Below are 115,343 nucleotides of genomic sequence, written 5' to 3'. Positions count from 1 at the left end.
ATTTCTTACTTCATATCCGCATTTTGGACAGGTGAAGATTACGTTCTGGTTGGACTGTGCCGTTAATACATGGTGGTCCAATTCCGTTTCATAATGGCATTTTGGGCAGATTACTGTTGGCAACATGCTTTTTGTCCCCTTCCTGAAAAATGTACATTCTTTAGTATGGGCAAAACAGCCCGTCTATAAAAACTAGCTTCAGGCAATACTGTTTTCAAAATCAAATTTTGTATGTTTTGCAAAAGAGGATCATTCATGTTAAAAGATGAAAAACTATCTGTCCGGCAATTTCGTTTACTCGTTATTTTATTTTCAATCGGCTCTTCCATATTAATTCTTCCTTCTGGTATGGCAGCAGGAGCCAAACAAGATGCATGGATTGCCCAGCTTCTCGTCATCGCTATCAGTTTACTTTTTATCTGGCTTTATAATGTAATCCATAAATGGTTTCCAAAAATGACGCTTGTCGCAAATCTGTCACGCATTGTTTGGCAAATGGATCGGGACGTTGCTTTCGCTCTTCTTTCTGTCGTTGCCATTTCTTTATGCAACGATTTTAATGCTTTACTCAGGGGCATTTCTGACAGCGCAAATTTTTTCGAACACCCCGATGGTTGCTATAAATGTTCTCATGTTATTGATTTTAGTCATGGGCACTCGTCTTGGAATTGAAACACTTGCTCGTTCTGCCGAAATTTTAATTATATTTTTTGTCTTCCTGTTAATTATTTTAATCGTTTTTACACTGCCCGAAATAAAGTTAGAAAATATCCAGCCTGTTTTTGAAGCGAAACCGAAAACGCTCCTTCGTACCGCCGTCTTTCCGGTCATTACTGCGGCTATTAATTCGGTTGTCTTTTTAATGATCCTTCCTCATGTGAACGATAGTAAAAAAGCCCGTCATTCATTTTTGATCGGGCATGTCATCGGAGGAGTTATTTTATTCATTATTACTGCTTTGTGCATTCTTGTCCTGGGGGCAGACCAAACGGCTCGAAAGATGTATCCGCCCTATACGTTAGCAAAACAAATCAATGTCGGGCAGGTAATTACACGAATTGAAGTGATCATCGCTGTTCTCTGGACGATTTCCATCTATTTTAAAATGGCAATTTATTTCTATGCCGCGCTTGTCGGGCTTGCCCAACTGCTTAATTTGCAAGATTACCGCCCACTCGTTTTGCCGTCTGGATTGATCGGTATCGTACTCGCACCCATCATTTTTACAAACATCGTTTGGCAAAATACGTGGGATACATCCAGTTCGATTGGCTATTCCATGCGGTTGGCGTATTCTTGCCAATTCTTGTCCTGTTGGCCGGAGCCATAAAAAAATGGAAACAAAAAAACCGTAAGCCGGGATAGTGTGAACTTATTTCCCGGCTTTCGGTTTGATGCGATTTACGCCAATACTTCTTTCATTTTGCCAATATGCTCTTTACTTCCGGTGACAATAAGCTTATCCCCGACGAGCATTTCCGTATCTCCATGTGGAATAATCGACTCATTCTCACGATAAATGCGGACGATGATCGCATCTCCGAGATAAGGAAAATTACGTAATGAAGTCTTGTCGTATTCAGCATTTTTCACTTTTACTTCATATAATGCATTTTCTTGCTCCGTTATTAAATTGGCAACAGACGGATTTGTAATTAATGATTTCAGCAATATTTGCCCGCTGAAATAACGGGAATAGACTTCAATGTTTTTTTCTTTTAACAGCTCTCGTTTTTCCATTGTTTCAATTCGGGCGATGACCCGCTCCACTCCGTGTTCTTTCGCCAGATGAGCGAGCCGTTCATTCACCTCATCATCTCCTGTTGCCGCCACGAAAATATCCGAGTCAAAAATATGGTGTTTCTCTAACGTTTCTTCTTCATAATCTTCCAGTTCTAAAATGTTGTAGGACTCAAGCTGTTTCGGATCTTTTTCTTCCTGCTTCGTATGATACAGTCTTTTTTCAAAGTTCCGTTCATCGAGCTCAAGTGAAATCGGAAGCGTAATTTGATTGGCTCCAATGATAACAAGCCTTTCCCTTCGTTGCTCGACGTTTTTTCGCGGCAACAATTTTTTGAAAAAAATAGGCGTTATAATGCAGCTGATCACCGCTGTCAGAATGAACGCCGATGCAAGTCGTGAATCGATGACATGGATGCGCTGGCCGATTTTCGCTGCGGCAATGACAAGCGACAATGTCGATGTCAGCAAAAAGCCTGAAGCAATGACCGTCTTCCAATCAAACCATTTTTTCAAAAGGAGGATCGGCCCGAACTTTGAAATTAAAAGTGCAATCAAAAGCAGCGGAATGAGCATCAATACTTTTGGATCTTTAAATATCGAAAGAAGGTCCAGATCGACACCGACCATAACGAAAAAGATCGGAATAAGAAAACCGTAACCGAATGAGTCAAGCTTATGCACCATATGAGCGTTCGGTGAAAGCAATGAAACGAGCACCCCGGCTAAAAATGCGCCGAGAATATTTTCAGCCCCTACTTTCTCTGATAAACCGACTAAGACGATGATGAGCGTAAACACAGCGCGTGTATCGATTTGAACCGTCCCTTTAGCCATTGTTTCAAGAAACGTTTGATGGCGCAAATACTTCCCGACAAAATATAAAACGATCCCGGCGCCAAACAATATGAGCAACAACCACATTTGGCCGCTGTTTCCTGACTGGGTAGAGACAAAGACCGTCAATAAAATCATCGTCACTAAATCAGCGATAACGGCAATTAATAAAATGATTTGCCCGATGCTCGTTTTTGAAAGGTTTTCTTCTTTAATTGTTGGAACGACGACGCCAAGAGAAATGGTCGAGATAATCAGCGTCATAAAAAAGGCATTTTTCGTAAAGCCCATCCAAACAAAAAGAAGCGCGAGCAATAAAGATAGAATAAATATAAGTCCGAAAATAACCGATGAAATGGCGATACGATTGGGCTCTTTCTTTCCGTTTGGCAGCAGCCGTTTATTCGAATTTCCCGCAAAAACGGTAAAATCAATCTCCACTCCGCTTAAAAACATTAAAAAGATAAACCCGAGTGATGATAAAATATTAAGCCATGTCCCTGCATGGACGATATCGAAGCCGCTTTTGCCTATGATGATGCCTGCGATAATCTCCGCAACGACAACAGGCAAAAATTTCAAGCCCAGCTTATTTAAGAGTATAGGAATGAAAAACGCGGTTAAAATGACGATGACCAGTGATGAAAATTGTGCGTGTCCACCCATATGAAAAATTCCTCCTTTTTCTAATTCTTCCCTTCTTTCCTTTATTATTATTTGTAGCTTCCAACCACTATACAAAAACAAAATAAGGCTGTCAAAATAAACCTTCCCTTATTTGTTTTCAAACAAAACAATTTCTTGTAAGATAGAACATGTTATATCCTTAAAATAGGGAGTTTGAAGTGTTAATGGATAATGAAAAAAAATTCTCACCGTGGCAGCAAATCGATTACAATTTAGTTTTTATTTTATTTTTAATGTTTTGCGTCAGCTGCATCGCCATTTATAGTGCGCAGCAGATGGCACAATATGACCAAAATTTCGTTGTAAAACAAATTATTTATTATGTTGTTGGAGGCATTGCCATTGTTGGGGTCATGTTTCTCGATTATGACCAATACCGAAGATTATCCTGGTATTTGTACGGACTGGGCATTATCCTGTTAATCGGCATTATTATTGCCCCCCTTTCGCTTGTTCCTGACATTAATGGGGCAAGAGCATGGTACCGGATTGGCGGTTTCGCGTTCCAGCCGTCGGAAGTGATGAAAGTGGCACTTATTATATCACTAAGCAATGTCATTGCCTCACATAACGAAAAATATATTATTCGCACGATCCGTGAAGATTTGATCCTTATTGGCAAGATCGCCCTTGTTACAGGCGTGCCGTTTTTGCTGATTATGATGCAGCCTGACCTTGGAACAGGGCTTGTATTTATTGCGATTGCAGGAAGTCTTATGCTCGTTTCAGGAGTTCGCTGGAGACTTATATTTATCATTACATTAATTGGCATTTTATTCATTGCGACTTTAGTCTGGATTTATTTCACCTTCCCGCAATTTTTCATTGACTATATACTCAGGGGGAAATTATATCAACTAGACCGGTTTTACGCCTGGCTCGATCCTGAGGCTCATCCTGATGCCGGCTACAATACGTTAAAAGCTGTTCTCGCCGTCGGTTCAGGTGAATTATTCGGGAAAGGATTTTTACATGGTTCCGTGTATATTCCTGAAGCGCAGACTGACTTTATATTCTCGATTATTGGTGAGGAGTGGGGATTCCTTGGCACAAGCATTGTCATCTCATTATTTTTCTTATTGATTTACCGTATGATCAATGTTGGGCTCGAAAGCAATGAGGCATTTGGAAGTTACCTCTGTGCTGGAGTTATTGGCTGGTTTACCTTTCAGGCATTTCAAAATATCGGGATGAACATTCAAGTCATGCCGATTACCGGGATTCCATTGCCGTTTATTAGTTATGGGGGAAGTGCAATTCTCGCCTGTATGATCGCGCTCGGCCTCGTTTTAAACGTTCGGTCGAGAACAAGAAAATATATGTTTGGAAGCAATCAATAAACACCCGCATTCGGCGGGTGTTTTTGTTGTATGTATCAATTGAAATTAATGTATCCTAAAGATATTGGAGAGTGATGGATATGAACTATGATATTATCGGGGATATTCATGGTTGTTTTGCAGAATTTAAAACGTTGACGGAGAAACTCGGGTACAAGTGGGATAACGGTTTGCCAATGCACCCTGAAAATCGGATCATCGTTTTTCTCGGTGATTTGACCGATCGCGGACCCGAGTCGATCCGAGTGGCAGAAACCGCATATGAACTCGTCAGAAAAAAGAAAGCCCTTTACTCCCCGGGCAACCATTGCAACAAATTGTACCGTTATTTCCTTGGCCGGAACGTTCAGGTGACTCATGGACTTGAAACGACTGTGGCCGAGTTTGAAAGTTTATCTGAAAAAGAGCGGATGAAAGTCCGATCTCATTTTTGTACATTATATGAGGAAGCTCCTTTATATCTCGTCCTCGATGAAGGCAAATTAATTACTGCCCATGCTGGCATTCCTGAACGCTATATCGGCCGCTATGATAAAAAAGTGAAAACATTCGTATTGTATGGTGATATTACCGGCGAAAGACATCCTGACGGGTCGCCCGTTCGCAGAGATTGGGCGAAAGAATATAAAGGTAATCGCCTGGTCGTCTACGGGCATACTCCTGTAAAAGAAGCGCGAAAAATAAATCAAACGTGGAATATAGATACGGGGTGTGTATTTGGCGGAAAGCTGACTGCCCTCCGTTATCCGGAAATGGCAATCGTCTCCGTCCCTTCCACAATGCCTTATGTGCCAGAGAAATTTCGTGATTTTGAAGAATGACGATTGACTTCAACTATTAGTGGCATAAAAAAGACGTAAGCGCCTTAAGGCGTTACGTCTTGCTTAAAACTATTTCCACTGTGAACGTTACATTTATATTGCAACATCGTCACTCATTAATTTCCTCATATCTGACGGGAGCGGGGCAGTAACTTCTATCTCTTTTTCAAGGAAAGGATGGAAGAAACTCGCTTGATAGCTGTGGAGGGCTTGCCTATCGATCTCTTCTTTCGTTCCACCATATAGATCGTCCCCTATTAGCGGGTGACCGATATAAGCCATATGTACTCTTATTTGATGCGTGCGGCCCGTTTCCATTTGAAGGGTGACTGTGCTTTTATCGTCTCTTTCATCAATCACCGAGTAATGGGTAATCGCTTCCTGACCGTCTTCACGAACCATTCGTTCCACGATGCTGTTTGGATTGCGCCCAATTTTCCCCGTAATAACCCCCGTTTTTTCAGTAATAAGTCCATGCACAACAGCAATGTAGGTTCGCTTCAATGTTTTATTTTTTTGTTGCTCGGACAATAGAGCATGCGCGAATCGGTGTTTCGCAATGATGACTATCCCGGATGTATCTCGATCCAGGCGATTGACGGCATGAAATGTGCTTTGAATCCCGTTTTTTTCATAATAAGAAAGAACGCCTTGCGCAAGTGAACCGAAGTTCTGGTAACGTGATGGGATGGTCGGAATACCTGGAGGTTTGTTAACAATTAAGAGATGGTCATCCTCATATAAAATATCAAGCGGCATTTCCTCGCTCTCCATGTGTTCGCTCACTTTTTCCGGCGGGAACATGACCTCGACGAAATCTCCGCAAGCCAGAACCTTGCGTACAGTTACATCCTCTCCATTCACTTGAAGCACTCCCCCAGAAAACTTTATATCCGTCAAGGCGCTCTTTGAAATTTTTTTATGGACTCGCAAAAACTCCCGCAACATCATCCCGGATTCCGCTTCAGTCACTTTCCAAGAAATCTTAAACGTCATGATTCCACCTCAAATTTTTGTATGTACGCAAAAGGCCAAGACGTTCGTCTTGACCTTAACCGCTTATTCTCTTCCGCTTCCGATAAAGGAGTCCTTTACACGTTTCCAAAAAGGGAAAGGACGAAATCTGGCAAACCGGATCGTTTCGTCGGCCACCCGGCATTGGATTGATTTAACCCTTTTTTGAAGCAATGATAAATGGTCAATCGTAATATGGAAGTCAACATCATTGACCGGTTTTAAAAGGCATGTATGATGCTGTGGGAGAACGAGCGGCGAACCAATCGTCCGATACACGCGGTTGTTGATCGATGCCATTTCAGCAAGCTGAATGGAAGCGAGTGACGGATGAATGATTGCTCCGCCGAGTGCTTTATTGTAGGCGGTGCTTCCCGATGGCGTTGAAATACATAGACCGTCTCCGCGAAACGTTTCGAATTTTTCCCCTTTAATATCGACGTCCATGACGAGGGATCCATAGACGCTTTTAACCGTACATTCATTTACCGCCAAATAACGCCGTTCATCCATGTCGTCAATGTAGCGGACAATGACTTCAAGGAGCGGATATTCTACAATTTGAAAAGGGGTTTTCGCAATGTGAATCACTAATTTCTCTACTTCATCCGGCACCCAATCTGCAAAAAAACCGAGATGCCCCGTATGTATCCCAACAAAAGCAGTTTGATCAACACGTGAGACATATTGATGAAAGGCATGCAAGAGTGTCCCGTCTCCGCCTACTGTAATGACAATATCCGGCTCTTTTTCATTGTATGTCAATTCAAATTCCTGCAAATATGTTTTAATTTTTTGTTGAAGTTTATTCGATTTTTGGTCCCCTTTTGAAATAATGGCAAAGTTCATATGCTCTACTTCCTACCTTTTCAAAATTGACGTTTCATTTGATCCGTTATTTCCTTTATCTGTTCTGTCTTGAAAAACGACGAGCGCTTCCTTTACTTCACCTTTAATTTGCGCCATCTCTTCATCAAGCCTGAATGCCGCTTCTGCCGCACGCTGCAGCCTTGATTGAATGTCCCCCGGAATTTTCCCCTGATATTTATAATTAAGAGAATGTTCGATGGTAGCCCAGAAGTTCATCGCTAATGTCCGGATTTGTACCTCGACTAAAATCGGCTTTTCTCCTTCTAACATTTGAACAGGATACTTGAGAACCAAATGATATGACCGATACCCGCTTGGCTTTTTGTTCGTAATGTAATCCCGTTCTTCCACAATCTCAAAATCTTTTCGATTACGGAGCAATTCAATGACCTTATTAATGTCATCCGTAAATTGGCACATTATGCGGAGGCCTGCGATATCTTGTATTTCTTCTTCGATTTTCTCAAGCGGAATATTTTTTTGCTTTGCTTTATTAAGGATCGATTTAATCGGTTTTACCCTTGCCGTAACAAATTCCACCGGAGAATGCCTTGACGATTTTTGATACTGTTCACGGATTCCTTTGAATTTAACTTTTAATTCGTCTACTGCTTGCTTATATGGGGCAAGAAGCGTTTCCCAATCTAACATATGCTTCATTCACCACCCTGGGTCATTTATCTATTCCTAAAAAACTTCCTCTACCGCTTCAACCATTTCTTTTCCGTAATTGGCATTCCCTTTAATATTTTCAATTAAATATGCCAGCTCCTCATGAATGGCTGAAAGCTCAAGTTCGCTTTCACCTGTTCGGAGAATGACGGAATTTCCTTTCTGTAGTGCCGATTTTAAATCGGCCCAGTATTCTTTTGGAATGCCGATATAAATGAGCTCATTTTCGGTTTCCATTATGTAAATGAACGACAACTGATCGGAGTCGACTAACATTCTTCCCCCGTCTTTCCAATTGGATGTATCCGTTTCGTCAATCAATAAATAAATGTGATCCGCAATTTGCGAGGATTTTATGTTGTATCTTTCAGCCATATTAACCTCCTGTATTTCCATACGGTCAGCTCTGTCCGTATTTTCCTTCCTGTTGAATTTCAAGCCATATTTCTTCCTTTATAGTTTACCATAAATCGGTACGTTTTTTGTGTATTGATTCCGGATATGCCATAATATAAGTCATGGGGGGACAAAAATGAAGCAAGAAATTGAAATTGAGTTTAAAAATTTATTAACAGCGGACGAATTTTTTAGGGTTTCAAACCACTTTTCACTTTCGTCTTCATCCTTTAAAAAACAAAGTAACCATTACTTTGACACTCCTTCATTTGATCTGAAAAGAAACCGGTGTGCTTTAAGAATTCGTGAAAAAGATCATACTTTCACTTTGACATTGAAGCAGCCTCATCCTGATGGCCTCTTAGAAACACATCAAATCGTCAGCGGAGATGAGCTGAAGAAAATGAAAGAATCAGGCGGAATGCTTGAAGGTGAAATTTCCGACATTCTTCAACACGAGTTTCAAATTCCGGTTTCAAACTTACGATATCTTGGCACATTATCAACCAATCGCGCCGAAATCGGGTACAGGGATGGCTTATTAGTACTGGATGAAAGCGAATATCTTGGAATTACCGATTATGAAGTAGAATACGAGGCAAAAGATCGGGAAACGGGACAAATTGTCTTTGAAAGCCTTCTTAAAGAACATAACATCCCACTTCGGCCAACTGATAATAAAATCCAACGCTTTTTCAAGTTAAAAGAAAACTTATAAAAGATTGTTGATTTCCCCAACATTTGCTATGATAAATCATAGCAAATGTTGAAATAGTTTGACTTGTTGTTTCAATGGGGGAAAATAATGGACATCAATTCATTAAGAACGTTAGTAGAAATGCAAGCCTTGCAGCAATTGAACCAGAATTCAACAACTTCAATGGTAAGTACGGGAACCTCCTTGTTTGCCCAGTTGCTTGAAGAGCAATTATTCCAATCATTTAATTTGTTGCAAGAAAATGATCAACCGGCAACCAGTACTTCCGCTTTTATGCCGATGCAGCAAATGCAGCCGATTCAACCGAAGGTAATCGTTCGGCCTCCTTCAGCTCAAAAGGAAGTAGGAAATATTGAAGAGCTCATTCAAACAATAGGGCAACGTTACGGAGTAAACCCTTCATTAATCCATTCTGTTATCGAGCATGAATCAGGATTCAACCCGTTGAGCAAAAGCGGCGCCGGTGCGATGGGCTTGATGCAGCTTATGCCTGAAACGGCTCGTTCATTAGGGGTTTCAAATCCGTTTGATCCCGCCCAAAATATTGAAGGCGGCGTCAAATATTTACGAAAATTGCTTGATCGCTATAACGGAAATGAACGATTGGCCTTAGCCGCTTATAACGCCGGACCAGGCAATGTCGACAAATACGGCGGCATACCACCTTTTCGTGAGACGCTAAACTACGTTTCAAAAGTGATGAGCACGTATAAAAATCAACAAGCATAACCCGTTTGCAGGCCTGGGTGGCCAAGAAAAGGATTTCTTGGCCACCTAGGCCTTTTTGCCTAAATTTGAATAGTTCTATTTGTTTGCTTATCTCTTACAAGACTTGTTAGAATGTAGTTACATGGAATTACGAAAAGGAGTTTTAATCATGAGCAATAAGGAATTTACCCCATTTGAAGCGCTAGGGGGAAGTCCTGTACTTGAAAAACTTGTCGATACGTTTTACGGTTTTGTTAAAGAGAATCCCGTTTTGGCTCCGTTGTTTTCTGAAGACTTTACAGAAATTGCAAGAAAACAAAAACAATTTTTAACACAGTTTTTAGGCGGACCTCACGTTTATACTATGGAGCACGGACATCCGATGCTCAGGGCAAGACACCTTCCTTTTCCAATTACAATTCGACATGCAAAAGAATGGCTCGGTTGCATGGAGAAAGCAATGGATACGCTTTCGTTGGACGGTGAGCTAAGGGAATATATAATGAATCGACTGACCATGACCGCTTATCATATGGTAAATACAGACGCACCCCATGGAAAGGAGAATGGATTTTGAGATCATTTGAAATCAACAATCCTTTTTCTGCTCATGATAAGGGTAAAGCGAGCCCTTTTCCAACATCATCTACCTGTCATAAGCCTGTAGAAATTTATTTTGTCATCGACCCTTTTTGTCCGGAATGTTGGGCCATGGAACCGATCATAAAAAAATTATGGATGGAATACGGTCGGTATTTTACATTCCGTTATATTATTGGCGGAAAATTGGACTCCTTAAATTCGATTAAACGTAAAAGGAACGATATTCGAACGGTTGAACAAATCGCGGAAGCCTGGAAAAAGACTGCTTTTCAAACAGGAATGTGTTGTGACGGCGATATTTGGTTGGAAGCCCCGATCTCTACTCCCTTTTTAGGGTTTATCGCGATAAAAGCAGCAGAACTGCAAGGAAAACAAGCGGGAATGCGTTTTTTGCGTAGGATGAGAGAGATGCTCTTTCTTCAAAAACAAAACATTTGCAAACGCGATGTACTAATCCAAATTGCGGAAAAAGCCGCTCTCGATGTGAATGAATTTATTGAAGACATTCATTCTGAAGCCGCCGTTAAAGCGCTTAAAAGCGATTTGAAGTTTTATAATGATATGGAAATCGATCATACGCCGACATTAGTCTTTTTTAACAATAAAGCGGATGAAGAAGGTATAAAAGTAACGGGATGCCAGTCATATAACGTCTATGTCGAGGTCATTTCTGAGCTGCTTGCCTTCACGCCAAAGCCCGCTCCCCTGCCTCCTGTTGAAGAATTTATGAAAAAGTATACGTTTGTTGGGACGAAAGAACTATCCTTTGTTTACGATACAACTTGTTCGGAAATGGAAAGACGAATGAAGAAATTGGTGCTTCAGCAAGTTGTGGAAAAAATCCCTGTAAAGCATGGCGCTTTCTGGAATTATACCGGTCAATGAAACGAATCAGAGCATGCCTGGTTCGTTTTTTTTTGGTATAAGCTCTACAATCATTGAATAAGTTTTTTTCGAGGAGGCTTAGCGCATGTACCTATTTTTATTTTTACTTTGCGTCATTTTTGTCATCGGCAGTTTTTACAATTTCCTTCTTTCCCTACTGGGGATTTCTTCAAAACTTTTCGCTGTCCCACTGCTCTTTTTTTCTGTACTGCTCTTGATGTTATGTTTTAATTATCGGTCTCGTTTCAGGAAAACAAAAGAATTGTAAAGCCCATGCTAAAATGGATTTAGCATGGGCTTCGTTTTTTATTTTTCAAACAATAAGCTTTCCATTTCATCTAAAATAGATTCAAATACTTTTAGCGCGTTTTCAATTGGTTCAGGTGTTGTCATATCAACTCCTGCTTTTTTCAACACTTCAATCGGATAGTCGGAGCTTCCCGCTTTTAAGAAGTCGACATATCGTTTTACCGCAGGTTCTCCTTCTTCTAAAATTTGCTGGGAAAGAGAAGCCGCTGCGCTAAATCCTGTCGCATATTGATAGACATAGAAGTTGTAATAGAAATGCGGGATTCGTGACCACTCTAATCCAATTTCCTTATCGATAACAAGGTCGTTTCCAAAATATTTTACATTTAAATCATAATACAGTTTCGTTAATAGTTCAGGAGTAAGCGGCTCTCCACCGGCTGCACGCACATGAATTTCTTGTTCAAATTCAGCGAACATCGTTTGCCGGAAAACCGTTCCTCTAAACCCTTCTAAATAATGGTTTAATAAATAGAGTTTTTCTTTCTTATCTTCCGTCTTTTGCAGCATGTAATGGTTCAAGAGCGCCTCATTACACGTTGAAGCAACTTCAGCAACGAAAATGGAATAGTCCGCATATGGATATGGCTGTGTTTTTCTCGTGTAGTAACTGTGAACCGAGTGGCCGAGCTCATGCGCCAATGTAAATAAATTGTTCACATTGTCCTGCCAGTTCATCAAAATATACGGCATTGTGCCATACGCTCCTGATGAATACGCCCCGCTTCGTTTTCCGGCGTTTTCATGTACGTCGATCCAACGCTTCTCATAGCCTTCTTTTAAAATGTTGACATATTCTTCGCCTAATGGCGCAAGTCCTTCTAGTATAAGTTTTTTCGCCTCTTCATACGTAACTTCCATTTTCACATCTTTGACGAGCGGGGTATATAAATCGTACATATGGAGCTCATCAAGCCCAAGCGCTTTTTTACGAATCGTCACATAGCGATGAAGCAAATGGAGATGATCGTTTACTGTTTTGACAAGATTGTCATAGACTTCTTCCGGTATATTGTTGTTGTTTAATGCTGCCTGGCGGGCGGAATCAAATTTTCGAACCCGGGCAAAGAAGTTATCGCGCTTCACCGTTCCGGCTAAAGTAGATGCGAACGTATTTTTAAATTTGTCATACGTCCCATATACCGCATGGAAAGCGTCCTTTCTCACCCTGCGGTCGCTGCTTTCCAAAAAGCGAATGTAACGGCCGTGGGTCACTTCAAGTTCATCCCCATTTTCATCTTTAATGGAAGGGAATTTCATGTCGGCATTGTTCAGCATGCCAAACGTTGTGCTCGCGTTGTTCGTTACTTCACGCACGTCAGCTAAAATCGCTTCCTCCTCTTTTGTTAAAACGTGCGGACGTTGCCTGTTAATTTCGTCTAAAGCATGCTTATAAAGCGATAACTTTTCAAACTCATTCACAAACGAATTCAGCTTTTCTTCCGGAATTGATAAAATTTCCGGCACTGCAAAGGAAATCGTGCTGCTCACTTGTGTCGCTAAGACAGATGCGCGATCATTTAATCCTTGATAGAAGGAATTGGTCGTATCCTGGTCATATCTCATATGCGCATATGTATAAAGCTTCCCGAGTTTTTTCGTTACTTCGTCTTCTTTTTGAAAAAAGTCATATAAGGTTTGCGCGGATTCTCCGAGCTTTCCTTGATATTCTTTTAAACCGGGAAGCAAGTTTTTGATTTCGTTAAACTCCTCTTCCCATTTCTCATCCGTTTCATAAATCGCTTCAAGATCCCACGTATCCTGGACAGGAATTTCTTCCCGTTTTGGCAATGCAGTTGATTTTGTTTGCGCCATCGTTTAAGCACCTCCGTAAGTTTCATCCTGAAAAATAATATCTTTTCGGAATATAGCTACATTTTACCAGAAACATGCTTGCTAGCGTCAATAAAAAGATTCGTAAATGTCATTCGATAATCGTTGCGGATCGCCTCTTCCATCGTATCTGGAAGCGTCACCTCTCTAGTTTTTACGAATTCTTTTGCCGCTACTCGTTTTAACACGCCTCTCGCACATAGGGCGTGCAAATAATTCATAATGGCGAACGAATAATGGCCATTTGTGATTAACGGAAACTCCCGCGGCTTAAAGACTTTGAGTTTCACGAGCTCTTTAAATTGCTTAAAAATAACGTCAAACGAAACGTTTTCACCTAATGGGGTATTCGATAAAAATTGAAGCAACATCCATGACTGCCAGAGAAAACATGGCGTTTCTATCATATGTGCATATTTTACAGGTATTCCTGCTTCACCGGGAAAAAATGAAATCGAAGAGCGATGCTGGAGAAACAAATGTTTTACATATCGATAGGGAAGTGTGTTTTGTTTAAAGCTTGAAAGGCGCCATCTCTTTTTCGCTTCCAGCCAGATTTGAATCGGGTATTTTGCCGGGGCTTCTTTAGCCGGATGGATGATTGAAGTAAAAGTACAAGTGGATAAAGGCATTTTTGCAAGCCTTGCAATGACTTTCGTAGAAGAAATTGGAACAATATAGGACAGTTTATAAAAAGCTTTATCTTGTGGGCAAAAATAAAGCATTTCAGGATAGCCGGTTTCCGTATAATAGCTTGTGGCACACAGCCAGTCAAACGATGAAATTTTATAAACATATGGAGAAAGTGGCTTCATGCGCTTCTTTCCTAATATCCAGATGGGAATCTTTTGCGAAGAAAAGTAGGCGGTCGTTCGTTGCTTAAAAAGAGATGAGTCAATCGTGGAGCACTGAAATTCAAGGGCAAAACGGTTTCGGATGAGAAGATCAGGACGTTTGGCGATGGATTCTATGTACGATTCAAGCCCAACATCAGTTTCATGTTGATTCAGCCATTCGTATAACAGTTTCTTTCCTTCTAAATGATAGGGGGATTCCTTTTCGCTATCCGCCTGGCAATCCGCATTCGTTCGATGGGCAAAGTGCCATGCCTTTTTATCTCCCATTTTCATCAATACCGATTCACGGCAGGACGGGCAATAAAAGCCGTACTTCTTACTCAATTGTTTTAACTGATCCTTTGTGTAATGATCCAGCAACGAAATCATTGTTCCATTAGATAGCTGCGCTAATAGCATAACATCACTCCTTTATTTATGATTAGGGGATGCTATAGTAACATCCCCATTATAAAAGTGGTGATAAAAGACGGGAAAGGGATTCAAGGACACGGTACTTCAGTTTCCGGTTATTAAAGTCGTCAAGCGTAAGCTCTTTGCTGTCCTCGATATCCTTTTTATAATCTTCAACAAGTTTCAACGTGCTTTTTGTACGGAATAAAAAAGCGTTGACTTCAAAATTCAAATGAAAGCTTCGCATATCCATATTGCACGTGCCAATTGAAGCCAGTTCATTATCTACAATAACGATTTTACTATGCATAAAGCCTTTCGTGTATTCGTACACCTTCACACCTGCTCTGAGCAAATCAGGGAAATACGATCGGGATGCAAAAAAGACCGTCCGTTTATCCGGTTTGTTCGGTACGAGGATTCTTACGTCAAGTCCGCTCAAAGCGGCAATTTTTAATGCAGTTGAAATTTCCGGATCAGGAATGAAGTAAGGCGAGGCAATCCAGATGGTTTTTTTAGCCGAAATAATCATCGAAAAGTATAAATTTTTTATGACTTCCCACTCCGAGTCTGGTCCTCCGGCGACCATTTGAACCCCACCGTGATTTTCATCGGTAGGTGTAGGAGAAAGATACTTTGGTGTCAGCAATGTTTCACCTGTCATATGATACCAGTCTCTGACGAAAATAAGCTGTAAGCTGCGAACGGCCTCTCCCTTTATAAATAAATGCGTATCGCGCCAATGGCCAAAAGATGGATTTTTGCCTAAGTATTCATCTCCAATATTCAACCCACCAACAAAACCAATGTCTCCATCAACAACAACAATTTTCCGGTGATTTCTAAAGTTGATTTTTTGATTAAAAAATGGAAGCCGGACCGGGAAAAACGGAACCATTTGAACACCTTCACGCCTTAATTCGGCAACATATTCCCGCGAAAGGCGAAGACTTCCGACCGCATCATACAAAAAGCGAACTTCTACTCCTTCTTTCACTTTTTGGATGAGAATATCTTTTATTTCTTTACCAATGCCGTCATCCCTGACGATGTAGTATTCCAAATGAATGTGTTCTTTTGCGTTTCTTAATGCCTTGAGAAGCAGAGAAAATTTTTCCTCTCCATTCGTTAATATTTTTGACTCTGTAGAAAAGGAAATGGGACTTTTTCCAAGCTTTTGCGCCAGTTTAAAAAAGAGATGTTGATGATCTCCCATTTCGCTCATTTTACTTAAAATCAATTCTTTATTTCCGACAATTCGTGTAAAGGCTTCTTCATCCGCAAGTGCTTTCCGATTAAATTTCCGCTTCTTCCGGTAGTTTTGCCCGATCAATAAATAAATGATAAATCCGACAAAAGGCAGGATGGCAAGCAAAATGAGCCATGCAATCGTGCTTGAAGGATGGCGGTTTTCAAAGAAAATGATGACCGCAACAAAAAGTGCAGATATGATGCTTAAAATGCTGAAAATCGGATTGTCATAAATTTCGTAATAAAGAAAGATTGATCCTATAAGTACTGAAATAATGATTAGTGTGAGAAAAATTCGTTTCAGTGTGACCATACTGTTTATTTCAAAAATCCTCCCGGGTTGTTATTTTAACCGTAAAAAGACCGATTTCAATCATGAAATCGGTATCTATCTAGATGAAAAATGAGTTGAGATTTCTTCCAGTGCATTCTCTTCAATGATGGCTTTACCATATTCTTGAATCCGGTAAATTGACAGTTCCGAATCCGTTCCGTATTCCAACAATTGAGACAGCAAATCATCTTGTTCGCGGTCGGTTGTCTCAGGATCGAAGGTGATATACAAAAAGTAACGGCCTTCAAAATAATAGAGCGAGCTTTCAAATAATGACCAGTCAACACCATGGCTAAGTGAGACAATGTCTTCAAAATCGGTAAAGGCGAATAAAAATGATAAGTAATCCTCGTCCGCTAGCTCCACATCATCGTCATCCTGCACTTCATCCGTTTGAAAATGTTGATCGAGCAGCTTTTCAATATTCTGGTCTACCGGTATATCAATTTTATCATCACCGATTGGAAGTTCAATTTTCGACCCATCTTTGGACATTTGAGCCCTTGTAACAATAATCTCCAGACCTTTATCAAGTGCTTGTACTTGTATCCAAAGAGGCCCTTCTAATGGAAATTGTTCTTGTTGATGGGCTTCATCCATCATCTCCCAGAACAATTCCTCACTTCTCTCACGATTGGACCATATTTCTTCACGGTCAAATCCGCGATCTTCTATATCACGATAAGTAATAAAAAATTTTATCGTAAACTCATTTACTCGTTCAATATCCATCAGTCATCTTTCCCTTCTTTCCTTAATGGGCTTAAACGAAGGGATAATCCCCTAACTTGTTTGATATAACTATTCCCTGGAAACGACTGTTTAAAAAGTAAAGTTTAAAAGATGCACTTTATTTCTTATTGTTTTCTGTAAGTATTAAACCGACTTTATAAACATGTTTCGAATGACTAGTTTTGTTCATTCTTGTACTTTTATTCTATGATAAAATGGCGAGGATGGAAATAAAAAAGGTGACCAATTTAAGCCCTTTTTCGTTTTTCAGATTTTACCCGGTTTCGTTAAAGGACCCTCGTTTTCGGATATGTAATTACATATTTTATCACACTTATGTCTCTTTTACACTAAAAATAGTTCTTTCTTCCCGGGTCGCAAATTCCTGGCGAATCATGGTTAATCATATTTCAAACCGGATCGTATTAGAACTGGAGAGATGTCAATCAAAAAAATAACCGAAGTGGAATTATGTTTCCACCCCGGCTTCGTTAATTTACTAAGCGTTGTGCTTCACGCAGCTGATACGTTCTTACTTTTCGCGGCAAGAATCGGCGAATTTCATCTTCGTTATAGCCGACTTGAAGACGCTTTTCATCCATAATAATCGGTCTACGCAAAAGTCCCGGATTCTCTGAAATTAGTTGGTATAGATCCTGCAGAGGCATTGATTCCACATTAAGATCTAATTCCTGGAACGTTTTAGAACGCGTTGAGATGATCTCATCTGTTCCATCCTCAGTCATACGAAGAATTTGTTTCACTTCTTCTATACTTAAAGGTTCTGAAAAAATATTTCTTTCTTGGTAGGGAATTTCATTTTCTTTCAACCATGCTTTTGCCTTACGACATGAAGTACAACTCGGCGAAGTAAATAAAGTAACCATATGTTTCTTCTCCTTCCCCTCTAACTGATTTAACTACTTTAAAAAAGTTATTAAATCATATTGTTTATTATACTGCATTTTTTTTTATTTAGATAGTGGTCTAAACCAACTATGAAAAAATATACATAATTTTTTACCCAGTCATTTGACTAACTTTGATTATGTACACCTATATAGACGTAAATACCCTTATTTAAGTTTCACTAAACGAAAAAAAATCGGATAAAAATTTTTTATCCGATTTCGTTGAAGCTATGCAATTGATTTTATTTGTGAGGCCGGGCCTTTTTTCGGTACAGGTGTTAAACTTTTTAAATTCTTTTTCAACATTTCTTTTAGCAATTCACGCTTTTTCTTTTGTTTCTTTGCTTTCCCTTTCATGTTGATAATCCCTCCTTCAATTTGGCTTTTGTGTCAAACGAAAAGCACAATTCTAAAGTAGCAAGTCGAATGGGCGCCTGCCGCAGCCCCTTTCTTGCCCATGGGTGGATTATGGTTGAGCGGACTCTTGATTGTCCTCAAAGGTCAAAACTTTATGAACAGGCTCGTATGTTTTTCCATACACTTCTTTATTTTTGTACCTGTGTATATCATTATACGTCTTTTTCATGTTTTCATAAATAGTTTCTTCATCTTCATTGCAAGGTGCCCAATAAAGAATTTCCATCTCGTTTACTTTATTTGTTGCAAGGGAACGTCTTCGATAGCCAATTTTCGAAGCATGCTTAAATCCTTCACGTTTATAAAACCGTTGGCGTTTCACTGTATCCGAATCTTCATAATCGACCGGTTCAACTTCAAGGATGATCGGTTTATTTTTCTCCTTTAATTTTTCGATGAGTTGGCGCCCCAACCCTTGTCCCCGTGCATTTTTTGAAACGAACAAATAATCGACAAAAACAAAATCATCGGTTTCCACGTACATAAGGACATGATTCGGACCTTCGTCTTTATGATAAATGTCGCTTTTTTCATCGAGCAAAAGTTCCATATGTTCTTTCGATTTCATTTCTTCAATTGGAAAATATTGATTCAATTTTTCATACCAGTTCATTTGTTTGCAAAACAGCTCCTTAGTTTTTTATTTACATCAAATGTATTTTCCCCTCTTTCCATTTGACTAAACATTTTATACAATAAGAATAAGAGAGACCAAGTCTTTGGAGGTGCTATGATGTTCTTGTACATAAGAGATTTTCTTTTGCTCGCCATCTTCATCATCGGTCTTACTGCTTTTATGGGAATCCTTACACACGGTTTATCCAGAAAGCTTTTCGGACGAAAATCCGGAGCGGTTTTTTCAGCACAATCCCACTCCATAAAGTCAAATTGGAAAGGGGTCAAAAGAAAAAATTTTTAAACTACAACCTTATGTAAGAAAAGGTTGTTTTTTTTTCGACCTATTTCTAAAAGTCATATATAATAGGAAGGGAATTTAATGACCTTGAGGTGTACAAATGCATACAAACTTGCGCAGCTTTATTGATCAGCTAAAAAAAGAAAAAGAAATCATTGAAATAAACGCGGAAGTCGATCCTTATTTGGAAATTCCTGAAATACATAGAAGGGTAATTGAGGCTCAAGGGCCAGCCCTTTTTTTTACAAATGTTAAAGGGAGCGATATTCCTGTCGTTACAAACCTTTTCGGTACGATCCGGCGAATGGACCTTGCATTTGGGCCAAAGCCTGAAGCGTTAGTAAAAGAACTGGTTGATTCAATGGAAGACCTGCTTCCACCGTCTCCTTCAAAGCTCTGGCATAAACGAGGCATGATTAAAGATGTATTGAAATTAGGAACAAAAACGGTTCCTCATTCTAAAGCCCCTGTTACAGAAACGTTTTCAACCGATGTAAATATGAAAAAACTTCCGGCCCTTACAGGATGGCATTTAGACAGTAACCCCTTTATTACATTGCCTTTAGTGTATACAGAACATCCCGAGCGGAATGAACATAATCTTGGAATGTACCGGATTGAAATTAAAGAAGAGAAGAAAACCGGAATCCACTGGCAAATTCATAAAGGCGGCGGATTTCATTACTATGAGGCGGAAAAACAGAATAAAGCACTTCCTGTTACATTGTTTCTCGGCGGTCCTCCCGCTTTAATTATTACGGCCATCGCCCCTTTGCCAGAAGCTGTGCCTGAATTGATGTTTTCCTCCCTGTTAATGGGTGAAAAATTAAAGGTCACACGTGTAAAAGACTACCCGCATCCGCTTATTGCTGAAGCAGAATTCGCATTTGGAGGAATCGTGCCTCCGCATATTCGCGAACCGGAAGGCCCTTTTGGTGATCATTATGGCTATTACTCGTGGGCTCACGATTTCCCCATCTTTCAGGTTCAAAAAATGTGGAGACGTAAAGACGCCATTTACCCGGCAACGGTTGTAGGCAAGCCGAGACAGGAAGATTACTTTATCGGAGATTATTTGCAACAATTAATGAGCCCACTTTTCCCTGTCGTCATGAATGGCGTGAAACAACTATGGACATATGCGGAAACCGGTTTTCACGCGCTTGCTGGAGCTGTTGTACGGGAATCCTATTATAAAGAGGGACTTGCACATGCCTTCCGGATTATGGGCGAGGGGCAGCTTACGCTAACTAAATTTTTGATGGTAACGAATAAAGATGTTGACCTTTCACGTTTTCATGAATTGCTTGAAGCCGTTCTAGAACGTTTTTTACCGGAGCGGGATTTATTAATTGTTCACGATACATCGATGGATACATTAGATTATACGGGACGTAAATTCAACACTGGAAGTAAAGCGATCATGACAGGGCTTGGCGAGCCGATTCGTGAACTGGAGCGGGAATATCGCGGAGGTTCGATACCCCGGATAACAAATATTCGCTCCTATTGCGGAGGATGTCTATGTGTATCCGGTCCATCGTTTGAAGCTGCTCCTGATTTTGGCCACGAGCTTGTTCAATATGGAGAGAATCAATTAAAAGATTGGCCGCTCGTTTTCCTTGTGGATGATGCGAATATCGCTGCCTCGCAAGCGCAATTTTTATGGACAACTTTTACCCGGTTTGATCCGGCTTACGACCTTTACGCGAAAAGTGAAATCGCCCGCAATAAAATTAAATTTTCCGGCCCGATTATCATCGATGCCCGCATGAAGCCGTTTTATCCGGATGTGGTAGAAGTAAGAGAAGATATTGCCGAAAAAGTGTCTGCCCGTTGGAAAGAATATTTTCATTGAGAGAGGATAAAAATCCTCTCTTTTATTATTGCATAGCGGACAAAATGGTGTTATAGTTTTAAACAATATACCTTTGTCAGAGAAAGGAGCATTGTTATGAGAAAGGTTCGTCTTACGGATATTTATTTGCATCCGATCGCTAAAAAATATATCAACCGTTCCGGGCTCGTTCATGCGATATCGACCGCCTATCATGCGTTTTCACTTGCGAAGCGATATGGTGTTTGTCCTGATCTTGCAACAAAAGCTGCCTTTTTACATGATATCGGTCATTACACCTGGTATACCGACGGAAAATGGGATTACTCGCTATATAAAGAAAATGACATTCACGCAATTAAAGGAGCAGATCGAGCTCACAAGTTATTAATCAGGCTCGGTGAGGATCCGAAAAAAGCGAAAGAAATCGCTCTTGCCATTTTGCTTCATACCGATTCGTATTTACCGAATGGACAATTAGAATTGCAACCTTTGCAAAAAGTCGTCGCGCTTGCTGATGAAAAAGACGAAGAACCAGGTGGCCTTCACCATTACAGAAAAATGGATGAAACCCGGGCGCTTGAACGGATAAAAGCATTGGACGAATTAGTGGATGCTTATTATGAAACTCCCGACTTAAAACACTCTGTTTAATGACAAACAGAAGTGTTTTTTTATATTAAACATTAACGAAATCTTAAAAATTGGCCCTTGTAGTTTTTTTCTGCAGTTCGATTTCTGGCAAAAAAAGAGCCCTTGCCTTTAAATGGCAAGAACTCTTTCTTATGCGTTTTATTTTTTCCCTTCAATGTAAGCCCACTTGTAAGAGTAGTCTCCACCCGTTGCATGTTTCACAATATCATGTACATACGGTTTTTGAAGGTATGCACTACCGTTTTGGAACATTGGTACAATCGCCTGGTCATCCATTAAGATTTTCTCTGCTTTTAACATCATTTCGTAACGTTTTTTAGGATCTGCTTCTTTCTTCGCGTCATTGACTAATTTATCGTATTCTTTGTTTGAATAGCCCATTTGGTTGTAAGAGCCGCCAGTAACAAACAAATCGATAAATGTCATTGGATCTTTATAGTCAGGACCCCAACCGGCGTAAGACATTTCATAATCCATTTTTGTTTCTAACGCAAGTTTTTGTTTAAATGGTTGTGCCTTAATTTTAATTTTTAAACCTGGTAGATTTTTCTCTAATTGGTTTTTGAGATATTCGCCAACCTTTTTAGAATTATCAGTGTCATAGTTCAATAATTCAATCTCAACATCTTTCTTGCCAACGGCTTTTAAGCCTTTTTCCCAGTGCTCTTTTGCTTTGTCCACATTGTATTCCCCTAGATCGCCGTTAATTTTCCGGAAATCTTCTCCATCCGGGCTTTGTGTAAAGTTCTTAGGCACTAAGTAATAAGCAGGTGAAGAACCGTCATTTAAAATAACATCGGTTAAGCCTTTTTTATCCCAAGCCATATCAATTGCTTTACGGATATTTTTATTCTTAAGTACCGGGTTTTTCTCATTTAGACGTAAGAAGTATACACTGTTTCCTTTAAGTGTATGGAAATCCTCTTTTCCTTTATATTGATCAACGAAATCAGCTGTAAGACCAGTTCGGTCAATTTGGCCAGTTTCATAAAGGTTTACAGCCGTCGCTACGTCTTTAACGACCTTCACATTGATTTCATCAAGCTTTACATTATCTTTATCCCAATAATTTGGGTTTTTCTTATATTGCCATCCTTCGTTATGCTTCCAGCTTGAAAGAACGAATGGACCGTTATAAACGAGCGAATCTGCTTCTAAAGCATATTTATCACCTTTAGACTTTACAAACTTCTCGTTTTGAGGTAAGTATGGCCCAAAGTTTGTTAAACCCAGGAAATACGGAGTTGGAGCTTCCAGCGTTACTTTCAGTGTATGTTCATCAATCGCTTCTACACCTAATTTGTCAACTTTTCCGTAAAGCGGATTACCTTTTGTCATAATCGCATTTGCATTTTTGACAGGTGCCATAATGTATGCATATTCGGCAGCCGTTTTCGGATCAACTACTTTTCTCCAGGCATAAACGAAATCATTGGCGGTAACAGGGTCACCGTTAGACCATTTTGCATTTTCATTTAAATGGAAAGTATATACTTTACCATCTTTGCTCATTTCATGAGACTTTGCTACACCAGGAACCGGGGTATCGTCTTTTCCAAATCGATAAAGCCCCTCAAATACGTTGTCAAAAACAATAAATGATACTTGGTCTGTAGCCTTTGTAGAATCCATAGACGGAATTTCTTGACTATCAACCAGGTTAAGTACTTGCGGCTCGTTTACTTTTTTGCTGCCGCCGTCTTTGTCCCCATTACTGCTTGCATTGTCTCCGCCGCCTTTAGAGCTACAGGCGGAAAGAAATACGCCCAGCACAAGAACGAGAGTCAAAAGTAGTGACCATTTTGACTTTTTCATGAATTGACCTCCCCTTTTTTTCTTTGTTCACAGTAGACTAAATCTAAAAAATTATCTGAAATTAAGTCTACATTTCTATTATACAAATATCCTACTAAATGTCCATCTAATTTTTAGAATTTTTGGTTTTTACACGATATTTTTTTAAAAATCATTACCTTTTATCTATTGATTTCGTTATTTTAGAAAACTCAAACTATAAGGAAGCTTTACGTATTATTACTTTTTTCACTTTATTAATATAGTAAATTTAGCACTTGTAGTTGATATGCAAAAAGTCCTATAAATGCAAAAACGATCTCCTCGTTTATCGGAGATCGTTTCGACAATTATTTGCCTTCTTTATTAAATTCCTGGTCGTAAAGATGGCAGGCTACCCAGTGCCCTTCTCGTGCTTCCTGCCATTTCGGATTAACTCTTGCACATACATCCATCGCATGCGGGCAACGTGTTCGGAAACGGCAGCCGCTCGGCGGATTGATCGGACTTGGCAAATCACCTTCAAGAATGATTCGTTCCCGGCTTCTTTCTACTTCCGGATCTGGAACCGGAATGGCCGATAATAGCGCCTGTGTGTACGGATGCAATGGCTCTTCATACAGCTCATCACTTCCGGCTAATTCCACAAGATTCCCTAGATACATTACCCCTACACGGTCAGAAATATGCTTGACCATCGATAGATCATGTGCGATAAACAAATACGTTAATCCGCGCTCTTTTTGCAGTTTCATTAATAGGTTAACAACCTGTGCCTGAATAGATACATCCAGCGCTGAAATCGGTTCATCCGCAATGATAAAATCCGGATCAACAGCGAGTGCACGGGCAATACCGATCCGTTGGCGCTGTCCGCCAGAAAATTCATGCGGATACCGATTCGCATGGTCTTTATTTAAGCCAACCGTTTCTAGCAATTCGTATACGCGCTCATTGCGTTCTTTTGAATTTTTAGCAAGACGGTGAATATCGATTCCCTCGGCAATAATATCTTTAACCGTCATGCGAGGATTTAATGAAGCGTAGGGATCCTGGAAGATCATTTGCATTTTACGGTTGAATTCTTTTAGCTCACGTGCCGATTTCTTCCCATGAACATTTTTTCCTTCATAAAGAACTTCTCCGTCTGTCGCTTCATAAAGACGAATAATCGTCCGCCCGGTCGTTGACTTTCCACATCCTGATTCTCCAACAAGTCCAAGCGTTTCACCTTTATAAATATCAAATGAAACATCATCAACCGCTTTTAAAACGGCTTTTCTATCGACTTTAAAATGTTTCTTTAAATTTTTCACTTCTAATAGTTTTTCTCTTTCCATTGTAGCCATTAACGCGCACCTCCTACTAGCGCTGCCTCCGGTGGTTCCACTTTAGGCGCACGCTCATCTAACAACCAGCAAGCTGCCTGATGAGTTGATGATACCTTTGTTGATTCCGGCATATGATTTAAGCAAACTTGCATCGCATGCGGGCATCTTGCCGCAAACGGACATCCTTTTGGCGGATTTAACAAATCTGGAGGTGTTCCCGGAATCGCCAATAATTCTTTTGATTCTGCATTCAATTTTGGCATGGAGGAAAGAAGTCCCCATGTATATGGATGTTTCGGATTATAGAAGATTTCATCGACTGTCCCTGTTTCGACGATTGTTCCACCGTACATCACGGCAACCCGCTGGGCAAGGTTCGCAACAACGCCTAAATCATGAGTAATTAAAATAATCGCCGTTCCCGTTTTCTTTTGCAAATCTCTCATTAAATCTAAAATTTGTGCTTGAATCGTCACGTCCAGAGCCGTTGTTGGTTCATCAGCAATTAATACTTTCGGATTGCATGCAAGCGCGATCGCGATGACAACACGCTGCCGCATACCGCCGGAAAATTGATGCGGATATTCTTTTATGCGAATTTCCGGATTCGGAATGCCAACAAGCTTTAATAGGTTAATTGCTCTTTCCTGCGCTTCGCTTTTGGACATGTTTTGGTGCTTGCGAAGCCCCTCCATAATTTGTTTGCCGATTGTCATCGTCGGATTTAAGGACGTCATCGGATCCTGGAAAATCATCGAGATTTCTTTCCCGCGGATTTTCTCCATCCCCTTTTCCGGCAATCTGGCAAGGTCTTTCCCTTCAAACAAAATTTGGCCTTCTTTTATTTCACTCGTTTTATTCGGCAATAATCGCATTACCGCTTTTGACGTAACAGATTTTCCGGAGCCTGATTCACCAACGATGGCGAGAGACTCCCCTTTTTCAAGGTGAAAGCTTACTCCGCGGACCGCTTTGACTTCCCCTCCATACGTATGAAAGGAGACGTGTACATTTTTTAATTCTAATAGCTTTTCCATCTAAACTCCCCCTATTTACGCATTTTTGGATCAAGCGCGTCACGCAGACCGTCACCAATCAAGTTAAAGCTAACCATTAAAATACACATAACAACAGACGGATATATCGCTAAATGAGGGTAAATTCTTAATTGTTTAAATCCATCACTGATCAATGCCCCGAGTGATGCTGTTGGCGGCTGAATCCCAAGCCCGATGAAGCTTAAAAACGCCTCAAAGAAAATTGCGCCGGGGATTGAAAACGTCATTGAAATAATAACAATACCAAGTGTATTCGGTACAAGATGTTTCATAATTAATCGGCCGTTTGACGCTCCAAGTGTACGCGATGCTAATATAAATTCCTGCCCTTTTAATTTTAGAATTTGTCCGCGAACAAGCCTCGACATCCCGATCCAACCTGTAATGACGATGGCCAGCGTTATCGAAAGTATTCCGGGTTCAAAAATTAAAATAAAGAGAATGATGATGACTAAGTTTGGAATGCCGTATAGTATCTCGACAAAACGCTGCATAATATTATCAACCTTGCCGCCGAAAAATCCTGATATGCCCCCATACGTCACACCGATGATTAAGTCACCTGCTGCGGCAAGAAAAGCGATTAAAAGTGAAATTTGTGTTCCCTTCCAAATTCGTGTCCATTGATCACGTCCGAGTGAGTCCGTGCCGAACCAATAATATTGGTCTTTCGGGATGTTTTTTAATTTATATTGATCATTTCCGCGAATATCAACGCCATCCATTCCTAAAAAGTGAACTTTTTCAAGCCCTGGAATTTTAGGAGGCAAGTTCGTTCTCCGAACGTCTTGCTGGTCAAATCCGTGAGAGCTGATTGCCGGACCGACAAATGCCATGATGACGATTAAAATAATCGCAATAAGACCTGTTATCGCGGCTTTATTTTTCTTCAACCGGCGCCAAACATCTTGCCAATACGTTAAGCTCGGTTTTGTAATTTCTTCATGTTTCCCGGGATCCATTGCCGCAGGCTGGAACATATCATCTGTTAACTTTTTTTCGGTCATGCTCATTTCGATTTCCCTCCTGCCACACGAATACGCGGATCAACAACTCCGTAAAGAATGTCTACAATCAACATCGAAAAAATAAGAAGCGCGCTATAAAACAATGTCGTTCCCATAATCATCGGATAGTCATTCACGTTAATTGATTTAACGAATTGTTCACCGATTCCAGGAATTGCGAAAATATTTTCAATAACGAGAGACCCGGTAATGACATTGACGACCATTGGTCCTAAAATTGTGATAATTGGAATTAATGAGTTTCGAATCGCATGGACAAAAATCGTTCTCCCTTTACTAATTCCTTTTGCTCTTGCCGTAATCATATAATCTTGTCCCAAAGTATCCAACATTTCATTTCGCATAAAGCGAGCAATTTGTGCAATAATGCCTACGGATAGCGCCAGTGCCGGCAATACATGGTATTTCGGTCCTTCCCAGAATGCTACAGGTAGCCACTCAAGCTTAACCCCTATATAATATTGAAGCAATCCGGCAAATACGAAACTTGGAATTGCGGCGCCGAAAACGGCAAATACCATTGCACCATAGTCAATGGCTGAATTATGTTTCAATGCGGCTGCAACTCCAAGAATTAAGCCTACTATAACTCCAAAAATAATAGCTTCGACCCCTAACGTTGCCGAAGGACCGATTCCATCTTTAATCATCGAAGTAACTGTACGGCCGTCAAACTGGAAAGTTAACCCTAAATCACCCTGAACTAGTTTCCCCATATAATGCACAAATTGAACTGGTACAGGGTCATTTAACCCGTATTTTTCATTTAATGCATGCACTTGCTGTGGAGTTAATTTGTCCTGGTTTCTAAATGGAGATCCAGGCAGCAGTTTCATTAAAAAAAACGTAAATGCGGCGATAATGAACAATGTAATTAACATATAAATAACTCGTTTCACTAAATATCGCGACATTACAAACACCTCCCCCAATTTATAAACTTTCTATAGTTTCAATTTTACGTGACTGAAATTTATATATCAATAGAAAATAATTGGTTTTCGGCATTTTCAGACAACTGATCCACGCCTGTCCCAATACTCGCATTTCCGCGTTTTGAAGGAGAGCACAGAAAACTACTTTCGCGCTCTCCTCATTTGATTGCTTTATTATTTTTTACCCTGGATATAAGCCCACTTGTAAGAGTAATCTCCACCTACAGCATGGTGGTAAATATCATGTACGTACGGCTTTTGGATATATGCGATGCCTTTTTGGTACATAGGAGAAATGGCCTGCTCTTCCATGAAAATTTTCTCCGCATCAAGAAGCATTTGATAACGTTTTTTCACATCCGCTTCTTTCAAGGCATCTTTGATCAGCTTGTCATATTTTTTATTTGAATAGTTCATTTCATTATGAGAGTTGCCAGTTGTGAACATGTCAAGGAAGGTCATTGGATCTTTATAGTCAGGTCCCCATCCTGCAAATGACATGTCATAGTCCATTTTTTGCTCTAATACAAGTTTTTGTTTAAATGGTTGTGCTTTAATTTTAATTTTCAAGCCTGGAAGGTTTTTCTCAAGCTGGTTCTTGAGGTACTCTCCGACTTTCTTGCTGTTGTCATTGTCATAGTTTAATAGCTCGATTTCTACATTTTTCTTTCCTGTCGCTTTTAAGCCTTTTTCCCAGAGCGCTTTAGCTTTTGCAGCGTCGAACTTGCCGAAATCGCCGTTAATCTTTCGGAAATCTTCTCCGTCAGGGTTCTTCGTGAAATCTTTAGGAACTAAATAATATGCTGGTGTAGATCCATCATTTAAAATGACGTCCGCCAGACCTTTTTTATCCCAGCCCATATCAATTGCCTTGCGGATATCGGCATTTTTTAATACAGGATTTTTTTCATTCAATCTTAAGAAAAAGACGCTCGGGTCAGCAATTTTATGGAAATCAGGATTGTCTTTATATTGATCGATAAAATCCGCTTGTAGCGCTGTGCGATCAATTTGATTTGTTTCATAAAGGTTCGTTGCAGTAGCCTGATCTTTAACGACCTTCACATTGATTTCTTGAAGTTTAACTGCATCTTTATCCCAATATTGATCATTTTTCTTATATTGCCATCCTTCGTTATGTTTCCAGCTGGAAAGAACGAATGGTCCGTTATAAATCATTTTGTCTGCTTCCAGGCCATATTTATCGCCCTGAGACTTCACATATTTTTCGTTTTGCGGCATGTATGTTCCAAAAGCGGTTAATCCTAAGAAATAAGGTGTTGGAGTTTCAAGCGTAACTTTCAACGTATGATCATCAACCGCTTCAACGCCAAGCTTGTCCACTTTTCCGTAAAGCGCGTCACCTTTTGTTTGAATGGCTGTCGCATTTTTTACAGGTGCCATAATGTACGCATATTCAGAAGCTGTCTTTGGATCTACTGCTTTACGCCATGCGTAAACGAAATCTTTTGCAGTAACCGGATCGCCGTTCGACCATTTTGCTTTTTCGTTCAAATGAAACGTGTAAACGATTCCATCTTTGCTTACTTCATGAGATTTCGCTACACCTGGTACCGGTTCGTCTTTCGGACCAAAACGATAAAGCCCTTCGAATACGTTGTTCATGACGCGGAATGAAACAGCGTCGGATGCCTTCGCTGAATCCATTACTGGAATTTCTTCCGTATCTACTAAATTTAAAACTTGTTTGTCATCTAGTTTACCTTTGTCTCCGCCTCCGCTAGATTGGCTCGAGCCAGAGTCCTTGCCGCCGCAAGCAGTAAGGAAAACGCTCAGTGCGAGAACGAGAGTCAAAAGCAGTGACCATTTTGACTTGCTCATGTTGTTACCTCCTGTCAACACAATGTTGTTTTTGTATCGGGCAAAGGGCCTAGTTGTCAGACATTTTACCCACATCAGTATTATACAAGTTTTCTCACTATTGTGCATTGATTTTTTTTATATAACATTACAAAACCTTGATATTTTTACGTTTATATAACTAAAAATAGTTCTTAAGTCCTATATAAATTGACGATCATTAGCGATTTACTCCATAAAAGCGGTAAATTAAGACTATAACTAGCAAAAATCTCACTGTCTCTGTTTTATAGGTCTTTCGGTATAATCAACTAAAGAAAATGAAAGAAAAAAACTATTCCATGATAAACTAATTATGATTAATTCCGTTGGAGGGCATTATGAAACGCTACCGAACTACCTTTTATTTAGTGATCATCACCATTCTTTTATCAGTTATATTTAATTTTATCTTTTTCCATTCTCTTTCTTTACTTGCACTCGTTAATACCCTCTTTTATTTATCGCTTGCTCTATTTCTGTTTGGTTTGTTGTTATACGTATTAAAAGGCGGATTTTTCGATGCGATTGTTTTAAGTTTCAGGCGATTTATTAAAAAATCGGGTAAAACTAGAATGGAGGATTTTGATGAGCACCATTCAGATTCAAATTTTCTTTTGTCTGAAAGAATATCCAATCGGTTGACCCGGCCGGTTTTGGGCGCAGGTTTCTTTTTGGTCTTTGTTACAACTGTTATTGCATTCTTGCTATAAATTTTGTATACTACAGTCAATAAAAAATATATTAATATGCGATGAAAAAGAAGAGTACATGTTTGTGAAGCTTTTATTAGCGGGTTTAGCTATTTCCCCGCTTTCAGAGAGCCTTAGGTCGGTGGAATAAGGTAGTGGATCAACATGGAATGGGCTTTGGAGCATCCAGACCGAAACCAATAAGTAATTGCATTGAAGAAATTCAAGTAGGCTCTGGCGTGTACTGTCCGCACGATAGAACGGACACCGTATAGGTTTATTTGTACGGATGAAAGAGATTCCATGATGGAATAATGAGGGTGGCACCACGGTCCATTCGTCCCTTTTGCGGGGGGGCGGGTGGGCCTTTTTGTATGCTTTGCATTATTAAAACAAAAGAAAAAAAGGAGTTTTGCATATGGCAACTATTTTTTCTGGCATTCAGCCAAGCGGAACAATTACATTAGGAAATTATTTAGGAGCGCTGCAACACTTTGTGGCGTATCAAGATGAGCACGATTGTTATTTTTGCGTAGTCAATCAACATGCGATCACGGTACCGCAAGATCCTGTTCAATTAAAAAAGAATACACGCAATCTTGCCGCTTTATACTTAGCAGTGGGAATCGATCCTGAAAAATCCACTTTATTTATTCAATCAGAAGTTCCTGCCCATACGAAAATGGGCTGGATTTTACAATGCCTGTCCTATATTGGCGAACTTGAGCGAATGACGCAATTTAAGGATAAATCGAAAGGAAAGGAAGCGGTCTCAGCCGGCTTATTAACCTACCCTCCTCTTATGGCGGCTGACATTTTATTGTACAATACCGATTTTGTGCCAGTCGGGGAAGATCAGAAACAGCATATTGAGTTAACGAGAGACATTGCCGAACGGTTTAATAAAAAATATCGTGAAATTTTTACGATTCCTGAGCCGCACATCCAAAAATTCGGCGCCCGGATCATGTCATTAGTCGACCCGACTAAAAAAATGAGCAAGTCCGATCCAAATGCAAATGCGTTTATTTCCATTCTTGATGATGAAGCGGCGATCATGAAAAAAATCAAACGCGCGACAACCGATTCCGATGGCATCGTGAAATATGATAAAGAAAATAAGCCCGGCATTTCTAACTTGCTGACCATTTATTCATTATGCGCTTCGGTTGACATCGAGACGCTGGAGAAAAAATATGAAGGAAAAGGCTATGGCGAGTTTAAAGAAGATGTGGCACATGCGATTATTGAACGGTTAAAACCGATCCAGGATCGCTACCATGCGTTCGTACAATCTGAAGAATTGGATGAAATACTTGACCAGGGGGCGGCAAAGGCAAATAAAGTAGCGAATAAAATGCTTAATAAAGTAGAGCGAGCGCTTGGATTGGCCAGAAAACGGATTTAACATGGAAAAGCAACGGCAGTTCATCACTTGCCGTTGCTTTTTCTAATTAACATGTGTTCCATTTTCAAGTTCCCATATTTTTTCAAAGTATGGCTGCCCTTTTATCAGCCTTTCACAGAGGGCGTAATGCCCATCGGACCAGCCGTTTTTTAATTCGTTATATAATGCCTGCCATGCTTCTTCAAAGTCCATCGTTTGAATCCGCATATACTCCTCCGGCATCCATTCGGTACACCAATAACGGACTTCTGCCACATTTTTCGTTGTATGGAGCTGGTCTAACACCATGAATAGCAGCTGTTTTAGCTGTCTTTCTTTCCTTGTCAAACCTCTCATTAGTTCTGCTTCTGGAGACAGAATATGATGTTCTTTCGTTTCTTCTTTTGGATAAAAAGGATATGATTTCATTTCGAGCTGCTCGGCCATTTCAAACACGAGCTGTTCTTGTCTTGGAATTAAACGGCTTTTGCGAATTGGAATACGATATCCCATCGTATCGACGACAAGCGATTTTTTTTCGTCTGTAATGATAAAACAATATTCTAGTTGAACTCGTTGATTGTTTTTTCTTACATACGCTTTTTGATAGACTTCTTCTAAAAGCGCATCGGGGAGATCACTTAAATCATTTTCAATGTAATGAAAAAGTGCAGAATCAATCTTCGTAATTGGAACCTGGTCGAGCAATTCGATAAAGTCGTCTTTTCTCCACTCATGGAACTCACAAACGTTATAGCCGTTTTCTTCTCCTTCAAACCAGTTCACCCAAACATCGCGTAAATACAACATTTGCAACCCCTCACTTAACCGTTTGTTTAAAAACAGTATGGTCAGAGGTCGTCCAATTTATTCTAATTGATGATGAATAATCCTATAGTTCCTTTTTCTCCATCTACTTGAAAAAGGGTGGAAATCGCTGTAAAACCCGATTTTCTAATGAAAATCGGGTTTTACATTTATTCTGTATATTTTTTAAAGACAAGTGAAGCGTTGTGCCCGCCAAAGCCTAATGAGTTGCTTAATACAGCGTTGACATTTGCTTTGCGCGCTTCATTTGGAACATAATCGAGATCGCATTCTGGATCCGGCGTTTCGTAATTTATCGTCGGTGGAAGAATGCCTTCTTTGATTGCTTTTACAGAGAAGATTGCTTCAATTCCACCGGCTGCCCCTAAAAGATGGCCGGTCATCGATTTTGTTGAGCTTACCGCTAGCTTATAGGCATGGTCGCCAAATACGGCTTTAATAGCTGCTGTTTCATATTTATCATTATAGTCTGTACTAGTGCCATGAGCATTAATATAGTCGATATCTTCAAACTTTAATCCGGCATCTAAAACCGCTTGTTTCATCGCCCGTGCGCCGCCCTCTCCTTCTGGAGCCGGCGCGGTAATGTGATACGCATCTCCTGTTGCCCCGTATCCAACGATTTCAGCATAAATTTTCGCACCGCGTTTTTTCGCAAATTCTAATTCTTCAAGAACAAGAATGCCTGCTCCTTCGCCAATGACAAATCCATCACGATTCGCATCAAAAGGGCGGCTTGCCGTTTGCGGATCCGGATTTAAAGAAAGGGCTGTTGCCTGGCAGAATCCGGCAAGCGCCATATCGGTAATCGGCGCTTCTGAACCGCCTGTAATCATGACATCCGCATCACCACGCTCGATCACTTTAAACGCATCGCCAATCGAGTTGGCCCCGGACGCACATGCTGTCACCGTACAAGAGTTGATCCCTTTGGCGCCTAACATAATCGATACTTGTCCGCTTGCCATGTCAGGAATCATCATCGGAACGAAAAACGGTGTCACCCGTCGGTATCCCTTTTCTTCAAAAATGCGGAATTGTTGCTCATATGTATCCATTCCGCCAATTCCTGAACCGATCCAAACTCCGACACGCGGTGCAATATCTTCTGTAATTTCAAGGTTTGCATCTTTTACAGCCATTTGCGTTGATGCTACTGCAAATTGAGTAAAGCGATCCATTTTTCGCGCTTCTTTTCGATCGATAAATTGATGCGGGTCAAACTCATTTGCTTCAGATGCTACTTTTACTGGAAACTTTGAAGCATCACGGCGTGTGAGTTCCCCAATACCAGATTGGCCGGCAATGATTCGTTTCCAAATTTCTTCAACGCTGTTTCCAAGTGAAGTAACAGCTCCCAATCCTGTGACAACTACACGTCTTTTCATAATAGAAACAACTCTCCTTTATCTTATACATTCCATCATTTATTTACCCCATTTAAGCAGGACGGCACCCCATGTTAATCCTCCGCCGAATCCAACGAGGACAACGACATCATCGTCTTTTATCTTACCATCTTTTAACGCATCTACCAAAGCCATTGGTATAGAAGCTGATGATGTATTTCCGTACTTATTAACGGTAACGGCCATTTTGTCTTCCGGTAATTCCAACCGTTGTCTTGATGCTTCCATAATTCGAATATTGGCTTGATGAGGAATAAGATAATCGACATCCTCTTTCGTCAAACCGGCTCTTTCCACTACTTTTAAGGAAGATTCCCCCATTTGACGGACTGCAAATTTGAACACTTCACGGCCGTTCATTTTAATGTATTTATCCTGGTAAAGGTGTTTTGCTCCTGAGCCGGCCGCACCGATATCAAAGGACAATATCCCTCTTCCTTCAGAAACGGTTGAAATGACTGCCGCTCCTGCACCATCACCGAACAGAACGGCGGTATTTCGGTCTTCCCAATCTGTTATTTTTGATAGTTTCTCTACACCGACGACAAGGACATTTTTGTATGTGCCCGATTCAATAAATTGTTTCGCCGTTACCATTCCATACATAAAGCCAGCACAGGCTGCACTGATGTCCATAGCGGCCGCGTTCATTGCACCGAGTCTGTCCTGGATCAGGCAGGCTACGGAAGGAAATGGATGATCCGGTGTTACTGTTGCAACAAGAATTAAATCGATATCTTTTGCTGTAAGGCCAGCATCTTCAATTGCCTCTTTTGCCGCATATTCGGCCATATGTGACGAATCGATTTCATCCGGTGCAATTCTTCGTTCTTCAATACCAGTACGTGTACGAATCCACTCATCACTCGTATCAACCATTTGTTCTAAATCAAAGTTTGTTAACACTTTTTCAGGGACATAACTGCCTAAGCCTATTATTCCTGCATTCATTTTAACTACCCCTTTTGTCAACTCTTTTTTTCAAGCGTATAGCACTTTAGTATCAAACTTTATGACCTGGTACTAATTTTATGTTAAAATTTTATTTTTGTAAAGAAACATGAGGAACGACACACGTTATAAATTGTCCGGCATATTGTATGGTGAGAGAACAATTTGTGCAGGAGTATAAACTTTCGCGGGAGTGAGATGTATGCACTTTGATCCAAACGGATATCACCATCCTCCACATATGCGCGGTGGACACCCTCCTGGAATGAGACAAGAAATGATGGCTCCTCCAGTACCACGGCCTATTCCGATGAGGTTTAGAGGAGAAGGGTTTAATCCTTACGTTCGGCAAAGCTTTCTTGATAACTTTCGAACAAGGGAGGGAACAATAGATTATAATAAAATGATCGCGGTCATTGATCAAACCATGAAGGTTGCCCAACGAGTTTCCCCACTATTATCTATTTTCAAGAAAAAAGAGTAGAGAGCCGCACCTTAAAGGTTGGCTCTCATTTAATTAGCGCGCATTTTTCTTTCCTAATTCATAAGCCTCATTCAATATTTTTACCGCAAGACCCATCATTGGTTGAATATCCGCCATCGTGACATTAACCCCTTTTTGTCTGAGCCATGATTTTCCTTCAGGCAAATATTTCATGACGATTTGCATAAGCCTTAAATTCACTTCTGGATTCATCTTTTTTACCTCCATATTGATTTCACCAATAATGTAATGCGCTTATAAGTCACTAAAATATATAATGCATACTTCCTCTTATTTGTGTGGACAAATCGGCAGCATTTTTTGACGAAGGTGCTAGCGTTTTTGTCTGTTAAATATTGTCCGTTCGCTATGACGCATTTGTTTTTTAATCCCCTCTTCTACCGTCGTTCTTGGTTGAAAGCCAAGATCGTTTTTTGCCAATTTCCCAGAAATCATCATGTTTCTTTTTTCTTTAGGCAAATGCTCTACTTTTACTGATAATGCTTCCAATCCTCTCTTCCACTCGTCTCGCTTCCCGCTCGAGATATTGTATATTGCATTTTCAACCGGCTGCTTGGCAGCTAAATAAATGGATTCAACCGCATCCTCAACATATAAAACGTCCTCGGTTACCGAATCTTTTTCAAATTTGCACGAGTCTCCTTTAATCCTTGAATTAATAATGTTTTGAAACGTCATATCTCCTGGCTGCCACGGTCCATATACGGTAGGCAAGCGAAGAATGACAAACGGTATATTTTTTTCAGCCGAACGAACATGAACGTAATTTTCTTCCGTTAACTTAATTAGTCCGTATAACGTTTCAGGATTAGTCGCTGAAGTTTCCGTCACTTCGCCATGACGTTTTCCATAAACTTCATAAGAGGATACAAAGATGAGTTTCGTTTTTTTCGATGGGATCGCGTCATAAATTCGCTTTAACCTCTCAATATGTTGTTTGACATAATGTTCAATGTTGTGCCATCTGCAGTTTGGACGAACGGTACAGGCTAAGTGAAATATAACGTCTACACCTTTTAAATGCTTTTTCATATTTGTTTTTTCAATAGGCTCATTAATAAACTCGAAACACGCATTTCTTCCAATATAATCTAACTTTTCGGTGTTTTCTGTCCCGTCAATGCCGATCACTTCGATTTCATCCTCTAGCAACCTTGCACATAAATGCGAGCCGATAAATCCGCCTGCACCTGTAACGATTACTTTTCTCATACGAAGCCCCCGTTTCTTTTCCTCTCTTTATATCGTATTGTTTAAATTTCGAAACTTAACTTGTCTTCTGAACAAAATTGCTTCGCAAGCAACTTTTGTTCAGGAGCGAGTGACTTGCAAATATTTTTTTCTCATCTTATGAAGCAAAAAATCCCTACGAATCGTCATAGGGGGTGTTTATACTTCCTTTTCATATAGTTTATAGAAGTCTGTTATGTTGCCAAGTGACAGCCTTTTTTCAGGTAAATGAATAGATAGTTCAATTGGAGCATGAAGATGGTAGCGGATTTCTTCATATTTGCGGCTATGCACTTTAAAAGGAAATTGTACGCCGCTCGCTGCATGCCATATTTTCACTGGAACAGCCGATTGGTATGCGGAAAGATCAGCAAGCGTTTCAACGAACGGTTCAACATTTTTATTAGCGATTCCATAGGCCGCACCAATCTCTTTGACCGTTTGTTTATAAAATAGCCGATTCAGTTTCATCTGGTAAAAATGTCCTTTTAAATCAAGACAAGGGTTGATCAATAGGCAAGAGCGAATATTCCCCTGCATCTCTTCCATTAATTTCAAGGCAACAAGGGCTCCCATCCCTTCAGCAAGCAAATGGATTTTTGGATTTAAAATTTCGGATTTAATACATGATGATACAGTCTTTTTGCCAGAGTTACAGCTTTCGGGCTGCCCCAGTTTCGCCCATATAAGTTTGAATAAAAACATGTATATCCTCTATTTCTTAAATGTTGGATCAACCATAATCGTTCGTTTTGTTTCCAAAGGCTTGTTTTTTCATCTACAAAATGGTTAAGGTCACCAAGGATCATCACGCCGAATCCGCTTGGCTTTTTTGGAAGATGGATGACGTTCCACTGGCCATCTACATTAAAAAATCGTTCTTCAATACTCACGTTTCTCCCCCATTTGGTCATTTTAAAGTGTCATAAAATACGTTTAAAACAACCTTTTTAAACTATTTCTTCTCTAATGTATGCAGGGGAGTATCATTCGACAAAGAAAAATGTCTAAATTGATTCATATAAATTTAACATTATTGTGAAATTCAGTTTTACATGATTTGCACCCTTTTCTAATGAAGCAAGTTTTGTTAAGATGAGAGTAGATCAATCCGTTTACATAAAGTTGAGGTGAAAGTTATGCGTTTTATTTGGACTTTAATATGGTCGTTTTTGTTAAGCAATATGGCTTTTTATGTGTTAGGTTCAATGCAAGGTGGTAAATTCGATTTTACAACGGCGTCCATTTTTGGAGTGGTTTTCGCGCTTTTTATAACGGTAGTTGGTGAAATGCTTCCAAAAGAAGTCGAAGAGCATTAAATAGCAGCCCTAAGCACCTGGTGTAGGGCTTTTTTTCATACTATTTTTTGGGGGGAGAAAAGCGATGAAAGAGAACATCATACAGTTTCTTGATGAACAAACACCTTATTTCCGCCAAATCGGTGAGTATATTTGGAATCATCCTGAACTCGGCTTTAGCGAATTTAAATCATCACAAAAATTAATCGATGCGTTAACCGAACACGGATTTTCGATTAAACAGCCGGTCGATGGGATGGAAACGGCCTTTATCGCGACTTTTGACAGCGGTCTTCCAGGCAGAACCGTAGCTTTTCTTGCCGAATATGACGCGCTTCCTGAGCTTAATCATGCTTGCGGGCATAATCTAATTGGCACGATGAGTGTAGCAGCCGCTATTAGTCTGAGTAAAGCAGTACATTCGACCGGTGGAAAAGTTATCGTTTTTGGAACACCAGCGGAAGAAACAGGCGGAGCAAAAGTACCTCTGTCGGAAAAAGGCTATTTCAATGACGTTGATGTCGCATTAATGGCCCATCCGTTTCATCGGTATGAAGAAAGTGGTTCGAGTTTGGCGATGGAAGCGCTGCAATTCGACTTTTTCGGGAAATCAGCCCATGCAGCCGCAAGCCCTTATGAAGGAATCAACGCGCTTGATGCTGTTATTGCTCTTTTCAATCATATTAGCGCGCTAAGACAGCAGCTTACTTCCGATGTTCGCATTCATGGCATTATCACTGAAGGCGGCTCTGCCCCCAATGTGATTCCGGACAAGACGCAGGCAAAGTTTTATGTACGGGCAAATACAGCCGAACAGCTTCCGGATTTAATTGATAAAGTGAAAAACTGTGCAAATGCAGCGGCACTGGCGACAGGCTGTACAGTCGAAATGTCTTATTATGAGCTCGGCTATGCTAATTTATCAACCAATGAGCCCCTTTCTCATGCGTTTATGAAAAATCTTGTTGCGCTTGGTGTCTCTGAACAAGAAATTCATGCAAAATCGGATCATGGTTCATCAGATATTGGAAACGTCAGCAACAAAGTTCCCGCCATCCACCCATACATTAAAATCACAGACGAAGCATTTAATCTTCATACACCGGAGTTTTGCGAAGCAGCCAATTCCGACCGTGGCTATGAAGGAATGATCATTGGCGCGAAAGCTCTTGCGCTTACAGGCTATGATGTGCTTACAGACGCTGAACTGCATCAGCAAATTAAAGATTTTTTCAATCGAAAGTAACCCCTATCCGGGGTTACTTTTTTACGGCTTCCTTTTATAGGTCCATACTCGGTCATGATTGGTCGTTTCCGGGAACAATTCCCCCGCTTTTAATTTAATTTGTCTCGGGTTGTTCACCATGCTTCCAGTTTCTCCGATTTCGACATAAATTCCATTATTCGGAGCTTTTTGTCCATGTGTAAATTGATGTCGTTGTCCCATTCTTCCACCCCTTTCATAATGTTACTATCTCCAAAAAAGAAGAAAAACCCGAGCGGAAATTTTTCCACTCGGGTTTCTCAATAATAAGGTACAGCGGATACTCCGCCTATTCCCGCAAGTGGCAAGATCACCCTTTGAATCGAATAGCTGCTGACGGGCGCGGAGTAACCATAATACGGATAAGTTCGTTCATTATTATTTCGATCCTCTGTTGTTTCTTCTTGATTCGCTTCGACATAGGGAATCGCTAAATAAACATTTTGTTGATCGACAAATTCGATAAATCCATCGTACGAGTTCCCATCCATCAAAAGAACATTCACATGATTTTGCAAAAACTTCCTGCATTGTCTTTGCATCTTTTTTAAATGGGAAGGATGAAAATTATATTGCTGCTGTTGCATTTGTTGTTGATAAGCTGAATAATAATGATTTGGATACAACGGGCGACACCTCCTTACCCTTCCATGTTATTCTCCCTGGCTCAATTTGGTTATTTGTCCAGATGGATTCGGAGGAAATCGCCATCACTTTTTTATAGAATAGAGGCAAGCAATGCTTTTTGCGCATGAAGACGGTTTTCGGCTTCGGCAAAAACAACCGAATGCTTGCCGTCAATAATCTCAGCTGTTACTTCTTCACCGCGATGGGCAGGCAGACAGTGCATGAAAATATAATCATCTTTCGCATGTTTCATTAACTCACTGTTCACTTGATACGATTTAAACCATTCTTTTCTTTTTTCCGCTTCATCTTCAAAGCCCATGCTCGCCCAAACATCTGTATAGACAATATCACAGTTTTCTACACCTTCAACCGGGTCATGAGTCGTTTGAATTTGTGCCCCTGAATCTTTGGCGATCGACTGGGCCAGCTTTACGATTTCTGGCTTTGGCTCAAAGCCAGGCGGTGTTATAATTGTACAATCCATGCCTACTTTTGCAGCGCCAATCATGAGCGAATGGGCCATGTTGTTTCCATCACCGATATATGCTAATTTTTTGTCATGAAGAGACCCTTTATGTTCAGAAATCGTTAATAAATCGGCAAGCACCTGACACGGATGGTAATCGTCTGTAAGCCCATTAATGACCGGGATATCCGCATGCTCCGCTAATTCTTCGGCAATCGTATGCTCAAATGTGCGAATCATAATGGCGTCTAAATAACCGGATAATACTTTAGCTGTATCGGCAATTGTTTCACCGCGCCCCATTTGAATGTCTTTTGAACTTAAGTAAATGGCGTGGCCGCCGAGTTGCAACATCCCGACTTCAAAAGAGACGCGTGTTCTTGTCGATGATTTTTCAAAAATCATTCCGAGTATTTTTCCAGATAAAAGATTGGATGATTTATTTTCTTTTTTCTTTAAAAGTTTCGCATAATCGATAATTCCGTTAATTTCATCAAGCGTCCAGTCAGCGAGTGTTAGTAAATCCTTTCCTTTTAATGAGGTGCTCCCAAATGCTTTTGCTATATTCATGATTTAAACACTTCCTTTTCGGTTAGTAATTGCTCCATATCACTGATCCCCGGTTTGCTGCCAGCTAGCTGCAGACTTTCTAAATACGCTTCACACGTTTGCCAATGGGTCCATACATGAAGCCGGTTTAACATTGCGGTTTGCAATTGATCGGCTTTCTTGTTTGTCGCCGGGCTGAAATAAATTTGTTTTTCTTCACATTTGATCCACTTTTCAAACGGGCATTCATCTGCAAAAATAACGTTAAATCCTGCCGACATCCATTTTTGCAATAGATGTTGCTTTTCTTTCTCCACTTGCTCCCGGTCAAGATCGACATAAAGGCTTCCTTTTATTTTCCAAAGATCAGGAAGACCGCCAGCTGCCCCTTTTAATGCCTTAAATAACGCTTCGTTCTTATTTGCGCTTATTCCGATCACTTCACCAGTTGATTTCATGATCGGGGATACGGTCGGATCTAATCCCGGAAGTTTAATGTTGGAAAATACCGGTGCTTTTACCGTGAAAAAATCATTATCGAAAAAGTCTTTCACGAAGCCCTGTTCAGCAAGTGTTCTACCTAAAAGTACGTTCGTTGCCACGCCAATTAAGTTTATTCCGGTGATCTTGCTAAAAATAGGAACCGTTCTTGACGCTCTCGGGTTAATTTCCAAAACATAAACGGTATCATCTTTAATGACAAACTGGATATTAAACATTCCTTTAAAGTTCATTGATTGCGCGATGCGTTTTGTAAACGATAGAATCGTTTCTTTATCTTTTTTCGTCAGACTTACAGGCGGCGTAATCGCGATACTGTCTCCGGAATGCACTCCCGCCGTTTCAATATGTTCAAATATGCCCGGGACAAAAATATTCCTTCCGTCTGTTACAACATCGACTTCAGCTTCTTTTCCGCATACGAACTGATCGACCAAAATTGGATAGAAGGCAGTTGCAGATTGGATGTACTGCTTCAATTCAAGCTCATTGTGCAAAATAACCATTCCGCTTCCGCCAATTACGTAAGAAGGGCGAAGCAATATCGGAAAGCCGAGGATGTTCGCAAAATGGATCAATTCCGTTTCGTTCTCCGCAGTTTCACCCGGAACGTGCGGAATTCCGAGTTGCTTTAGGAAGTCATAAAAACGTTCGCGATTTTCCAATTCATCAATTAAATCAGCATGTGAGCCAAGTATCGTGATTCCCGCATTTTCTAAACGTTGTGCCAGATTGATTGCCGTCTGCCCGCCAAACTGGAGGATCACCTGGTCTATTTGTTCAAATTCTAATACATTCATGACATCTTCAAATGTTAATGGTTCAAAATAAAGCGTATCCGCCACTTCAAAATCCGTGCTGACCGTTTCCGGATTATTATTAATTAAAATTGTCTCAATGCCGGCTATTTGTGCAGCGAGGCAAGAGTGGACTCCGCAATAATCAAATTCAATTCCTTGCCCGATTCGGATAGGACCAGAACCGATAATGGCGATTTTTCTACGGGTAGAAGCGACTCTGTCACTCGCTCCGTGCCAACTGGAATAGTAATACGCCGTTTGAGTTGTAAATTCTGCGCTACATGTGTCGACCATTTTATACGAAGGGACGATGCCCCATTCTTTTCGTTTCGCGCGAATATCATCTTCCGTTTTGTTCCAAACCGCAGCTAAAAGTTGATCTGAAAACCCTTTTTGCTTTACGAATTTCAAAAAAGATGGCGATACATCTTCAAAGCGATACGAAACAATTTGATTGTAACTATCAATTAATTGTTGGAAGTTTTCCAGAAAATAAAGTTGAATGCCTGTCGCTTTATGAACCGCCTCAACCGTCACTTTGCGTTTCAAAAGCTCCATGATCGCGAAAAAGCGTCGATCATCTGCAACGTTTACGATTTTCCAGAGAGCTTCATCGCTCCAGGCTTCCATTTCTTTGAGGCAAAACCCGCTCGTGTTCAATTCTAATGAGCGGACCGCCTTCTGAACTGCTTCTTGCAAATTCCTGCCTATGGCCATCACTTCTCCGGTTGCTTTCATTTGTGTACCGAGTGTTCGATTGGCAAGCGGAAATTTATCAAACGGCCATCTTGGCATTTTTACCGTGATATAATCAAGAGCCGGTTCAAAACTTGCATAGGTGTAGCCCGTAACGGGGTTTTTCAATTCATGCAAGTAATAGCCGATGCTTAATTTCGCTGCGATTTTTGCAATCGGATAACCCGTTGCTTTCGAAGCTAAAGCAGATGAGCGGCTAACCCGTGGATTTACTTCGATTAAGTAATAGTTCGAACTGTGCGGATCAAGGGCAAACTGAATGTTACATCCGCCGACAATCCCTAAAGCACGGATAATTTTTAGCGCTGATGATCGGAGCATATGGTATTCTTTATCCGTTATCGTCTGGCTTGGCGCGACAACGATTGAATCCCCGGTATGAACGCCGACCGGATCGATATTTTCCATGTTGCACACGGTAATGCATGTGTCATTCGCATCACGCATTACTTCATACTCGATTTCTTTATACCCGGCAATGCTCTTTTCAATTAAACATTGACCGATTGGACTTGAAGCAAGACCATTTGTCACGATTTCGACCAACGATTTTTGATCTTGTGCAATTCCTCCGCCAAAGCCTCCGAGCGTGTAAGCCGGGCGGATGATAATCGGGTAACCCGCTTCATTTGCAAACGCAACGGCTTCTTCCGTTGAATTGACAATTTCGCTTTTTGGAACAGGCTCTCCTAATTCGTACATCAATTGGCGGAAACATTCCCGGTCTTCCGCCTTGACAATTGATTCGATTTCCGTCCCGAGCAATTTCACGTGATGATCTTCAAGAACCCCTTTTTGATAAAGGTCGAGGGCAAGATTTAAGCCCGTTTGTCCGCCGACCGTTGCGAGCAAACCATCCGGCCGTTCTTTTTTTATAATTTCGGTTACCGTTTCAACCGTCAGCGGCTCAAAATAAACTTTATCGGCATATGTTTTATCCGTCATAATCGTTGCCGGATTGTTGTTGACAAGGATTACTTCAAGCCCTTCTTCTTTTAGAGCGCTACACGCCTGCGTCCCAGAATAATCGAACTCCGCCGCCTGCCCGATAACGATCGGCCCCGAACCGATGACTAGCACTTTTTGTATCGTTTGCAGTTTAGGCATATGATTTTGCCTCCTTTCGCTCTCCCATTCGCTCAATGAACTCGGTAAAAATAAATTCATAATCTCTTGGTCCCGGATGGGCTTCCGGGTGGAATTGTGTTGTAATGATGCTGTATTTTGTGTGAACCATGCCTTCTACCGTTGAATCGTTCACGTTTTTATATAAAACTTGAAAGCCAGTCCCCGCCAGGGTTTCTTCTTCTACAACATAGCCGTGATTTTGCGAAGACAGGCTGACTTTGTTTGTTTTCAAATTCATTACTGGATGATTGGCACCGCGATGCCCGAATTTCATTTTTCTCGTATTTCCGCCAAACGCTAACGCCATTAACTGATGACCAAGACAAATGCCCATCGTCGGGAAGTTTTCCGCTAATTTTTTATAAAGGGGCATATACGGCTTTAATTCTTTCGGATTTCCTGGTCCATTGGAAAAAAGAATACCGTCCGGTTTTAATCCGTAGATTACTTCTTCTTTTGCATCAAACGGAACGACCGTCACTCTGCAGCCTTTTTCTAGCAGCGCCTGTACTATCGATTTTTTATAGCCGAAATCCATTAAAACGACATGATGGTTGCCTTCGCCGTATGTTTGGATGTCTTTTGTCGCGACTTCTTTTACAAGCTTTGCTTGAATCCCGATGTCTTCTTGAAAATTCTTTAATGCTTCTAAATCGTTCGTTATCATCCCTTTCATATCACCCTCATCGCGGATCACTTTAATAAGAGTCCGTGTATCGACGTTCGACATAAATGGGATATGATGTTTTTTAAGTTTTTCAGCAAATGTCGTATTTGCCTGATAATGATGCCCTTTTTCATAAACTTCTCCGGTAATGACTCCGGAAACGGTAGGTGCGGACGATTCAAAATCATCCATATTCATTCCGTAATTTCCGATTAACGGATAGGCAAATACAACGATTTGCCCGTGGTACGATGGATCAGATATCACTTCTTGATAGCCCGTCATACCCGTATAAAAAACGACTTCTCCACTCACTGGATTGTCTCCATGCCACGTTCCTTCAAATGTCATTCCATTTGAGAGCACGATATAACCCTCCATGGTTTCTCGACTCCTTTTTCTGTATTTCTATTGATTAGTTTGTATTTTTATGCAATTAAATGTATAAAAAATGACTTTACACGTCTATTGCTAAAAGTTGATCTTTAAGTACTTTTTCGATTAACTTGACCGCCTGTCTGATTTCTTCCTGGCTTACAGTTAACGGCGGCAATAAGCGGATTACTTTTTCACCTGCAGGAACGACTATGAGTCCTTCCTTTCGAAGGGCTGTCACGATCTTTTCCGCATTATCCTTTAACTCAATACCGATCATCAAGCCTTTTCCTCGAATTTCTTCTACACTCTCTATCTCCTTTACTTTTTCATTTAATAATGAAAGAAGATAGTTTCCTTTTTCACTAACGTCTCTTAAAAAGTCGTCCTGGAAAATTTCCGTCAGGACGGCATCCGCTACGGCCATTGCGAGCGGGTTGCCGCCAAATGTCGTTCCGTGGCTTCCCGGTCCAAAGGCATCTTTCAAATACCCTTTCCCCATTAACGCACCAACTGGAAATCCATTCCCCAGCCCTTTGGCGAGCGTCACAATATCTGGTGATAGATGGTAATGTTCAAAAGCGAATCTCTTGCCAGTTCGCCCGATCCCGGTTTGCACTTCGTCAATCATGAATAAAATATGATTTTCGTTGCAGTATTGCTCGATTTGTCCAAGAAACTCATGATTGGCCGGGATGACGCCGCCTTCACCTTGAATCACTTCGATTAAGACTGCCGCCGTATTTTCATCTACTTCTTGTCTAAATGCGTTGAAATCATTAAACGGAACATGTACAAACGTCGGAAGCATTTCGCCAAAGCCGGCTTTTATTTTATCCTGGCCGGTTGCCGACATGCTGGCGAACGTTCTTCCGTGGAACGATTGCTTAAAGGTGATAATTTTCGTTTTTCCTGTATATTTCCGCGCCAATTTAATGGCCGCTTCGTTTGCTTCCGCCCCGCTGTTGCAAAAGAAGACGAGATCGCACGGTGAATGGCTGGTGAGTTTTTTTGCGACAACCTCCTGTTTTTCGATCGTAAAAAGGTTGCTAATGTGCCAGAGTGTTTCAGCCTGTTCCTTGAGCTTCTTTACGACTGCCGGATGACAATGCCCTAAATTGCAAACCGCAATTCCGCAAGCAAAATCAAGGTACTCGTTTCCTGCCTTATCATATAAAAACGTTCCGCTTCCACTCGTAATGTCAAGTTCCCATCTTTTATAGGTCGGGAACAATGTACTCATACTAATACCTCCTCATGGACGATTTTCGTTCCATCTAACTGTTTGCCGACAATCATCACTTCCCTGATTTTCGACTCCAAACATTTAAGAGCGGCCTCTACTTTCGGAATCATGCCGCCATAAATGATGCCTTGTTGAATGAGTTGCTGGATTTCCAGTGGTGTCGTCTCTTTTATCGTTTGGCCGTTATGTTTGATGCCATCGACATCCGTTACTAACATTAACGTTTCGGCGTGGATTTTTCTCGCGATTTCTGAGGCTACTGTATCGGCATTAATGTTTAGCACTTCTCCGCTTGCTGTTCGCCCGACCGATGCAACCACGGGAACGATCCCAAGGTCGAGTATCGAAAGAAGGAACCTGCTGTTCACATCTTCTATTTGCCCGACATAGCCAAGGCTCGCTTCATCTAAAAAGCTCGCTTCCAAGAGATGATCGTCACTTCCGTTCAATCCAACTGCCCGGATTCCTGCATCGTTCAGTAAACGGACAACAAAAGGATTCACTTTTCCTGTTAGGACCATTTCGACGATTTCGATCGCTTCCTTCGTCGTTTTCCTTAAGCCGTTATGAAACTCCGACTTGATGTTCAATTGATTTAAATAGCGGTTGATTTCTGGACCTCCGCCATGAACAATAACGAGTTTCTGTCCATTTTCTTGCATAGCCTTTAATTTTTCATAAAAATTAGCGGTTAAATCATAAAGCGAACTCCCCCCAAGCTTTACGACGATGATTTCTCCCATTCGGGGACCTCCTTTCCTCTCTTTTCTATACGGATAACTATTATGTTCGATAGCTGCCATTAATATGGACGTAATCGTATGTTAAGTCGCAGCCCCAGGCTTTTCCTTTTCCTGTTGAGAGATGAAGATCGACTTCTATTTTTATTTCATTTCCTTTCAAATACTGCGTAACCTCTTCTTCTGAATAAGCTTGAATCTCACTAGCAGCGAGTACTGGCGTTTTTCCAATCGAAATGTCAATCGTTTTCGGGTCAATTTGTGCTCCGCTGTAACCGATCGCGCAAATGATCCGCCCCCAGTTAGCATCACAGCCAAAAGCAGCTGTTTTTACTAACGGCGAGCCGACGATCGTTTTTGCAACCTTTCTCGCTTCCTCATCAGATCGTGCGCCCTTTACTTCCACTTCAATTAATTTCGTTGCTCCTTCTCCATCGCTTGCAATCGCCTTCGCCAGATCTGTCGACACCATTTTTAACGCTTCAATAAAAACAGGGAAGTCTGGATGCTCAGGTGTCAATTCCTTATGTTCCGCCATTCCGTTTGCCATTACGATAACCATGTCATTTGTGGACGTATCGCCATCGATCGTAATGCTATTAAACGTTTCATCCGTTATTTGCTTTAGCGCGGCCTGTAAATTTTCGTGCGAGATAACCGCATCCGTCGTAATAAAAGCAAGCATTGTCGCCATATTCGGGTGAACCATGCCAGATCCTTTCGCCGTTCCCGCAATCGTTACGTCTTTGCCGTCCACTTGAAACTGATAACATGTATTTTTCGATACGGTATCGGTCGTTAAAATCGCCTGGCTGAAATCGATCGAGCCTTGAAGCGTTGCTTCGGGCGCCAATTCTTCAATTCCTTTTAGAATATTTTCCATCGGCAAAAGCTCACCGATTACTCCTGTAGAAGCGACAGCGACAAGATGTTCATCGATTTGAAATCGTTCGCTGACCGCCTGTCTCATTTCATACGCATTTAAAAGCCCTATTTTGCCCGTGCACGCATTCGCATTGCCGGAGTTGACGAGAATGGCCTGCAGTTTGCCTTCTGTTTCAATGCTTTTTCTCGTCACTTCAAGCGGCGCTGCCTGAATTTTATTCGTTGTGTATACAGCTGCGGCCGCCGCGGGTTTTTCACTATAAATCAGGCTCAAGTCTTTCTTTTTATGTTTAATTCCGCAGTGGATGCCGCAGGCGCTGAACCCGATTGGTGATGCTATATTTTTATCCGTTACTTTTTTAATCGTTGTTACGGAATGATCAATCATCTTATTCTCCCCTTCTAGTTTCATGTATTATGGATAAATAGGGCTCCCCTCAAGCCCCGCTGTCTCTTCAAATCCAAAGAGCATGTTGAAGTTTTGTACGGCTTGCCCGGCCGCTCCTTTCATCAAATTGTCAATGCAGGAGACGATGGTGAGCCGATCTGTTCGCATATCTAAAGCGATTCCGATATCACAATGATTGCTTCCATACACTTGTTTCGTCATTGGAAAATGGCCTTCCCGCTCAATCCGGACAAAGGGAGAATCTTTATAATGACGATGGAAACTTTCATAAATTTGAGTTAGCGTCACACGTTCTTTCTTTTGCGCATAAATCGTGCTCATAATGCCACGTGTCATTGGAACGAGGTGGGTGCTGAATGTTACCGGTGAATTCTCGCCCATCCATGAAGCCATCATTTGTTCAATTTCCGGAATATGTTGATGTTGGTTCACTTTATAAATGCTGAAATTTTCATTGCACATCGCAAAATGGGTGGCAGCTGAAGGCGACTGCCCCGCCCCTGATACGCCAGACTTCGCATCGATGATGATGGTGCTTGCGTCTATTAATCTATCATTTAAAAGCGGCCCTAACGCAAGCAAGACAGACGTTGGATAACATCCCGGATTTGCAATTAATTGCGCATTTTTAATCGCTTCTTTATTCCATTCGCAAAGCCCGTAGACGGACTTTTCGAGCCATTTTAAAGGAGCAGGCTCCTTTTTGTACCACTTGTTATATACAGCACCGTCATTTAATCGGTAATCCCCAGCTAAGTCAATTACCTTAATGCCCTTCTCTAAAAGAGGTGGAAGCACTTTCGTCGATACACCAGAAGGCGCCGAAGAAAAAACGATGTCAAGGTTTTCCACCATTTCATCCACAATGATTGGTTTCATTGGATCATTTACATAATTTTGCAAATGAGGGTAAAGGTCGTCAATCATTTTTCCGTCATTGCTGGATGTATAAAGGCTCAATGATTCGATATAGGGATGCCGATGCAACAACCGGATTAATTCAACACCTCCATAACCTGATGCCCCTATAATTCCAACCTTCATTTAAGTCACCCCTCAACGTTAAATTATGTATTATTATAATATGTATAAAAATAAATTCAAGTGTATATTTATAAAACCTATTTTAAATTTTAATTTTTTCACAGGATTTTAATAATTTCAGACGAACTTGTAGAAAAACCGCTAAAGGCGTTTTTCTAAGAAGGTCAAAAATGAAAGGGGTTTCATTTTTAATGAAGGAATTAATCGGAAACTGTTCGCTTTGCGGGAAGGCAATTTATTGTCTAGATGGTTTTTTCAATGGCGTTTACCAGGAGGATGGGAAGATTGTCTGTTTTGATTGTTTTGAGGAGATTGAAGGTGGGCAAGTTACTGGAGAAAGCACATATAAAGAATAGCCAGGTAATGTTCCAGGAGGTACCGATTGTAATCGGCTATTCGACTAATGGGAGTATGCATTCGTCGAAGGAGAGAACTTATTCATTTAAAAATGAATTTTTCGTCTAATCAGGTAACTTTTTCGTCGTTTTTAGTAAAAACATCCCCCCGGATAACCGGGGATCATCCACCGCTTACCGGCGGGATAAAGGCAATGGTATCGCCACTTTCGGCAATATCATTATCGCCAGCGTATTCTTCATTGATGGCAACCAGGCAATTACTAAATTCTTGTACATCATATTCTTCGATCAATCGATTTTTAAGATCTGAAATTTTTATCGCGTTCTCTTCTAAAGAAAGTTCAGACGCTCCTACTTTTTCTTGCAGAGTTGCAAAAAGCAATACTTTAATCATTTTCGTCCTCCATTTTCGGTTTTCCATCCCTGTAGGAATGCTGTTCTAATTGATCGCCGATCCACATCTCTCCGTTTTCCCAATGTTCTTTTTTCCAGATCGGCACAATTTCCTTTATTCTCTCGATCGCATAACGGCTCGCTTCAAAGGCGGCAGCGCGGTGTGGGGTAGAAACAGCAATGACAACCGCCACATCGGTAATTTCAAGTCTTCCGATCCGGTGGGTAATTGCGACCTTACTATCCGGCCATTTTTCTTTAATCTCATCCCCAATCCGTTTCAGCTCTTTTTCAGCCATCGGCACATAGGCGCCATATTCCAAATACAGCGTCTTCTTCTCTTTCGTCATTTCCCTTACTGTACCGATAAATGTGCTAATCGCACCGCAATTGGGATCAACGACTTGATCAATCACATGCTGGATTTCGATCGGTTCTTTTACGATTTTAAACTCATTCATCTTTTCACCTTCAATAAAATGTCATTTACTAAGTAGGATATATAGCGCTCTTTTTCATCAATCGAAAATTGTGGTATATTCCGGTACTCCTTTTCAAGGGTAACATTTGGCCATTTGATCGCCGCGATTGGCAGTCTACTTGCATCAATGAGGGGGAAATCGTCGTCACTTTTTAATAAAATAACCCTTGGAAATTGATATTCTTTGAACCCTTCAATCAACAAAAAATCGAGACCAAGCGTTTCGTAGACATGGAGCATTTCGGTAATCGAGAGCGTTTTTGTAGAATTAAAAGAAAAGATTCCTCCACCTTCTACTCCTGTAACAACCGCTCCCGCCTCCCGATGCTTATATGTATCTGTACCTTCATCCCCGATTTTGACAGGGCCGGCATGCCCATGGTGCTTGAGAGTGCCCGCTTCATACCCTTTTTTCTGCAACACGGAAAGCAATCGGCTGACAAGCGTCGTTTTTCCGCTATTTTTATAACCGATTATCTGGATGGTACGCATTCGTCCCATGGCCATTCACTGCCTTCACCATTGAATAACAGAACCTTCACATTTGCTCCTTTAGACCACCCTCTCGTCCCGCCTGGAAGGACCATTAACGCATTCGCTTCTGCGATCGAAGTAACAGCGCCTGATGTATCAAGCCCGACAGGTCGAGTGGTCAGCGTCCCTTCTATCGATTCGGCCTGTGCCCGGACAAACCGGGTAAAAGGGTTTGGCTTTGGATAATCCACTTCTAAACAGGCTGTTCTAGCGGCAAGATGCTTCTTTTTTACTCCAAATGATCCAAGTAGATAGGGGCGAACAAATAATTCACAACCGACGAAACAGGCGGACGGATTTCCTGATAAGCCAAAAAGTAATTTAGTTTTATAACTCGCTACCGTCGTTACGCTTCCAGGACGCATCGCAATTTTATTAAATAAAACAGCCGCTCCTAATTTTTCATAAATTTGTGGTAAATAGTCAAAATCGCCGACAGATACACCGCCAGTCGTAATCAGAACATCGACTTCTTCAATAAGCCCCGAAACCGCTTCAAATGAAGCATCAAAATCATCGGGTACTTTTTTAAAAATATGCGGTTCGGCTCCCATTTTTTTTACCTGTGCAGCAATCATATAGGCATTGCTATTGCGAATTTTTCCCGGAACAAGCGCTTCATTTACATCCAACAATTCCGTTCCGGTCGCAAGAATACCGACAATCGGCTTTTTATACACTTTCACTTGTTCATAGCCAAAGGTAGCCAGGAGAGCGACGACTCCCGGTTCGATTTTTGTTCCTTTTTCAACCAGGACAGTGCCTTTTTTCGCATCTTCCCCCTGAAATGAAATATTTTCATCTGGCTTCACTTTTCGTTTGATCGTGATGAACGTTCGCTCCCCCTCTTTTTTCTCTTGGACGAGTTCAAGCATAATGACAGCATTCGCCCCCGCCGGGATTGGTGCCCCCGTCATAATCCGGATCGCCTGGCCGCTTTTAAGAGGTTGCGGGGAGACTTGTCCCGCTCCAATGGCGTCGATGACTTCAAGGGTGACCGGCCTTTCGGTAGAACCTTCAGATGTATCTTCAGCAATAATGGCGAAACCATCGTAAGGCGAACGGGAAAAAGGCGGAACATCATGAGTCGCGATGATATCTTCTGCTAAATAACGTTGATCACAATCTTGTAATAAAACCGTTTCAGTCGACATATTTATTTGATAGGCAACAATTTTTTCAACTGCCTCCGGTACCGGGATTGGAACTCTTTTCGATAAAACCATTTTGACCACCATGCTTCTTTTTTTGAATTATTTGAAATAATTGACTTTTCGAACGAATGGACGTATAGTAAAATTAAAATACTACGTGAAAGGATGTGTATTATTCTATGTCCCATTCATATGAATATTATCACAGAACCGGCACTAAAGTGACCATTACTGATATCCCTGACGAGTATAATGAAAAAGGAAGATTATCGTTTAAGATTATGCTTTTCTTGCAAAAACAAATTGATGAAATTGACGGTATGTATTCCCCGCTTCCAACTTACCGTTTTAAGGAAGATTAAAACCGCGCATTTTTTTGCACGGTTTTTTTATCATTTTCCCGGGCGATTCGTTATTATAGATGTTCTTTAAACCATGCCACTGTCTCTAAATAAGCATGACGTGATACTTTATGCCCGGAAGAATGATCCACTAAAAAACGAATGTGCCCTTCTTGTTCATAGTCATTCCTGACGCTTAAATAAAACTCTTCGTCATATTGAAAGGGAACGACACTGTCTATTTTGCTATGCCAGATCAATAACGGCCGTCTGTTTAATTTCTCAGGCTGTAATGTAATATCATAGGGCTTTAGATTATTTATTGCGCCAAGCAATTGGTCATCGGAAAAAGAAAATTCAACTCCCTGTTTCTTAAATTCATTAAATTGCCAATAGGCAAGGCGTTCATAGCTTGGTGAACCCATTAAAGAAACAGCGGCTTTGATGTTGTCGTTTTGCGTTAAGGTACCGTAAGTAATGATGCCGCCCATCGATGTACCGGAAAGGCCAATTCGTTCATTTTCAATCCATCCGCGGTTGTCTAATTCAGTTATGAGAGCATTTACATCATATATCCCTTGAACAACGATATCCCAAAAAGAGGAATACATTTGCTCCATCGATAAATTGCTACTTCGTTCTCCATGATAATTCATATCGGGTAAAATGACACGATAACCTGCCTCTGCCAAAGAATAGGCAAAATGCAAATTATGTTCTTTTGCACTTGTAAAACCGTGAATAAAAATCACGAGCGGCAAAGGCTGATTAACGTTACCGCTTTTTACAGCATGAAGTACCGGAATATCATGGATATTCTCATTTTCAATGATAACCATGAAATTTTCTCCTTCTATCTTTTTCATTAGTATATCACTTTCGAATAAAGATGCTAAAGCAACTTTATCTTAACATGAAAAAAGCCCGCTCTATGACGGGCTTTTTTCACTGTTATGATAATGGACCGGGTAAACGGAACCTTCCGATAACATTTTATTTTTTTCAATTTCTTCGCGATTCTCATCCTGTTCGGGAACATGCTTGTCTTGCGCTTTTTCTTTTTTGAAAGTAGCTGCCATTTGATTAAACATGCGCCGTAACTTTATTGTCGGGCTATTTTGCTTCGTTCTGTCTTTTAACAAAATGGCAGCTACTCCCGCTGTCGATAATGCAATACTTGAAAATACTACCGTTTTTCGATTCACTTTCATCAACCTCCTCTTATGAGAGTTATACTTTTTATTCCCTCTTTACAAAATGTAAAACATATTTTTATTAGACATCGATAAAACAGTCGATTACACTTAAAAAGAAAATGGAACAATGGGGTTATAAGATTTAGTACATACTATAGAGAAAGAAGGGTTTAACTTTGGAGGGACCATATTTAATTGCTGTCGATCTTGATGGGACATTGTTAACGGATAATAAAAACATTTCACCCCGGACGAAAAACGCCCTTCTAAATGCAATGGAAAAAGGCCATCATGTTTGCATTTCTACCGGACGTCCATGGCGTTCAAGCTACATGTATTATAATGAGCTTGGCTTAAATTCTCCCATCGTTAATTTTAACGGGGCCTATGTCCACCATCCACACAATAAAGACTTCGGGTATTATCATTCACCACTTGATTTAACAATTGCGAAAAACATTATAAAGACCTGTGAAGAACTTGTTGTAAAAAATATTATGGTTGAAGTTTTAGATCATGTTTATTTGCAAAAACCGGATGAAGTCATTACAAGTACATTCATAATGGGAGAAAACCCTGCTCGATCAGGGAATTTAATCAAATTATTAAAAGAGGATCCAACTTCTATCCTCATTCACCCAAAGGAAGGCCAGGTAGATGAATTGCGGAGGCATTTAGTGAAGGAGCATGCGGAAGTCATCGAACAACGCGTCTGGGGTGCTCCATGGGAGATTATAGAAATTGTTAGAGCGGGGATGAATAAAGCAGTCGGTCTCAGGCAAATCGCAAACTTTTTAAACATCCCGCAAGAGCGGATTATTGCGTTTGGTGATGAAGATAATGATTTTGAAATGATTGAATATGCCGGACATGGAGTTGCAATGGGAAATGCCATTGACGAGTTAAAGCAATTAGCCAACTTTGTAACGAAAACAAACGAAGAAGATGGGATTGCGTATTATTTAGAAGAAGTGCTTTCACTTTAAGCCAGAAGGGGCTCCCCTTTTGGCTTTTTTACATAATCACGAGTAGGCGGGAGAAACTATACATGCATGCCTTTAATAACTAAAGGAGGTTTGTGCAAATGAGTAAACATAGCCGATCAAAGCGTGCCATTAAGCAAGGTGCCGATATGGTTCAAAAAGATGATAAAGCAGGCCGTCTGCCAAAAGAACGAAAACGAAATGAACAAGAAAACTTATCACTCGGGGGTGATTAACGATGGCAAATAAACTTTTTCAACTCGCGAAAAATGCAGTGAATAATGTCATTGGCAAAATGCAAGGGGAAACGAACGGTCAGTCTAATGAAACCGTAACTTCCGTGCAAAACACTACCGTTACTGAAGAAGATAAGAGAATTGCACAAAATATGATTTCATCCGCAATGGCTAATTCGACTGAAGCGGAAAAAGAGCAGCTTGCTGAATTGCAGACGGAACTTGACCAATCGACAAAAATGGAATAACTTTCAAGACGGAGTTGGATTTTTCCTGCTCCGTTTTTTTATATTCCTGTCCCAAGTGACGCGTTTTATCTGGTATAATGGAAAAATCGAGAATCATCTTGGGGAGGAAAAAGATGAACATTTACAAAGTACAATCCGATGCATCCGATTCTTTAATTCAAAAAGTTGCTGATTTGTTGATGCATCAGCTTATTCGTTCGGAAACCGATGAAGACTACGAGAAAATTATTCGTGGCATCCGTCTTTCTATAAATGATCCAGATCATTCGGGAATCATCATCGCAGAAGAAAATGAAACTGTTCTCGGCATTGCTTTTTTTAACATTGGAATAAGCCTCGACCTCGGTGACCGTTACATTTGGCTCAATGAGCTTTTTGTCCATCCTGAACACCGGAATAAAGGGATTGCCCGGAAGTTGCTTTTATCCCTTATTTATTGGGCAGAACAAGAAGGCATTAAGTCAATTGAGCTTGAAACAGGGGTCAACAACTCGGTTACGAAACACCTTTATAATTCATTAGGTTTTCATAACATTATTTCCAACCGGTACGGATTTAGCTTTTAAAACTAACGGCGCTCACGAGAAGCGTGAGCGCCGTTGATCAATCATCATCCCGGAAAAAGCCAAATACACTCGTTGTCGTAACGACATTTGTGAAAGCTTTTGGATCAACTTTTTTAACGATTTGTTCTAAATCATATAATTCATAACGCGTAATAACCATCATTAACATTTCTTGATCTTCATTCGAAAATGCCCCTCGTGATGGGATAATCGTAATTCCCCTTACAAGCTTTGCATGGATGGCTTCTTTTAATTCCTTTCCTTTCTTCGTCACAATCATGGCCGTCAGCTTCACATGGCGCGTATGAATCGCATCAATGACCCTTGTAGAAACATAGAGAGCGACAAGTGTATAGAGCGCTTTTTCCCATCCAAATAAGAGGCCGGCTGCAATGATAATCGCCCCATTAAGCAGAAAAAAGAAAATGCCGATCGGCCGTTTGAAGATTTTTGCTAAAACAAGGGCAATAATATCCAATCCACCTGTAGACGCTCCGTATTTTAACGTAATTCCGACGCCCGCTGCCCCAATTACTCCGCCAAATACCGCATTTAATATGATGTCATGCGATATTTCTTTTACCGGGACAAAATGCAAAAACACGGATATCATAAAGACGCTAAAAAAGCTGTAAATCGTAAATAATTTTCCGACTTTAAACCATCCGAGGATAGCAACCGGAACATTTAATGCAAATAGAATCATTCCTGTAAATGATGTATTATGCAAGAGTGCTGCCGCAAGTTGGGAAACCCCTGTAAATCCTGAAGCATAAACATTTGCCGGTATTAAAAACAAATTTAAAGCAATGGCATTTAAAGCGGCCCCTATGATAATAACGACAATCTTTTTAATTTCGGTCATTCATTTTTTATTCCTTTCTTTTGTACTCAAGAACTTGTTTTATCACGGATCGTACCATCCCGTCAATAGAGCGAAAGTAGGATACCACCTTTATTTTTCCTGAAATAATAACGAATATTTACTGAAGGAATGTTTAATCTAAAATCAGGAGGGGGTAAAAATGGTGAAAAACACAAAAGATGATGATAAAAAAGCAGTCGACAAAAATGCCGCACGCTATTTTGAAAATATAACAAAAGAAGAAAACAGGCAAAAAGGGAAGCACGCTTATTCTAAAAAAACGGATCATCTGTAATGCTGACAAAAGGCTTTCGCGCGATTTGCGCGAAAGCCTTTAATTATGCTCGAACAGATTCTGATTGAGGAGCCGTAATGTCGCTTGCTGGGCCGAAAAATTCGAAATGGATCCGTTCTTCAGAGATCTTCAATTCTTTTAATGCACTATAAACAGCTTTCATAAAAGGCACTGGTCCGCAGAAATAATAGTCTGCTTCTTGTTTAGGCAATACAGATTCCAGCCATTCTTTATCAATGTAGCCTTGCTTATGGTAGCAGTTGTCGTCCTCTGTCGTCGGTTTTTCATAGACGATAAAGCTTTTCATTTGATCGTGTTCATTTGTTAAGTTGGCCACATGATCTTTTAGTGCATGAACCTTGCCGTTAATCGCCGCATGAATAAACGTCACTTCACGTTCCGGCTGCTTTTCGGCGAGTGTATTTAACATGCTGATCATTGGCGTTAAGCCAACTCCTCCGCTGATTAGGACAACCGGGATCGTTTTCGTCATGTCTAAAACGAAATCTCCTGCAGGCGCACTTACTTGAAGGACATCACCTTCATTTACATGATCATGCAAGTAAGAGGAAACAACGCCATCCGGATTGTCGCCACAGCCCGTTTCTTTTTTTACCGTTATACGGTAATACTCTTTCCCGGGCGCGTCCGATAGGCTGTAATGGCGTAGATGGGTATACTTGCTGCCTTCTGGCTGAACTTTAACCGTAATATATTGACCTGGTTCATATGAAGCGATCGCTTTTCCGTCCTCCGGTTTTAAATAAAAGGATGTAATGACATCACTTTCTTTCACCTTTTTCTCCACAATAAAGTTTCTAAAATCTTTCCAACCGCCTGGCTGGCTTTCCGCCGCTTCGTACATTTCTTTCTCGACTCCGATAAAGGCGCTCGCGATCACTCCATAGGCCTCTGCCCATGCTTCAATAATTTCATCTGTCGCAGCTTTGCCTAATACGTCTTTAATGGCCGCAAGCAGCGTTTCGCCAACGATCGGATAATGCTCCGGTTTAATTCCTAATGCCCGATGTTTTTGCCCGATTTGTTTAACGACAGGAATAATGGCTTCTAAGTTGTCAATATGAGCTGCCGCCGCATAGACGGCATTGGCTAATGCGGTTTGCTGGCGTCCCTGTCTCTGGTTCGCATGGTTAAATACATTAAGCAATTCAGGATGATTTTTAAAAAGAAGTTCATAAAAACGTGTCGTGATGGCTGTTCCATGTTGTTCCAAAACAGGAACCGTTGATTTTATAATTTCAATTGTTTTTTGGTTTAGCATGAAAAACACCCTTTCTGATCTACTTTATCGATCTACGCTTTTATTTTAAACAATGCTTTCTTTTTGAAATGTGATTGATATCACATTTCCTTTGACGCTTATGTGAATAAAAAAAAAACAGACTCCAGTCTGTTTTTAGCATGGTTCAAATAAAGGCAGGCAATTCAATTGTAAACGTTGTCCATTTTTCTTCTGTTTGCACATAAATCCGCCCATTATGCTTTTCAACAATTTGTTTGCAGACGGATAGCCCTAGCCCTGTTCCAAGTTCTTTTGTTGAAATAAACGGTTCAAAAATATTATCGATTAAATGGGATGGAATGGGATCGCCATTATTAGAAATATCGATTTTCAGCCATTTATTCTCTTCATATGCCCGGACTTTAATTTCACGCTCACCCGAATGTTTGCAAAGTTCATCAACTGCGTTATATAAAATGTTAAGCAACACTTGCTTGATTTGCGATTTTACCCCTTCAAACGGCAAATCATCTTCTAATTGTGTGTTGACCAATATGTTTGTTTCCAAAAAGCGGGGATATAAAAAGTCAATCATTTCTCGAATTAAAGAAGATAATGAAAACAATTCCATTTGATCTTCGAAGCCTTTCATTTTTGAAAGAAGAAGAAATTGGCTGATTTTTTCCTCCAGGCTTTCCATTTCATCATTAATAATCGAAAAATAATAATCCGTTTTATCCGTTTTCTCTTTTTCGGATTGCAATAAATAGATGAATCCTTTGATGGCGGTTAATGGATTGCGGAATTCATGGGCAAAACTTGAAGCAATCTGGCCGAGAATCGTTAACCGGTCTTGATGCATTTCTTGAATAAACATATTTTTCTTTTCAAGCATCATATCTTTCAAATGAGAATATTCCGTTATTGCTAAATAAAAAAGTTGATTAAAAAATTCGTTAGCTTCTAATACCATTTGCTTCTGGATACATGTGTGAAACGGCGATTCCATAAGATTTTCACTAACGACTCTTCTGCCAATATTGATATAACTGACAAAGGCCCCGATACTCGTATTTGCTTCAATACGTTCTCTGGCGATTTTTTGCGTCAAAGGCTTGATAGAATCGAGTTTTAACGTCATAAAATAATCCCTTAAAGCACCAAGCGTTATATTCATATTTACAATGATCTTTTCAATAAACGGTTCTTCATATGTATCCAGGATCATGCTCTTCCAGCTGTTTACGATGATTTCATGATGACTTTGCAAATATTGAACGACTTTATTCCTCGCCTCAAGCGTCATCTCATTAACATTTGATATCATGAAATCTTGTCCTTTCCTCATTGTTCTTCCTTTATTATGAAGGAATTTGCACTCTATCTCAACAGCAAGTTTACATATCTCTCTTATTTCTGTGGAACGTTAAACGTGATGAGTGACGAAAAGAGGAGCGAGTTTTTATGAATAATGAATATCCTATGGGCGCGGGACAACCTCCACAACATCAAAACCATCAACCTGGCTTTGAAAGTGAGATGATCCCAAAACCGGTCTCAGATGATCCGGGTTATAAAGCTAGCGGGAAGCTATTCAATAAAACGGCGATCATTACAGGTGGCGACAGTGGAATCGGGAAAGCCGTCGCGATCGCTTTTGCAAAAGAAGGCTGTGATGTGGCCATCGTCTATTTAAACGAACATCAAGATGCTGCTGAAACGAAGCAATTGGTCGAAAAAACCGGGCGCAAATGCCTTCTTATTACTGGCGATATTGGGGATGAAACGTTTTGCGGCCAGGTCATTCAGCAAACGATCAGCGAATTCGGCAAGCTTGATATTTTAGTCAACAATGCTGCTGAACAACATCCTCAGCCTGGAATTGAACATATTACATCGGCTCAACTTGAGAAGACGTTTAGAACCAATCTATTTTCAATGTTTTATTTAACAAAAGCGGCACTCCCCTATTTGAACCAGGGAAGTTCAATCATCAATACAGCATCAATAACCGCTTATAAAGGGCATAAAGAATTAATTGATTACTCGGCAACGAAAGGGGCGGTTGTGACATTCACCCGCTCTCTTTCAGAATCGTTGGTCGGCAAAGGAATCAGGGTCAACGGGGTCGCACCTGGCCCCATTTGGACACCTTTAATCCCGTCAACATTTACAGCAGATCAGGTCGCTCAGTTCGGCTTAAACACCCCGATGAAACGGGCCGGCCAACCAGAAGAGCTTGCGCCAAGCTATGTTTTTTTAGCAAGTGATGACGCTTCCTATATATCCGGCCAAATGATTCATGTGAATGGCGGAACAATCGTTAATGGTTAAGAAAGTGAAGTGATAACATGCATACAATGTGGAAAGGCTCGATTAGTTTCGGGCTTGTCAATATACCGATCAAACTGTATAGTGCAACCGAAGACAAAGATATTAAAATGCGCTATCTCCATTCCAAATGCAACAACCCGATCAAATATGAAAAAATATGCCCCGTATGTAATGAAAAGGTGGAGCAAGAGCAAATCGTAAAAGGCTATGAATATGAACCTGGAAAGTTTGTCGTCGTAGACAAAGAAGACTTCGAACAGCTTGCCGGAATGAAAAATAAAGCGATTGAAATTGTCGACTTTATTCAATTAGAAGAAATCGACCCATTGTATTACAACCGATCCTATTTTATTGGGCCCGGTGAAAACGGCGGGAAACCGTTCAAGCTATTGAAGCGGGCAATGGAGGAAACCGGGAAGATTGGCCTTGCGAAAATTACGATCCGTTCCAAAGAAAGCATGGCTGCCGTCCGCGTATATGATAAAGGGCTCGTGATGGAAACGATTTACTATCCGGATGAAGTCCGGAATATCGATCACGTTCCTGGAATCGACGAAGATTTTGCGATTAATGATAAGGAACTTGACATGGCAAAACAGTTGATTGAACAGCTAACAACGCCATTTGAACCGGAAAAATATAAAGATGAATATCGTGAAGCGCTTTTAGATCTTATTCATCATAAAATTTCTGGTGATGAAATTAAAGTTGCTGCCGAACGGCCAAAAACAAATGTCGTTGATTTGATGGAAGCGCTTCAGGCAAGCATTGATCAAACAAAAACAGCGTCAGAACCTGCGAAAACGACGACGAAAAAACGGAAAACGACAAAAAAGAAAGAAGCATAATAACGAAACTAAAGGTAAGTCTTGCCTTCCATTAATCATCATCTTCCCATAATTGTAATATGATAAAAGGATTACTATTGGAGGTGAAGAGAGTGGCAGTTGTTCAAGCGACGAAGGCGGACATCAATCTTTTAGCCAGGTTGCTCAGGGCAGAAGCGGAAGGTGAAGGAAAGCAAGGAATGCTTCTTGTCGGGAACGTTGGAATTAACCGGATCAGAGCAAACTGTTCCGACTTTAAAGGGCTTCGCACCATTCGTCAAATGGTTTTTCAACCCCATGCATTTGAGGCTGTGATCCACGGCTATTTTTATCAAGCGCCAAGAGAAAGTGAACGGCGCCTGGCACGTCGGGTAGTTAACGGGGAAAGATTCTGGCCTGCGAAATATAGTTTATGGTATTTCAAGCCGCCGGGAAATTGTCCTCCACAATGGTATAACCAGCCGTTTGTATCTCGATACAAAGGCCACTGTTTTTATCAGCCGACGCCAGAAACGTGCCAAAATATTTATAACACGTTTTAATTGGTATATGAAATCGAAGGAGCCGAGAATTCCAATGATGATGTCATTGGAATTCTCGGTTCGAGGAGGTATAGATGGAACTGAAGCCGATTATTCCATTCGAGCCAGTGAAAACCGACCAAATACCTGAAGGAAAACAATGGGTTTCGCAAGTGAAGTGGGACGGTGTACGAATCCTTACATACAATGATGGGAATAGGGTACGTTTGTTTAATCGGAAATTAAAGGAACGGACTTCACACTATCCGGAGCTGCTAAATATCCAATCCTATTGTCATGCGAAATCCGTCATTTTAGATGGAGAAGTCATTGCTCTTGGAGCCGATGGAAAACCTTCCTTTCATGAAGTGATGCGCCGAGATGGAATTCGCCGGATGGAAAGAGTCGGACAAGTTAGAAAACAAGTCTCCATTGTATATATGATTTTCGATGTTGTTTTTTGCGATGGACAGTGGATCAACGAATTCAAGTTAGCTGACCGAATCGAGATTCTTTCAGACATTATGATTCCGGGTGAAAATATCCAGTTGGTCCCTTCATTCAGTGACGGCAATACGTTATTTGAAGCTGTTAAAAAACAAGGATTAGAAGGAATTGTCCTTAAAGACCTCAATAGTAAATATGCAATCAACGGAAAAGACCACCGCTGGCAGAAGAAGAAAAATTATCGCGACTTGATTGCCGTAGTTGGCGGTGTCACACTACGCCAGGGGATTGTAAATAGCCTGTTACTTGGTTTGTATGATGATGAAGGACATTTTTGTTATATCGGACATGCAGGAACGGGAAAATTAACTGCGTCCGATTGGAGGGAACTAACAGAGAAAATCCAACCTTTAGTAGTGAGTGAGCGGCCATTTATAAATAAACCTCAAAGAATAAATGAGGCGATTTGGTTAAGACCCGTCATTACAATAAAAATTCAGTATATGGAATGGACGGAGGGAAGATCGATAAGGCAACCCAGCATACAGGCATTTGTCGATGTTTCTCCAGAGGAATGTATTTTTGAAACATTATGATGTCAGGAAAGAATTTGATCAATTTCCTTGGGAGGAATAGGTGTGGGAAAGGCTAAAGAGCATGCAGACATTATCGTGAATGGAAAAAGCGTTTCGATTACGAGTCCGGACAAACCGTTATGGCCGGAGAAAAATCTTCTTAAAATTCATTACTTAGAATATTTAACGCAAATCGCCCCGTTCATCCTTCCATTTTTAAAAGACAGGACTTTAACGGTCATCCGCTACCCACATGGGGTTCATTCGGAGCGCTTTTTCCAAAAAAACTGTCCGGATTATGCCCCTGACTTTGTCCAAACGTTTAAAGAAGATGATATTAATTATGTTGTTTGTTCAGACTTGCCGACATTATTATGGCTTGGCAACCAGCTTTCTTTTGAGCTGCATATCCCCTTTCGGACGATTCGTACGTTAAGACCTTCCGAAATCGTGATGGATCTTGATCCCCCATCGAGAGATGAATTTCACCTTTCCATCGAAGCAGCATTAATGATTAAAGAAATCAGCGATAAATTGAAACTGATATCCTTTGTGAAGACGAGCGGAAACAAAGGGATGCAAGTCTATTTCCCTTTGCCTGAACAAAAATATACGTTTGATGATACACGGAAATTCACAAAATTTATCGCGGACTATCTCGTTTCAAAAGAGCCTGGCTGGTTTACGACCGAGCGGCTGAAAAAAAACCGCGGAAAACGATGCTATATCGATTATGTCCAGCATGCGGAAGGAAAAACGATCATCGCTCCGTATTCCGTTCGCGGAAATGAGGAAGCGCTTGTCGCAACCCCGCTGTATTGGCATGAAGTGACCCGCAATTTGCGGCCGGAACACTTTCCGCTTGAGACAATTGTTGATCGGATAAAAAGAAACGGGGATCCCTTTGCCGATTTTTTTAAAACGAAAGCGGTTCAGCCGTTCACCCCGGTACTTAACTGGCTAAAAGGTCAAGGGGTGTAAAAACAGCATGCGCATTAATTTTGCATGCTGTTTTTTACCTTTTGGCATGATTGGCGAAAGACGAGACGGTACGGAATTGTGATTTTCTTCAGTGGCCTCTCCGGTTCTTGAATCATCTCCATCAGACTGTTTGCCGCCTCATATCCGAGATCGAATATATTTATATCGACAGAGGTTAACGGTGGCGTCGAAAATTCGGATAACATGAGATTATTAAAACTTCCGATCGAAATATCTTCAGGTACAGCGATCCCCATATCCGACAACGTGCTTAAAACACCAAAAGCCATTAAATCGTCCATTACAAGAAGCGCTGTCGGCGGGCAGGAAAGCCCCATCAATTCCCTGACCGCTTCTTGCCCGCCTTCTTTCAGAAATTCTTCATGGATAATGTACTGATCGTCATATGCAATTTCATGGCTCTTTAATGCTTTTTTGTACCCGAGCAATCGGTCAATCGTAACGACTAAATCCGGATTTCCTCCGACTAAGCCGATCCGCCGGTGTCCGAGCGAAATTAAATATTCGGTCATTTCCTTTGCCGCTTTGAAATTGTCATTATCGATAAATGAAATTTCCTGTTCATTTTTAAATGGTTTCCCAATGACCGTAAACGGAAAACGCTGCTCCAATAAATAGTCCATTATTTGATCATCGACTTTTGAATAAAGTAAGATGATTCCATCTACCCGTCTTCCCTGCACCATCCGGACGACTCCTTCGAAAATTTCTTCTTCCGTTGATCCTGTCGCCATATATAAGGCGTACTCATGCCGGTGGACATTCGTGCTTATTCCGCGGATCACTTCCGGAAAGAACGGATTTTGGAACGTTTTATCAGCGGCGCCCGGCATAACAAGCCCTATCGCCTGTGTGCTTTTGTTGGCAAGACTTCTTGCATTAAAATTCGGATGGTACCCTAATTGTTCCATCGCCTCTCTTACTTTCCGCTTTGTACGTTCCGATATGCGTGGATTGTTGGCTATTACCCGGGAAACGGTTGATGGTGCTACATTGGCAAACTTTGCGACATCTTTTATGGTGACGGTCATTTAATGTCCCTACTTTTTAGTCCAGCTTTACGGTAATTACAGGCAAACGAGCTTCTCCATTCAACTGAGGGAGCTTTCGATCTTCGTTTATAATAATTTCAACATCTTCCGATACATTATGAAAAACAAATTCATATTCCTTCCAGGTCGGTCTGAACCGGCCAGATGTATTTTCCATGTCTATTTTAATCAAATCTTTATTAAATGAACAACCTATTTTAAGCTCAAAGTACTCTCCTTTTTCGAAAGCGAACGTTTCCCCATCATCTTCATAAAGGCAATATTCGCTTTTTCCATCGGGCGTTCCGTAAATGTGGAAGGTCATTTTCGTTTCCGGATCTGATGTTGACTGTTTTGCCGTGCCATGTGGAAGGATTGCACCTTCTTTTATAAAAATCGGCAACGTTTCTAGTGAAGCTTTATATAATCGATGCCCCCCTCCTTCATAGCGTTCATCCGTCCAATAATCGATCCAATTTCCTTCCGGCAAATAGACAACTCGATGAGATGTTCCCGGTTGAAGTATTGGAGCAATCATGACCGTGCTCCCAAGCATAAACTGGTCCGATAGGTTTAGCACATTTTCATCATCAGCATATTCCATTAAAAGTGGGCGCATTATCGGTAATCCAGTACTCGCCGCCTCCTTAAATAATGTGTAAAGATGCGGCAGCCACCTGTAGCGAAGCTCGATATAGCGCTTTATGATCCGCTCCGCTTCTTCACCAAATGCCCACGGCTCCTGCCTCTTTGATTCAATCGCGCTATGATTCCGGAAAAATGGCGTAAAGGCGCCGACCTGGGTCCAGCGAATCAGAAGCTCCTTTGTCGTATCATGGGCAAATCCGCCGACATCGGGACCGGCAAATGGCACTCCCGATAATCCTAAATTCATGCACATTGGCAGCGACAACGCGAGATGTTCCCAAAAGCTGCGGTTGTCGCCCGTCCAAACGGCAGCGTACCGCTGCACCCCTGCATAGCCGGCTCGCGTAAGCAAAAAGGGCCGCCTCCCATGAAGCAACTCTTTTAATCCAGTGTAAGTCGCTTCGCCCATAAGGAGACCGTATATGTTATGCATTTGCCGGTGTGTTTGCGGATTGCCGTCATTGCCATGCATCACTTTTACATCCATCGTCTTCGTTTCATTAAAAACAGCCGGTTCATTCATATCATTCCAAATGCCGCAAATTCCGAGGTCGGTATAAACTTGATGCTTCTCTCCCCACCATTTGCGCGTTTTCGTATTTGTAAAATCAGGGAAAGCTGAATTTCCCGGCCAAACGTCGCCGTGGTAAATATCGCCATGCAAATATTTGCAGAAATGATCCCCATAAACCCCTTCTTGATAAAGGAAATATTCCGGGTCTTCTTTTACGCCGGGATCGACGATTGGCACGACGCGAATCCCCTTTTCTTTCAATTCGGCAATTAATCTCCCCGGGTCCGGGAAACGTTCGCCATCAAACGTAAAGATGCGGTAGCCGTCCATATAATGAATGTCTAAATGGATCACATCAAGCGGAATTTCTTTTGCACGAAACGTCTCGGCAAGTTCCCTTACTTCTGTTTCCGATTGGTAGCTGTATCGTGACTGGTGGTAGCCTAACGACCATTTTGGCGGAAGCGGCGCTCTGCCGGTTAAATGGGTATATTGCTCGACAACCGCTTTCGGAGACCGTCCGGCCATCACATAATAATCGAGCTGGCCGCTTTCAGCGGCAAATGAATACGTCTCCCCTTCCTCTCTCATATCAAACGTCGTCTTGCCTGTATGATCAAAAAAGATGCCGTGGGCTTTTCCTTCTCGAAGGGTCATGAAAAAAGGAATGGAAACATAAAGCGTATCGGTTTCCGGGTTATGCGGAGCGTACATATCCGTGTTCCACATGACCATTTTCTCCCCGCGCTTATTGAGAAAACCTGTTTTTTCCCCAAAGCCGTAATAGTTATCATCTTTATCCATTTCTTTATAGCAAATCATTTCTTTTTTTTCATTGTATGCCATTCCTAAATCGCCTTCCCGAACGAGCAAATTTCCGGTCTCGTCGTAAAATGAAAGACGAAAAGGTTGTTTTTGTACAATGACAGCAAGGCGTTCAGAGCGAATGTGAAGTTGGTGTTTCTCTTCCTTTACTTGAATGCCTACTTCCTCCGGGACCGCGACAACCGCAAAACTGCTTTCTAATCTCGGTTGCCCGGAAGGATTCATAACGACACGCACAATATCCTTGCGATAAAAAAGAATTACGACACTCCCGCGTTCGCACGCAAATTCAAATCGATCTTCATTTTGCTTAAACGATTTCATATTCCCAATGTCGATGTGCGATGAATGAACCGATTGATTTGTGTTTCCCGGATGAATCGCAAAACTCGTATCTAGCATAATATCCCGTTGCCAAAACCTTATAAAACTCTACAAAGCTTTGTTTGCTTCCCTGTTCATCGTGTCTGATTTTGCCGAAGCTACTCTCATTTGATATGACACTCCGAGGGCTAAATTCGGATACAACGAATCCTACATATTAGTAGTGTCTTGCAGATGACTAGACTACTAATTTTCCATAGTTTGCAAGATTGATGGAAGCATTTACATCCCGATCCATTTCTAAACCACAAGTGCACGTGTAAACTCGATCAGAAAGTTTTAAGTCTTTCTTAATCGACCCACATCTAGAACACATTTTTGATGATGGATACCATTTATCCACTTCGACAAACGTTATTCCATACTTCTCGCACTTGTACTGTAGTTTAACTTTGAAGTCATATAACTTCTGTTTCCCGATCGCTTTTGCTAAATGCTTATTTTTCATCAACCCTTTCACATTCAATGTTTCCACGACTAGTGCGCCTGGTTTGGTTTTCACGATAGCGCATGTCACCTGGTGAATGTGATTATTACGGATGTTTGTAAGCTTTCGTTGCACTAAACGAATTTTCTTTTCGTGTTTTATAATGTTGCTTGTTTTGACGAAACGGTTCCCCTCCTTATTCATTTCATATTTACGAGAAACCCTGCGCTGCAACCGACGAAGGTGTTTCTCTGCCTTTTTCACTGTTCTTGTCTTGTTAATATTCTTAAACACCATTCCATTAGAACATACCGCTAATTCTTTTACTCCAACATCTATCGCCATGCTTATAATTTTCTTCTTGTTTAAAAAGAGCCCAGTTATATACCCATCTGGCTGTTCCAACTGATTTCCATAACTGTTTTTCTTGTTCGAAAGTTGGCTTCAATCTAACCTTTTTCGCAAGTATCAAAAAATTCACCTCCCTATTTTTAATTACGCCTAAACTACTTGTAGTTGCAAGTAATTTGTATTAAAGATATAATTAAAACGAGGTGATTACAATGAAGCCATCAAGAGGATTGAAAACAAGAACCCCTCTTTCAAATGCAATAAAAACGGAATTATATATGGCTTTAAAGGAGCTATCAGAACAAACTAAAGTACCAATATCAAAGCTCCTGGATGAAGCCATTGAAGATTTATTAACTAAGCGGCAAAAACCCTGTTAATTAATAGCAGGGTTTTATAATCTTTTGCAAATTTCCTTTAAACAGTTAACCCCCCCCCGCTTTATCTGTTTTCAGTTTGAAACATTAGCCTTTTGTTCCTCCTGCCGTTAAGCCGGAAACGAAATAACGCTGCAAGGCTATAAATAAAATCGCAATCGGAATGGCAATCAAGACCGAGCCTGCGGCGAACAACGTAAATTGGTTGCCGAATTCGTCCGATACCATGTTAAAAAGACCAACGGCCAGTGTTTGCTTCTCATCCGACCGCAGCAAAATTGAAGCAAGTATAAAGTCGGCAAACGGCGAAATAAAACTGAACAGCGCAATGACTGCCAGTATCGGTTTAGAAAGCGGCAATATAATTTTGAAAAAGATGACAAGATGGCCGGCACCGTCAATTCGGGCCGATTCATCCAATTCTTTCGGGATCGTGTCATAATACCCTTTCGCGAGCCACGTATTCATCGGAATCAACCCGCCGACATAGACAAGGATGAGGGCAAGATGGGTATCAAGGAGCCCGACAAGATTGGCCAAAATATAAATGGCTAAAATCGCGACAAACTGCGGCACCATTTGCAAAATTAAAAAAAGCATCAGCCCGTTCTTCCGTCCGACAAAGCGATAACGAGAAAAGGCGTAGGCGGTCAAGCCGATAAAAATGACGGACAGGCTCATTGTACACACACATATTTTCAATGTATTCCAATACCATGTGACATACTCTGTTTTTGTAAACAATTCTTTATAATGGCTAAACGTTGCGTGTTCCGGTATAATCGTCGAGCTTGTCAGGCTGTTGCCAGGATTAAGCGAAGAACCGACGACCCAGAGGAGCGGGTAAATGACAATAAGGGCGGCAACGCAAAGGATGAGATACGTAAACGACAGGCGAACCCATTTTGCTTGTTTCATTTTCATTTCTTACACCTTCCCTTCATCCTTAAACGCTTTCGTTCTCCTGAAGTTAAAGAGCGCGACCAGAATTACGATGATCGATAACACTACAGTAACCGCAGCCGCTTTCGAATATTGGGCCGACGTCATTGTCATCTGGTAGATCCAGGAAATCAGTATGTCCGTTCCCCCTGCGTTTTGACTGGCGACGGCAGGCCCCCCTGAGTTAAACAGATAAATGACATTAAAGTTGTTAAAGTTAAACGTATATTGCGTAATTAAAATCGGCGCTGTCGAATATAAAACCATTGGAAGCGTAATCGTCCGGAATTTATCCCAGCTCGTTGCCCCATCGATCGTCGCCGCCTCGTACAATTCATTTGGGATGGATTGCAATACGCCTGTCGTCATCGCCATCACAAATGGAAACCCGAGCCATGTTTGAATGAATATAAGAGCGACTTTCGTCCAAAATGGGTCGGTGAGCCACGGAATGTCTTTTACTCCAAAGAAGGCGAGTACGTCATGATTGATGGCCCCGAACGAATCATTGAACATTCCGCTAAAGACGAGAATCGATACGAAGGCTGGAACCGCCCATGGAAGTATAAGAATCGTGCGAAACAGCCCTTTAAGCTTTACATCTTTTTGATTCATCATGACAGCAAGCCCAATACCGACAGCAATCTGAAGCGTTGTCGCCGTAAATGTCCAAATGATTGTCCACGAAAAGACGGAGACAAACGTTTCCCGCCAAATATCAAGCTTGAACATATCAATAAAATTTTGAAAGCCGACCCAATCTACGAGTTTTGCAGGCGGAGAATGGTATAAATCATAGTTGGTAAAGGCAAGAAAGACCATAAATAGAATCGGAAAAATGACAACAAAGATGAGCAGAAAAAAGCCGGGTGTAACAAGCAGATAAGGAAAGCCTTTGTCGATTGTGTGCTGGTACTGCTCTCTTAGCGTGCAGGGCCGCATGCCGGCATCGCGCTTTTTACCAGTTTGATAGGCATCGTATAAATTAAATGCATAAAAGGCGACCCCGATCGTAATAACAATAAGGGCAATAATTCCTTCGACAAGCAAAAAAATCGAATGATCCCGCGGCAGTTCAGTCCCGAGTGTAACGATTCCCCAGAGCCCCATATTTAATAGATTTGAAAATACAGCAACATAAGATGCAGTAAGGGTAAGAAACAAGATCCCTTTAACCCATTGCTTATGATAAAGCTGGCCTAAACCAGGGATGATGGATAAAATAACGGCCGTTTTCCTATGATTGGATTGATAGTGAAAGCTTTTATTTTGTGCGGATTTTATATTCTGCGGCACTGCTTCCATATACGCCTCTCCTTTCCGACGTTGAAATAAGAGAGAAAGCAGCCAGGCACTGCTTTCTCAAACAAAACTATTTTCCGCTATGTTTTGCTTCAATGTTTTCTTTGATTGATTTCACCGCATCATCGAGCGCTTTATTCGAAGACTGCTTTCCTGTTGCCGCAAGCTGCAACGCGTTGGCGACCGGTTTCCAGACTTCGGCCATTTCCGGAATATTCGGCATCGGAATTCCCCGTTCAGATTGAATGGCAACCGCTTTTGCCCCTTCATTATCCGCAATAATCGGATCATTCATTAATGATTTAACTGGCGGAATTTCCTGCGTTTTTTCGAAACGAATTTTCGCGCTTTCTTCATTCGTAATAAATTCAACGAGCTTTGTCGCCCATTTTTTGTTTTTTGAAAAACTGCTCACATTCCACCCTTTTACGCCGATAAATGTTTTCACATATTCCCCGTTTGGCAGTTTCGGCATCGGGGCAATCCCAATATCAACCTTCGCATCTTTATACGGCTGGAATGACCACGGCCCGTTCATTAGAGAAGCCACTTTTCCTTCTGTAAATAAACCGTCGATCGTTTGACCTGCCTTTTCACCGACTACCCCTTTTGGAAAGAGCCCTTCTTTATACCATTTTGTAATAAAATCAAGCCCTTTAACAGCACCTTCGTTATTCAATCCTACATCTTTCGGATCGAGCGTTCCGTTGTTGTCTTTAAAGACATAGCCGCCATACCCAGCTATAATCCCATAAGCGAAATAAAAATCCGTCCAGTTCGCTAAAAATCCGTATTGCGCCCCGCTATTGTTACCTTTCGCCATTTTATACACTTCGTCTAACGTTTCGGGCGCTTTTTTCATAAATTTTTTGTTATAAATGAAAACAGGCGTTTCTGTTGATTTTGGAAGCCCATACAGTTTTCCTTTAAACGTTAATGCCGCAATCGACGAGTCCGTAAACTTACCCGTCACATCACTAGAGATGTCAAGCGGCGCAATTAGCCCTTCCGTTACAAGCGGCCCTACACGGTCATGCGGAGTCGTAATCACATCAGGCCCTTTACCAGCCGGGCCATCAAGACGTAATTTGTCTTGCTGGTCGAGCATCGGCATCTCTTTATATTCCACTTTAATGCCATACTTTTTCTCAAATTTTTCAATGGCCGGTTTCAATCCGGCTCCTTTGTCCTTATCTTCCCAAATCACTAATTTTTCAGGTTTTGTCTCTTTTGAGCCGTTGTTGCCAGTTTCGCCGCTACTTGATTCTTTTGGCCCACATGCGGAAAGAACGCCTAACAACAAGAATAGTGTCATTAAACTCGCTAACCATTTCTTCATTCCAATATCCCCCTTTTATATAATAAATTGCTTTGCAAACGGTTGCACCATTCTGCAAAAATAAAATCCGACATATTTTGCGGAAACGTTTGCACAAACTTATAGTTTTATTATACATGCCTATATCACTATTTCAACTCTTTTTTTGAAAATTTTTAATCCTATTGACGTTACTATTTTAGTAGTTATGGTATAATTAGTGCAAACGATTGCACTCTGGGAAGGAGACGAGAAATGTTACTAGAAGCAATTTTTCATCAACCAACCGATACGTATGCTTATGCCTATCATCAAAAGGCGCTCCATATCCGGTTGCGGGCGAAAAAAGGTGATTTAACAAACGTCTATTTACTTTATGGAGATCCATATGATTGGAACAGCGGCCGTTGGCAATATACGAAAAAGGAAATGCGTCTCTCGGGAAGTGACGAGTATTTTGACTATTATATGATCGAGGTTACACCCCCTTTTCGCAGGCTCCGTTATGGCTTTGACGTATCTGACGAAAAGGAGCGCTATATTTACACCGAAAAAGGATTTTATAAAAAAGCGCCTGAAGATACCGCTTACTACTTTTGCTTTCCTTTTTTACATCAGGCCGATGTTTTCAAGGCGCCTGAATGGTCAAAAGACACGGTCTGGTATCAAATCTTTCCTGAACGATTCGCGAATGGAGATGCGAAAAATGATCCGGAAGGTACGCTCGCCTGGGGAAGCGCAGAACCAACTCCTGCCAATTTCTTCGGTGGCGATTTTCAGGGCGTCATTGATCATATAGATCACCTCGTCCAATTGGGTGTGACAGGGATTTATTTCACCCCCATCTTTAAGGCGAGTTCGAATCACAAGTATGATACGATCGACTATATGGAAATTGATCCCCAATTCGGCGATAAAGCAACCTTTCGCCGAATGGTAGACGTTTGCCATCAAAATGGGATCAAAGTGATGCTGGATGCGGTGTTTAACCATACAGGATTTCATTTCCCGCCATTTCAGGATGTTGTAAAAAACGGCAAAAACTCTCCTTATGCCGGTTGGTTTCATTTATGGGAGGAATCCGTTCAGACGAAACCAAATCCGAATTACGATACATTTGCTTTTGAACCGAGAATGCCAAAGCTCAATACATCCCACCCTGAAGTAAAGAGCTATCTTCTTTCCGTCGCCCGTTACTGGGTGGAGGAATTTGATATTGACGGCTGGCGGCTTGATGTGGCAAATGAGGTCGATCACGCGTTTTGGAGGGACTTTCGAAATGAGGTAAAATCGATTAAACCTGATTTGTATATTTTAGGAGAAATCTGGCATGACGCCCAGCCGTGGCTCCGGGGAGACCAGTTTGACAGCGTCATGAATTACCCGTTTACAGCAGCCGTCACTGATTTTTTCGCTAAGGGGGCGATGCGTGCGGATTCATTCGCTTCTGCAATCACCCGCATTCTTCATTCCTATCCAGAAAACGTGAATGAAGCGCTGTTTAATTTGCTTGGCTCGCATGATACTCCGCGGATTTTGACGCTTTGCGGCGAAAATAAACAGAAAGTGAAACTACTTTATTTGTTCATGCTCTCTTACCCCGGTTCCCCCTGCATTTATTACGGAGATGAGATCGGGATGACAGGCGGCCAGGATCCCGGTTGCCGTGAATGCATGATCTGGGAAAAAGACAAACAGGATCTAGACTTGTTCGAGCATATAAAAAAATTGATTGAACTGCGCAAAACGTATCACGCTTTCGGAACCGGAGGCAAGCTCTCTTTTCTTGAAGCAGATCCGGCGACGAACCTTCTTGTTTATGAAAAAAAGATTTCTGATGAAGCAATTATTATCGCCATGAATCCGTGCGAAAAGAACCAGTCAATTGATCTAACTCAATTTGTGACAAATCATACGGTTACCGACCTCTGGAACAATAGAAGCATTGAATTTGGAAGCAGCTTTCAACTTCATTTGCCGGCCTATGGGTTCGGGATTTACATGATTCATAAACGAACAGACTAAGGCTACTTAGTCTGTTCGTTCTTCTAATCCACAATATTAATCTTGTACTCCGAAAGCCACGTATCGATTTGTGCAAGGTGGGCGATTAATTGCGGACCTGTCATTAATTGGCCGAACCATGGCACTTTAAAAGCTTCCCCGTTCGTATCGATAATCGCCTGGATTTTTTCTTTATTCAAGAGCTCGAGAATCGGCGAGGCGGGATGATTTATAATCGCTTGCAGCCATTCTTTTACGCTTTCAGTATATTTCGGATGGTGGGTTTTTGGATATGGGCTTTTCTTTCGATAAAGCACTTCATCTGGCAGAATTCCTTCCAAAGCTTTGCGCAAAATTCCTTTTTCCCTGCCATTTAACATTTTCATTTCCCACGGGATGTTCCAGACGTATTCAACAATCCGATGGTCGGCAAACGGCACGCGAACTTCAAGGCTTGCTCCCATGCTCATCCGGTCCTTCCGGTCAAGAAGATTTGTCATAAACCAGAGCATATTCAAATAAAAGATTTCCCGCCGCCTCTCTTCTTTTTTATCTTCGCCATCCAATCGCGGCATTTCATCAATCGTTTCTTGATAACGGACTTTTACATAATCGTGCAAATTCAATTTCTCTTTCCAATAAGGGAGCAATAAATCTTCTCTTTCTTTTGTTGAGCTCATCCAGGGGAACGATTCCCGGCTCATTAGTTCTTCTTTATGGAACCACGGATATCCACCGAAAATTTCATCTGCACATTCCCCGGAAAGAGCGACGGTAGAATGCTCTTTAATCCGGCGGCAAAACCATAATAACGACGAATCAACGTCAGCCATCCCCGGTAAATCTTTCACAATGACCGCTTCTTTCAAGTGATTGACAAGAAGTTCCATATCAATGACATGCGAATGGTGCTTTGAGCCAATTGCTTCCACCATTTTCTCTATCCATGGACCATCCGCATTTGGCTGAAAAAGGCTCGACTTGAAATATTTATCATTCTCCTCATAATCGATGCTAAACGTATGAAGGTCCCCTCTTCTCTCTTCTTTAAAATATCTTGCAGCAATCGCGCTGATCGCACTTGAATCAACCCCACCTGAAAGAAACGTACAAACTGGAACATCAGCCACTAATTGCCTTGTGATCGCATCTGTTAACAAAAATCTTACATTTTCAACCGTCTCTTCTAATGTGTGTACATGTCCCTCACTTTTCACATTCCAATACCGCCAAATTTTAAGCCCTTTATGATCGAAGCGCATCGAGTGGCCCGGCCTCAGCTCCTGTATCCCTTTAAAAACGCCATGACCCGGTGTGCGTGAAGGCCCTAACCCGAAAATTTCCTGAAGTCCTTCTCGATCAATTTCAGCTTTCATTTCCGGATGGGCAAGAATCGCTTTAATTTCTGAACCGAATAACAATTGACTTCCCTTTTCGCAATAAAATAACGGTTTAACACCAAGCCGGTCCCTTGATAAGAACAGTTTTTGCTCTTTTTCATCCCATATGGCAAATGCATAAATGCCGTTAAAGTGATTGACGCAATTTTCGCCCCACTCAATGTAAGAGGTTAGCAGCACTTCTGTATCGGAGTGCCCTTTAAATGTGTACCCCCTCTTCAGCAATTCTTTTCGGATGTCTTCGGTGTTGTATAATTCGCCATTGTAACAAAGGGTGTAAAACTGTCCATTTTTCTCTTTCTCCATTGGCTGGGCGCCGCCCGCCGGATCAACGACAACGAGTCTTGCATGGCCAAAGGCTGCATGCCGGTCTGCCCAGACATTCAGTGCATCTGGCCCCCTCTTTGACAGAGTTGCCGCCATTTTAAATACGATGTTTTTCTCTGACGCTACATCTTTATTCCAGTTCACTATTCCCGTTATTCCACACATGATGATCACCCTTTCTAGAAACACCAGTTTTCTCATGCCAATCTTTATGCATAAATGCCCAGTAATCAATTTATGCACCAGGCTTCTAAAAGTGCATCTACAAAACTTCTACGATCATGTATAATAGAAGGAAATTTAAGAAATGCAGGTGACAAAACAGCAATGCCTCAATCCAAACTCTTTCGATTCGGTTATGGTATTCTATTAATCTTTCTTATTATTTGGGTTGGAACTAAAATTGACTTTCTTTTTCAACCCGTCGTCGCTTTAGTACAAACGCTCTTTTTTCCGTTTTTGCTCGGAGGCGTTTTGTACTATTTATTTCGCCCTGTCGTCCACTTTCTTTATGCGAGAAAAGTTCCAAAAACACTTTCTATTCTTCTCATCTATTTAGTTGCAATTGGACTCTTGACATTCGTTATTTATCTCATTGGCCCCATTTTGCAAAAACAGGTAAACAGCTTAATTGAAAACATGCCCGCTCTCATCAATACAATCCGCGAAAAGGTAATTGAATTGCAAAATAGCCACTGGGTAAGCCGTTTTCAAGAAAGCCACCAGTTGAATTTGGAGAAAATCTCAAATAAAATAACAGCCTACTTATCTACCGGCGTATCTATCATTAGTACAAATATCCTAAATTTTATTAGCATTATTACAAATGTCGTTATGATCTTCGTAACAGTTCCGTTCATTTTATATTACATGTTAAAAGAAGGCGAAAAGGCGCCGCAAATGGTGCTTCGCCTCTTGCCTCGTTCCCAGCAAACGAATGGAAAGCAAATTTTAGCCGATTTGGACCGCGCGCTCAGTTCTTATATTCAGGGGCAAATTTTTGTCAGCTTTTGTGTCGGGGTTATGCTTTATATCGGTTATTTAATTATCGGGATTGATTATTCTCTCATCCTTGCAATCGTCGCCATGTTTACGAATGTCATCCCTTTTCTTGGGCCGATCATCGCAATTACACCAGCCATTATCGTTGCAATCATTGATTCGCCGTTCATGATTGTAAAAGTATTAATTGTTATGGTGATCGCGCAACAAATCGAAGGAAATCTCATTTCTCCGCAAGTGATGGGCAAACAGTTGAACATTCATCCACTGACGATCATTTCCATTTTGCTCGTTGCAGGCAGCATTGGCGGGGTGCTTGGGTTAATTCTTGCCGTCCCTGTCTATGCCGTCTTAAAAGTCGTTGTTCTCCATACGTATCGCCTATGGAAGCTGCGAAAAGAGCAAAACATTGAACAAAAAATTATGCATTAAACAATAAACGAGAGGGGGATCCCCTCTCGTTTATTGTTTAACTTCTTCTTTTTCGTAAATCGGCACCCAGCCTTCTTTTGTTTTAAAAATTCGGACGGCAACGACCTTACGATCATCCATTAACGTGAAATAATGCCTGTAGTTTTCGGGTACGGAAATTAAATCTCCCGGTTCAAGCTCAACATCGAAGAAACGCCCGTCTGTTCCTTCTATGGCAAAAATCCCGTGTCCGCTAACGATAAATCGGACTTCATCATCAGAGTGGTGGTGTTCTTGAATAAAGTTTTTCAATAAGTCCTCAAGATTAGGTGTATTTGGAGAAAGCGAGATCACATCCGCTGTTAAATACCCTCTTCTTTCTGAAATGTCAGCAATTTCTTGGCGGAATACTTGAAGAATTTCCTCTTTATCTTCTTCTGTTAAAGCGTAGTTTTCTTGAAGATGTTTTGGCAGTTTTTCAATATCCCATTTTTCATAGATAACGCCATGGCCCTCTAAATATTGAACGACTTCTTCCGCTTTTTCCACTCTTTCATTATTATCATGGAACCGCAATTGTGCCATTATTCATTCCTCCTAAAGGTTAATCAATTTATTTTGATAAGATGGGGCAATTTCCGCTTGAAACAATTGCTTTATTTTTAAATGATACGAGAATAAAAACTCGAAAGCTTCTAAATGTTTTTTCGCTTCAAAGCCGTTTTTCCCCCATACCGTTATCCCATGGTTTCGAATAAGAACCGCTTTTGTTTCAGGTGTAATGCGGTTTGCGACTTCTTTGGCCAGCACGTTTAAATCGGCGTAGTTTTCAACAATCGGTATCGAAATTTCCCCATCTTCTTCCCAAATGCCAAACGCTTTGATCAATTCTTGCCCTTTAAATGTAATCTTTCCAACTTTTGCGTAAAGTTCAGAAATGACGTTATTGTCGATCGTATGAACATGAAGGCAGCATCCTGCATCGGTTAACTTGTATACTTCACAATGAATACCTGTTTCAGCTGAAGCTTTTAAATCGGTAGCTTCTACTGGCTTTCCGTCACCGTCTACAAGCAAGAAGTCATCATCCGTCCGTTTCCGCTTATCTTTCCCGCTTGCCGTCACTAGAAACGTCAATGGATGGTCGCCGACTTTTATCGATAAGTTGCCGCTTGTCCCCGGGAACCAATCGCGGGCCGCCAGCTCGTCTTTAATGTCAGCCAGCTCCAGCCAGCGTTCTTCAAAAATGCTCATAGGTTACCCTCCTTTTGCTTAATTGATCGATAATTTCATAGAACGTTTCAAACGGCGTATAGGAGATGTTATTTTCCTCACATTTTTCAATTAAGAAATCACGGGCAAACACCTCATCTGCCTGTTTCGCCGCCTGTAAATCGGTAATGGAGTCGCCAATCACGATTTTATGGTACTTGCTTGAATCAAACCTTCGAAGAATTGTCGGTTTGCAGCAACCGCAATCATTGCCGCATGCATCGTCACATGCGTGTGGCCAGAGGATCCGGACTGACTCTCCTGTAAAATCGCTGCCATTACAATAAATATGATCTTCAGGTATAACTCCTTGAAGCAGCGGATAAACAAAAAAATCAATGCCTCCGCTGACGATATAAAGCGGGATGCCCTGTTCTTTTGTATAGTCTACAAATGCATGAAAACCGTCTCTTACTTTCGCCTGCGAAAGGACAAATTCGGTAATCTCATCTTTTTTGCTTGATGGCAGGAGGGAAAAAAGCTTTCCGACACCTTCACGAATGGATATTTGTTGCCCGAGAATTTGCTCTTTAATGTTCTCCCATCCTAACGGGGCAAATTGTTTCATAATCGCAATGATGTTATCATTTTCAGTCACTGTGCCGTCAAAATCGCAAAAAATGACTCCGGTCTTCTTCATGCCTTCACTGCCCCTCCCCACAGGTTAAGTGCGGCTCGTAAGGACTCGCTGTTCGCGGCCGTTTCTTCTAAGCTCTCATCCCTTAAGATTCCGTCAATCGCATCCCTGAAGGCTTTTCCTCCTTCTGATGCGCCGCCGGGATGTCCGTGAATCCCACCGCCTGCATTGATCACACTGTCGATTCCAAAGTCTTGAATGAGCTGCGGCGTAAGGCCCGGGTGAATGCCTGCTGATGGAACCGGGAACGAACGCTTCACCTTTATCTCGTCCGTTGTTAATTCCTCCGCAATGCCAAGGGCCTCTTCTTTCTTCAGCGCCACACTGCCATATGGCGAAGGGAAAAGGGAAAAATCAGCACCGACCACCCTCAGGGCTTTCCCAAGAAGGAGCGGGTTTGCGATGCCATACACCTTTGAAGGGGTCATCGCTCCGGAAAATGAGGGATGGGCCATAATTGGGATGGTGATATCCGGATCTTCGGCGAGCGATTGCAATACGTCAAGGCCATATGTAAACACGTTAAACAAAAGCGCGCTTGCCCCGAGCTCTACGGCCCGTTTTGCTTTATCTTTCAATTCATATGTACGGCCTGTCAAGTTCACGGCATACAATGTCTTCTCCCCCGTTATTTCTTCCGTCTCTTTTAAGACTTCAACTGCCGCTTTAATTCGTTCGTCAAAGGAAGTGAGCGGATTGTCAAATAAAATTTCATCATCTTTCACAAGGTCGACGCCGCCCAGCGCCTGCTCTTTTAGTTGCTTTTTGAAAAACGTGAGGTCACGGCCGATCATTCCTTTAAAAATACTCATTAAAAGCGGGCGGCCATGAACCCCTAGCACCTTTCGTATCCCGTCAATTCCATAAGATGGGCCTGGAAATGCGCTTAAAAGCTCTTCAGAAAAATCAAGGTCAACCAATTTTACTTCTCCGTCTAACGATAACTTGCCAAAGACAGTCGTCAAAATGGCCGGCAAGTCGGAAGAAAAATTTGCGGCCGGATAAGCAATTTTGAGGAGCCCTCTCGATCGCTTCTCTCCAAAATAGGCGTTTACTTTCTCATCTTCGGAAAGTTCTGTTACCTCTACAACCCGGCCTTTATGGTTCTTTAGCTGCTCCTTTTCCAATTCCGGCAAATCCGTCCACGTCCCAACCGTTAAACCAAGCGCGATGCTTTCTGCTTTTTTTTCTAAATGGGTTCCTTTATCGTGAACAAGATACGTTGCTGTTACAACACTCATGTACTCCACTCCCTGTATCAATCAGTCTTCAAAGGCTCGTGATCCTTTGGCTGGCTAAATTAAAAATGCCTCTTCCCATAAGGAAGAGGCATTCAATAGACAATCTCACCGCTTCCTCTCATCTCTCAGCTTAACGCTGCAAGAATTAGCACCGTTTTCACCTGGTGGCGTTCAAAAAGCCATTATCGACGTTTGAACACCAACGAAAGTGAGTCGGTTGCCGGGTTTCATCGGGCCAGTCCCTCCACCTGCTCTTGATAAGAGAAATTACAAATTGTTTGAATATTAATTTTACTAGTGATTATGACAGGCAAATCATGATCTGTCAATTATTTTTTTAAAAAAGGTTAAGCTTTGCCATCCGATTGGCCGCTTCAACTAAACGATCTTCGCCGCATAAAAGACCGACGCGGACATATCCTTCTCCACTTTTCCCAAACCCAATTCCCGGTGCGACGACGACATGGGCTTTTTCCAATAGCAAGTCGGCAAAGCTTTCCGAAGTATACCCATCCGGAACAGGCAGCCAGCAAAAGAAGGACCCTTTTGGTGCTTCAACCTTCCAACCGACTTCATTCAAGCGGTGGATAAAAGCGTTTCTGCGGCTTTCATATGTTGCGACGAGCTCCGTGACGCAATCCTGCGGTCCTAACAACGCAGTTGCCGCCGCTTCCTGTACGGCGCCAAACAAGCTGACATAAAAATGGTCTTGAATGAGATTGATGCTCTTAATGACGCTTTCGTTTCCGACCGCAAAACCGACACGCCAGCCCGCCATGTTATACGTTTTACTCAATGTGTAAATTTCGATGCCAACCTCTTTTGCCCCCTGAATTTCGAGGAAGCTGACCGGTTTTTTTCCGTCAAAACCAATTGCCCCATAGGCAAAATCGTGAACGACAAGAATATCATTTTCTTTAGCGAGATGAATCGTTTCCTCGAAAAATTCTTTCGTCGCAACCGCCGCCGTCGGGTTGTTCGGATAGTTTAAAAACATTAATTTTGCTTTGTCTAATACGTCTTTTTCGATTTCGTTGTAATCAGGCAAAAATTGATTTTCTTCTTTTAGAGGCATCATGGCCATTTCCGCTCTTGCCATCGCAATCCCTGACCAATAATCCGGATAGCCCGGATCAGGAACGAGTGCGATGTCCCCTGGATTTAAAAAACATTGAGAAATTTCGACGAGTCCAACTTTTCCGCCAAACAGGATGGCGACTTCTCTTTTCGGATCAATTTCCACTCCATATTCGCGTTTATAAAAGGATGCCACTGCTTCCTTTAAAAAATCATAGCCGGTAAAAGGGGGGTATTTATGATAGGCCGGATTTACCGCCGCTTCTTGCAATGCGGCAACAATATGCGCCGGCGTCGGCTGGTCCGGATTTCCTTGCCCGAGATTAATGACATCATGCCCTTGTTCGATTATTCTCGCAACTTTCTGAACAAGTTTTGCAAAAAATTGATCAGGAAGCTGATTTAATACGTCCGCTTGTTCAAACTGTTTCAACCATGCCACATCCTATCAATAAAAGTCCATAAATTCTAATGAATAATGGTATATCTAAAAATCGAAATTGTCAAAGAAGAAAAACCGAAGTGGATTTCATCCGACTTCGGTTTTCCTATTTCGCTATGGGAAATAACAGTTCCGCTTCCCGACTTGGCACAGGCTTGCTGATCAAGTACCCTTGTGCAAGCTCACAGCCGTATTGCCGCAGAAGGTTCATTTGATCTTCTTTTTCGATTCCTTCTGCAAGCGGAATGACGGATAGGCCTTTGCACATCGTAATGATCGCCTGGACGATTGATGCATCGGATGAATCGAAGCTTGCAGATGATAGATTCCGAATAAACGAGCGATCAATTTTTAATATATCGATCGGGAAATCCTTCAAATAGCTAAGGGAACTATATCCCGTTCCAAAGTCATCAACAGAAAGCTTTACTCCCAACAGCTTTAATTCCTTCATAATCGCCAGGCTGTATTGAACGTTTTCGATCATAATGCTTTCCGTTAATTCAAGATGCAAGTATTGCGGTTCAATCCCTGTTCGCAATATGGCGTCCCTTACTTGATAGACGAATTCCCTGTTTTGAAATTGCCGGCCTGATACATTGACTGAAATAGAAATGTTTGTCACGCCTAATTTATTCCATTTTTTTAATTGGTTACAAGCTGTATATAATACCCATTTTCCGATCGGTTCAATTAAACCCGTTTCTTCCGCAAGCGGGATAAATTGTGCAGGAGATACTAGTCCGAGCTTCGGATGGTTCCAGCGGACGAGCGCTTCAAACGCAATCAGTGATCCGTCATCAAGAAACACTTGCGGCTGGTAGAACAATTCCAATTCATTTTTTGGAATCGCTTTTCGCAAATCACGCTCCATTTCAATTCGTTTAACGATGAAATCATTCATTTCACCTTCATAAAATTCTAATCCGTCTCTTCCACGTTGTTTTGCCCGGTGAAGGGCGATATCGGCATTTTTAATTAACGTTTCTACCGCCGCCCCATCTTCAGGGTACATGCTGATTCCGATCGATGCTGTCATTAAAAACTCTTGCCCGTTAAATAAATAAGGCGTTTTCAACGACTTTGTAAAATTTGTGACAAGTTCGCTAATCTCTTGAATGTCCGAAACATTTTCAACGATAAGAGTGAACTCGTCACCGGTAAAACGGCAAAGAGTCCCCCTTCCGCCAATTCCTTCTAGAAGCCGGTTTGATAAAAATTGTAAAATTTGATCCCCGATTTGATGTCCGAGACTTTCATTAATCCATTTAAATTGATCGATATCGATAAAAATAACAGCGAGCTTTTCTTTGCTTCCCATTGCTTTTTCAATCGCTTTTGAAAGCCTTTTTTCAAACGATATGCGATTGGGCAGGCCCGTCAATGGATCATAGCAAGCCAATTGGGTGATTTTTTTCTCATATTCCCTTTGCCTCGTTATGTTTTTGCTAATAAAATATATGCCTATTACATTTTCATCAATGATGATCGGGATCGTTATTAAACAAAAATCAAATGTTTCCCCGCTTTTGTGAATCATCTTAGCAGGACTCTGCCCGCTTTTGCCATCAAACGTTTCTTTGATCAGCAACTCGACATCATTTTTATATTCGCAAGCAATATAATTTATGATATTTGTATGAATAACTTCATCGATCCCATATCCAAGGGCCTTTGAAAGGGCTTGATTGACACTTGTAATTTGTCCTGAAAAATCGAGCGAAAAAATTAAGTCTGGATGTTGTTCAAATAGTAATTTATACATTTGCTCTCTATTTTTCGTTTCCATCATACACCTCAATTGTAAAAAACATTTTTACCTTTATATCGTCACCAATGCAGAATTTGTTAATAAAAATAGCCGTCTTTTAAAAAGACGGCTTCAATTTAATAAATGATGAAATAACCATAATAAAAGACGAGAAGGATTGAGAGAAAAAATAACACCCAGTATCGAATCTTCGAATCCCTTTTTTGAGTTCGAATGATGATCATTTCCATTAACGAAACGACAATCAGGCCAAGAATCGCTTTCACATAAATTGGACCTGTATTGACAACTCCAGGTGTTGTCACCCACTTCACAATAAGAATCACGCCTGAGGCGATGACCAATATGTAGATTACTCTTAAAATCATATGGGCGATGTTCGAAGCTTTCGGAATCCCTCTTTTATATAAAAAATAGGTGATGACAAAAAGAATGAGGGACAGCGCCCATGTAGCAACATGCAATTGAAGCATTTTTTTCCTCCTGCGTATGTATAAAAATCTCAATTCTACTATATCACGAAATCGCAGCATTTTCGAAAGCTCATTTTTTGTAAAAAATTTCTTTACCTTGGCATACTAATAAAGGTTGAAAAATCTTAAATGGGAGTGTGAAGCATGAAAAAAACGGAAGCCATTATTTCGAAAACGGAAGAATTCGGCGCAAAAAACTATCATCCATTGCCAATCGTTATTTCTACAGGTGAAGGGGTCTGGGTGACGGATCCTGAAGGGAACAGATATATGGATATGTTAAGCGCCTATTCGGCTGTCAACCAGGGGCACCGCCACCCGAAAATCATTGCTGCATTAAAAGAGCAGGCTGATCGGATTACGTTGACGAGCCGCGCCTTTCATAATGACCAGCTCGGAGATTTTTACGAAAAAGTGTGCCAATTAACGAAAAAAGACATGGTTCTTCCAATGAATACTGGAGCCGAAGCGGTTGAGACGGCCTTTAAAGCGGTCAGGCGGTGGGGTTATGAGGTGAAGGGAATCCCCGCAAACCAGGCGGAAGTTATCGTTTTTGAAGGAAACTTTCACGGCCGGACGATGACGGCTGTGTCGATGTCGTCTGACCCTGAGTACCAGCGCGGATTTGGCCCGATGCTCCCTGGAATTAAGCAAGTGCCGTATGGCGATCTGGATGCCTTAAAAAACGCAATGACAGCAAATACGGCAGCTATTATTATTGAACCCATTCAAGGCGAGGCAGGAATCGTTATCCCGCCAACAGGCTTTTTAAAGGCAGCTTATGACTATTGCAAAGAAAACAACGTATTGTTTGTCGCGGACGAAATTCAATCAGGGCTTGCCCGATCAGGTAAAATGTTTGCCTGTGATTGGGAAGAAGTCGTCCCGGATGTCTATATACTTGGCAAGGCGCTCGGCGGCGGAGTAATGCCGATTTCGTGCGTCGCTGCAAATAAAGATATTTTAGGGGTCTTTAATCCTGGTTCGCACGGTTCGACATTTGGCGGAAACCCTTTAGCCTGTGCCGTCTCGGTTGCTTCACTGGATGTGTTGATCGATGAAAAGCTTGCCGATCGCTCTCTTCAATTAGGAGAATACTTCCTTGAAAGACTGAAAGAGATCAATAATCCTGCCATTAAGGAAGTGCGCGGCCGCGGCTTATTTATCGGGGTTGAACTAAACGAGGCAGCCCGTCCATATTGTGAACGTTTAAAGGAAAAAGGCTTGCTTTGTAAGGAAACACACGAAAACGTCATTCGTTTCGCCCCGCCTCTTATTATTTCTGAAGAAGATCTGAACTGGGCAATTGAACGTATTAAGAAAGTTCTATCAGCATAATCGGATTCCATAAGAACAAAAAAACGAAGCGGTATTCGCTTCGTTTTTTAGTGTTAAAAAGCTTTAACCATCCCGCCGTCGATCAAAAAAGCCTGTCCGGTCACATACGTATTGGCCTCGGAGCCTAAGAAAACGATAACACGGGCAAACTCTTCCGGCGTTCCGTAACGGCCAAGCGGGATCGTTTGTTCCAGTTCGTTCTTTACGTCCTCTACACTTATCCCTTTTTTCCCGGCAATCACCTGATCCAATTCCTTAATTCGATCGGTTCCGATTCTGCCAGGACCGATTGTATTAATTAAAATTTGATCTTTCGCCAGCTCCTGGGACAAACTTTTCGCCAATCCCATAATTGCCGTACGAAATGTATTGGATAAAATCAAGCCGTCAATTGGTTGCTTAAATGAAGACGATGCGATGTTGACAATCCGTCCTCCTCCGTTTTTCCGCATATGCGGCAACACTTCCCTCACCGCGCGGATCATGCTTTGCAATGTAAGTTGGAAGGCATATTCCCACTCTTCATCGCCAAAGTCATCGAAAGTCCCTGCCGGCGGTCCGCCCGCATTATTAATTAACACATCGACGTTTCCGAAGGCGTCAACTGTTTTTTGAACAAGGTTTTTGATATCTTCTTTTTTGGTGATGTCACATACTTCATATTCAATGCGGCTTCCGGTTTTTTCTTTGATTTCTTTCGCCGTCGCTTTTAACGTTTCCCCATCCCGGCCTGTAATCATGACCCTGGCGCCTTCTTCGGCAAATTTCATCGCCGTCGCTTTCCCAAGCCCCTTGCTGGATGCAAGGACTAGCACTGCTTTATTTGTTAAGCCTAGGTCCATGTGTATTCCCCTCTCTTAAGTAAAACTCGTTTTAAATGCCGATGCTGACAAATTTCGTTTCGAGGTACGCCTCCATCCCCTCTGTTCCTCCTTCGCGGCCGATTCCGCTTTCTTTCATGCCGCCAAAAGGCCCTTGAGCGGTTGATGGCATTCCGTCATTCCAACCGACAATCCCGTATTCAAGCCCTTCAACAACTCTCGTCCCGCGCGTCAAACTTTCGGTAAACACGTAAGCAGCTAAGCCGAATGGGCTGGAATTCGAAAGCTGGATCCCTTCTTCATCCGATGAGATTTTATGGACGGGGACAACCGGCCCGAACGTTTCCTCATTCATAATGAGCATGTCCTGTGTGACGTCTTTAATGACCGTCGGTTCATAGAAATAGGCGTTTCCTTTTTCAATGCCTTTTCCGCCAAGCACGATTTTCGCTCCGTTCTTTTCAGCATCCTCAACTTGTTTGACAATTTTTTCATAGCCATCTTTATTGATGATCGGACCGATGTCGACCCCATCTTCCATTCCGTTGCCGACTTTTAGCTTGCTTGTTTTTTCAACGAGCATATCGACGAATCGTTCATAAATCTGTTCATGGGCATAAACCCTGTTCACACAAATGCAAGTTTGGCCCGCATTTCGAAATTTCGAAGCAACGATTCCCTCGACTGCTTTTTCAAGATCGGCATCATCGAGAACGATAGCAGGTGCGTGGCCGCCGAGCTCCATCGAAACTTTTTTGACCGTTTTTGCGCTTTGTTCAATTAATAACTTTCCTACGACAGTTGATCCTGTAAACGTCATTTTGCGGACTTTTTCATTTTCCATCAGTTCTCCGGCAATTTCTTTCGGGTCACCTGTCACAAGATTGATGACACCTTTAGGGAATCCCGCCTTTTCACTTAATTCAACGAGCTTGACGGCGGATAACGGCGTATCTTCCGGCGGCTTAACGATGAACGTGCATCCTGCAGCCAGTGCCGGAGCCATCTTTCTTGTAATCATCGCGGCCGGAAAATTCCATGGCGTAATTGCCGCAACAACGCCAACAGGCTGCTTGATGACTTGCAGCCTTTTATTTTGCGCGCTTGCCGGGATTGTCCTGCCATATATCCGTTTTGCTTCTTCGGCATACCATCTAATGAAGGAAGCAGCATAATCGACTTCACCGCGCGACTCTTTCAACGGCTTTCCCATTTCGAGTGTCATGAGTTTGGCGATTTCTTCTTTTTCCTCCATCATTAAATCATAAAGCTTCATCAAATACTCCGCACGATCATAGGCGGTTAATTTTGACCAGGAAGGAAAAGCGCGGTGGGCCGCTTCGATTGCCGCCACCGTTTCTTTCGTGCCTGCCTTTGCCACCGTTCCAATTCGTTCACCAGTTGCAGGGTTATGTACTTCCATCTTGTCAAGCTCGTGGCCTGTCCATTCGCCGTTAATAAAAAGAACTTTATCCATGTGTTAGCCCTCCCTTATGATGTATATCCTTATTTCTCTACCATTTGCCGCTTTTCGGTATTCGAAACATCATTAGTATACTTCATTACGTAGGGTCCCAATTCCTTCAACCGTAATTTCAATCAAATCTCCCGTTTTCAAAAATTTGGGCGGATTGAATCCTTTACCGACTCCTGCCGGGGTTCCGGTTGCGATAATGTCGCCTGGCTCTAATGTCATTCCTTTTGAAATGGTAGAGATGATTTCAGGGATCGAGAAAATGAAATCTTTCGTATTTGCCCGCTGGCGAATTTCACCGTTAACTTTTGTTTCTATAGCGAGTGACTCCGGGTTTTGAATGGCAGATCGATGGACAAGATACGGACCCATAGGACAGCTTGAATCGAGGCTTTTTCCGAGGAAAAATTGTTTATGGCGCGCCTGAAGGTCACGTGCCGTCACATCATTAATGATCGTATAGCCGAACACATAATCATATGCTTCCTCAGCCGGGATTCCAATTCCTCTCTTCCCGATGACGACCGCCAGTTCCCCTTCGTAATCCAACTCACTTGTCACATCAGAATGTGCGAGTATTCGTTCCTGATGGCCGATAACGGTTGTCGGCGCCTTCGTAAACATCATAATATGTTTCGGAATATCGTCTATGCTCCCCATTTCAATCGCATGGTCTTTGTAATTTTTACCAACACATAAAATATTTTTTCTTGGGGAAGGAATCGGTGCAAGAAGACAAAGATCCGGGTGGCTAATATCGTATGTAAAACGATGAGGGTCACCGCTTCTTAACTTTTCCAACAATACGTTCGTAGCATGAAGAAAGTCTTCTCCGCGTTCAATCCCTTCCAGCAAACTTTCCGGATAGCCGATTTTCATTTCACTGGCAGCAAGCGAGAGGTTATACACTTTTTTTACACCTTCGTCCATCATACCGATAAATCTCTCGCCGCCTAAACTAGCCGTTACAAATCTCATCTTCTCCCTCCCACTATACACATTAAAGTTTCTTAAACGCTTCATCATAAAGTTTGGCCATTTTAAAATCCAATTCAGTAAGGCCGCTTACATCCTTCGTCGTCAATTTAATCGTCACACGCTTATAATCAATCGTTATGACGGGATGATGGTTGAATGATTCAGAAAGTTGGCCGATTTCCTCGGCAAATTGAATGCCTTTTAAGTATTCTTCAAAACGATACTCTTTCACAAGCCATTTTCCGCCGGTTAACTTCCAATCTTGATGCTTGTTTAATTGTTTTTCAATGTCTTGACTATTCAATCGTTCCAAAATAAATCACCCTGCCCTTCTCCTTCTTATTCCCATGATACCTTTCGATAAAACGATTCGTCAAAAAATGTACATGCATTTTTATAAAAGGCTCTTGATGTGCTAAAATAATATGTCCACTTTTTTTACTAACATAGATTTGAGGGATCGAAATGAACATTGTAGTGAGCACATTCAATGCGAAATATATTCATACATGTCTTGCACTCCGATATTTAAAAGCCTATAGCGCTCCTGAGTTCGATGTTAAAATGGCGGAATATACGATTAAAGATCCAGCCATTAACATCGTCACCGACCTGTATTCGAAACGCGCGGATGTCATCGGCTTCAGCTGTTACATTTGGAATATTGAAGAAACGATTAAAGTGATTCAAATGTTGAAAAAAATCCAGCCCGAATTAACAATTGTCCTCGGTGGCCCGGAAGTGTCGTATGATGTTGCCTATTGGCTTAAGCGCATACCTGAGGTAGACTTCATAGTTGTGAATGAAGGCGAAATGACCTTTAAGCATTTTTTAACCGAGCATTTTGGCAAGCGGCGTTACGAAGAAGTCAACGGTTTAGCATGGCGCAAAGAAGGGGAGGCGATCATTAATCCCCCGCGCGAAAAGCTCGATTTAAAAACCGTTCCAAGCCCATTCCGCTTCGAAGAAGACGTCAAGCAATTATCGAAGCGAGTGACGTATTTTGAGACGTCCAGAGGCTGTCCCTATTCGTGCGCATTTTGCCTTTCGTCCATCGAAGTCGGCGTTCGTTACTTCGACATTCAAAAAGTGAAGGAAGACCTTATCTTTTTAATGGACAATGGGGCGAAAACGATTAAGTTTGTTGACCGTACGTTTAATATAAGACGAGATTATGCCCTTGAAATGTTTCAATTTTTAATCGAAAACCGCCGCCCCGGCGTTGTTTTTCAATTCGAAATTACGGCTGACATAATGCGCCCGGAAGTCATCGCTTATTTAAATGAGCATGCGCCGAAAGGATTGTTCCGTTTTGAAATTGGTGTACAATCGACCAACGATCATGTGAACGAACTTGTCCAACGCAGGCAAAATTTTAAAAAACTCTCACGAACCGTTTTAACCGTCAAGAAAGGTGGAAAAATCGCCCAGCATTTAGATCTAATTGCCGGACTGCCGGAAGAAGATTATCAATCCTTTAAGAAGACGTTCAATGATGTTTTCGCTTTTGGTGTCGAAGAAGTCCAGCTCGGATTCTTAAAAATGCTGCGCGGAACGGGATTGCGCTTAACTGCCGACCGCCACGATTACGTGTATATGGATCATTCGCCATATGAAATTTTAGGAAATAATGTGTTAAGCTTTGACGATATCATTAAAATTAAACAAGTCGAAGATGTCCTTGAGAAATATTGGAATGACCATCGCATGGATGCCACGATCCAATATTTAATCAAGCATGTATTCGACTCACCTTTTGACTTTTTCCAGGAATTCGGCGCTTTCTGGGAAAGAAATGGATGGTCCCGCATCGGTCATCAACTTGAAGATTTATTTACCCGTTTACGCAAGTTTTTAATCAACCGCGGCATAAGTCAAATGGATATTGTGGAGAATTTGATGAAATATGATTATTTTATCCGGCAAAAACATAAGCCGAATAAATCGTGGTGGAGCGAATCACTTTCAAAAGAAGAAGTTGCAGCCTATCGAAAAGTGCTGGCAGATGCGCCGGAAATTGTATCGGAGGCGTTTAAAGAAAACGGGCTGGCCGAAAAAGATTTAATCAAGCATACGATTATCAACTCTGTTCCTTTTGATCTCGATCACTATGTCAATACAGGCGAATTAGTAAGAACTCCTGTTTTGTCGATTTTTTACTATCATCCGAAAAAGCATGAAGCCTATCATTATTCCGTGCCATTAAAGAAGCTTAATACCAATTTATCCGCTTAAATAAAGGAAACCGCAGCTCACTTATCGGGCTGCGGTTGATTGTTTCGGGCATCTTTTTTCGGCTTTGTTGTTTTCTTCTTGCTTTCATTTTCTTTAACCGGGGTGTTTTCGCGCATATACTTCGTCGGGCTCTCGACGATCTTTTCCCCTACTTTGACACCCGTCTTTAATTCGACGAACTTCCCTTCTTTTAACCCCGTCGTCACATTTCGTTTATCTACATATCCATTATTTAGAGCCAGCACATACGATTTCCCGCCTTCTTTCAAAATCGCTTTTTCAGGCACAACGAGCGCCCCTTCTCTAACCGTCACATCCATTGTCAACTGAAGGCGCTGCCCGTTCTTAATGTCCGCTTTCTTTGTTTGATCTAGCTGGATGTAAAACGGGTAGATCATGCTGGCCTTTTTTTGTTCAGGTGGCAAAATCGATGCAACCGTCCCTTTTTCATTTAAATTGTCGCCAAGTGGTGAAGTGATGATTACTTTTTGGCCATTTTGGACAAACAAAGCCTCTTCCTCGGATAATGCTCCTTTTACTTGATAGGATTCGGAAATGATTTCAACTAGCGGCCTGTCCGAACGGCTGCCGGCCGGGTAATTAACGCGTTTAACGACACCCCCGACCTTGCTTTTCACCGTAAGTTCTTCTTTTTTCTTTTCAAGGAGCGAGATTTGGCTTTCAAGTTGCTCTGATTTTGTCCGCGCCAACTCTTCTTTCATTTCCGCTTCCGTTTTCTTTTGCTTCAAAAGCAGCTCATCTTTCTTATCTTTTTCCTTTTTGTCTCCCGAAATGGATCCATTTTGATCCAAATTAAGATTTGCCTGCATATCTTTATAATATTTTTCTTTCACTTTGCTCTCTTCATTTTGCTCTTTAAGTTTCTCTATTTTCTGTTCGAGATCAGGATTCGTGTAGGCAACGAGGGAGGCTCCGGCAGTAACTTTGTCGCCTGGCTTCACGAGAATTTCCTTCAAAAGCCCCCGCTGCGGTTCATAATAGATCGATTCATTTTCCGCTGGAATGACCCAGCCTGTCGTTTTTATTTCTTTCCTTATCGGTTTTTTCATTACTTGTATCGCTTTTATGCGATTCGCTTCAACGGCTGCGGTCTTGTCTTTTGTTGTCATCCAGAAATTGATCGAGAGTAAAAGAACACAAATGGCTCCAATTCCTATCCATTTCCATTTTCTAGTCATAACGTACCCCCGAGATTAAGAAATTTGCCCATTGGATAGCGCTGCAAAGAGTGAGGAAATGAGCACATACCCACCATAAATTGTAAAAAGAACAGTTAAAACATAACGTTTCGATTTAAAGCTCATCCACCTTAATGCGATATATGTCACATAGATTCCCCATATAAGAAAAATAGTCAATGATCCGAACAATGCATTGATAAACGCATTCTCAGTAAAAAAATGCGAAAGAATACCGAGTCCAAGTGGCGACATGACCTCATTTGTTTTTGTGACCGCCATAAAAGGCAATTTAAAGACATTTGCAACGATAAAAATAGAGTAGACGACTGATTGAATATAAAACAGCTTTTTAAATCCGATTTCTCGAAAAAAGAAAAGAAAGAGAAGTGTTATGGCCGTTATATAGAAAATTGGCAATAAAAAGCCGACAATCGTTCCGCCTAACGCCAGAAATAAATGCAATGCGTCTTTTTGTCCATTTGTTATCTTGACATGCTCCATCATAGGCAACTGTAAAAAAGATTCAAAGCTTATGTAGTACGCGATGCCTGTAACGACTGCATTCACCGCGAGCAATACTGTAAATTGCAATAAAAACCCTTTCACGGCCGTCACTTGCCTGAAAAACTCAAAATAGGTTGATGGTTGAAGGATCCCCTTCATAAATCTGATTTCGCCTGTCATCCCAATCCCTCCACAATGGCGAAAGCTCCGGGAAAGTTTTCTTGAGCTTTATCTTTTTTCTTTTTCTACTAATTCCCCTTCTTTCTTCCATACTATCATAAATGAATAACGGTTTAATATAGAAAAAAGTGATGCATAATGATCGCATCACTTTTTTCTTATAGTACATGTTCAAAAAGGAGGACAAACAGGGCCAAGACGTTCAAGGAAGGGCAGTCTCCGAGCCCCGGAACGACGAGCGATTTTCGACGCTGATTCACTGCGGGTTGCACCGGGGAAGCCTACTTTTAGAGCAATGCTCGTAGACACAGGTGATAGGTCCTTTTAATACATGAGGAACGCAGAAATTCGCCTGCAATGTTTCCCGTACTTTTTGAACAACCTCTTATAGAATCTCAAGCTTGACAGAGCTCCCTGCGCCTGCCAGATCTGCCGGCCGGACGATTAGCCTTCGCGTCAGCCTTGCCTGCAGCTCAGGGACGTGGGAAATGACACCGACGGAGAAGGAGTCAATGCGTAACTTTTCAAGTGCCGTTACAACCGTGTCAAGCAGTTCTTGATCGAGCGTTCCGAATCCTTCGTCCAAAAAGAAAAATTCTAGCGGATATTTTCCACGCAATTGAATTTGGGCCGATAATGATAAGGCAAGGGCGAGTGATGTAAGAAATGTTTCTCCGCCGGAGAGAGAGGATACCGGTCGCCTCACTCCTCCGTTTGCGTCATCGCGAATAATGAATCCATTTGCTGAATCGACTTCGATCGCATACCTGCCGCGCGTTAATTGACCGAGCCGGTTAGAGGCATCTTTGCTGACCTGGATTAACTGTTCTTCAGCGACAAATTCTACGAAGCTATTTCCACGAAAAACCGTTTGTAGCTTTCCAAGATTTTCAGCTAAACGTTCCACTTCTTTTCGTTTTTCTTCAAGCGCCTTATACCTCTGGTGGTTAGCTTTTACAGATTCATAAAACTGTTTGGCTTCTCCCAGTTGCTGGATGAGTCTATTTGCTTCCGCCTTCGCCTGCTCCCGTTCCGCTCGTAGTTGTTCCCATTCAGCGGCCGAAATTAGTTTATCTTTTACGACCGATACTAACTTTTCTTTTTCAATCGTCCATTGGTTCAATTTTTCCTGAAATTCTTCGATTTCCTTTTGCCATTTCAGCTGCACTTCTTCTTTGCTTAAATGGGCCATCATGTCTTCAACTGATGTAAATGGAGATTGCCCGCTTTTCGCTTTCCATAATTGCTCTGCCTTTAAAGAGCGTTTTTTCGTTTCTTCGAGCAAGTCATGTGCGGAGTGGTATTCTTTATCTTTCGCAATAAAGTAAGCCTCGGCTTTCCTTCGGTCTTCTTCCGTTTGCTGAACACGCTTCGTTAATAATGCTAGCTTTTGCCTCGTGCTTGCCAGCAAGTCATCAAGGTCAGACTCGCCTACCATTTCTTTTAACCGAATATCCTGTTCCTTTACATCTCTTAAAACATTGTTGTAGTCCGTTTGTAAACGGATCATTTCACGTTCATTTTTATTTAACTCTTCATTTAAGGAAACGAGTTTTTTTTCCTCTTGCTCGATAAATTGGACGGCGATTTGCAGACTTTTTTCAATTTCTTCACGCCTCTCGTCCATTTTTTTCAAACGTTCCCGCTCTGTTTTGATTGATTCTAGCTGATATTCGGGGTATTTTTCGTTCCATTCATCCCGCTTTTTTTCCCATTCTTCTTCGAGCATATGAAACTTCCTTTTCGCTGTTTCTTTATCAAGTTCTAACGAATCGAGATGGGAAAGTAGAATCGAATATTCATTCTTCACGTTTGCAAAGGTTGTTTGTACTGCTTTTACCTGTTCGGTTAACTGAATGCGGTCTTGATTGTAACCTTTCACCTTTAGATGCAGTCCATTTACACGTTCTTTCAGTTTCTCTAACTCTTTTATTTCCATGACCGGCGCTTGAGAATTTGTGCTTTGGGCCGCTGCGGTTTCAGGCGTAATTTCGATGAGCGTATAAAGATCATCGGATAGTCGTTCTAGATGAATTTTCAGCTGGCTTACTTCATATTTTTGATCGGCTAATTGTTCCTGCAAGCCAGTTGCCTGCTCCATTTCATCGTCTACTTCTCGATGAACCGGCACATTTCCTTGCGGGCCATGATGATCGGTAGAGCCGCAAACCGGGCACGGTTCCCCTTCTCTCAGCTCGTTTGAGAGCGATAGCGCAATTCGCCTCACTTGTTCTTTTTCATGCTCGCGCTTTAGTTCTTCATAATAGTGTTGAAGAGACGTATTGATAAACTCACGCTCTACCTCTGTTTCGCAAACTTCATGATAAAGGGCAAGCGTTTTATTCATTACTTTCTGAATATGTTCTGTCATTTCCAGTTTCGCTGCTTCAAGCGAATCTTTTTTTCTCGAGGCTTCAGCGAACCGTCTTGCTTTTTCTTCATACTCTTTTAGAGCGTCTTCTTTATTGGACCGCAAATTTGTTAAAGCGACCGACTCATCATAGGCGGATGATAGTTTTTCCCTTACAAGAGAAGCTATGGTCACTTTTCCTAATTCGTCTTTTAAAGCGGTTTGTTTCGCTTTCGCTTTTTCCAGGACGCCGGTCGTTTTTTCAAGACGGCTTGAAATCGCCTTCTGTACGTTCTCGCCTTCCTGGATCGATTTATAAAGAAGTTTTGCTTTGTCCTTTTTTACAACAAGCTGATTTGCCAGCTCTTTCGCCTGGTTCAATTGTTCTCTTCTGACAATGAGGTCAGGTTCTTCTTGTTCCTTTTCGCGTCTTGCCCTTGCTTCAGACGTGATGGCCTCATCGAGCTTGCTCTTCGCTAAGCTCGTCTCATCCTTTAACTTGCTTACTTTTTCTTTATAGACAGAAAGCAAGTTTAAAGCGTCGTTCAGTTCATCACCGTACGGTTTCAGCTTATCGGCCATTCGGGCATATTCAAGTTTCCGTCCGATTTCTTCAATCGATTTTCGGTTTTTTTCGAGCATCGCTAACTTCGCTTTTACATTTTCCAATTCAAGCTGGGCTTCGAAAATGATTTTATGTTCCTCATAGGTTTTGTCTAAGTGAAGCAGTTCTTCTTTCTTCTTTTCAACATGGTCTGCGGTTATATCATATGCTTCTTTCGCTCTCTTGAGCGCCTCAAGCGACGCCTCTCCTAATCCCGCCTGTTCAGCGGCTATCGCTTCAAGCTTTCCTTTCGTTTCATCAAGCCGCCGTTTCAGTTTTTTGCCAAGGCTGTCCCCGTATTGTTCGAGCTGAAAAATGCGCTGAAGCATTTGCCTTCGTTCCGCCCCTTTTAAAGACAAAAATTCGGCGAATTTTCCCTGGGGTAAAACAACCGCCCGTGTAAAGTCGTCCAGCGTCAGTCCAAGGATTGATTGAATTTGCTGTGTAACTTCGCGTTCTTTATCCGCATGGACTACAGTTTCGCCATTTGCGATTTCAAGCAGCCGGCATGTGGCAGTACGAATGGTCAGGCTGCCTGTCCGTTTAAAGCTTCGTTCCACCCGGTAGCGAATCTTTTTCGAATCGCTTCCGAGCTCAAATGTAAAAGCGACGGAAAGCTTGTCCTCTCCATGATTCATAATTCCCTGCGTGCCGTTTGCAGCCCTTTCTACTTTTCCGTAAAGAGCGAGAGTGATCGCATCCAAAATGGAAGACTTCCCGCTACCGGTCGGCCCAAAAATCCCGAACACACCGCCTTTTGTTAAGTTTTCAAAATCGATCGTTTGCTCCTTCCGAAAGCTTTGCAAGCCGGAAACTTTTAGCATGATCGGTCTCACATCGCATCACTCCCTTCTTCCTCATTTTCCTCAATGAGTTCAAGAAAAAGAGACAAAAGGGAATCATCCGGGCTTGCCCCGCCCGTTTGCCTTCTGTAAAATTCCTTAAATAACTCATCAATCGGGAGCTTCGATGATGTTGTTGCTCCTTCTTGAATCAACTGTTCTTCAAAGACCGGTTTTATATGGATGATCCCTGAATGCGCTTTGCGAAGACGCTGAATTTCTTCGATCGATAGCGCATCTTTTACATGAATGGAAAGATCGATCCAGGCATTCGAGTACATGCCTTCATCGAGGAGGCGATGGACTTCCTGAAGGCCGCCTTTTGCCGTCCATGTGACAAGCGGCCTGCCGCTTGATAAAGGAATTTCCGTTATAGCCGCTTCCTTCCCTGGTTGTACATCAACCATTGTTACCGATTTCGTCTGGCCAGCTTCTGAGAAACTGTAACAGAGCGGCGAACCTGAATACCGGGCCATTGTCTTTGCCCGCCTTACCTGTTGCGGGCGATGCAAATGGCCGAGCGCCACATATTGGGCAGCGGCGGGCAATGTTTCAGCCGCTACCGTATAAGCGCCTCCGATATGAATCGGACGTTCCGAATCACTTTCTTTACTTCCAGCGACATACAAATGGCTCATCGCCACATTAACATGAGATGGATCAAACTGTTTCGCGATTCTTTCAAAATACGCTCCAACCCATCGATCGTATTCATTTCGCAGCGCCATCTCCTCTTCTGATTCTGACAATAGTTCCTTTAAGCGCGACTCTGATGGATATGGAAGCGCGCAAACATTAAGCATTTCGTCCGTCTGTTCTATTTTGAAGGAATACATTCTGTTTTCCGGCAACCCGACAAGTGTAATCCTTGAGTCATTTGCAAGCGGACTCGATGCGGCTAAGCGATCCGGATGATCGTGATTTCCGCTAATCGCAATGATCGGGCGTTTCCCTTTGTCAGAGAGGCGCGCCATCGTTTCATAAAACAATTGTTCAGCCACGGCCGGCGGATTGACCGTATCATAAACATCCCCTGCCATGAGTATGACATCCGCTTTCTCGCTTTCCGCGATTTGAACGAGCTCGTCCATAAATTGCTGTTGTTCCTCGATTCTGCTCCGCCCTTCCAGCGTCCGCCCTAAATGCCAGTCGGCCGTATGGAGAATACGCATATAGCCCCTCCTTTATCCGTTTACTTCACTTGTAAAATGTGCGAGCCGTCAAAGAAATAGAGATAACTTTCTTTAAGCGGCTGTTTCAAAATCTTTTCAATGGCTTTACCGTATAACTCAAGCTGTAATTGATAACGGTTTAAAAGAATGGTTTTTGCTCCATTAAATCCTTGTTCAAACCGATTCGTAATTTGATCCGTTTTATAATCGATTAAAACGAGTCCGTCCTCTTCCACGAGCAAACAATCAATGACCCCTTGAACGAGCACCGTTTCATCCTCAAGTCCTCCCGTCGTTTTGCCAACCTCGGAAAGAGATAACGCCATGCTAAACGGTAGCTCCCTTCGGACGTTCTTCGCTTTAAGCACCCGTTTTCCAAGCTCACTCTGGAAAAATTGGAGTACGGACCCGACATCAATTCCATCTGCCTGTTCATCCGTCAACAACTCATTATGGACCATTTTCGCCACTTGTTCATTTAGCCGTTCAAGCGTAATTTCTTCTTTCACGTTCACATGTTGCATGACCATATGCATCGCCGTTCCGCGTTCTGTGCTTGTCATTTCTTTTGCCTGCATAAAGCGGGGACGACTGGCAATCGATGAGCGAAAAGGCTTCACAAGCGTATGATCGCTATATTCATCAATTATTTCATATTGCCGTTTAATTTCAGTAACAGATTGCTTCGACATTGTCGCCGTCGCCGGCAAATGAGGATATTTCCAGTCCAATCGTTCATCGATCATCTCTTTTTGATCGGAAGAAATGTCAACAGGTTCATAGCGTTTTAATGCAGCAAGAATTTCCTGCTGTTTCGATTGATTCAGTTCATCCAACTGTTCATAGTTTGACGCATCAAGCACTTCGATCTTCCATTTTGCCTGATCGACAAAAGGTTCTCCTCGCCCATTTTCCGGGCTGCTTAAAAAAGCGCGAAGCTCGCTCCCGTCTTTATGGCGGATCACACACCGCGCAACCCAATCAAGGTAGCTCTTTGCCTGCGCCCGCTCATAATCCGGAAGAAGCCAGTCTTCAACGCTCAATGCACTTCCCCACTGTTCAATCGATTTTTCCGCATCGTTTACCGTTCCAAGCAAATATAATTTTTCTTTCGCCCTTGTCAAAGCCACATATAAAATGCGCATTTCTTCGGCAAGAAGCTCCATTTTCATCCGCTTTTTAATAGCGATCTGAGGAATAGTTTCGTACTTCACCCGATATTCTGGATTGATGTACTCCGTCCCAAGGCCGAGCTCTTTATGAAGCAAGACGCTTTGTTTCAAGTCCATCTGATTGAATTGCTTATTCATCCCTGCGACAAAAACGATCGGGAATTCAAGTCCTTTACTTTTATGGATCGTCATGATGCGTACGACATCTTCCTGTTCGCCAAGCGCCCGGGCGGCCCCGAGATCTTTACCGCGATCTTGCATCCGTTCAATAAAGCGCAAAAAGCGAAACAACCCGCGGAATGAGGTCGATTCATATTGCCTTGCCCGATCATAAAGGGCGCGGAGATTCGCCTGCCGTTGTCTGCCTCCAGGCATACCGGAAACAAAATCGAAGTAGCCGGTTTCCCTGTAAATTTGCCAGATTAATTGAGCAAGCGATCCGCCACGGGCAGCCTCTCTCCATTTTTCAAGTAAGTGATAAAAGCGCTCTAGCCTTTCTTTTAATTGGTTAGAAGGCCCTTTTTCTAAATACGATTTTAACGAATCAAAGTATGTCCCTCTCTTTTGGTTAATAAGGCGGACGCTGGCCATCTCTTCCCCGCTTAAGCCGACGATCGGCGAACGGAGCACGGCAGCAAGCGGAATGTCCTGAAGCGGGTTGTCGATCACCTTTAATAAAGACATCATCACTTTTACTTCGACCGCTTCGAAATAGCCAGTTGAAAGTTCGGCATATGCGGGAATTCCCTGCTGCTTAAATTCTTCTAACATGGCTGGAGCCCATGTGCTCGTTGCCCTGAGCAGTATGACGATGTCTTTATATTTAACCGGCCTTAAGCTACCTGTCGTTTTATCTAAAACGGCGGCCGGTGGCTTACCTTCCGTTCCAACAAGCTGTTTAATTTTTTCGGCTATCACCCGCGCTTCCAATTGGACGGTTTCAAGCTCGGACTTTTCCGACTCGCCGGTTTCCAGTCCTTCTTCATCGACAACGGGAGTGCTTTTATTTATTACTAATAGTTCGGTTTCAAGCCCGTCATTTTCCGGATAATATGTGGCTCCGTGAATGAGGGCGGCATCTTCGTCATACGCAATTTCACCGACTGTTTCACTCATAATTTGCTTAAAGATAAAGTTTGTCGCATCAAGCACTTCGGTCCGGCTGCGGAAATTTTTCGCAAGATCGATTCGCAGGCCCGTTCCATCGCCTTCTTTCGTAAACCGCTTATATTTTGCGAGAAATAATCCTGGTTCTGCTAAACGAAAGCGGTAGATGCTTTGTTTCACATCGCCGACCATAAATAAGTTGTTCCCATTAGAGACGAGTTTCACAATCGACTCCTGCACAAGGTTTGTATCCTGGTATTCATCGACCAGCACTTCGACAAAACGATTGCGGTACTCAGCAGCTGCGTCTGACGGTATAAGCTCGCCCGGTGCAGCGTCAGGATGTTTTAAAATTTGCAGGCAATAATGCTCTAAATCGCCAAAATCCACAAGGCCTCTTTCTTCTTTTTCCTTTTTGAACCTTTTGGCAAATTCCTTTACGAGAAAAACGAGATGTTTCACAATAGGGGCCATTTCTTGCAAATGCATGCAAAACGATTCCGGATTTCGCTCAAATCGTTCTTTTTTCAGTCCTTCTACCTTTTTCTTCACCATATCGCGCATATTTTTTACCTTTTCTTTTAGCAGCGCATCTACATCACCGCCGCGAATCGCTTTTAATTTTGCGAATGCGATATTCTGAAAGGCATCATACAGTTCATTCCAGGAATTTTGCCCTTTTTCAATTAAGCCATTGATCAATAAGGCATCTTCTTCTAGTGTTAGCGCATAGCTCTCGGGACCACCGGGAGTTGTTGCGAGTTCTTTCGCCTGTTCAATGACGGTAAGCAATCCTTTTAATTGCATAATGCAATCGTCGAGCAATTCTTTCGTCCATGGCAGTTCATCGATATTGTCGGTTTGCACATCATATTCTGCCGCCATCTGTTCGAGCCAAACTTCCGGTTCGGGATGGCTTCGCGAAAATTCGTAAAGCTTCAAGATCAAGTCTTGAAGCTTCCGGTCGTCTCTGTCAGAACTGTAAGCATCGACGACTTGATAGAAATAATGGTCTTCCCCCTTGCTGTATTCCTCTTCAAAAAACTCTTCAATCACTTCCTGCGCTAACAGCACAATTTCCGTTTCATCGGCAATTCGAAAGCCCGGATCAAGATCAATTAAATAATAATATTTTCTTAGCACTTCAATACAAAAGGAATGCAATGTCGAAATGGATGCTTTATTTATTAGGCTAAGCTGCCGTCTTAAATAAAGTGAAGACGGATGAAGTGACAATTCCTTATCAATCGCTTCCCCGATCCGTTTTCTCATTTCGCTTGCCGCAGCATTTGTAAACGTGACGATTAACAAACGGTCGACATCCGCAATTTTTTCACGAATCATCGTGATGATCCGTTCAACGAGAACGGCTGTCTTTCCCGACCCTGCAGCAGCGGCGACAAGGATGTCTTCTCCTCTTCTGCATATCGCTTGCCATTGTTCATCCGTCCACTTGCTATCTGCGGGTTTCGGCATCACTTTATTCATTTTGATCGTCTCCTTCCCCGGCCATTTTTGCGATGATCGCTTCTGCATGATCCGCTTTCAATAGGCGAACTTCATTTTCTTCAAGCGATTGGTCAAATTGGCAGACCGATCGATATGAACAGAAGGTGCACGGCATTTTTTTCCCTAATTGGTATGGAGAAATATCTATCTTTCCGTCCGTAATTTCAGTTCCAATTTCTTTCGTTAGCTTGCGGACATAGTTGGTTAACACCCGAAATTGTTCAGCCGTCGCCACTTGCGACCTCGTTTTATGAAATCCTTTGCTTGTCAGTTCAACCGGAATGATGTCCGATTTCTTTTCCATCCGGTTATCCATTAATTGAACGGTTTCCGTATCGGCAAGAACAAGCCCTTTCATTTTAAAATCTTTATAAATTTCATGTTCAAGCTCTTCAAGCGAAAGCAGCTTTTTCGCTCCTATAAACGGATTATGAATATGGAAATAAAGGACTCCGGCCGGAATCGCTTTTTTGCCGAGCCACTTTTCCGAATGGGAAACAACGACATCTAAATACGTCAACATTTGCAAAGCAATTCCGTAATACACTTCCGATAAGTTCAACCCGGTAGTACTCGATTTATAATCGATGATTCGAAGCATTAACCCTGAAGAACTCTCCGCCGCATCCACCCGGTCGATCCTTCCGATGATTTCCATCGTTGTTCCGTTAGGCAATTGGTAAACGAGCGGCGGGAGCGGTTGTCTCTTGCCAAACCCGAGTTCCAGCCCAATGGGCGCAAAGCCGCTTGCTTTTGCATGTTCGCTTAATACGTGGGAAGCCCTGCCGACAACGTCTTTCAACTTGCGTTTCAAATAAAGATGACGGTGGCTGCTCAATAAAATTTCGCTTTGCAATTTCGGTGCGAGACGTTCAACCATATCGCCTGCCATTCGGTAACAGTCTTTTGCTGATAAGTCTTTCCAGGACATGTTTAGGCTTGTTAAATGATCGTTCATTTCCTTTAAAGCGGCATGAAACAATTGACCGATGTCCGGCGCTTCCAGCCGGTACAACTTGCGTTCTTCGAGTTTAAGCCCGTATGAAAGAAACTGCGAAAATGGACACGACCGGAACAATTCCATTCGGGAAATGCTCGCCGTAATTTGTTCCCCATATAATTCTTTCGTTAGGCCAGATGGCAGGCGCCTTTCTTTATTTTGGTAAAACAATCCGCCAATGACCTTTTCTCCGAGCTGCTTCCACTCTTTTCGCTTTGCCGCCCAATTGTAGACATCCCACCAAACGGTAGAGATGGCATACCCTTTTTTCCATTCTCTCAGCTGCCCGTTTAAATAGGAGAGAGACTTGCCAGGGTGCTGAATAAAGGTTAAATCGGCTCCGTAATCCGGCTCATTTTGAATAAACCGTTCTTTTAACGAAGGAAATAGTGCTTTAACCCGCTCAATCACGATGGAAGGGCTCATTGTTTTTCCTTCCTCATCAGCCAGCGGATAAGAAAGATAGAGTTTCTCCTCGGCGTTCGTTAATGACATATAAATTAAAAACTGTTCATCCAGAAGCTGCCTTCGGCTTGAAGGGGCAAGCGTCAGGCCATTTCTTTCCAAAAGCTCCCGTTCTTCTTCTGCCAATATTCCATCCTCTTTCGGTTTTGCCGGCAACAGGCCGTCATTGACCCCGGGAATAAAATGGCATTTAATGTTTGAAAAGCGGGAGAGACCGATTGTTCCAACCAGCACTTGATCAAGGGCTGGGGGCACGAGAGCAAACTTTAAACTTTCAAGCCCGGTATCGAGCACTTTAATCCACAACTCAAGTGGCATCGTCTCGCCCCCGGTAAGCTCGACCATTTCATCTAGCAATCCAATGACAGCATCCCAAACTTGACGATGTTCTCTTGCCGCCTGCAGCTTTCCGGCTTCTTCTGACCGCCTCTGTAGTTGTTCAAGCTTCTCTGGAATATGCAGCTCTTCTAAAAATAAATACAATGCCTCACAATATTCGCGAACAGACTTACCCTTTTTTAAATCGCGTTCAAGTCTGGACAGCGGGGAAACAATCATATAACGCAGCTCATTTAACCGTTCTTGCTTTTTCTTCTCACTGTCACTTTGGACGAACTCATTTTCGGCAAATGCTTGAAAGCGGTGAACTTTCCACGGCTTCCTTTCCGTCCAGCGCTTGCCTTGAATGCCATAAGCGAGCACATAATTTTCAAGCTCGTCCATTTCAAAGCGCAATTGTGCAAGCGGTGTTTCTGATTCCGGATAGAGAAGATCGGTTTTGACCGCACGGAATACCGATTCATAGCGCCAATTTTTTGAAACAATATCGAGTGATGAGCGGATGAACTCAATCAGCGGGTGATGGAGCATTGATTTTTTCTGATCGAGGAATACCGGAATTCCATACTCTTCGAACACGGTTTCAATAATGTCTTGATAGCCAGCCATATTTCGAATCGATATAGCGATATCACGATAACGATACTTTTCTTCGCGTACGAGGTGCAAAATTTCCCTTGCTATTCCTTCTACTTCTGCCCGGGCGTTAACCGCGGCAAGAATAAAAATGCCTTCAGGATTTTCATAAATCACTTCCGGTCTCGTGTCATAATGGCGCTCAATATGGGCGATCGCCGGATTTCGCCTGAACCTTGGCATTTCCCGGAACATTTCAGGAGCTTCGATCATAACTCCTTCTTCTTCCGCCAGCTTTTGCACCTCAAGCAACGTCTTTTTTGTTGTATAAAATAAATCCAATTCATGTGGCTGATAGGCCGCTTCATCATTTGTTGTCAGAGCCATCGTCACTTTCCTTGCATGCCGCAACAGCATGCGCAGCACTTCAAACTCCTGAGGAGTAAAGCTATGGAATCCGTCAATATAGATCTCACAATCTTTTATATAGGCTGAATGTGGAATTTTTTCCGCTAACAGACGCAAATAATCTTCCGAATCGATATATTTCTCAATCAATGTTTCTTCAAGGGCGCCGTAAATCAATCCAAGATCATGGAGCTTGTCTTTCAATACGGCATTGCCGCCATTCTGATCGCTGAACGATAGAAGTGTATCCGCATGAGATTCAAGTTGATCCGCATGAATGCAGTAACGCTTAAATTCGGTGATCATCGTCTCAAGCTGTTCATAGAAGCCGTTCTGTTCTGAAGCTTTTTTATATAGTTTAAGTTCATTTTTTCTCAATTCTATTATCTTCCGGAGCATCATATGAATCCCAATGCTTGAAATATGTATCCGGGTCATTCCGCCTGTTTCTCCGAGCACTCTCCATGCCAGGCGCGAAAAGCTAAATACTTGCGCCCGTATCATCCCGCCTAAGTCCGGCGTTTGGATCAAAGCATATTCCGATTGAAACGTCGCCTGATCCGGCACGAGGTAAACGATCGGGCTGCCATTTGCGTCTTCACGCAAGTTTGCCCGTATTTCCTCAAGGCAGCGGAATGTTTTCCCGCTTCCGGATCGGCCAAGGAAGAGCCGTAAACTCATTCTTTCACCCCTAACTAACAGTTATCAAAAAAACTCTGAAGCTATTATCTCACAAACAACTACTGAAAACTATTAGCACATCATTGAAAAAACCTATCGCAATATGATAGGCCCTCTCTATTTCTTGACTTTCCGCTTATTGATATACATCCGTTCATCCGCTAACTTTAAGTAGTAATCAATATTTTCGATCGCGTCTTCATATAGTTGGATCGCGCCATATGCAAGCGAAACGGAGTCGTTCCATTTCGTCAAATGAGATTCAATACTTCTGGCAAATACGTAAGCCTCTTCTTCAGTTAACTGCGGCATTAAAAAAACAAATTCATCCCCGCCGAAACGAAACCCATGCCGAATATGAAACTTTGAACACATATACGCTAATTGCCTGAGAATCTCATCTCCTGCATGGTGTCCGAGCCTGTCATTGATATGCTTAAAATTATTAATATCCAACATGACTAACGAAATAGGATATTTGTGAAGTACCGCCTTTTTCATTTCTTCTTCAAGAGAGTCGTAGAAATAACGCCGATTATACATGTTCGTCAACGGGTCTCTAATGCTTAATTCCTTTAAATCATAAGCCTGCCTGTCATAATAGCCGTTTAATAGGGCTGTTATAAAAGCATGGCAGAATTCATTCCATCTTAAAAGCAACAGCGATTTTGCAACTGCCTCTTCCCGCTCAAGCAACTGATAGATTTCTTGCAAAACGGCTCTGCACACGTTTTTAGATAAATCATTGATTTCCCTTTCGGACAAAAGACGTTCGCGGGCAAAGGCAATCCCATACTGAAAAATCCCTTCTTCAAATCGCTTCATAAACCCGTTCAATTCCGCTTCTGGATAAAATAAGGCTCTGCACAGTTTTTTTAGCCATTTTTTAAGATGTATTTCGTAAATATGTAGATGATGTTGAACGAACGTTCGAAAACTGTACTGCCTTTTTATATAGTTCAAATGAAGGTTAATGATAGGAGGTATAGTTTGAACATGCCGGGTATATAAACGGTGTTTAAGTTGTTTGACATCCGCTTCTCCCATTCTACATTTCCTTTCAACTTGTTTTATTTCACTAAGGAAAATTCTGTTTAATTAAATTATTCCTATTATATCCTACTTTTTACCTAAAATCCAGATAAAGTTGTAGGACATTAGACCTATACAAATAAAATGGCTGCGCAATGTGGTTCGGAGGTAAGCGTAACATCTTTTGTTTAGCTAAAAAGAAAGTGGTTCATGAACTCCTCGGTATGGTAATCCAGATGAACGTTTGAAATTTGCATATCTTCGCGTTACTCTCTTATTCTCAGGGGAAAGCACGGATGGATTTGTCTAAAAACACGATTGACGGAAAAGAATCTCATTTTCAAAAATGTCGTGACAAAGGGGTTGGCAAAATGTATAGTTTAATTGTCAACTACTAATGAATTAAGGTGGAACAATGCTCGAAGAACGTTCTCAGTTACTTTCCCAGCTAGAAAAAAGTTTTCGCAATGTGTTTCGTACATTTCGAAAGGATATTAATGAATTATTTTCTGAATATATGCCGGGCAATGAATTTTCCGTATTGCAGCAATTGAACATGAAAAGTCCGCAAATGGCCTCTGAACTCGCCCGGGAAATGAAAGTCTCATCCAGCCATATTACGGCTGTCACGGATCGATTAATCAAAAAGGAAATGGTGACCCGCAAACGGGATGAAGTTGACCGTCGAATTGTCCGGCTCGAGATTACCGAAAAAGGGAAAGAAACGGCCAAACATATGGAAGAGTTGAGAAGCCAATACTATATTAAAAAATTTGAACATCTGTCAAATCATGAGATTAAAACAATGCTTGAATTGTTCAATCGTTTAATCTAGAAATAAAAAAATCACCTGAAGCGGTGATTTTTCTTATTTCATAAGATGTGCCATGAACATTGAGGCGGTACCGAAATAAACGGATAATGAGAATATATCATTCAGCGTTGTAATTAAAGGGCCCGATGCGACTGCCGGATCAACTTTAAAGCGATAAAGCAAAAGCGGGATAATCGTGCCTGACAGCGTTCCGATAATTAATGTCAAAAACAACGAACTTCCGACGACGAGTCCGAGCACGAGGCTCCCTTTCCAGAAAAAAGCGACTAATGCGATTAATATTCCGCATGCCGTGCCGATCATGAGACCGACTCCAAATTCCCTGGCAATGAGTTTACCGATCGTTTTTTTATCAATATCATTCGAAACAAGCCCTCTTACGACTACAGCGAGCGACTGCGTGCCAGTATTTCCGGTCATGCCGGCAATCATTGGCATAAAATACGTCAGTGCGACGACTTTTTGAATCGTCCCTTCAAAAAAGCTAATGATACTGCCTGAAATAATACCAATAAATAAAAGCAAAATGAGCCATGGGAGCCTCCGGTAAGCAGCGACAAATGCGCTCGTACGAAAATCGATCGATTTCCCGGTAGCCGATAGCTTTTCAATATCTTCATTCGCTTCTTCAATAACGACATCGATAACATCATCGACTGTGACAATGCCGAGCAGCTTCCCTTCTTCACCGACAACCGGGACGGCGATAAAGTCATACCTTTCGATCATCCGGGCGACTTCCTCCTGGTCCATTTCAGCAGGAACGGAAATAACACGGGTATACATAATGTCTTCAATCTTATCTTGAATATCGGCAAGAAGCAGGTCGCGATACGAAACAACGCCAACCAGTCTTTTCTGTTCATCAATGACATACAAATAATAGATGTTTTCGGCAAAACCCGCGAAAGTCTTTAATTTATCAACCGCATCACGAACCGTAAATACTTTCGGAATCCAGACGAAGCGATTGGTCATAATCCCACCGGCTGTGTCAGGCGGATACTGCATGAGCGATTGGACCGTTCTGGATTCATCGGCTTTCATGGAACTGAGGAAATCCTGGATTTCTTCAACGGATAAATTGCTCAACAAATCGGCTAAATCATCATTTTCCATCAAGTTCATAATGTGACTGGAACGTTCAATCCCCAACTTATGTAAAATTTCAATTTGCACTTCGCTATCCAATTCCTGGATCAGTTCGGCAATTTGTTTCGTCGTTAAAAACATAAGAAATTTCAAGCGATGCTTTTCTGGCAGTGTCACATATAAATTGGCAATATCGTATGGATGCAATTCGTCAATTAGCGCCTGAAAGTCCTTTTTCCGAAGCTCTTTTAAGCTTTTAATGACATAAAGAAGCATTTGATTTTCCGTCATTTGTTGAAACACGTTCAGCCACCTCCCTTGACTTCATGCTCCATATTATATAATAACCGGGAAAATAAAAAAACAGCTGTCCGATAAGTCGTAACAGCTATTTTCGCAAATTTTTATTCTTGAGCCGTTAAAATACGCGGTCCTTCCTTTGTAATGGCAATCGTATGTTCATATTGTGCCGATAGTGACCCGTCAAATGTTCTGGCTGTCCATCCATCTTCGTCAATTTTCACATAATGGCTACCAGTGTTTAGCATCGGCTCGATTGTAATAACCATTCCTTCTTTTAATAAAGGCCCCTTGCCTGCTTCTCCGAAATGCGGCACTTGCGGATCTTCATGCATCTCTCTGCCAATTCCGTGACCGATAAATTCTCGGACGACAGACAGCCCTTCGCTTTCTGCATATTCTTGAATTGCATGGGAAATGTCACCGATCCGATTGCCGATGACAGCCTTCTCAATCGCAAGGTAAAGAGATTTATGAGTGACCTCCAGCAAATGACGCGCTTCTTCTGAAATTGCTCCGACCGCATACGACCAGGCCGAGTCCGCAAGCCACCCATCCAAATTAACGACCATATCAATCGTAACGATATCCCCTTGTTTTAGCTTTGTTTTGTTAGGGAAGCCGTGGCAAATGACGTCATTAACGGACGCACAAGTGGCGAACGGATACCCATGATACCCTTTTTGCTCGGGAGTGGCTCCATGTTTTCTCAAATACGTTTCAACAAAAGCATCAATCTCAAGTGTAGTAACCCCGGGTTTAATCCGTTTGGCAATTTCCCTGTGGCAGCTCGCTAAAAGATCGCCTGCTCTGTCCATTGCATCAATTTCGCGTTTTGACTTCAATATAATCATCGTAAAAAATCCTTTCTATCCGCTTTTCACTCTTATGTATTGTACTATATTCTCAAGCCTATTGTTTGTTTCGCGCTTCAAACTGGCTACAAATGTTTTCATGGCAATGAAAAAGCGTGAAACCATCTACCTGGAATCACGCTTGATGTTCACTTTGCTTTAACTTTGATTCGACCAGCTTTCCTCCAACCCATAGCACAAATATGCCAAGTGCCATAATGGCGAGTTTAAGCGGATTTTTGATGACGTCTAGGAAATCGTAGCCAATAAATGAAATGATCGCGATCATCACCAGTTTTCCAAGGGTAAGGGCAAGTAGAAACGTTCTCGAATTAATTTGTGATAGACCGGCAACAACATTAATTAGTGCTGAAGGCGTGAAAGGAAAACAAAAAATTAAAAATAGCGTTCCAAACCCGTGCCGCTCCATCCATTTTAACGCCTTTTCAATTTTGCGGTGCTTCGTAATAAAATGGAGAAACCTTTTCTGCCCAAGCTTCCTTACAATAAAAAATACGATAACCGAACCTAAAACAGCGCCTATCCATGAGTAAAATGAACCTAAAAAAAATCCATAAGCTGCTGCATTTCCGGCAACAAAAATAACGAGTGGCAATACAGGGATGAGCGATTCCAACATCGGAAGGAGCACGCCAGGCAAAAAGCCAAGGTTTCGATATTGTGTTAAAAAATGTTGGATGTTTTCTTCCGTCAACAATTCCTTCCAATGATTAATGTCCATTTCCCGCACTCCCTTTTATAAACTACTAACATACTTTCCTTTTTTCGTCTTTTTTAACCGTTAATAAAAAGGATATTATTCGTCAACTTTCGCCAAACTTTTTTATTAGTTTATCACACAAAAGGAGATTCATCATTATTTTTTCTATCGAAAAAGACTACCCTATCAAGGCAGTCTTCGTTTACTTCATCAATGCTTCATATACTTGTTCATCAAGTTCTTTTGCTTTTTTAAGATTGTATGTTTTTTCGTAGACGGGTTCCTGTGTAATCTTTGCTCCCCAGAACATGCTCTCAAATACTTGATCAATGTCGACTTCGATTTTTGATAATTTTAAAGAAACCCCTTCCATCGTTTCCTCTAAGATCTTTGCCTTGCCGTTGATCGAATAAACCGTCTCAAGACCGATAACCGTCATAACAACATCCGGATTTGCTTTAATGTTTGCCACAATCCGAGAGTTATTCGTTACAGTAAAGCGAATTTTCTTTTCATTATAGCTTTTTACCCATGATATGGCAGAGACGTTTGGCCCTTTCGTAGCAGCATCCATCGTTGCCAGAAGAACGAGTTTTTCCCCTTGCAGAAACTCATAAAGCTCAGGAGTCAACTCCGTCGGAATAGGTTGTTTCGCCATCGTTATCTCCTTTCCCTTACCGATGTATATGTATAATAGTCATTGTACTATTATCTCATTATTCCATCAATTATTACCATTGATTAATTTTTCTGAAATATTGACTTGCCTACCTATAACATGATGTGATATATTGATTTCAACCATTTAGACTTTGATTACATGTCTTTTCTGTAAGAAAATGTTTGAAAGGTTTTATGGTAATACAAAGCACAAACCGTACATAGTTTTTAGGAGGCAAATTAATGCAGACAGGAAAAGTAAAATGGTTCAATGCAGAGAAAGGTTATGGCTTTATTGAAGTTGATGGCGGTGACGATGTATTCGTCCATTTCTCTGCAATTCAATCTGAAGGTTTTAAAACATTAGAAGAAGGCCAGGAAGTGGAATTTGAAATCGTTGATGGCGCTCGCGGACCTCAAGCCGCAAATGTTGTGAAAAAATAATCCTATAAACTACAAAACCGGCATATTGCCGGTTTTTTTTGTCTGTCAACCATCACGAAAAGTATAAATGCTCAAAATCAATAAAACAAGCCCACACAATAAACTTCCAACTAAATCAAGCCAATGAGAATACGGTGTGAAAAAGTAAAAAATAAATCCTACAAGAATGAAAATGGATAAAACAAGCTGCACCATCCAAATTTTCATTGTTGTTCCCCCCGCCTATTTTCTCACTATATATTCAACTCCCTGGCGAATTGTGCATGTCCATCACAATAAGAAAAAAAACAAAAAAGCCCCTATTGACGAGAGGGCTGTTTCGCTCTAACTTTGTACGATTCAATTTTTTCAAGAATTTCCATTCGGTCATCGTCTGAAAACAAACCTAGTTTATGAAGGATTTTCGTGTAGTGTTCAAGTTTTAAAAATGTACTTTCCTTGCTCCATTTCATGTTTATCGCCTTCTTTCCCTAAGGAAACTTTTTTCTTTTTATGAAATATTATATGCTACACGCTACTTCTTTGACTACCGTCTTGTTTGGAAATTCCGCTTAAATTTATTTTAAACTGTAACCTTTTTATTCTCAGTTCGTCTAATAGTATGTACCCCCCTTTTTAATATAAGAAAAAAAGCCCCTAGCCAGGGCTTTTTTTCGTTTTCAGGAAGTCTATCTGTCACAAAATCAAGATGGTTATCAAAAAAATTAGATCATCCGTTATTTTCCCCTCCCAACTGTTATAATAAGAACAACCCTATACCCCCCTTTTTAAATAAAGCATAAAAAAAGCCCTATCCGGGGCTTTTTTTGTGCGTTTTTTTTTTGCCATGTCACAAAAAAGAGACTCTTATCAAAAAAATCACATATTCAAATCGTTGTCCTTGAAATTTGCTATATTATAGACATCCCTATCAACCCCCTTTTTCATCGTAGATGAAAGAAAAAAAGCTTCAAAGGCTACTTTAGCCTTTGAAGCTTTTTTTGTATTGAAAAAGGAGCGAAAATGTTCATCATTTCCGCTCCATTGATTAATGGCATTGATCCCCTTCACAAAACTCCATCTTTGACTCGCGGATCGCACAACGAATCGCTTTTTCGATCGTTTCTTTCGGATGGAGCCCGCGCAGGATTCTGTCCCCAATGACAATTGTAGGAACGACCGTAATATTCGCTTCTTCTTTTGCATGTTGAAGTAATTTTCTATGTTCATCTTTATATTTACGGAGTTGGAGTGCCTCCCTAAATGTTTCTTCATGTAAACCCAGTTGGCCGGCTATTTTTGTCAATATCTCGATATTGCCTATATCCAGCCCTTTTTGGAACAATCCAGTAAAAACAGAGTGGGAATATTCCTCTCCCTTTCCATGTTCTTTCGCAAATAAATGCCCTTCATGAGCAAGGTGTGTATAGGGCAGAGGAGAGAATTGCGGCAGCTGAATCGAAATTCCGAGTTTTTCGGCGCGTGGCTTTACAGATTCCTTCCAGTCGTTTTGAATGTATTCTCCTTCCGGTCGCAAAGGTTCAGCCGGGTACGGATATAGTTCAAACGGCATCCATTCCATTTCTGCATCCTTTCCTCCTATTGCTTCCTTAAGCGGCGTCTCCGCCATAAAACAATAAGGGCAGACGAAATCGGAATAGACTTTTACTTGTATCGTCACGAAAAAAAGCCTCCTTTGTCTACGACTAGTTCAAGCATACCATTGTTTTTTTTGTTAGAAAAACAAAAAGCCTAATCAAGAACGATTAAGCTTTTTAATCAAGAATACCCATTGATTCGATATGTTCTCTCGTTTCGGGCTGGCCTAGATCGTGAATCATTTTATATATTTTCTTCATTGCTTCATCATATTCATCATTCGATTGGTCATTATGATATTCAAGAAAAGGGACGTGGGCCCGCCAAAACGTTTTTGTAGCTGATCTGTCACATTCGTCAAACAGCTTTTTTAGCTCAATGACATCACGATCCGTCGCTTCAATTTCAAATTCAAAGCCTGAAGCCGTTTTATCCGGGTGTATTTCACCAGATTCAACATTCACATAATACCGTTTCCTATCCAATACGTTCATCTCCCTTTGTAACTTCTTACTTATTACTCTTTGTCGTTTAAGAAAAAAGTATGCTTCATAAAAAAAGATGCTGCGCGATAGCAACATCTTAGTAACCCCGATACACATATTGATCTTTTGGCGGTGAGGTTCTTTGCCATTGATCCACTTGAACGTACGGAATGTCCATCTTAAATGGGGCATAATACATTTCAGACAACTTTCCTTTTATGATTACCCATTCATCATTTTTTAACTTCGTCCCTTCAGGCATGTCCGCAAGCATTCCAAAAACGCCTGAATCGGCGACACAATGGATGATGCCAAAGCGGAAAACGAATATTTGGCTTTTTTTCGTGCTTGGATCATTATAGACAAACCCTTTAAATTGAATCGTCTTATCGTCAAATTCTCCAGGAAAATTGTAAATTGTTTCCATGCCTTTTAAATAGTTTTTATCATTAAGCACGATTGTATTTTTATCAATATATGCTTTTTTCTCTTTATTCATCAAATCGGCATAGGCCTCTTTTCCAAAATAGCCGCTCGTATCCGGACGTAAAAATTGCGGCTTGGCGTAAGGGTCTCCTTTTCCTTCGTTATACGTCGGAAAATGGAAGCCTTTCGCTTTGACGATATTCGAATTAAGTGTCGCAATCGGGAAAAAGATTCCTGAAACAATAGGATAAATCATAATCGCATAGACGAAGAGCTTCTTATACCATGTATCTTCCTTTGAATGATGATGGCCACAATCATGGTGGCTGCATCCATGTCCATGCTGCCCGCCTTCTTTGTCTTCTTTTGCAACAATAATAAATTGAACGACCGTTAAGGCCCCTGCAGCGACCATCGCGCTCAGACTTAAATAAGAGTACTTCATATTAATATATTTACTTATATTTCCCGACGTATGGAGATGCATAAGAAAAAAGGTAAATCCCATTAAAATATATGCGCGTATCAATTTGGCCACCTCCTATATTAACAGCGAGAATAAAAATACGACGAGAGTAACGGAACCGACAACCAATAGAACAAAACGCGTTTTAAACGTACCGAGCATCATTAGCAAGTTTTTAATATCGACCATTGGCCCGAACACGAGAAACGCTAAAATGGAACTTGTCGAAAATATACTCCGGAACGAGGAGCCGATAAAGGCGTCCGCTTCCGAACAAAGTGACAATATAAAAGCAAGTACCATCATGACAAGAGTGGAGGAAACTTTCCCATTTCCGATCGACAATAATGTCGATGTTTTTACATAGGTTTGGACACATGCCGCTATAAGCGCGCCAATGACTAAATATTTCCCCATTGAGAAAAATTCATCAACAGCATGCTTTAATGTCTCCCATATTTTCTCTTTTATCGAAAGGCTTTCATGAGAATGGCGATGCCCGGCATCAAAGGCTTTTAACCCGTCTCCTTTATAGAAAAAGGCAATGATAAGCCCGACGAACACCGAAACAACAATCGCTCCAAGCGCCCGGTAAAGCGGCATTTCCCATGTGCTTCCAAAGGCGACGTATGTTGAAAACAAGACGACTGGGTTGATGATCGGCCCAGTTAACATGAAAGCGATACCGGCATGCAGCGGCACCCCTTTTGCCGCTAATTTCCTGACAATCGGAACAATCCCGCATTCACAGGAGGGGAAGAAAATCCCGACAAATGAAGCGAATAAAACCGACAGCACTTTATTTTTCGGCATGATTCTGGCCACCATGTCTTCAGTTATAAACATTTGAATAAATCCTGCAATAAACACGCCAATTAATACAAATGGCAGTGCCTCGATCAAAATAGAAACAAAAATGGTATTCATTTGCAAAAACGATTGCGGCAATGCAAAAAACAACACTCCTATTGCCTCCTCTTCTATCAAACTACCTAAGTAACTATACGAAAAAATGCATAGTTCGTCCAATAAAATCAATTGGAAATTAAAGGGCTCACTTCTCGAATTTTAACCTTGAGATGTCCTCTCTTGGACAATTTTGAAGCTTGCCTCTTTTTTTTGTCCTTGAGAACCCCTCTCTTGGACATACTCAGGCATCATCTCTTGTTTTTTGTCCTTGAGAACTCCTCTCTTGGACATACTCGGGCATTCTCTC

At 41.6% G+C, this 115,343-nt stretch carries 112 protein-coding genes, 2 pseudogenes, 1 riboswitch and 1 other annotated feature (1 of these 116 running past the window's edge); of the genes and pseudogenes, 34 read left to right on the top strand and 80 right to left on the bottom strand.

Going from position 1 to position 115,343, the window contains the following annotated elements:
- Positions 1-126, bottom strand: the 5' portion of a protein-coding gene (locus tag WD019_RS00565; protein WP_169729193.1) for a hypothetical protein. The gene continues 21 nt to the left of window position 1, outside the view; only the first 126 of its 147 coding nucleotides appear in the window; it begins with the start codon at positions 124-126; its stop codon lies off the left edge, out of view.
- A gap of 105 nt (positions 127-231) precedes the next feature.
- On the opposite strand from WD019_RS00565, the pseudogene WD019_RS00560 reads away from it, so the two are divergent.
- Positions 232-474: pseudogene (locus WD019_RS00560) on the top strand (GerAB/ArcD/ProY family transporter); the annotation flags it as partial.
- Positions 464-1,330 carry a GerAB/ArcD/ProY family transporter gene (locus WD019_RS00555; protein ID WP_425710362.1) on the top strand — a complete coding sequence of 289 codons (867 nt, stop codon included), beginning with the start codon at positions 464-466 and terminating at the stop codon, positions 1,328-1,330. The pseudogene WD019_RS00560 and the gene WD019_RS00555, both read left to right, overlap by 11 nt.
- 71 nt (positions 1,331-1,401) lie before the next feature.
- Here WD019_RS00555 and WD019_RS00550 read toward each other — a convergent pair whose 3' ends face one another.
- Positions 1,402-3,243 (bottom strand): monovalent cation:proton antiporter family protein, encoded by a 1,842-nt coding sequence (locus tag WD019_RS00550; RefSeq protein ID WP_425710361.1) that lies wholly within the window; start codon positions 3,241-3,243, stop codon positions 1,402-1,404.
- A 185-nt stretch (positions 3,244-3,428) separates the two neighbouring features.
- On the opposite strand from WD019_RS00550, the gene WD019_RS00545 reads away from it, so the two are divergent.
- Positions 3,429-4,604, top strand: a complete 1,176-nt coding sequence (locus tag WD019_RS00545) for an FtsW/RodA/SpoVE family cell cycle protein (protein ID WP_026676083.1) — start codon at positions 3,429-3,431, stop codon at positions 4,602-4,604.
- An 80-nt stretch (positions 4,605-4,684) separates the two neighbouring features.
- Complete coding sequence (gene prpE / locus WD019_RS00540; protein ID WP_026676084.1) at positions 4,685-5,425, top strand: bis(5'-nucleosyl)-tetraphosphatase PrpE; 741 nt, start codon at positions 4,685-4,687, stop codon at positions 5,423-5,425.
- 93 nt (positions 5,426-5,518) lie between these two features.
- On the opposite strand, the gene WD019_RS00535 is transcribed toward prpE, so the two are convergent.
- From WD019_RS00535 to WD019_RS00520, 4 genes are all read right to left on the bottom strand, one after another.
- Positions 5,519-6,421 carry an RluA family pseudouridine synthase gene (locus WD019_RS00535; RefSeq protein ID WP_425710360.1) on the bottom strand — a complete coding sequence of 301 codons (903 nt, stop codon included), beginning with the start codon at positions 6,419-6,421 and terminating at the stop codon, positions 5,519-5,521.
- A 63-nt stretch (positions 6,422-6,484) separates the two neighbouring features.
- Positions 6,485-7,288, bottom strand: a complete 804-nt coding sequence (locus WD019_RS00530; protein ID WP_026676086.1) for an NAD kinase — start codon at positions 7,286-7,288, stop codon at positions 6,485-6,487.
- Positions 7,289-7,300: 12 nt separating this feature from the next.
- Positions 7,301-7,960, bottom strand: coding sequence for a GTP pyrophosphokinase (locus tag WD019_RS00525; protein WP_026676087.1), 660 nt, complete (start codon positions 7,958-7,960; stop codon positions 7,301-7,303).
- Positions 7,961-7,996: 36 nt separating this feature from the next.
- The gene (locus WD019_RS00520; protein ID WP_026676088.1) at positions 7,997-8,356 is read right to left on the bottom strand and encodes a hypothetical protein; all 360 of its coding nucleotides are present in this window, start codon (positions 8,354-8,356) and stop codon (positions 7,997-7,999) included.
- Positions 8,357-8,513: 157 nt separating this feature from the next.
- Between WD019_RS00520 and WD019_RS00515 the strand changes: the two genes are divergently transcribed.
- The 4 genes from WD019_RS00515 to WD019_RS00500 all read left to right on the top strand — a co-directional run bounded on the left by WD019_RS00515 (position 8,514) and on the right by WD019_RS00500 (position 11,291).
- Positions 8,514-9,095, top strand: a complete 582-nt coding sequence (locus tag WD019_RS00515) for a CYTH domain-containing protein (RefSeq protein WP_425710359.1) — start codon at positions 8,514-8,516, stop codon at positions 9,093-9,095.
- Positions 9,096-9,182: 87 nt separating this feature from the next.
- Positions 9,183-9,824 carry a lytic transglycosylase domain-containing protein gene (locus WD019_RS00510; RefSeq protein ID WP_425710358.1) on the top strand — a complete coding sequence of 214 codons (642 nt, stop codon included), beginning with the start codon at positions 9,183-9,185 and terminating at the stop codon, positions 9,822-9,824.
- 148 nt (positions 9,825-9,972) lie between these two features.
- A complete protein-coding gene (locus WD019_RS00505) occupies positions 9,973-10,380 on the top strand; it encodes a globin (RefSeq protein WP_425710357.1) in 408 nt (135 codons plus the stop codon).
- Entirely contained in the window at positions 10,377-11,291 is a 915-nt protein-coding gene (locus WD019_RS00500) for a ClpXP adapter SpxH family protein (protein ID WP_425710356.1), read from the top strand. The genes WD019_RS00505 and WD019_RS00500 overlap by 4 nt, the downstream gene beginning before the upstream one ends.
- Positions 11,292-11,597: 306 nt before the next feature.
- Here WD019_RS00500 and pepF read toward each other — a convergent pair whose 3' ends face one another.
- The 7 genes from pepF to WD019_RS00465 form a co-directional block, all read right to left on the bottom strand.
- Entirely contained in the window at positions 11,598-13,415 is a 1,818-nt protein-coding gene (gene pepF / locus WD019_RS00495) for an oligoendopeptidase F (RefSeq protein WP_026676094.1), read from the bottom strand.
- Positions 13,416-13,471: 56 nt separating this feature from the next.
- Complete coding sequence (locus tag WD019_RS00490; protein WP_425710355.1) at positions 13,472-14,689, bottom strand: competence protein CoiA; 1,218 nt, start codon at positions 14,687-14,689, stop codon at positions 13,472-13,474.
- 49 nt (positions 14,690-14,738) lie between these two features.
- Positions 14,739-16,247 carry a cardiolipin synthase gene (gene cls / locus WD019_RS00485; protein WP_035349750.1) on the bottom strand — a complete coding sequence of 503 codons (1,509 nt, stop codon included), beginning with the start codon at positions 16,245-16,247 and terminating at the stop codon, positions 14,739-14,741.
- Between the two features lie 75 nt (positions 16,248-16,322).
- Positions 16,323-17,000 carry an adaptor protein MecA gene (gene mecA / locus WD019_RS00480; protein WP_026676097.1) on the bottom strand — a complete coding sequence of 226 codons (678 nt, stop codon included), beginning with the start codon at positions 16,998-17,000 and terminating at the stop codon, positions 16,323-16,325.
- Positions 17,001-17,491: 491 nt separating this feature from the next.
- The gene (spxA, locus tag WD019_RS00475) at positions 17,492-17,887 is read right to left on the bottom strand and encodes a transcriptional regulator SpxA (RefSeq protein WP_026676098.1); all 396 of its coding nucleotides are present in this window, start codon (positions 17,885-17,887) and stop codon (positions 17,492-17,494) included.
- A gap of 252 nt (positions 17,888-18,139) precedes the next feature.
- The gene (locus tag WD019_RS00470; RefSeq protein WP_281172146.1) at positions 18,140-18,268 is read right to left on the bottom strand and encodes a hypothetical protein; all 129 of its coding nucleotides are present in this window, start codon (positions 18,266-18,268) and stop codon (positions 18,140-18,142) included.
- A 109-nt stretch (positions 18,269-18,377) separates the two neighbouring features.
- The gene (locus WD019_RS00465; RefSeq protein WP_026676099.1) at positions 18,378-18,941 is read right to left on the bottom strand and encodes a GNAT family N-acetyltransferase; all 564 of its coding nucleotides are present in this window, start codon (positions 18,939-18,941) and stop codon (positions 18,378-18,380) included.
- Positions 18,942-19,344: 403 nt separating this feature from the next.
- Between WD019_RS00465 and WD019_RS00460 the strand changes: the two genes are divergently transcribed.
- Together WD019_RS00460 and WD019_RS00455 are read left to right on the top strand one after the other, a co-directional pair.
- A complete protein-coding gene (locus WD019_RS00460; RefSeq protein WP_026676101.1) occupies positions 19,345-21,102 on the top strand; it encodes a UbiD family decarboxylase in 1,758 nt (585 codons plus the stop codon).
- 96 nt (positions 21,103-21,198) lie between these two features.
- Positions 21,199-21,735 (top strand): HD domain-containing protein, encoded by a 537-nt coding sequence (locus tag WD019_RS00455; protein ID WP_425710354.1) that lies wholly within the window; start codon positions 21,199-21,201, stop codon positions 21,733-21,735.
- A 138-nt stretch (positions 21,736-21,873) separates the two neighbouring features.
- Here the strand turns inward: WD019_RS00455 and WD019_RS00450 are convergent, their stop codons facing one another.
- The 6 genes from WD019_RS00450 to WD019_RS00425 form a co-directional block, all read right to left on the bottom strand.
- On the bottom strand, positions 21,874-23,550 hold the full coding sequence (locus WD019_RS00450; protein WP_425710353.1) for a peptide ABC transporter substrate-binding protein: 1,677 nt from the start codon (positions 23,548-23,550) through the stop codon (positions 21,874-21,876).
- A 329-nt stretch (positions 23,551-23,879) separates the two neighbouring features.
- Complete coding sequence (locus WD019_RS00445; protein WP_026676104.1) at positions 23,880-24,878, bottom strand: ABC transporter ATP-binding protein; 999 nt, start codon at positions 24,876-24,878, stop codon at positions 23,880-23,882.
- The gene (locus WD019_RS00440) at positions 24,878-25,897 is read right to left on the bottom strand and encodes an ABC transporter ATP-binding protein (RefSeq protein WP_026676105.1); all 1,020 of its coding nucleotides are present in this window, start codon (positions 25,895-25,897) and stop codon (positions 24,878-24,880) included. The genes WD019_RS00445 and WD019_RS00440 overlap by 1 nt, the downstream gene beginning before the upstream one ends.
- Positions 25,898-25,908: 11 nt before the next feature.
- On the bottom strand, positions 25,909-26,931 hold the full coding sequence (gene opp3C, locus WD019_RS00435; RefSeq protein WP_425710352.1) for an oligopeptide ABC transporter permease: 1,023 nt from the start codon (positions 26,929-26,931) through the stop codon (positions 25,909-25,911).
- On the bottom strand, positions 26,928-27,860 hold the full coding sequence (gene opp3b / locus WD019_RS00430) for an oligopeptide ABC transporter permease (protein WP_026676107.1): 933 nt from the start codon (positions 27,858-27,860) through the stop codon (positions 26,928-26,930). The genes opp3C and opp3b overlap by 4 nt, the downstream gene beginning before the upstream one ends.
- 195 nt (positions 27,861-28,055) lie before the next feature.
- A complete protein-coding gene (locus tag WD019_RS00425) occupies positions 28,056-29,723 on the bottom strand; it encodes a peptide ABC transporter substrate-binding protein (RefSeq protein WP_425710351.1) in 1,668 nt (555 codons plus the stop codon).
- A gap of 359 nt (positions 29,724-30,082) precedes the next feature.
- Here WD019_RS00425 and WD019_RS00420 point away from each other — a divergent pair, with 359 nt between their 5' ends.
- Both WD019_RS00420 and trpS read left to right on the top strand, forming a co-directional pair.
- Positions 30,083-30,454, top strand: a complete 372-nt coding sequence (locus tag WD019_RS00420) for a DUF3899 domain-containing protein (protein WP_425710350.1) — start codon at positions 30,083-30,085, stop codon at positions 30,452-30,454.
- A gap of 32 nt (positions 30,455-30,486) precedes the next feature.
- Positions 30,487-30,781, top strand: a binding site (T-box leader).
- Positions 30,782-30,851: 70 nt separating this feature from the next.
- A complete protein-coding gene (gene trpS, locus WD019_RS00415; protein WP_026676109.1) occupies positions 30,852-31,841 on the top strand; it encodes a tryptophan--tRNA ligase in 990 nt (329 codons plus the stop codon).
- Between the two features lie 42 nt (positions 31,842-31,883).
- Here the strand turns inward: trpS and WD019_RS00410 are convergent, their stop codons facing one another.
- From WD019_RS00410 to WD019_RS00400, 3 genes are all read right to left on the bottom strand, one after another.
- On the bottom strand, positions 31,884-32,630 hold the full coding sequence (locus WD019_RS00410) for a YjbA family protein (RefSeq protein ID WP_026676110.1): 747 nt from the start codon (positions 32,628-32,630) through the stop codon (positions 31,884-31,886).
- 167 nt (positions 32,631-32,797) lie between these two features.
- A complete protein-coding gene (gene fabF / locus WD019_RS00405) occupies positions 32,798-34,039 on the bottom strand; it encodes a beta-ketoacyl-ACP synthase II (protein ID WP_425710554.1) in 1,242 nt (413 codons plus the stop codon).
- 36 nt (positions 34,040-34,075) lie between these two features.
- Positions 34,076-35,008, bottom strand: a complete 933-nt coding sequence (locus WD019_RS00400) for a beta-ketoacyl-ACP synthase III (RefSeq protein WP_026676112.1) — start codon at positions 35,006-35,008, stop codon at positions 34,076-34,078.
- 202 nt (positions 35,009-35,210) lie between these two features.
- On the opposite strand from WD019_RS00400, the gene WD019_RS00395 reads away from it, so the two are divergent.
- Positions 35,211-35,492, top strand: coding sequence for a YppG family protein (locus WD019_RS00395; protein ID WP_026676113.1), 282 nt, complete (start codon positions 35,211-35,213; stop codon positions 35,490-35,492).
- A 33-nt stretch (positions 35,493-35,525) separates the two neighbouring features.
- On the opposite strand, the gene WD019_RS00390 is transcribed toward WD019_RS00395, so the two are convergent.
- The 4 genes from WD019_RS00390 to WD019_RS00375 form a co-directional block, all read right to left on the bottom strand.
- Positions 35,526-35,705, bottom strand: coding sequence for a ComZ family protein (locus WD019_RS00390; RefSeq protein WP_026676114.1), 180 nt, complete (start codon positions 35,703-35,705; stop codon positions 35,526-35,528).
- Positions 35,706-35,825: 120 nt separating this feature from the next.
- Positions 35,826-36,725 carry an NAD-dependent epimerase/dehydratase family protein gene (locus WD019_RS00385; RefSeq protein ID WP_425710349.1) on the bottom strand — a complete coding sequence of 300 codons (900 nt, stop codon included), beginning with the start codon at positions 36,723-36,725 and terminating at the stop codon, positions 35,826-35,828.
- Positions 36,726-36,902: 177 nt separating this feature from the next.
- On the bottom strand, positions 36,903-37,301 hold the full coding sequence (locus WD019_RS00380; protein WP_425710348.1) for a hypothetical protein: 399 nt from the start codon (positions 37,299-37,301) through the stop codon (positions 36,903-36,905).
- A gap of 47 nt (positions 37,302-37,348) precedes the next feature.
- On the bottom strand, positions 37,349-37,636 hold the full coding sequence (locus WD019_RS00375; RefSeq protein ID WP_425710347.1) for a hypothetical protein: 288 nt from the start codon (positions 37,634-37,636) through the stop codon (positions 37,349-37,351).
- 246 nt (positions 37,637-37,882) lie between these two features.
- Between WD019_RS00375 and WD019_RS00370 the strand changes: the two genes are divergently transcribed.
- The gene (locus WD019_RS00370) at positions 37,883-38,062 is read left to right on the top strand and encodes a YjzD family protein (RefSeq protein ID WP_425710346.1); all 180 of its coding nucleotides are present in this window, start codon (positions 37,883-37,885) and stop codon (positions 38,060-38,062) included.
- A gap of 64 nt (positions 38,063-38,126) precedes the next feature.
- Complete coding sequence (locus WD019_RS00365; protein WP_026676118.1) at positions 38,127-39,287, top strand: M20 family metallopeptidase; 1,161 nt, start codon at positions 38,127-38,129, stop codon at positions 39,285-39,287.
- 21 nt (positions 39,288-39,308) lie between these two features.
- Here WD019_RS00365 and WD019_RS00360 read toward each other — a convergent pair whose 3' ends face one another.
- The 9 genes from WD019_RS00360 to argC all read right to left on the bottom strand — a co-directional run bounded on the left by WD019_RS00360 (position 39,309) and on the right by argC (position 49,501).
- Positions 39,309-39,488, bottom strand: coding sequence for a YjzC family protein (locus WD019_RS00360; protein ID WP_026676119.1), 180 nt, complete (start codon positions 39,486-39,488; stop codon positions 39,309-39,311).
- 77 nt (positions 39,489-39,565) lie between these two features.
- Positions 39,566-39,931 carry a hypothetical protein gene (locus WD019_RS00355; protein ID WP_026676120.1) on the bottom strand — a complete coding sequence of 122 codons (366 nt, stop codon included), beginning with the start codon at positions 39,929-39,931 and terminating at the stop codon, positions 39,566-39,568.
- 92 nt (positions 39,932-40,023) lie between these two features.
- The gene (gene argF, locus WD019_RS00350) at positions 40,024-40,971 is read right to left on the bottom strand and encodes an ornithine carbamoyltransferase (protein ID WP_425710345.1); all 948 of its coding nucleotides are present in this window, start codon (positions 40,969-40,971) and stop codon (positions 40,024-40,026) included.
- Positions 40,968-44,114 carry a carbamoyl phosphate synthase large subunit gene (locus WD019_RS00345; protein WP_425710344.1) on the bottom strand — a complete coding sequence of 1,049 codons (3,147 nt, stop codon included), beginning with the start codon at positions 44,112-44,114 and terminating at the stop codon, positions 40,968-40,970. The genes argF and WD019_RS00345 overlap by 4 nt, the downstream gene beginning before the upstream one ends.
- The gene (locus tag WD019_RS00340; protein WP_425710343.1) at positions 44,107-45,183 is read right to left on the bottom strand and encodes a carbamoyl phosphate synthase small subunit; all 1,077 of its coding nucleotides are present in this window, start codon (positions 45,181-45,183) and stop codon (positions 44,107-44,109) included. The genes WD019_RS00345 and WD019_RS00340 overlap by 8 nt, the downstream gene beginning before the upstream one ends.
- Before the next feature lie 76 nt (positions 45,184-45,259).
- A complete protein-coding gene (locus WD019_RS00335) occupies positions 45,260-46,420 on the bottom strand; it encodes an acetylornithine transaminase (protein ID WP_425710342.1) in 1,161 nt (386 codons plus the stop codon).
- Positions 46,417-47,166 (bottom strand): acetylglutamate kinase, encoded by a 750-nt coding sequence (gene argB, locus WD019_RS00330; RefSeq protein ID WP_425710341.1) that lies wholly within the window; start codon positions 47,164-47,166, stop codon positions 46,417-46,419. Before argB ends, WD019_RS00335 begins: the two co-directional genes overlap by 4 nt.
- A 40-nt stretch (positions 47,167-47,206) precedes the next feature.
- Positions 47,207-48,436 (bottom strand): bifunctional glutamate N-acetyltransferase/amino-acid acetyltransferase ArgJ, encoded by a 1,230-nt coding sequence (gene argJ, locus WD019_RS00325; RefSeq protein ID WP_425710340.1) that lies wholly within the window; start codon positions 48,434-48,436, stop codon positions 47,207-47,209.
- A 27-nt stretch (positions 48,437-48,463) separates the two neighbouring features.
- Positions 48,464-49,501, bottom strand: coding sequence for an N-acetyl-gamma-glutamyl-phosphate reductase (argC, locus tag WD019_RS00320; RefSeq protein WP_425710339.1), 1,038 nt, complete (start codon positions 49,499-49,501; stop codon positions 48,464-48,466).
- 170 nt (positions 49,502-49,671) lie between these two features.
- On the opposite strand from argC, the gene WD019_RS00315 reads away from it, so the two are divergent.
- On the top strand, positions 49,672-49,857 hold the full coding sequence (locus WD019_RS00315; protein WP_035349756.1) for a hypothetical protein: 186 nt from the start codon (positions 49,672-49,674) through the stop codon (positions 49,855-49,857).
- A 163-nt stretch (positions 49,858-50,020) separates the two neighbouring features.
- Here the strand turns inward: WD019_RS00315 and moaD are convergent, their stop codons facing one another.
- Genes moaD through WD019_RS00295 form a run of 4 tightly spaced genes read right to left on the bottom strand, consistent with a single transcriptional unit; the run spans position 50,021 to position 52,494 of the window.
- Entirely contained in the window at positions 50,021-50,254 is a 234-nt protein-coding gene (moaD, locus tag WD019_RS00310) for a molybdopterin converting factor subunit 1 (RefSeq protein ID WP_026676128.1), read from the bottom strand.
- Positions 50,247-50,714, bottom strand: coding sequence for a molybdenum cofactor biosynthesis protein MoaE (locus tag WD019_RS00305; RefSeq protein WP_425710338.1), 468 nt, complete (start codon positions 50,712-50,714; stop codon positions 50,247-50,249). Before WD019_RS00305 ends, moaD begins: the two co-directional genes overlap by 8 nt.
- Entirely contained in the window at positions 50,711-51,241 is a 531-nt protein-coding gene (gene mobB, locus WD019_RS00300) for a molybdopterin-guanine dinucleotide biosynthesis protein B (RefSeq protein ID WP_425710337.1), read from the bottom strand. Before mobB ends, WD019_RS00305 begins: the two co-directional genes overlap by 4 nt.
- Positions 51,208-52,494, bottom strand: a complete 1,287-nt coding sequence (locus WD019_RS00295) for a gephyrin-like molybdotransferase Glp (protein WP_425710336.1) — start codon at positions 52,492-52,494, stop codon at positions 51,208-51,210. Before WD019_RS00295 ends, mobB begins: the two co-directional genes overlap by 34 nt.
- Positions 52,495-52,601: 107 nt before the next feature.
- Here WD019_RS00295 and WD019_RS00290 point away from each other — a divergent pair, with 107 nt between their 5' ends.
- A complete protein-coding gene (locus WD019_RS00290) occupies positions 52,602-52,784 on the top strand; it encodes a hypothetical protein (RefSeq protein WP_026676132.1) in 183 nt (60 codons plus the stop codon).
- 53 nt (positions 52,785-52,837) lie between these two features.
- Here the strand turns inward: WD019_RS00290 and WD019_RS00285 are convergent, their stop codons facing one another.
- Both WD019_RS00285 and WD019_RS00280 read right to left on the bottom strand, forming a co-directional pair.
- Entirely contained in the window at positions 52,838-53,602 is a 765-nt protein-coding gene (locus WD019_RS00285; protein ID WP_425710335.1) for an alpha/beta fold hydrolase, read from the bottom strand.
- A gap of 90 nt (positions 53,603-53,692) precedes the next feature.
- Positions 53,693-53,968: a hypothetical protein gene (locus WD019_RS00280; protein ID WP_154657882.1), complete on the bottom strand. Its 276-nt coding sequence runs from the start codon at positions 53,966-53,968 to the stop codon at positions 53,693-53,695.
- A 167-nt stretch (positions 53,969-54,135) separates the two neighbouring features.
- Between WD019_RS00280 and WD019_RS00275 the strand changes: the two genes are divergently transcribed.
- The 4 genes from WD019_RS00275 to WD019_RS00260 all read left to right on the top strand — a co-directional run bounded on the left by WD019_RS00275 (position 54,136) and on the right by WD019_RS00260 (position 55,992).
- Positions 54,136-54,945, top strand: coding sequence for a Cof-type HAD-IIB family hydrolase (locus tag WD019_RS00275; protein WP_026676135.1), 810 nt, complete (start codon positions 54,136-54,138; stop codon positions 54,943-54,945).
- Between the two features lie 98 nt (positions 54,946-55,043).
- Positions 55,044-55,178 carry a hypothetical protein gene (locus WD019_RS00270; protein ID WP_281172147.1) on the top strand — a complete coding sequence of 45 codons (135 nt, stop codon included), beginning with the start codon at positions 55,044-55,046 and terminating at the stop codon, positions 55,176-55,178.
- A 2-nt stretch (positions 55,179-55,180) separates the two neighbouring features.
- Positions 55,181-55,426: a DUF3813 domain-containing protein gene (locus tag WD019_RS00265; protein WP_026676136.1), complete on the top strand. Its 246-nt coding sequence runs from the start codon at positions 55,181-55,183 to the stop codon at positions 55,424-55,426.
- 113 nt (positions 55,427-55,539) lie between these two features.
- Entirely contained in the window at positions 55,540-55,992 is a 453-nt protein-coding gene (locus WD019_RS00260; RefSeq protein ID WP_026676137.1) for a GNAT family N-acetyltransferase, read from the top strand.
- Positions 55,993-56,029: 37 nt separating this feature from the next.
- Here WD019_RS00260 and WD019_RS00255 read toward each other — a convergent pair whose 3' ends face one another.
- Positions 56,030-56,857, bottom strand: coding sequence for a YitT family protein (locus WD019_RS00255; protein ID WP_026676138.1), 828 nt, complete (start codon positions 56,855-56,857; stop codon positions 56,030-56,032).
- A 160-nt stretch (positions 56,858-57,017) separates the two neighbouring features.
- Here WD019_RS00255 and WD019_RS00250 point away from each other — a divergent pair, with 160 nt between their 5' ends.
- The gene (locus WD019_RS00250) at positions 57,018-57,152 is read left to right on the top strand and encodes a DUF3941 domain-containing protein (protein WP_407636369.1); all 135 of its coding nucleotides are present in this window, start codon (positions 57,018-57,020) and stop codon (positions 57,150-57,152) included.
- 43 nt (positions 57,153-57,195) lie between these two features.
- Here the strand turns inward: WD019_RS00250 and hmpA are convergent, their stop codons facing one another.
- A complete protein-coding gene (gene hmpA / locus WD019_RS00245; RefSeq protein ID WP_026676139.1) occupies positions 57,196-58,434 on the bottom strand; it encodes an NO-inducible flavohemoprotein in 1,239 nt (412 codons plus the stop codon).
- A 145-nt stretch (positions 58,435-58,579) separates the two neighbouring features.
- A complete protein-coding gene (locus WD019_RS00240; RefSeq protein ID WP_425710334.1) occupies positions 58,580-59,722 on the bottom strand; it encodes a histidine kinase N-terminal domain-containing protein in 1,143 nt (380 codons plus the stop codon).
- Between the two features lie 137 nt (positions 59,723-59,859).
- Here WD019_RS00240 and WD019_RS00235 point away from each other — a divergent pair, with 137 nt between their 5' ends.
- The 5 genes from WD019_RS00235 (at position 59,860) to ligD (ending at position 64,080) form a co-directional block, all read left to right on the top strand.
- Positions 59,860-60,729, top strand: a complete 870-nt coding sequence (locus WD019_RS00235) for an SDR family oxidoreductase (protein ID WP_425710333.1) — start codon at positions 59,860-59,862, stop codon at positions 60,727-60,729.
- 17 nt (positions 60,730-60,746) lie between these two features.
- Positions 60,747-61,577: a Ku protein gene (locus WD019_RS00230; protein WP_026676141.1), complete on the top strand. Its 831-nt coding sequence runs from the start codon at positions 60,747-60,749 to the stop codon at positions 61,575-61,577.
- Between the two features lie 92 nt (positions 61,578-61,669).
- A complete protein-coding gene (locus WD019_RS00225) occupies positions 61,670-62,098 on the top strand; it encodes a cell wall hydrolase (RefSeq protein WP_425710332.1) in 429 nt (142 codons plus the stop codon).
- A gap of 74 nt (positions 62,099-62,172) precedes the next feature.
- Positions 62,173-63,120, top strand: coding sequence for a DNA ligase (locus WD019_RS00220; RefSeq protein ID WP_425710331.1), 948 nt, complete (start codon positions 62,173-62,175; stop codon positions 63,118-63,120).
- Positions 63,121-63,162: 42 nt separating this feature from the next.
- Positions 63,163-64,080 carry a non-homologous end-joining DNA ligase gene (ligD, locus tag WD019_RS00215; RefSeq protein WP_425710330.1) on the top strand — a complete coding sequence of 306 codons (918 nt, stop codon included), beginning with the start codon at positions 63,163-63,165 and terminating at the stop codon, positions 64,078-64,080.
- A gap of 14 nt (positions 64,081-64,094) precedes the next feature.
- On the opposite strand, the gene WD019_RS00210 is transcribed toward ligD, so the two are convergent.
- The 4 genes and pseudogenes from WD019_RS00210 to WD019_RS21870 all read right to left on the bottom strand — a co-directional run bounded on the left by WD019_RS00210 (position 64,095) and on the right by WD019_RS21870 (position 68,411).
- Positions 64,095-65,132, bottom strand: a complete 1,038-nt coding sequence (locus WD019_RS00210) for a LacI family DNA-binding transcriptional regulator (protein ID WP_026676145.1) — start codon at positions 65,130-65,132, stop codon at positions 64,095-64,097.
- A 16-nt stretch (positions 65,133-65,148) separates the two neighbouring features.
- Positions 65,149-67,521, bottom strand: a complete 2,373-nt coding sequence (locus WD019_RS00205) for a glycoside hydrolase family 31 protein (protein WP_425710329.1) — start codon at positions 67,519-67,521, stop codon at positions 65,149-65,151.
- A 160-nt stretch (positions 67,522-67,681) separates the two neighbouring features.
- Positions 67,682-68,278: pseudogene (locus WD019_RS00200) on the bottom strand (RNA-guided endonuclease InsQ/TnpB family protein); the annotation flags it as partial.
- The gene (locus WD019_RS21870; RefSeq protein WP_428845942.1) at positions 68,232-68,411 is read right to left on the bottom strand and encodes a helix-turn-helix domain-containing protein; all 180 of its coding nucleotides are present in this window, start codon (positions 68,409-68,411) and stop codon (positions 68,232-68,234) included. The gene WD019_RS21870 and the pseudogene WD019_RS00200, both read right to left, overlap by 47 nt.
- Before the next feature lie 82 nt (positions 68,412-68,493).
- Between WD019_RS21870 and WD019_RS00195 the strand changes: the two genes are divergently transcribed.
- Positions 68,494-68,661: a ribbon-helix-helix domain-containing protein gene (locus tag WD019_RS00195; RefSeq protein WP_081412543.1), complete on the top strand. Its 168-nt coding sequence runs from the start codon at positions 68,494-68,496 to the stop codon at positions 68,659-68,661.
- An 84-nt stretch (positions 68,662-68,745) separates the two neighbouring features.
- Here the strand turns inward: WD019_RS00195 and WD019_RS00190 are convergent, their stop codons facing one another.
- From WD019_RS00190 to WD019_RS00180, 3 genes are all read right to left on the bottom strand, one after another.
- Positions 68,746-69,582: a sugar ABC transporter permease gene (locus tag WD019_RS00190; RefSeq protein WP_425710328.1), complete on the bottom strand. Its 837-nt coding sequence runs from the start codon at positions 69,580-69,582 to the stop codon at positions 68,746-68,748.
- Positions 69,583-69,585: 3 nt separating this feature from the next.
- Positions 69,586-70,905 (bottom strand): carbohydrate ABC transporter permease, encoded by a 1,320-nt coding sequence (locus tag WD019_RS00185; RefSeq protein WP_035349763.1) that lies wholly within the window; start codon positions 70,903-70,905, stop codon positions 69,586-69,588.
- A 67-nt stretch (positions 70,906-70,972) separates the two neighbouring features.
- Complete coding sequence (locus tag WD019_RS00180) at positions 70,973-72,241, bottom strand: extracellular solute-binding protein (RefSeq protein ID WP_026676150.1); 1,269 nt, start codon at positions 72,239-72,241, stop codon at positions 70,973-70,975.
- A 234-nt stretch (positions 72,242-72,475) separates the two neighbouring features.
- On the opposite strand from WD019_RS00180, the gene WD019_RS00175 reads away from it, so the two are divergent.
- A complete protein-coding gene (locus WD019_RS00175) occupies positions 72,476-74,245 on the top strand; it encodes an alpha-glycosidase (RefSeq protein WP_425710327.1) in 1,770 nt (589 codons plus the stop codon).
- A 23-nt stretch (positions 74,246-74,268) separates the two neighbouring features.
- Here the strand turns inward: WD019_RS00175 and asnB are convergent, their stop codons facing one another.
- Positions 74,269-76,116 (bottom strand): asparagine synthase (glutamine-hydrolyzing), encoded by a 1,848-nt coding sequence (gene asnB / locus WD019_RS00170; protein WP_425710326.1) that lies wholly within the window; start codon positions 76,114-76,116, stop codon positions 74,269-74,271.
- Positions 76,117-76,278: 162 nt separating this feature from the next.
- On the opposite strand from asnB, the gene WD019_RS00165 reads away from it, so the two are divergent.
- The gene (locus tag WD019_RS00165; protein WP_026676153.1) at positions 76,279-77,385 is read left to right on the top strand and encodes an AI-2E family transporter; all 1,107 of its coding nucleotides are present in this window, start codon (positions 76,279-76,281) and stop codon (positions 77,383-77,385) included.
- Positions 77,386-77,415: 30 nt separating this feature from the next.
- On the opposite strand, the gene WD019_RS00160 is transcribed toward WD019_RS00165, so the two are convergent.
- The 7 genes from WD019_RS00160 to WD019_RS00130 form a co-directional block, all read right to left on the bottom strand.
- Positions 77,416-77,949, bottom strand: coding sequence for a 1,2-dihydroxy-3-keto-5-methylthiopentene dioxygenase (locus tag WD019_RS00160; RefSeq protein WP_026676154.1), 534 nt, complete (start codon positions 77,947-77,949; stop codon positions 77,416-77,418).
- 12 nt (positions 77,950-77,961) lie between these two features.
- The gene (locus WD019_RS00155; RefSeq protein WP_425710325.1) at positions 77,962-78,618 is read right to left on the bottom strand and encodes a methylthioribulose 1-phosphate dehydratase; all 657 of its coding nucleotides are present in this window, start codon (positions 78,616-78,618) and stop codon (positions 77,962-77,964) included.
- On the bottom strand, positions 78,605-79,276 hold the full coding sequence (locus WD019_RS00150; protein ID WP_425710324.1) for a 2-hydroxy-3-keto-5-methylthiopentenyl-1-phosphate phosphatase: 672 nt from the start codon (positions 79,274-79,276) through the stop codon (positions 78,605-78,607). Before WD019_RS00150 ends, WD019_RS00155 begins: the two co-directional genes overlap by 14 nt.
- A complete protein-coding gene (locus WD019_RS00145; RefSeq protein ID WP_425710323.1) occupies positions 79,273-80,514 on the bottom strand; it encodes a 2,3-diketo-5-methylthiopentyl-1-phosphate enolase in 1,242 nt (413 codons plus the stop codon). Before WD019_RS00145 ends, WD019_RS00150 begins: the two co-directional genes overlap by 4 nt.
- A gap of 115 nt (positions 80,515-80,629) precedes the next feature.
- A riboswitch (SAM riboswitch) is annotated at positions 80,630-80,778 on the bottom strand.
- 73 nt (positions 80,779-80,851) lie between these two features.
- A complete protein-coding gene (locus tag WD019_RS00140) occupies positions 80,852-82,024 on the bottom strand; it encodes a pyridoxal phosphate-dependent aminotransferase (protein ID WP_425710322.1) in 1,173 nt (390 codons plus the stop codon).
- Between the two features lie 115 nt (positions 82,025-82,139).
- A complete protein-coding gene (locus tag WD019_RS00135) occupies positions 82,140-83,825 on the bottom strand; it encodes an EAL domain-containing protein (protein WP_425710321.1) in 1,686 nt (561 codons plus the stop codon).
- 95 nt (positions 83,826-83,920) lie between these two features.
- Complete coding sequence (locus WD019_RS00130) at positions 83,921-84,277, bottom strand: YisL family protein (protein ID WP_425710320.1); 357 nt, start codon at positions 84,275-84,277, stop codon at positions 83,921-83,923.
- A gap of 144 nt (positions 84,278-84,421) precedes the next feature.
- On the opposite strand from WD019_RS00130, the gene WD019_RS00125 reads away from it, so the two are divergent.
- Complete coding sequence (locus WD019_RS00125; protein ID WP_425710319.1) at positions 84,422-85,615, top strand: ornithine--oxo-acid transaminase; 1,194 nt, start codon at positions 84,422-84,424, stop codon at positions 85,613-85,615.
- 53 nt (positions 85,616-85,668) lie between these two features.
- Here the strand turns inward: WD019_RS00125 and WD019_RS00120 are convergent, their stop codons facing one another.
- The 4 genes from WD019_RS00120 to WD019_RS00105 all read right to left on the bottom strand — a co-directional run bounded on the left by WD019_RS00120 (position 85,669) and on the right by WD019_RS00105 (position 89,201).
- The gene (locus WD019_RS00120; RefSeq protein WP_425710318.1) at positions 85,669-86,457 is read right to left on the bottom strand and encodes an SDR family oxidoreductase; all 789 of its coding nucleotides are present in this window, start codon (positions 86,455-86,457) and stop codon (positions 85,669-85,671) included.
- A 31-nt stretch (positions 86,458-86,488) separates the two neighbouring features.
- Positions 86,489-87,913, bottom strand: a complete 1,425-nt coding sequence (locus tag WD019_RS00115) for an NAD-dependent succinate-semialdehyde dehydrogenase (RefSeq protein ID WP_026676162.1) — start codon at positions 87,911-87,913, stop codon at positions 86,489-86,491.
- 72 nt (positions 87,914-87,985) lie between these two features.
- Complete coding sequence (locus WD019_RS00110; protein WP_026676163.1) at positions 87,986-88,888, bottom strand: fumarylacetoacetate hydrolase family protein; 903 nt, start codon at positions 88,886-88,888, stop codon at positions 87,986-87,988.
- A gap of 22 nt (positions 88,889-88,910) precedes the next feature.
- A complete protein-coding gene (locus WD019_RS00105; RefSeq protein ID WP_026676164.1) occupies positions 88,911-89,201 on the bottom strand; it encodes a 4a-hydroxytetrahydrobiopterin dehydratase in 291 nt (96 codons plus the stop codon).
- A gap of 152 nt (positions 89,202-89,353) precedes the next feature.
- Here WD019_RS00105 and WD019_RS00100 point away from each other — a divergent pair, with 152 nt between their 5' ends.
- Positions 89,354-91,123 carry a B12-binding domain-containing radical SAM protein gene (locus WD019_RS00100; RefSeq protein WP_425710317.1) on the top strand — a complete coding sequence of 590 codons (1,770 nt, stop codon included), beginning with the start codon at positions 89,354-89,356 and terminating at the stop codon, positions 91,121-91,123.
- Between the two features lie 17 nt (positions 91,124-91,140).
- Here the strand turns inward: WD019_RS00100 and WD019_RS00095 are convergent, their stop codons facing one another.
- From WD019_RS00095 to WD019_RS00065, 7 genes are all read right to left on the bottom strand, one after another.
- Positions 91,141-92,322, bottom strand: coding sequence for an efflux RND transporter periplasmic adaptor subunit (locus tag WD019_RS00095; protein ID WP_425710316.1), 1,182 nt, complete (start codon positions 92,320-92,322; stop codon positions 91,141-91,143).
- Between the two features lie 15 nt (positions 92,323-92,337).
- Positions 92,338-93,009, bottom strand: coding sequence for a hypothetical protein (locus WD019_RS00090; RefSeq protein ID WP_425710315.1), 672 nt, complete (start codon positions 93,007-93,009; stop codon positions 92,338-92,340).
- 385 nt (positions 93,010-93,394) lie between these two features.
- The gene (locus WD019_RS00085; protein ID WP_425710314.1) at positions 93,395-96,799 is read right to left on the bottom strand and encodes an SbcC/MukB-like Walker B domain-containing protein; all 3,405 of its coding nucleotides are present in this window, start codon (positions 96,797-96,799) and stop codon (positions 93,395-93,397) included.
- Positions 96,796-97,977: an exonuclease SbcCD subunit D gene (locus tag WD019_RS00080; protein ID WP_026676169.1), complete on the bottom strand. Its 1,182-nt coding sequence runs from the start codon at positions 97,975-97,977 to the stop codon at positions 96,796-96,798. The genes WD019_RS00085 and WD019_RS00080 overlap by 4 nt, the downstream gene beginning before the upstream one ends.
- A gap of 20 nt (positions 97,978-97,997) precedes the next feature.
- Positions 97,998-101,744: a helicase-exonuclease AddAB subunit AddA gene (gene addA, locus WD019_RS00075; RefSeq protein WP_425710313.1), complete on the bottom strand. Its 3,747-nt coding sequence runs from the start codon at positions 101,742-101,744 to the stop codon at positions 97,998-98,000.
- Positions 101,737-105,234: a helicase-exonuclease AddAB subunit AddB gene (gene addB / locus WD019_RS00070; protein WP_425710312.1), complete on the bottom strand. Its 3,498-nt coding sequence runs from the start codon at positions 105,232-105,234 to the stop codon at positions 101,737-101,739. Before addB ends, addA begins: the two co-directional genes overlap by 8 nt.
- 117 nt (positions 105,235-105,351) lie before the next feature.
- Complete coding sequence (locus WD019_RS00065) at positions 105,352-106,281, bottom strand: diguanylate cyclase (RefSeq protein ID WP_425710311.1); 930 nt, start codon at positions 106,279-106,281, stop codon at positions 105,352-105,354.
- Positions 106,282-106,681: 400 nt separating this feature from the next.
- On the opposite strand from WD019_RS00065, the gene WD019_RS00060 reads away from it, so the two are divergent.
- Positions 106,682-107,101 carry a MarR family winged helix-turn-helix transcriptional regulator gene (locus WD019_RS00060; RefSeq protein WP_026676172.1) on the top strand — a complete coding sequence of 140 codons (420 nt, stop codon included), beginning with the start codon at positions 106,682-106,684 and terminating at the stop codon, positions 107,099-107,101.
- A 33-nt stretch (positions 107,102-107,134) separates the two neighbouring features.
- On the opposite strand, the gene mgtE is transcribed toward WD019_RS00060, so the two are convergent.
- From mgtE to WD019_RS00040, 4 genes are all read right to left on the bottom strand, one after another.
- Positions 107,135-108,496, bottom strand: a complete 1,362-nt coding sequence (gene mgtE, locus WD019_RS00055) for a magnesium transporter (RefSeq protein ID WP_026676173.1) — start codon at positions 108,494-108,496, stop codon at positions 107,135-107,137.
- 101 nt (positions 108,497-108,597) lie between these two features.
- Positions 108,598-109,347: a type I methionyl aminopeptidase gene (map, locus tag WD019_RS00050; protein ID WP_425710310.1), complete on the bottom strand. Its 750-nt coding sequence runs from the start codon at positions 109,345-109,347 to the stop codon at positions 108,598-108,600.
- Positions 109,348-109,483: 136 nt separating this feature from the next.
- Positions 109,484-110,089, bottom strand: a complete 606-nt coding sequence (locus tag WD019_RS00045) for a TVP38/TMEM64 family protein (protein WP_425710309.1) — start codon at positions 110,087-110,089, stop codon at positions 109,484-109,486.
- 181 nt (positions 110,090-110,270) lie between these two features.
- Complete coding sequence (locus tag WD019_RS00040) at positions 110,271-110,726, bottom strand: pyridoxamine 5'-phosphate oxidase family protein (protein ID WP_026676176.1); 456 nt, start codon at positions 110,724-110,726, stop codon at positions 110,271-110,273.
- A gap of 245 nt (positions 110,727-110,971) precedes the next feature.
- Between WD019_RS00040 and WD019_RS00035 the strand changes: the two genes are divergently transcribed.
- Positions 110,972-111,172, top strand: coding sequence for a cold-shock protein (locus WD019_RS00035; protein WP_026676177.1), 201 nt, complete (start codon positions 110,972-110,974; stop codon positions 111,170-111,172).
- A gap of 45 nt (positions 111,173-111,217) precedes the next feature.
- On the opposite strand, the gene WD019_RS00030 is transcribed toward WD019_RS00035, so the two are convergent.
- The 6 genes from WD019_RS00030 to WD019_RS00005 all read right to left on the bottom strand — a co-directional run bounded on the left by WD019_RS00030 (position 111,218) and on the right by WD019_RS00005 (position 115,090).
- The gene (locus WD019_RS00030) at positions 111,218-111,379 is read right to left on the bottom strand and encodes a hypothetical protein (RefSeq protein WP_154657883.1); all 162 of its coding nucleotides are present in this window, start codon (positions 111,377-111,379) and stop codon (positions 111,218-111,220) included.
- Between the two features lie 92 nt (positions 111,380-111,471).
- Positions 111,472-111,624: a hypothetical protein gene (locus tag WD019_RS00025; RefSeq protein WP_425710308.1), complete on the bottom strand. Its 153-nt coding sequence runs from the start codon at positions 111,622-111,624 to the stop codon at positions 111,472-111,474.
- Positions 111,625-112,199: 575 nt separating this feature from the next.
- Complete coding sequence (locus WD019_RS00020) at positions 112,200-112,832, bottom strand: DsbA family oxidoreductase (protein WP_425710307.1); 633 nt, start codon at positions 112,830-112,832, stop codon at positions 112,200-112,202.
- A 94-nt stretch (positions 112,833-112,926) separates the two neighbouring features.
- Complete coding sequence (locus tag WD019_RS00015; RefSeq protein ID WP_026676180.1) at positions 112,927-113,235, bottom strand: hypothetical protein; 309 nt, start codon at positions 113,233-113,235, stop codon at positions 112,927-112,929.
- A 97-nt stretch (positions 113,236-113,332) separates the two neighbouring features.
- Positions 113,333-114,190, bottom strand: a complete 858-nt coding sequence (locus WD019_RS00010) for a TIGR03943 family putative permease subunit (RefSeq protein ID WP_425710306.1) — start codon at positions 114,188-114,190, stop codon at positions 113,333-113,335.
- 12 nt (positions 114,191-114,202) lie between these two features.
- Entirely contained in the window at positions 114,203-115,090 is an 888-nt protein-coding gene (locus WD019_RS00005; protein ID WP_425710305.1) for a permease, read from the bottom strand.
- Between the last annotated feature and the right edge of the window lie 253 nt (positions 115,091-115,343).

It is taken from the genome of Fictibacillus sp. Mic-4 (assembly GCF_049843615.1).
Taxonomy (GTDB): Bacteria; Bacillota; Bacilli; order Bacillales; family Fictibacillaceae; genus Fictibacillus_A; species Fictibacillus_A gelatini.
This window is presented reverse-complemented; position numbering and strand designations above follow the sequence as displayed.

What these genes read in the sequence shown, in the direction of transcription:
- WD019_RS00550 (WP_425710361.1), bottom strand. Translation starts at nt 3,243, where the DNA reads ATGGGTGGACACGCACAATTTTCATCACTGGTCATCGTCATTTTAACC.
- argJ (WP_425710340.1), bottom strand. Translation starts at nt 48,436, where the DNA reads ATGATTGATCATTCCGTAACAACGATTAAAAAAGTAACGGATAAAAAT.
- WD019_RS00470 (WP_281172146.1), bottom strand. Translation starts at nt 18,268, where the DNA reads ATGAAAGGGAAAGCAAAGAAACAAAAGAAAAAGCGTGAATTGCTAAAA.
- WD019_RS00270 (WP_281172147.1), top strand. Translation starts at nt 55,044, where the DNA reads ATGAGTAAACATAGCCGATCAAAGCGTGCCATTAAGCAAGGTGCCGAT.
- WD019_RS00265 (WP_026676136.1), top strand. Translation starts at nt 55,181, where the DNA reads ATGGCAAATAAACTTTTTCAACTCGCGAAAAATGCAGTGAATAATGTC.
- WD019_RS00390 (WP_026676114.1), bottom strand. Translation starts at nt 35,705, where the DNA reads ATGAATCCAGAAGTGAATTTAAGGCTTATGCAAATCGTCATGAAATAT.
- WD019_RS00360 (WP_026676119.1), bottom strand. Translation starts at nt 39,488, where the DNA reads ATGGGACAACGACATCAATTTACACATGGACAAAAAGCTCCGAATAAT.
- WD019_RS00465 (WP_026676099.1), bottom strand. Translation starts at nt 18,941, where the DNA reads ATGAACTGGTATGAAAAATTGAATCAATATTTTCCAATTGAAGAAATG.
- WD019_RS00525 (WP_026676087.1), bottom strand. Translation starts at nt 7,960, where the DNA reads ATGTTAGATTGGGAAACGCTTCTTGCCCCATATAAGCAAGCAGTAGAC.
- WD019_RS00120 (WP_425710318.1), bottom strand. Translation starts at nt 86,457, where the DNA reads ATGGACCTAGGCTTAACAAATAAAGCAGTGCTAGTCCTTGCATCCAGC.
- WD019_RS00100 (WP_425710317.1), top strand. Translation starts at nt 89,354, where the DNA reads ATGAACATTGTAGTGAGCACATTCAATGCGAAATATATTCATACATGT.
- WD019_RS00535 (WP_425710360.1), bottom strand. Translation starts at nt 6,421, where the DNA reads ATGACGTTTAAGATTTCTTGGAAAGTGACTGAAGCGGAATCCGGGATG.
- WD019_RS00365 (WP_026676118.1), top strand. Translation starts at nt 38,127, where the DNA reads ATGAAAGAGAACATCATACAGTTTCTTGATGAACAAACACCTTATTTC.
- WD019_RS00335 (WP_425710342.1), bottom strand. Translation starts at nt 46,420, where the DNA reads ATGAGTACATTGTTCCCGACCTATAAAAGATGGGAACTTGACATTACG.
- WD019_RS00205 (WP_425710329.1), bottom strand. Translation starts at nt 67,521, where the DNA reads ATGCTAGATACGAGTTTTGCGATTCATCCGGGAAACACAAATCAATCG.
- WD019_RS00455 (WP_425710354.1), top strand. Translation starts at nt 21,199, where the DNA reads ATGAGAAAGGTTCGTCTTACGGATATTTATTTGCATCCGATCGCTAAA.
- WD019_RS00370 (WP_425710346.1), top strand. Translation starts at nt 37,883, where the DNA reads ATGCGTTTTATTTGGACTTTAATATGGTCGTTTTTGTTAAGCAATATG.
- WD019_RS00260 (WP_026676137.1), top strand. Translation starts at nt 55,540, where the DNA reads ATGAACATTTACAAAGTACAATCCGATGCATCCGATTCTTTAATTCAA.
- WD019_RS00155 (WP_425710325.1), bottom strand. Translation starts at nt 78,618, where the DNA reads ATGAGCATTTTTGAAGAACGCTGGCTGGAGCTGGCTGACATTAAAGAC.
- WD019_RS00150 (WP_425710324.1), bottom strand. Translation starts at nt 79,276, where the DNA reads ATGAAGAAGACCGGAGTCATTTTTTGCGATTTTGACGGCACAGTGACT.
- WD019_RS00290 (WP_026676132.1), top strand. Translation starts at nt 52,602, where the DNA reads ATGTCCCATTCATATGAATATTATCACAGAACCGGCACTAAAGTGACC.
- WD019_RS00135 (WP_425710321.1), bottom strand. Translation starts at nt 83,825, where the DNA reads ATGATGGAAACGAAAAATAGAGAGCAAATGTATAAATTACTATTTGAA.
- addB (WP_425710312.1), bottom strand. Translation starts at nt 105,234, where the DNA reads ATGAGTTTACGGCTCTTCCTTGGCCGATCCGGAAGCGGGAAAACATTC.
- WD019_RS00340 (WP_425710343.1), bottom strand. Translation starts at nt 45,183, where the DNA reads ATGGAGGGTTATATCGTGCTCTCAAATGGAATGACATTTGAAGGAACG.
- WD019_RS00240 (WP_425710334.1), bottom strand. Translation starts at nt 59,722, where the DNA reads ATGATATCAAATGTTAATGAGATGACGCTTGAGGCGAGGAATAAAGTC.
- WD019_RS00095 (WP_425710316.1), bottom strand. Translation starts at nt 92,322, where the DNA reads ATGACTAGAAAATGGAAATGGATAGGAATTGGAGCCATTTGTGTTCTT.
- pepF (WP_026676094.1), bottom strand. Translation starts at nt 13,415, where the DNA reads ATGGCGCAAACAAAATCAACTGCATTGCCAAAACGGGAAGAAATTCCT.
- WD019_RS00065 (WP_425710311.1), bottom strand. Translation starts at nt 106,281, where the DNA reads ATGGGAGAAGCGGATGTCAAACAACTTAAACACCGTTTATATACCCGG.
- WD019_RS00110 (WP_026676163.1), bottom strand. Translation starts at nt 88,888, where the DNA reads ATGAGATTTGTAACGGCTAGTTTAGGCGGCGAGAGATTTATCGGTATG.
- mecA (WP_026676097.1), bottom strand. Translation starts at nt 17,000, where the DNA reads ATGGATATTGAACGAGTAAATGAGTTTACGATAAAATTTTTTATTACT.
- WD019_RS00130 (WP_425710320.1), bottom strand. Translation starts at nt 84,277, where the DNA reads ATGCTTCAATTGCATGTTGCTACATGGGCGCTGTCCCTCATTCTTTTT.
- WD019_RS00505 (WP_425710357.1), top strand. Translation starts at nt 9,973, where the DNA reads ATGAGCAATAAGGAATTTACCCCATTTGAAGCGCTAGGGGGAAGTCCT.
- argB (WP_425710341.1), bottom strand. Translation starts at nt 47,166, where the DNA reads ATGGGAGAAATCATCGTCGTAAAGCTTGGGGGGAGTTCGCTTTATGAT.
- WD019_RS00385 (WP_425710349.1), bottom strand. Translation starts at nt 36,725, where the DNA reads ATGAGAAAAGTAATCGTTACAGGTGCAGGCGGATTTATCGGCTCGCAT.
- mobB (WP_425710337.1), bottom strand. Translation starts at nt 51,241, where the DNA reads ATGGCCATGGGACGAATGCGTACCATCCAGATAATCGGTTATAAAAAT.
- opp3b (WP_026676107.1), bottom strand. Translation starts at nt 27,860, where the DNA reads ATGTCGCGATATTTAGTGAAACGAGTTATTTATATGTTAATTACATTG.
- prpE (WP_026676084.1), top strand. Translation starts at nt 4,685, where the DNA reads ATGAACTATGATATTATCGGGGATATTCATGGTTGTTTTGCAGAATTT.
- WD019_RS00305 (WP_425710338.1), bottom strand. Translation starts at nt 50,714, where the DNA reads ATGAATGAGTTTAAAATCGTAAAAGAACCGATCGAAATCCAGCATGTG.
- WD019_RS00025 (WP_425710308.1), bottom strand. Translation starts at nt 111,624, where the DNA reads ATGAAATGGAGCAAGGAAAGTACATTTTTAAAACTTGAACACTACACG.
- WD019_RS00115 (WP_026676162.1), bottom strand. Translation starts at nt 87,913, where the DNA reads ATGGATAAAGTTCTTTTTATTAACGGCGAATGGACAGGCCACGAGCTT.
- WD019_RS00295 (WP_425710336.1), bottom strand. Translation starts at nt 52,494, where the DNA reads ATGGTTTTATCGAAAAGAGTTCCAATCCCGGTACCGGAGGCAGTTGAA.
- WD019_RS00545 (WP_026676083.1), top strand. Translation starts at nt 3,429, where the DNA reads ATGGATAATGAAAAAAAATTCTCACCGTGGCAGCAAATCGATTACAAT.
- WD019_RS00440 (WP_026676105.1), bottom strand. Translation starts at nt 25,897, where the DNA reads ATGGAAAAGCTATTAGAATTAAAAAATGTACACGTCTCCTTTCATACG.
- WD019_RS00445 (WP_026676104.1), bottom strand. Translation starts at nt 24,878, where the DNA reads ATGGCTACAATGGAAAGAGAAAAACTATTAGAAGTGAAAAATTTAAAG.
- WD019_RS00160 (WP_026676154.1), bottom strand. Translation starts at nt 77,949, where the DNA reads ATGGCACAATTGCGGTTCCATGATAATAATGAAAGAGTGGAAAAAGCG.
- WD019_RS00165 (WP_026676153.1), top strand. Translation starts at nt 76,279, where the DNA reads ATGCCTCAATCCAAACTCTTTCGATTCGGTTATGGTATTCTATTAATC.
- WD019_RS00195 (WP_081412543.1), top strand. Translation starts at nt 68,494, where the DNA reads ATGAAGCCATCAAGAGGATTGAAAACAAGAACCCCTCTTTCAAATGCA.
- WD019_RS00220 (WP_425710331.1), top strand. Translation starts at nt 62,173, where the DNA reads ATGGAACTGAAGCCGATTATTCCATTCGAGCCAGTGAAAACCGACCAA.
- WD019_RS00490 (WP_425710355.1), bottom strand. Translation starts at nt 14,689, where the DNA reads ATGCTATTAGCGCAGCTATCTAATGGAACAATGATTTCGTTGCTGGAT.
- hmpA (WP_026676139.1), bottom strand. Translation starts at nt 58,434, where the DNA reads ATGCTAAACCAAAAAACAATTGAAATTATAAAATCAACGGTTCCTGTT.
- WD019_RS00235 (WP_425710333.1), top strand. Translation starts at nt 59,860, where the DNA reads ATGAATAATGAATATCCTATGGGCGCGGGACAACCTCCACAACATCAA.
- trpS (WP_026676109.1), top strand. Translation starts at nt 30,852, where the DNA reads ATGGCAACTATTTTTTCTGGCATTCAGCCAAGCGGAACAATTACATTA.
- WD019_RS00030 (WP_154657883.1), bottom strand. Translation starts at nt 111,379, where the DNA reads ATGAAAATTTGGATGGTGCAGCTTGTTTTATCCATTTTCATTCTTGTA.
- WD019_RS00190 (WP_425710328.1), bottom strand. Translation starts at nt 69,582, where the DNA reads ATGAAAATGAAACAAGCAAAATGGGTTCGCCTGTCGTTTACGTATCTC.
- WD019_RS00090 (WP_425710315.1), bottom strand. Translation starts at nt 93,009, where the DNA reads ATGACAGGCGAAATCAGATTTATGAAGGGGATCCTTCAACCATCAACC.
- argC (WP_425710339.1), bottom strand. Translation starts at nt 49,501, where the DNA reads ATGAAGGTTGGAATTATAGGGGCATCAGGTTATGGAGGTGTTGAATTA.
- WD019_RS00520 (WP_026676088.1), bottom strand. Translation starts at nt 8,356, where the DNA reads ATGGCTGAAAGATACAACATAAAATCCTCGCAAATTGCGGATCACATT.
- WD019_RS00420 (WP_425710350.1), top strand. Translation starts at nt 30,083, where the DNA reads ATGAAACGCTACCGAACTACCTTTTATTTAGTGATCATCACCATTCTT.
- opp3C (WP_425710352.1), bottom strand. Translation starts at nt 26,931, where the DNA reads ATGAGCATGACCGAAAAAAAGTTAACAGATGATATGTTCCAGCCTGCG.
- asnB (WP_425710326.1), bottom strand. Translation starts at nt 76,116, where the DNA reads ATGTGTGGAATAACGGGAATAGTGAACTGGAATAAAGATGTAGCGTCA.
- WD019_RS00515 (WP_425710359.1), top strand. Translation starts at nt 8,514, where the DNA reads ATGAAGCAAGAAATTGAAATTGAGTTTAAAAATTTATTAACAGCGGAC.
- WD019_RS00145 (WP_425710323.1), bottom strand. Translation starts at nt 80,514, where the DNA reads ATGAGTGTTGTAACAGCAACGTATCTTGTTCACGATAAAGGAACCCAT.
- map (WP_425710310.1), bottom strand. Translation starts at nt 109,347, where the DNA reads ATGATTATATTGAAGTCAAAACGCGAAATTGATGCAATGGACAGAGCA.
- WD019_RS00285 (WP_425710335.1), bottom strand. Translation starts at nt 53,602, where the DNA reads ATGGTTATCATTGAAAATGAGAATATCCATGATATTCCGGTACTTCAT.
- WD019_RS00425 (WP_425710351.1), bottom strand. Translation starts at nt 29,723, where the DNA reads ATGAGCAAGTCAAAATGGTCACTGCTTTTGACTCTCGTTCTCGCACTG.
- WD019_RS00080 (WP_026676169.1), bottom strand. Translation starts at nt 97,977, where the DNA reads ATGCGTATTCTCCATACGGCCGACTGGCATTTAGGGCGGACGCTGGAA.
- WD019_RS00035 (WP_026676177.1), top strand. Translation starts at nt 110,972, where the DNA reads ATGCAGACAGGAAAAGTAAAATGGTTCAATGCAGAGAAAGGTTATGGC.
- WD019_RS00410 (WP_026676110.1), bottom strand. Translation starts at nt 32,630, where the DNA reads ATGTTGTATTTACGCGATGTTTGGGTGAACTGGTTTGAAGGAGAAGAA.
- WD019_RS00185 (WP_035349763.1), bottom strand. Translation starts at nt 70,905, where the DNA reads ATGGAAGCAGTGCCGCAGAATATAAAATCCGCACAAAATAAAAGCTTT.
- WD019_RS00045 (WP_425710309.1), bottom strand. Translation starts at nt 110,089, where the DNA reads ATGGACATTAATCATTGGAAGGAATTGTTGACGGAAGAAAACATCCAA.
- WD019_RS00395 (WP_026676113.1), top strand. Translation starts at nt 35,211, where the DNA reads ATGCACTTTGATCCAAACGGATATCACCATCCTCCACATATGCGCGGT.
- WD019_RS00530 (WP_026676086.1), bottom strand. Translation starts at nt 7,288, where the DNA reads ATGAACTTTGCCATTATTTCAAAAGGGGACCAAAAATCGAATAAACTT.
- WD019_RS00345 (WP_425710344.1), bottom strand. Translation starts at nt 44,114, where the DNA reads ATGCCTAAACTGCAAACGATACAAAAAGTGCTAGTCATCGGTTCGGGG.
- cls (WP_035349750.1), bottom strand. Translation starts at nt 16,247, where the DNA reads ATGGTCACACTGAAACGAATTTTTCTCACACTAATCATTATTTCAGTA.
- WD019_RS00175 (WP_425710327.1), top strand. Translation starts at nt 72,476, where the DNA reads ATGTTACTAGAAGCAATTTTTCATCAACCAACCGATACGTATGCTTAT.
- argF (WP_425710345.1), bottom strand. Translation starts at nt 40,971, where the DNA reads ATGAATATAGCAAAAGCATTTGGGAGCACCTCATTAAAAGGAAAGGAT.
- moaD (WP_026676128.1), bottom strand. Translation starts at nt 50,254, where the DNA reads ATGATTAAAGTATTGCTTTTTGCAACTCTGCAAGAAAAAGTAGGAGCG.
- WD019_RS00040 (WP_026676176.1), bottom strand. Translation starts at nt 110,726, where the DNA reads ATGGCGAAACAACCTATTCCGACGGAGTTGACTCCTGAGCTTTATGAG.
- WD019_RS00315 (WP_035349756.1), top strand. Translation starts at nt 49,672, where the DNA reads ATGAAAGGGGTTTCATTTTTAATGAAGGAATTAATCGGAAACTGTTCG.
- WD019_RS00460 (WP_026676101.1), top strand. Translation starts at nt 19,345, where the DNA reads ATGCATACAAACTTGCGCAGCTTTATTGATCAGCTAAAAAAAGAAAAA.
- WD019_RS00450 (WP_425710353.1), bottom strand. Translation starts at nt 23,550, where the DNA reads ATGAAAAAGTCAAAATGGTCACTACTTTTGACTCTCGTTCTTGTGCTG.
- WD019_RS00400 (WP_026676112.1), bottom strand. Translation starts at nt 35,008, where the DNA reads ATGAATGCAGGAATAATAGGCTTAGGCAGTTATGTCCCTGAAAAAGTG.
- WD019_RS00210 (WP_026676145.1), bottom strand. Translation starts at nt 65,132, where the DNA reads ATGACCGTCACCATAAAAGATGTCGCAAAGTTTGCCAATGTAGCACCA.
- WD019_RS00180 (WP_026676150.1), bottom strand. Translation starts at nt 72,241, where the DNA reads ATGAAGAAATGGTTAGCGAGTTTAATGACACTATTCTTGTTGTTAGGC.
- WD019_RS00060 (WP_026676172.1), top strand. Translation starts at nt 106,682, where the DNA reads ATGCTCGAAGAACGTTCTCAGTTACTTTCCCAGCTAGAAAAAAGTTTT.
- WD019_RS00250 (WP_407636369.1), top strand. Translation starts at nt 57,018, where the DNA reads ATGGTGAAAAACACAAAAGATGATGATAAAAAAGCAGTCGACAAAAAT.
- WD019_RS00510 (WP_425710358.1), top strand. Translation starts at nt 9,183, where the DNA reads ATGGACATCAATTCATTAAGAACGTTAGTAGAAATGCAAGCCTTGCAG.
- WD019_RS00255 (WP_026676138.1), bottom strand. Translation starts at nt 56,857, where the DNA reads ATGACCGAAATTAAAAAGATTGTCGTTATTATCATAGGGGCCGCTTTA.
- WD019_RS00125 (WP_425710319.1), top strand. Translation starts at nt 84,422, where the DNA reads ATGAAAAAAACGGAAGCCATTATTTCGAAAACGGAAGAATTCGGCGCA.
- spxA (WP_026676098.1), bottom strand. Translation starts at nt 17,887, where the DNA reads ATGGTTACTTTATTTACTTCGCCGAGTTGTACTTCATGTCGTAAGGCA.
- WD019_RS00230 (WP_026676141.1), top strand. Translation starts at nt 60,747, where the DNA reads ATGCATACAATGTGGAAAGGCTCGATTAGTTTCGGGCTTGTCAATATA.
- addA (WP_425710313.1), bottom strand. Translation starts at nt 101,744, where the DNA reads ATGAATAAAGTGATGCCGAAACCCGCAGATAGCAAGTGGACGGATGAA.